Annotated in this window: 84 protein-coding genes, 1 tRNA gene and 6 pseudogenes (2 of these 91 only partly in view); 57 read left to right on the top strand and 34 right to left on the bottom strand. The window is 61.7% G+C overall.

The features are described from left to right. Positions 1–241, bottom strand: the beginning of a protein-coding gene (locus tag E5E96_RS17605; RefSeq protein WP_171282719.1) for a phaC PHA synthase. It extends 332 nt beyond the left edge of the window; only the first 241 of its 573 coding nucleotides appear in the window; its start codon is at positions 239–241; its stop codon lies beyond the left edge, outside the window. A 316-nt stretch (positions 242–557) separates the two neighbouring features. Here E5E96_RS17605 and E5E96_RS17600 point away from each other — a divergent pair, with 316 nt between their 5' ends. From E5E96_RS17600 to E5E96_RS22615, 5 genes and pseudogenes are all read left to right on the top strand, one after another. After that, a complete protein-coding gene (locus E5E96_RS17600; RefSeq protein ID WP_011706254.1) occupies positions 558–908 on the top strand; it encodes a phasin family protein in 351 nt (116 codons plus the stop codon). Positions 909–1,001: 93 nt separating this feature from the next. After that, positions 1,002–2,786, top strand: a complete 1,785-nt coding sequence (locus E5E96_RS17595; RefSeq protein ID WP_171282718.1) for a class I poly(R)-hydroxyalkanoic acid synthase — start codon at positions 1,002–1,004, stop codon at positions 2,784–2,786. Further along, entirely contained in the window at positions 2,783–3,187 is a 405-nt protein-coding gene (locus tag E5E96_RS17590) for a MaoC family dehydratase (protein WP_039215240.1), read from the top strand. Before E5E96_RS17595 ends, E5E96_RS17590 begins: the two co-directional genes overlap by 4 nt. Before the next feature lie 189 nt (positions 3,188–3,376). Continuing rightward, on the top strand, positions 3,377–3,610 hold the full coding sequence (ybcJ, locus tag E5E96_RS17585) for a ribosome-associated protein YbcJ (RefSeq protein WP_010674882.1): 234 nt from the start codon (positions 3,377–3,379) through the stop codon (positions 3,608–3,610). 36 nt (positions 3,611–3,646) lie between these two features. Further along, a pseudogene (locus E5E96_RS22615) lies at positions 3,647–3,721 on the top strand (ribosome-associated protein); the annotation flags it as partial. 39 nt (positions 3,722–3,760) lie between these two features. Here E5E96_RS22615 and E5E96_RS17580 read toward each other — a convergent pair. The 4 genes and pseudogenes from E5E96_RS17580 to E5E96_RS17565 all read right to left on the bottom strand — a co-directional run bounded on the left by E5E96_RS17580 (position 3,761) and on the right by E5E96_RS17565 (position 10,939). Further along, the gene (locus E5E96_RS17580; protein ID WP_005300417.1) at positions 3,761–4,234 is read right to left on the bottom strand and encodes a DUF4442 domain-containing protein; all 474 of its coding nucleotides are present in this window, start codon (positions 4,232–4,234) and stop codon (positions 3,761–3,763) included. 165 nt (positions 4,235–4,399) lie between these two features. Further along, entirely contained in the window at positions 4,400–6,151 is a 1,752-nt protein-coding gene (locus E5E96_RS17575) for an ABC transporter transmembrane domain-containing protein (protein ID WP_171282717.1), read from the bottom strand. A gap of 109 nt (positions 6,152–6,260) precedes the next feature. After that, positions 6,261–7,996 (bottom strand): annotated as a pseudogene (locus E5E96_RS17570) (ABC transporter transmembrane domain-containing protein). 141 nt (positions 7,997–8,137) lie between these two features. Then, the gene (locus tag E5E96_RS17565) at positions 8,138–10,939 is read right to left on the bottom strand and encodes a response regulator (protein WP_171282716.1); all 2,802 of its coding nucleotides are present in this window, start codon (positions 10,937–10,939) and stop codon (positions 8,138–8,140) included. Positions 10,940–11,093: 154 nt separating this feature from the next. Here E5E96_RS17565 and trxC point away from each other — a divergent pair, with 154 nt between their 5' ends. Beyond that, entirely contained in the window at positions 11,094–11,522 is a 429-nt protein-coding gene (gene trxC, locus E5E96_RS17560; RefSeq protein ID WP_171282715.1) for a thioredoxin TrxC, read from the top strand. 165 nt (positions 11,523–11,687) lie between these two features. Further along, positions 11,688–13,076: a DASS family sodium-coupled anion symporter gene (locus E5E96_RS17555; protein WP_106552683.1), complete on the top strand. Its 1,389-nt coding sequence runs from the start codon at positions 11,688–11,690 to the stop codon at positions 13,074–13,076. A 246-nt stretch (positions 13,077–13,322) separates the two neighbouring features. On the opposite strand, the gene E5E96_RS17550 is transcribed toward E5E96_RS17555, so the two are convergent. Together E5E96_RS17550 and E5E96_RS17545 are read right to left on the bottom strand one after the other, a co-directional pair. After that, entirely contained in the window at positions 13,323–15,797 is a 2,475-nt protein-coding gene (locus E5E96_RS17550) for a glycogen/starch/alpha-glucan phosphorylase (protein WP_011706264.1), read from the bottom strand. A gap of 385 nt (positions 15,798–16,182) precedes the next feature. Further along, complete coding sequence (locus E5E96_RS17545; protein WP_171282714.1) at positions 16,183–16,380, bottom strand: DUF4250 domain-containing protein; 198 nt, start codon at positions 16,378–16,380, stop codon at positions 16,183–16,185. 233 nt (positions 16,381–16,613) lie between these two features. Here E5E96_RS17545 and E5E96_RS17540 point away from each other — a divergent pair, with 233 nt between their 5' ends. Further along, entirely contained in the window at positions 16,614–17,102 is a 489-nt protein-coding gene (locus tag E5E96_RS17540) for a cell division inhibitor (RefSeq protein WP_016350573.1), read from the top strand. A 440-nt stretch (positions 17,103–17,542) separates the two neighbouring features. Here E5E96_RS17540 and E5E96_RS17535 read toward each other — a convergent pair whose 3' ends face one another. Then, positions 17,543–19,066, bottom strand: a complete 1,524-nt coding sequence (locus tag E5E96_RS17535) for a fumarate hydratase (protein ID WP_171282713.1) — start codon at positions 19,064–19,066, stop codon at positions 17,543–17,545. A gap of 296 nt (positions 19,067–19,362) precedes the next feature. Here E5E96_RS17535 and pabB point away from each other — a divergent pair, with 296 nt between their 5' ends. The 3 genes from pabB (at position 19,363) to E5E96_RS17520 (ending at position 22,777) form a co-directional block, all read left to right on the top strand. Next, positions 19,363–20,649: an aminodeoxychorismate synthase component I gene (gene pabB, locus E5E96_RS17530; RefSeq protein ID WP_253264716.1), complete on the top strand. Its 1,287-nt coding sequence runs from the start codon at positions 19,363–19,365 to the stop codon at positions 20,647–20,649. Between the two features lie 47 nt (positions 20,650–20,696). Next, positions 20,697–21,263, top strand: coding sequence for a CoA pyrophosphatase (locus E5E96_RS17525; protein ID WP_016350570.1), 567 nt, complete (start codon positions 20,697–20,699; stop codon positions 21,261–21,263). A 215-nt stretch (positions 21,264–21,478) separates the two neighbouring features. Continuing rightward, positions 21,479–22,777, top strand: coding sequence for an HAAAP family serine/threonine permease (locus tag E5E96_RS17520; protein WP_171282711.1), 1,299 nt, complete (start codon positions 21,479–21,481; stop codon positions 22,775–22,777). A gap of 417 nt (positions 22,778–23,194) precedes the next feature. Here the strand turns inward: E5E96_RS17520 and sstT are convergent, their stop codons facing one another. Then, positions 23,195–24,445 (bottom strand): serine/threonine transporter SstT, encoded by a 1,251-nt coding sequence (gene sstT, locus E5E96_RS17515; protein WP_016350568.1) that lies wholly within the window; start codon positions 24,443–24,445, stop codon positions 23,195–23,197. A gap of 337 nt (positions 24,446–24,782) precedes the next feature. Here sstT and E5E96_RS17510 point away from each other — a divergent pair, with 337 nt between their 5' ends. The 4 genes from E5E96_RS17510 (at position 24,783) to E5E96_RS17495 (ending at position 32,021) form a co-directional block, all read left to right on the top strand. After that, complete coding sequence (locus E5E96_RS17510) at positions 24,783–26,711, top strand: ATP-dependent DNA helicase RecQ (RefSeq protein ID WP_171282710.1); 1,929 nt, start codon at positions 24,783–24,785, stop codon at positions 26,709–26,711. Positions 26,712–27,275: 564 nt separating this feature from the next. After that, complete coding sequence (locus E5E96_RS17505) at positions 27,276–29,198, top strand: PrkA family serine protein kinase (protein ID WP_011706273.1); 1,923 nt, start codon at positions 27,276–27,278, stop codon at positions 29,196–29,198. A 23-nt stretch (positions 29,199–29,221) separates the two neighbouring features. Further along, positions 29,222–30,493 carry a YeaH/YhbH family protein gene (locus E5E96_RS17500; RefSeq protein ID WP_016350566.1) on the top strand — a complete coding sequence of 424 codons (1,272 nt, stop codon included), beginning with the start codon at positions 29,222–29,224 and terminating at the stop codon, positions 30,491–30,493. Between the two features lie 10 nt (positions 30,494–30,503). Further along, positions 30,504–32,021, top strand: a complete 1,518-nt coding sequence (locus tag E5E96_RS17495) for a SpoVR family protein (protein ID WP_011706275.1) — start codon at positions 30,504–30,506, stop codon at positions 32,019–32,021. A gap of 64 nt (positions 32,022–32,085) precedes the next feature. Here the strand turns inward: E5E96_RS17495 and fadR are convergent, their stop codons facing one another. Beyond that, entirely contained in the window at positions 32,086–32,799 is a 714-nt protein-coding gene (fadR, locus tag E5E96_RS17490) for a fatty acid metabolism transcriptional regulator FadR (RefSeq protein WP_139749801.1), read from the bottom strand. Positions 32,800–33,132: 333 nt separating this feature from the next. Here fadR and nhaB point away from each other — a divergent pair, with 333 nt between their 5' ends. Together nhaB and dsbB are read left to right on the top strand one after the other, a co-directional pair. Continuing rightward, positions 33,133–34,713: a Na(+)/H(+) antiporter NhaB gene (nhaB, locus tag E5E96_RS17485; RefSeq protein ID WP_171282709.1), complete on the top strand. Its 1,581-nt coding sequence runs from the start codon at positions 33,133–33,135 to the stop codon at positions 34,711–34,713. 85 nt (positions 34,714–34,798) lie between these two features. Then, positions 34,799–35,320, top strand: coding sequence for a disulfide bond formation protein DsbB (dsbB, locus tag E5E96_RS17480; RefSeq protein WP_016350563.1), 522 nt, complete (start codon positions 34,799–34,801; stop codon positions 35,318–35,320). 87 nt (positions 35,321–35,407) lie between these two features. On the opposite strand, the gene E5E96_RS17475 is transcribed toward dsbB, so the two are convergent. From E5E96_RS17475 to uvrB, 3 genes are all read right to left on the bottom strand, one after another. Next, positions 35,408–36,061, bottom strand: coding sequence for a DedA family protein (locus E5E96_RS17475; protein ID WP_171282708.1), 654 nt, complete (start codon positions 36,059–36,061; stop codon positions 35,408–35,410). A 156-nt stretch (positions 36,062–36,217) separates the two neighbouring features. Then, on the bottom strand, positions 36,218–36,487 hold the full coding sequence (locus tag E5E96_RS17470) for a YkvA family protein (protein WP_011706280.1): 270 nt from the start codon (positions 36,485–36,487) through the stop codon (positions 36,218–36,220). Beyond that, positions 36,484–38,496 (bottom strand): excinuclease ABC subunit UvrB, encoded by a 2,013-nt coding sequence (gene uvrB, locus E5E96_RS17465; RefSeq protein WP_029303152.1) that lies wholly within the window; start codon positions 38,494–38,496, stop codon positions 36,484–36,486. Before uvrB ends, E5E96_RS17470 begins: the two co-directional genes overlap by 4 nt. A gap of 135 nt (positions 38,497–38,631) precedes the next feature. Here uvrB and E5E96_RS17460 point away from each other — a divergent pair. The 6 genes and pseudogenes from E5E96_RS17460 to E5E96_RS17435 all read left to right on the top strand — a co-directional run bounded on the left by E5E96_RS17460 (position 38,632) and on the right by E5E96_RS17435 (position 46,158). After that, positions 38,632–38,707 (top strand) — tRNA-Asn (locus E5E96_RS17460). A gap of 775 nt (positions 38,708–39,482) precedes the next feature. Beyond that, positions 39,483–41,168, top strand: coding sequence for an aspartate:alanine antiporter (locus tag E5E96_RS17455; protein ID WP_011706282.1), 1,686 nt, complete (start codon positions 39,483–39,485; stop codon positions 41,166–41,168). A gap of 217 nt (positions 41,169–41,385) precedes the next feature. Then, positions 41,386–42,917: pseudogene (locus tag E5E96_RS17450) on the top strand (transporter substrate-binding domain-containing protein). 229 nt (positions 42,918–43,146) lie between these two features. Continuing rightward, complete coding sequence (locus E5E96_RS17445) at positions 43,147–44,112, top strand: tripartite tricarboxylate transporter substrate binding protein (protein ID WP_029301042.1); 966 nt, start codon at positions 43,147–43,149, stop codon at positions 44,110–44,112. 42 nt (positions 44,113–44,154) lie between these two features. After that, positions 44,155–44,616 (top strand): tripartite tricarboxylate transporter TctB family protein, encoded by a 462-nt coding sequence (locus E5E96_RS17440; protein ID WP_101616047.1) that lies wholly within the window; start codon positions 44,155–44,157, stop codon positions 44,614–44,616. 9 nt (positions 44,617–44,625) lie between these two features. After that, on the top strand, positions 44,626–46,158 hold the full coding sequence (locus tag E5E96_RS17435) for a tripartite tricarboxylate transporter permease (protein WP_171282707.1): 1,533 nt from the start codon (positions 44,626–44,628) through the stop codon (positions 46,156–46,158). Positions 46,159–46,236: 78 nt separating this feature from the next. On the opposite strand, the gene E5E96_RS17430 is transcribed toward E5E96_RS17435, so the two are convergent. From E5E96_RS17430 to E5E96_RS17415, 4 genes and pseudogenes are all read right to left on the bottom strand, one after another. Continuing rightward, positions 46,237–46,902: a response regulator gene (locus tag E5E96_RS17430; RefSeq protein ID WP_171282706.1), complete on the bottom strand. Its 666-nt coding sequence runs from the start codon at positions 46,900–46,902 to the stop codon at positions 46,237–46,239. After that, positions 46,903–48,485: pseudogene (locus E5E96_RS17425) on the bottom strand (ATP-binding protein). It lies immediately after the preceding gene. Continuing rightward, on the bottom strand, positions 48,482–49,693 hold the full coding sequence (locus tag E5E96_RS17420) for an ROK family transcriptional regulator (protein ID WP_024944477.1): 1,212 nt from the start codon (positions 49,691–49,693) through the stop codon (positions 48,482–48,484). The pseudogene E5E96_RS17425 and the gene E5E96_RS17420 overlap by 4 nt, the downstream one beginning before the upstream one ends. A 129-nt stretch (positions 49,694–49,822) precedes the next feature. Beyond that, on the bottom strand, positions 49,823–51,490 hold the full coding sequence (locus tag E5E96_RS17415; RefSeq protein WP_171282705.1) for a methyl-accepting chemotaxis protein: 1,668 nt from the start codon (positions 51,488–51,490) through the stop codon (positions 49,823–49,825). 119 nt (positions 51,491–51,609) lie between these two features. Here E5E96_RS17415 and E5E96_RS17410 point away from each other — a divergent pair, with 119 nt between their 5' ends. From E5E96_RS17410 to pbpG, 13 genes are all read left to right on the top strand, one after another. After that, positions 51,610–52,077, top strand: a complete 468-nt coding sequence (locus tag E5E96_RS17410) for a YchJ family protein (RefSeq protein WP_367396504.1) — start codon at positions 51,610–51,612, stop codon at positions 52,075–52,077. A gap of 193 nt (positions 52,078–52,270) precedes the next feature. Then, complete coding sequence (gene glpA / locus E5E96_RS17405) at positions 52,271–53,950, top strand: anaerobic glycerol-3-phosphate dehydrogenase subunit A (RefSeq protein ID WP_024944479.1); 1,680 nt, start codon at positions 52,271–52,273, stop codon at positions 53,948–53,950. After that, positions 53,940–55,220, top strand: a complete 1,281-nt coding sequence (glpB, locus tag E5E96_RS17400) for a glycerol-3-phosphate dehydrogenase subunit GlpB (RefSeq protein WP_016350550.1) — start codon at positions 53,940–53,942, stop codon at positions 55,218–55,220. The genes glpA and glpB overlap by 11 nt, the downstream gene beginning before the upstream one ends. Positions 55,221–55,271: 51 nt before the next feature. Then, positions 55,272–56,474, top strand: coding sequence for an anaerobic glycerol-3-phosphate dehydrogenase subunit GlpC (glpC, locus tag E5E96_RS17395; RefSeq protein WP_016350549.1), 1,203 nt, complete (start codon positions 55,272–55,274; stop codon positions 56,472–56,474). 602 nt (positions 56,475–57,076) lie between these two features. Then, positions 57,077–58,522, top strand: coding sequence for an ammonia-forming nitrite reductase cytochrome c552 subunit (nrfA, locus tag E5E96_RS17390; protein ID WP_049048700.1), 1,446 nt, complete (start codon positions 57,077–57,079; stop codon positions 58,520–58,522). A 51-nt stretch (positions 58,523–58,573) separates the two neighbouring features. Beyond that, the gene (gene nrfB, locus E5E96_RS17385; RefSeq protein WP_171282704.1) at positions 58,574–59,173 is read left to right on the top strand and encodes a cytochrome c nitrite reductase pentaheme subunit; all 600 of its coding nucleotides are present in this window, start codon (positions 58,574–58,576) and stop codon (positions 59,171–59,173) included. Further along, entirely contained in the window at positions 59,170–59,862 is a 693-nt protein-coding gene (nrfC, locus tag E5E96_RS17380) for a cytochrome c nitrite reductase Fe-S protein (RefSeq protein WP_016350544.1), read from the top strand. Before nrfB ends, nrfC begins: the two co-directional genes overlap by 4 nt. Positions 59,863–59,949: 87 nt before the next feature. Further along, positions 59,950–60,903, top strand: coding sequence for a cytochrome c nitrite reductase subunit NrfD (nrfD, locus tag E5E96_RS17375; RefSeq protein ID WP_017409582.1), 954 nt, complete (start codon positions 59,950–59,952; stop codon positions 60,901–60,903). 162 nt (positions 60,904–61,065) lie between these two features. Then, entirely contained in the window at positions 61,066–63,027 is a 1,962-nt protein-coding gene (gene nrfE, locus E5E96_RS17370) for a heme lyase NrfEFG subunit NrfE (RefSeq protein WP_171282703.1), read from the top strand. Then, complete coding sequence (locus E5E96_RS17365) at positions 63,024–63,611, top strand: DsbE family thiol:disulfide interchange protein (RefSeq protein ID WP_171282702.1); 588 nt, start codon at positions 63,024–63,026, stop codon at positions 63,609–63,611. Before nrfE ends, E5E96_RS17365 begins: the two co-directional genes overlap by 4 nt. Continuing rightward, positions 63,608–64,798, top strand: a complete 1,191-nt coding sequence (gene nrfF, locus E5E96_RS17360) for a heme lyase NrfEFG subunit NrfF (protein WP_171282701.1) — start codon at positions 63,608–63,610, stop codon at positions 64,796–64,798. The genes E5E96_RS17365 and nrfF overlap by 4 nt, the downstream gene beginning before the upstream one ends. 137 nt (positions 64,799–64,935) lie before the next feature. Next, positions 64,936–65,391: an NUDIX pyrophosphatase gene (locus E5E96_RS17355; protein ID WP_171282700.1), complete on the top strand. Its 456-nt coding sequence runs from the start codon at positions 64,936–64,938 to the stop codon at positions 65,389–65,391. Between the two features lie 402 nt (positions 65,392–65,793). Continuing rightward, on the top strand, positions 65,794–66,714 hold the full coding sequence (pbpG, locus tag E5E96_RS17350) for a D-alanyl-D-alanine endopeptidase (RefSeq protein WP_011706303.1): 921 nt from the start codon (positions 65,794–65,796) through the stop codon (positions 66,712–66,714). A 106-nt stretch (positions 66,715–66,820) separates the two neighbouring features. Here the strand turns inward: pbpG and E5E96_RS17345 are convergent, their stop codons facing one another. Then, positions 66,821–68,206, bottom strand: coding sequence for a tryptophanase (locus E5E96_RS17345; protein WP_171282699.1), 1,386 nt, complete (start codon positions 68,204–68,206; stop codon positions 66,821–66,823). A gap of 470 nt (positions 68,207–68,676) precedes the next feature. Here E5E96_RS17345 and E5E96_RS17340 point away from each other — a divergent pair, with 470 nt between their 5' ends. The 3 genes and pseudogenes from E5E96_RS17340 (at position 68,677) to E5E96_RS17330 (ending at position 71,761) form a co-directional block, all read left to right on the top strand. Next, on the top strand, positions 68,677–68,841 hold the full coding sequence (locus E5E96_RS17340) for a DUF2256 domain-containing protein (protein WP_080756240.1): 165 nt from the start codon (positions 68,677–68,679) through the stop codon (positions 68,839–68,841). Further along, positions 68,841–70,356 (top strand): annotated as a pseudogene (locus E5E96_RS17335) (cryptochrome/photolyase family protein). The gene E5E96_RS17340 and the pseudogene E5E96_RS17335 overlap by 1 nt, the downstream one beginning before the upstream one ends. Positions 70,357–70,507: 151 nt before the next feature. Further along, positions 70,508–71,761: a D-amino acid dehydrogenase gene (locus tag E5E96_RS17330; protein WP_011705831.1), complete on the top strand. Its 1,254-nt coding sequence runs from the start codon at positions 70,508–70,510 to the stop codon at positions 71,759–71,761. A gap of 79 nt (positions 71,762–71,840) precedes the next feature. On the opposite strand, the gene E5E96_RS17325 is transcribed toward E5E96_RS17330, so the two are convergent. Beyond that, positions 71,841–72,527 carry a TetR/AcrR family transcriptional regulator gene (locus E5E96_RS17325; protein WP_171282698.1) on the bottom strand — a complete coding sequence of 229 codons (687 nt, stop codon included), beginning with the start codon at positions 72,525–72,527 and terminating at the stop codon, positions 71,841–71,843. Between the two features lie 166 nt (positions 72,528–72,693). On the opposite strand from E5E96_RS17325, the gene E5E96_RS17320 reads away from it, so the two are divergent. Beyond that, on the top strand, positions 72,694–74,628 hold the full coding sequence (locus tag E5E96_RS17320; protein ID WP_171282697.1) for an amidohydrolase: 1,935 nt from the start codon (positions 72,694–72,696) through the stop codon (positions 74,626–74,628). 385 nt (positions 74,629–75,013) lie between these two features. Here E5E96_RS17320 and E5E96_RS17315 read toward each other — a convergent pair. The 4 genes and pseudogenes from E5E96_RS17315 to E5E96_RS17300 form a co-directional block, all read right to left on the bottom strand. Next, a pseudogene (locus E5E96_RS17315) lies at positions 75,014–75,320 on the bottom strand (transposase); the annotation flags it as partial. A 123-nt stretch (positions 75,321–75,443) separates the two neighbouring features. Further along, entirely contained in the window at positions 75,444–76,391 is a 948-nt protein-coding gene (locus tag E5E96_RS17310) for a hypothetical protein (protein WP_168754855.1), read from the bottom strand. 228 nt (positions 76,392–76,619) lie between these two features. After that, positions 76,620–76,844 (bottom strand): hypothetical protein, encoded by a 225-nt coding sequence (locus E5E96_RS17305; protein WP_168754854.1) that lies wholly within the window; start codon positions 76,842–76,844, stop codon positions 76,620–76,622. Positions 76,845–76,979: 135 nt separating this feature from the next. Then, a complete protein-coding gene (locus E5E96_RS17300; RefSeq protein WP_171282696.1) occupies positions 76,980–78,107 on the bottom strand; it encodes an HPP family protein in 1,128 nt (375 codons plus the stop codon). 285 nt (positions 78,108–78,392) lie between these two features. Between E5E96_RS17300 and E5E96_RS17295 the strand changes: the two genes are divergently transcribed. Further along, positions 78,393–79,514 (top strand): glycosyltransferase family 9 protein, encoded by a 1,122-nt coding sequence (locus tag E5E96_RS17295; protein WP_166464509.1) that lies wholly within the window; start codon positions 78,393–78,395, stop codon positions 79,512–79,514. 87 nt (positions 79,515–79,601) lie between these two features. Here the strand turns inward: E5E96_RS17295 and metE are convergent, their stop codons facing one another. Beyond that, positions 79,602–81,866 (bottom strand): 5-methyltetrahydropteroyltriglutamate--homocysteine S-methyltransferase, encoded by a 2,265-nt coding sequence (gene metE / locus E5E96_RS17290; RefSeq protein ID WP_171282695.1) that lies wholly within the window; start codon positions 81,864–81,866, stop codon positions 79,602–79,604. 182 nt (positions 81,867–82,048) lie between these two features. Here metE and E5E96_RS17285 point away from each other — a divergent pair, with 182 nt between their 5' ends. Continuing rightward, positions 82,049–82,969, top strand: coding sequence for a LysR substrate-binding domain-containing protein (locus tag E5E96_RS17285; protein ID WP_076360592.1), 921 nt, complete (start codon positions 82,049–82,051; stop codon positions 82,967–82,969). Positions 82,970–83,142: 173 nt separating this feature from the next. Here E5E96_RS17285 and E5E96_RS17280 read toward each other — a convergent pair whose 3' ends face one another. From E5E96_RS17280 to E5E96_RS17270, 3 genes are all read right to left on the bottom strand, one after another. Then, positions 83,143–83,949 carry a siderophore ferric iron reductase gene (locus E5E96_RS17280; RefSeq protein ID WP_171282694.1) on the bottom strand — a complete coding sequence of 269 codons (807 nt, stop codon included), beginning with the start codon at positions 83,947–83,949 and terminating at the stop codon, positions 83,143–83,145. 38 nt (positions 83,950–83,987) lie between these two features. After that, entirely contained in the window at positions 83,988–86,132 is a 2,145-nt protein-coding gene (locus E5E96_RS17275) for a TonB-dependent siderophore receptor (RefSeq protein WP_171282693.1), read from the bottom strand. Between the two features lie 255 nt (positions 86,133–86,387). Continuing rightward, positions 86,388–87,287, bottom strand: coding sequence for an AraC family transcriptional regulator (locus E5E96_RS17270; protein ID WP_171282692.1), 900 nt, complete (start codon positions 87,285–87,287; stop codon positions 86,388–86,390). Positions 87,288–87,560: 273 nt separating this feature from the next. Here E5E96_RS17270 and E5E96_RS17265 point away from each other — a divergent pair, with 273 nt between their 5' ends. Then, positions 87,561–88,301: an SDR family oxidoreductase gene (locus E5E96_RS17265; protein ID WP_011705821.1), complete on the top strand. Its 741-nt coding sequence runs from the start codon at positions 87,561–87,563 to the stop codon at positions 88,299–88,301. Between the two features lie 126 nt (positions 88,302–88,427). On the opposite strand, the gene E5E96_RS17260 is transcribed toward E5E96_RS17265, so the two are convergent. Further along, positions 88,428–89,333, bottom strand: a complete 906-nt coding sequence (locus tag E5E96_RS17260; protein ID WP_171282691.1) for a LysR family transcriptional regulator — start codon at positions 89,331–89,333, stop codon at positions 88,428–88,430. 101 nt (positions 89,334–89,434) lie between these two features. On the opposite strand from E5E96_RS17260, the gene E5E96_RS17255 reads away from it, so the two are divergent. The 3 genes from E5E96_RS17255 (at position 89,435) to E5E96_RS17245 (ending at position 92,858) form a co-directional block, all read left to right on the top strand. Continuing rightward, positions 89,435–90,073 carry an NAD(P)-dependent oxidoreductase gene (locus E5E96_RS17255; protein ID WP_171282690.1) on the top strand — a complete coding sequence of 213 codons (639 nt, stop codon included), beginning with the start codon at positions 89,435–89,437 and terminating at the stop codon, positions 90,071–90,073. A 459-nt stretch (positions 90,074–90,532) separates the two neighbouring features. Continuing rightward, positions 90,533–91,603, top strand: coding sequence for an isopenicillin N synthase family oxygenase (locus E5E96_RS17250; protein ID WP_171282689.1), 1,071 nt, complete (start codon positions 90,533–90,535; stop codon positions 91,601–91,603). Between the two features lie 91 nt (positions 91,604–91,694). Further along, positions 91,695–92,858, top strand: coding sequence for a PLP-dependent aspartate aminotransferase family protein (locus E5E96_RS17245; protein ID WP_029303189.1), 1,164 nt, complete (start codon positions 91,695–91,697; stop codon positions 92,856–92,858). Positions 92,859–92,951: 93 nt separating this feature from the next. Here the strand turns inward: E5E96_RS17245 and E5E96_RS17240 are convergent, their stop codons facing one another. Continuing rightward, on the bottom strand, positions 92,952–95,729 hold the full coding sequence (locus E5E96_RS17240; RefSeq protein WP_171282688.1) for a pitrilysin family protein: 2,778 nt from the start codon (positions 95,727–95,729) through the stop codon (positions 92,952–92,954). Between the two features lie 598 nt (positions 95,730–96,327). Then, positions 96,328–97,443 carry an aspartate-semialdehyde dehydrogenase gene (gene asd / locus E5E96_RS17235; RefSeq protein WP_171282687.1) on the bottom strand — a complete coding sequence of 372 codons (1,116 nt, stop codon included), beginning with the start codon at positions 97,441–97,443 and terminating at the stop codon, positions 96,328–96,330. Positions 97,444–97,782: 339 nt separating this feature from the next. On the opposite strand from asd, the gene sugE reads away from it, so the two are divergent. The 4 genes from sugE (at position 97,783) to pflB (ending at position 103,542) form a co-directional block, all read left to right on the top strand. Then, on the top strand, positions 97,783–98,097 hold the full coding sequence (sugE, locus tag E5E96_RS17230; RefSeq protein WP_011705814.1) for a quaternary ammonium compound efflux SMR transporter SugE: 315 nt from the start codon (positions 97,783–97,785) through the stop codon (positions 98,095–98,097). Positions 98,098–98,224: 127 nt separating this feature from the next. Beyond that, positions 98,225–99,985, top strand: a complete 1,761-nt coding sequence (gene ycaO / locus E5E96_RS17225) for a 30S ribosomal protein S12 methylthiotransferase accessory factor YcaO (RefSeq protein ID WP_171282686.1) — start codon at positions 98,225–98,227, stop codon at positions 99,983–99,985. A 380-nt stretch (positions 99,986–100,365) separates the two neighbouring features. Then, entirely contained in the window at positions 100,366–101,214 is an 849-nt protein-coding gene (focA, locus tag E5E96_RS17220) for a formate transporter FocA (RefSeq protein ID WP_011705812.1), read from the top strand. Positions 101,215–101,259: 45 nt separating this feature from the next. Continuing rightward, positions 101,260–103,542: a formate C-acetyltransferase gene (gene pflB / locus E5E96_RS17215; protein ID WP_171282685.1), complete on the top strand. Its 2,283-nt coding sequence runs from the start codon at positions 101,260–101,262 to the stop codon at positions 103,540–103,542. 122 nt (positions 103,543–103,664) lie between these two features. Here the strand turns inward: pflB and phnX are convergent, their stop codons facing one another. From phnX to phnW, 3 genes are read right to left on the bottom strand one after another with little or no spacing between them, the layout of a single operon-like run. Further along, entirely contained in the window at positions 103,665–104,504 is an 840-nt protein-coding gene (gene phnX / locus E5E96_RS17210) for a phosphonoacetaldehyde hydrolase (RefSeq protein ID WP_171282684.1), read from the bottom strand. Further along, a complete protein-coding gene (locus E5E96_RS17205; RefSeq protein WP_171282683.1) occupies positions 104,497–105,921 on the bottom strand; it encodes an aspartate aminotransferase family protein in 1,425 nt (474 codons plus the stop codon). Before E5E96_RS17205 ends, phnX begins: the two co-directional genes overlap by 8 nt. Then, on the bottom strand, positions 105,918–107,060 hold the full coding sequence (phnW, locus tag E5E96_RS17200; RefSeq protein WP_171282682.1) for a 2-aminoethylphosphonate--pyruvate transaminase: 1,143 nt from the start codon (positions 107,058–107,060) through the stop codon (positions 105,918–105,920). The genes E5E96_RS17205 and phnW overlap by 4 nt, the downstream gene beginning before the upstream one ends. A 253-nt stretch (positions 107,061–107,313) precedes the next feature. Between phnW and phnR the strand changes: the two genes are divergently transcribed. From phnR to E5E96_RS17175, 5 genes are all read left to right on the top strand, one after another. After that, on the top strand, positions 107,314–108,021 hold the full coding sequence (gene phnR / locus E5E96_RS17195) for a phosphonate utilization transcriptional regulator PhnR (protein ID WP_171282681.1): 708 nt from the start codon (positions 107,314–107,316) through the stop codon (positions 108,019–108,021). Between the two features lie 120 nt (positions 108,022–108,141). Continuing rightward, complete coding sequence (locus E5E96_RS17190) at positions 108,142–109,161, top strand: putative 2-aminoethylphosphonate ABC transporter substrate-binding protein (protein ID WP_171282680.1); 1,020 nt, start codon at positions 108,142–108,144, stop codon at positions 109,159–109,161. Positions 109,162–109,432: 271 nt separating this feature from the next. Next, entirely contained in the window at positions 109,433–110,527 is a 1,095-nt protein-coding gene (locus tag E5E96_RS17185; RefSeq protein WP_171282679.1) for a putative 2-aminoethylphosphonate ABC transporter ATP-binding protein, read from the top strand. Then, positions 110,524–112,260 (top strand): putative 2-aminoethylphosphonate ABC transporter permease subunit, encoded by a 1,737-nt coding sequence (locus E5E96_RS17180; RefSeq protein ID WP_171282678.1) that lies wholly within the window; start codon positions 110,524–110,526, stop codon positions 112,258–112,260. The genes E5E96_RS17185 and E5E96_RS17180 overlap by 4 nt, the downstream gene beginning before the upstream one ends. 18 nt (positions 112,261–112,278) lie before the next feature. Beyond that, positions 112,279–113,685: an FAD-dependent oxidoreductase gene (locus E5E96_RS17175; protein ID WP_171282677.1), complete on the top strand. Its 1,407-nt coding sequence runs from the start codon at positions 112,279–112,281 to the stop codon at positions 113,683–113,685. A 112-nt stretch (positions 113,686–113,797) separates the two neighbouring features. On the opposite strand, the gene E5E96_RS17170 is transcribed toward E5E96_RS17175, so the two are convergent. After that, positions 113,798–114,253, bottom strand: coding sequence for a YcgN family cysteine cluster protein (locus E5E96_RS17170; RefSeq protein WP_171282676.1), 456 nt, complete (start codon positions 114,251–114,253; stop codon positions 113,798–113,800). Positions 114,254–114,550: 297 nt separating this feature from the next. On the opposite strand from E5E96_RS17170, the gene E5E96_RS22435 reads away from it, so the two are divergent. Then, positions 114,551–114,850, top strand: a complete 300-nt coding sequence (locus E5E96_RS22435; protein ID WP_216368093.1) for a DUF3644 domain-containing protein — start codon at positions 114,551–114,553, stop codon at positions 114,848–114,850. Then, positions 114,754–115,343 carry the 5' portion of a DUF3644 domain-containing protein gene (locus tag E5E96_RS17165; RefSeq protein ID WP_367396510.1) on the top strand. It continues 178 nt past the right edge of the window, so only the first 590 of its 768 coding nucleotides appear in the window; its start codon is at positions 114,754–114,756; its stop codon lies off the right edge, out of view. Before E5E96_RS22435 ends, E5E96_RS17165 begins: the two co-directional genes overlap by 97 nt.

Genomic DNA, 115,343 nt, shown 5'->3' with positions numbered 1-115,343 from the left:
TGCCAAGCTGCAGACCGGTGAATTGATCCACGTCGGAAAGGGCGAAGACAGGCAGATCGATCCCCTTCACCTGACCGGTGCGACCATAGAGAACAGAGGCTCTGGCCCCCTCGACCTGATGGGACGCGGGCAGATTGACGCCGGGCAAGGAGAGCTGAACAGGGGTACTGGCGTGGGCAACGCCGCCACCAAAGGTCGCAGCCCCCAGGGCAAGCACAAGCAGCAGGCGAGCAGGTTTCATCGATGCATTCCTCAAGACTCAGGGAGTGGCGTCAGCCTACCAGCCCCGCGGCCTGGGAACGAGACCCGACGGACGTGGCTGCGTCACCCCTCGTCTGAGTCGGGCCAATCAAACTGGACAGACCAGAATCAATGCTTAGCCCAAAATTAACATTTATATTATTTACATCAAGCCTCATTTGATAACACAATGCTTAAACGTACGTTTGAACAGAGCAAATGATACGTAACGACTTAAGGATGTAGTCGCACAATTGTAACCCAACCCGGGCCATCGGCCCTTTTGCAATACCTTCTGCCAACCACGGAGACGCGCGATGAATATGGACGTAATCAAGACCTTTACCGAGCAGATGCAAGGCTTTGCCGCCCCCCTCACCCGTTACAACCAGCTGCTGGCCAGCAACATCGAGCAGCTGACCCGGTTGCAACTGGCGTCCGCCAACGCCTATGCCGAGCTGGGGCTGAACCAGCTGCAGGCCGCCGGCAAGGTGCAGGATGCCCAGAGCCTGGCGGCCCTCGGCACCGTCCAGCTGGAGACCGCCAGCCAGCTCTCCCGCCAGATGCTGGACGACATCCAGAAGCTCAATACCCTCGGCCAGCAGTTCAAGGACGACCTCGACGCCCTGGCTGCCGACGGCATCAAAAAGAGCACGGGCAAGGCCTGATATCCCCCTGGCTGCCCGCTGCGGGCAGCCACATCTCCCCATGCTCCGTCACGACAGGCTCGCCCTGCGCCGGGGATGGGTGAAGGAGAGAACATGAGCCAATCATCTTACGGCCCGCTGTTCGAGGCCCTGGCCCACTACAACGACAAGCTGCTGGACATGGCCAAGGCGCAGACCGAGCGCACGGCCCAAGCCCTGCTGCAGACCAATCTCGACGATCTCGGCCAGGTGCTGGAGCAGGGTAGCCAGCAGCCCTGGCAACTGATCAATGCCCAGATGAACTGGTGGCAGGATCAGCTCAAGCTGATGCAGCACACCCTGCTCAAAAGCGCAGGCCTGCAGAGCGAACCGCTCATCGCTCCCGAGCGCAGCGATCGCCGCTTCAAGGCCGACGCCTGGAGCGAGCAGCCCATCTATGACTACCTCAAACAATCCTATCTGCTGACCGCCAAGCACCTGCTGGCTTCGGTGGATGCCCTCGAGGGAGTGCCCCAGAAGAGCCGGGAGCGGCTGCGTTTCTTTACCCGTCAGTACATCAACGCCATGGCCCCCAGCAACTTTCTGGCCACCAACCCGGAGCTGCTCAAGCTGACCCTGGAGTCTGACGGTCAGAATCTGGTGCGCGGGCTGGCGCTGCTGGCCGAAGATCTCGAGCGCAGCGCCGATCAGCTCAACATCCGGCTGACCGACGAGTCCACCTTCGAGCTCGGCCGGGATCTGGCGCTGACGCCGGGCCGGGTGGTGCAGCGCACCGAGCTGTATGAGCTCATTCAGTACAGCCCGACCACGGAAACGGTGGCCAGGACGCCGGTGCTGATCGTGCCGCCCTTCATCAACAAGTACTACATCCTGGACATGCGGCCCCAGAACTCTCTGATGGCCTGGCTGGTCGCCCAGGGCCAGACGGTGTTCATGATCTCCTGGCGCAACCCGGGTCCGGCCCAGGCCGACATCGATCTCGACGACTACGTGGTGGACGGGGTCATCGCCGCGCTGGATGGCGTGGAGGCGGCCACCGGCGAGCGGGAAGTGCACGGCATCGGCTACTGCATCGGCGGTACCGCCCTCTCCCTGGCCATGGGCTGGCTGGCTGCCAGACGCCAGAAGCAACGGGTTCGATCCGCCACCCTGTTCACCACCCTGCTCGACTTCTCCCAGCCGGGAGAGCTTGGCATCTTCATCCACGAGCCCATCATTGCGGCGCTGGAAGCCCAGAACGAGGCCAAGGGCATCATGGACGGGCGCCAGCTGGCGGTCTCCTTCAGCCTGCTGCGGGAGAACAGCCTCTACTGGAATTACTACATCGACAGCTACCTCAAGGGGCAGAGCCCGGTGGCGTTCGATCTGCTGCACTGGAACAGCGACAGCACCAACGTGGCGGGCAAGACCCACAGCAGCCTGCTGCGCCGGCTCTATCTGGAGAACCAGCTGGTGAAGGGGGAGCTCAAGATCCGCCACACCCGCATCGATCTCGGCAAGGTGAAGACCCCGGTGCTGCTGGTCTCGGCCATGGACGATCACATCGCCCTCTGGCAAGGGACCTGGCAGGGCATGAAGCTGTTCGGTGGCGAGCAGCGCTTCATCCTGGCTGAATCTGGCCACATCGCCGGCATCGTCAATCCGCCGGACGCCAACAAGTACGGCTTCTGGCAGAACGACGCCGAGACCGCCAGCCCCGAGGCGTGGCTTGCCGGCGCAAGCCACACCCCAGGCTCCTGGTGGCCGCAGATGGCAGCCTTCATCCAGAGCCGGGAAGAGGATCCCGTCCCCCTCCCTGCCCGCATCCCGAGCGAAGGGCTGGAGGCAGCCCCCGGCAGCTACGTCAAGGTACGGCTCAACCCGGTCTTTGCCCAGACCCCCGAGGAGGAGCCAGCATGAGCACGCTTCCCTTCGAAGTGGGCCAAAAGGCCAGCCTGATCAAGCGGTTCGGTGCGGCAGAGGTCGAGGCGTTTGCCGGACTGTCGGAGGATTTCAATCCGCTGCACCTGGATCCCGCCTTCGCCGCCACCACGCCGTTCGAGCGCCCCATCGTGCACGGCATGCTGCTGGCCAGCCTCTTCTCGGGGCTGCTGGGCCAGCAACTGCCGGGCAAAGGCACCGTCTACCTCGGTCAGAGCCTCGCCTTCAAGCAACCGGTGTTTGTGGGAGATGAGGTGACGGCAGAGGTGGAGATCATCGCCCTGCGCAGCGACAAGCCCATCATCACCCTGGCCACCCGCATCTTGACGGCAACCGGCGCCATCGCCGTCAGCGGTGAAGCCGTGGTGAAGTTCGGCTGAAAAGGGTTTGCCCCATGATCTCAGTCAGCCCGGCCACTGCCGGGCTGACTGCTATGGTGTGCGCCCCAAAAATGGTCTTGCAAGCCACAATTGCCCGCAGACAGATACCCTTGCCCTTTCTTTGGCGGCCCGAACTGCCTAGAATAACCGCCCTGCTGTTTCAGCCATTCATCCACTAGAGGATTTCCCATGGAGACGTTTCTGCTCGAAGGCCACCCCTTCGTTGCCTTGTGCGACCTTATCAAACATCAGGGTTGGGCCGATTGTGGCGGTGCGGCCAAGGCGCTGGTCGCCGAAGGGCTGGTAGAGGTGGACGGTCAGGTCGAGACCCGCAAACGCTGCAAGATCGTGGCCGAGCAGGTGGTCAACTTCAACGGCATGAAGGTCGTGGTGAAAGAAGGTGTCAGCCCCGAGATCCTCTGAGCCCGACGCTCTGCCACGCAAGCGCTACCCAGCACAGTGGCCAAGCTGATAGTCAACTTCAACGGCATGAAGGTGGTCGTGAAAGAAGGCGTCAGCCCCGAGATCCTCTGAGCCTTGATTGAATAAGGGCGCCGACGCGCCCTTTGGTATTCAGCTGGCCTTGATCGACAGGGTCAGCACGAAGCGCGCCATCGCCTCATCTCCGTTCAGCGACGGACAGGTGGCCACCACCTGGATGGGGCGGTTGATCCGCTGACCGCTGGCCAGCGACTCGTCGATCATGGCGTCGATCTCCTCCCCGGCCGCGCAGTCAAACTGCACATCCCCCTCGGGCCGTTTCAGAAACTCTCCCTGCACATCCTTGAAGGCGAAATGCACCTTCTTGCGCCGCTGCCGCCCCTTCTCCATCACCAGCAGACCGCCAACCAGGTCGGCGCCGGTCGCCAGTGCGCCAAAATACATGCTGCCCAGGTGGTTGCGGGTGCGCCAACCGAGCGGAATGCGGATGCGCAGCGCCTTGGCGCTCATCTCTTCGATGACGGGGGCACAAAATCCGATGACGGGGATGTAGCGCCAGGCAAAGAGCCGCAGCGCCAGGTTGGCCTTCAAACGTTGCAAATCCATATGCGAACTGATCCGATGAGTTGATGTAAACAACATGTTGCCAGCATGGCTGGCGTTCGACAAGGACGCGGATCACGCTTGCCACCTTTTCACCACCCAAAAAAAGAGGGAACCGCACGGGTTCCCTCTTTATTCCATGTTACTGATTCACAGCAGATGCGCTGATCAGGCCCGCTTCTCTTCAAGCCAGGCCCCCTGGCTCTGCATCTCGAACAGCTGGGCATAATGGCCACCCAGCGCCATCAGCTCGCCATGGCTACCCCGCTCGTTCACCTGACCGCGCGAGAGCAGCAGGATCTCGTCCGCATCCACGATGGTCGAGAGGCGGTGGGCGATGGCGATGGTGGTACGGCCGCGCCGTGCCGCCGCCAGCGCCGAAGAGAGCGCCAGCTCGGTCTGGGAGTCCACGCTGGCGGTCGCCTCGTCCAGAATGAGGATGCGCGGATCGCCCACCAGGGCGCGGGCAAAGGAGAGCAGCTGGCGCTGGCCGGCGGAGAGGTTCTTGCCCCCCTCCTCCATCAGGGTGTTCAAACCCTCCGGCAGGCTCAGCACGAACTCGGCCAGCTGTACCTCGGTCAGCGCCTGCCATAGGCGCGCCTCGTCGATGCCGTCGCGACCAAGGCGCAGGTTTTCCGCCAACGTCCCAACGAAGATGAAGGGATCCTGCTGTACCAGCCCGATGCTGCGGCGCACCGCCGAGAGCGACAGGCTCGCCATCGGATGATCATCGAAGCGGATAAGGCCCTGATCCAGCGGGTAGAAGCCCATCAGCAGGCTGATGATGGTGGACTTGCCGCTGCCGGTATGACCCACCAGCGCCAGCATCTGGCCCGGTTTGGCGGTAAAGCTCACGTCGCGCAGCACCTGCTGCTCGCCATCGTAGGAGAAGCTCACCCGCTCGAAGCTCACCTGCCCCTTGAGCGGGTGCATCTCGCCCTCGGTGCTCTCGCGCGCTTCATCGAGCAGGGCAAAAACCCGCTCCCCGGCCACCATGGCCTGCTGCAACTGGTTGAGCTGGTTGGTCATCTCGATGAGCGGCTCGATCATCCGCCCCAGATAGCTGATGAAGGCGTAGAGCACCCCCACCTGGATGGCGCCATCCACACTTAGCCCCTCGCGGGCAAACAGCGCCAACAGGCCGATCAGCACCATCATGTAGAAGAGATCGATGAGCGGGCGCAGCAGGATGCCGTTGATCTTGAGGCTCTTGAGGCGCGCCGCCCAGTGCTGCTGGTTCACCTCGGCAAAGGCATTGGCGAAATGGCGCTCCTGCACCATGGCCTGAATGACCGGCATCCCCTGCAGCGACTCGTTGAGGCGGCTGTTGATGTCGGAGAGCAGGCTGCGGGTCGCCCGCACCACGGGCACGCTCAGTTTCTGATAGAGCCACATCACGCCACCCACCGCCGGCAGCAGACAGGCACACACCAGCATCAGCCGCAGATCCAGCAGCGCCATGGAGATGAGGATGCCGCACAGCAGCACCACCTTCTGCACCAGCAGCCCGATCACCTGCACATAGAGGTTCATGATCGCCTCGGTGTCGTTGGTGATGCGGGAGATGAGCGAGCCAGAGCGATGCTGGTCAAAGTAGCGGGCCGGCAGCCGGATGGCGGTGGCAAACACCTGCTCGCGCAGCCGCTGCACCACCGCCTGGGCGATGCGGTTAAAGCGCAGGGACTGCAGGTAAAAACCGGCCGCAGACAATACCTGCAGGCCGAGATAGCCGGCGGCGATGGCCGCGATGGCGGGCCACACCAGCTGGCGCGGCGCCAGGTAGTCGTCGATGAACAGCTTGATGAGCAAGGGACCGGCCACTTCGGCGCCGGTGGCCAGCAGCAGGCAGATCCCCGCCTGAATGAGCCAACGCGGATAACGGGCGCAGTACCCGAGCAGTCGTTTGATGGTCGGGTTCACAGGCGCACCTCCACGTCTTGTTTCAGCCGCTGATGATGAGGCACCAGGCCGGCATACCAGCACTCAGGCTCAGCGCCACACCGAGTGAAGGCACTCTTGATGAGTGGACTCACAGGCTCTCCTCCACGTCTTGCTCGAGACGCTGGTAACGCACCATGTCCGCGTACCAGCCGTTATGGGCCATCAGGGCGCCATGGCGACCCCGCTCACTGACATGGCCCTCTTCCAGCACCAGGATCTCGTCGGCCTGCTCCACCGCCGTCATCCGGTGGCTGACCAGGAGCAGGGTGCGCTTGTGGGCCTTGAGGGCGTGCAGGATCTGCTGCTCGGTGTGGGCATCCACCGCCGAGAGGGCATCGTCGAGCACCAGGATGGGCGCCTCCAGCAGCAGGGCTCGGGCAATGGCGAGCCGCTGTTTCTGACCGCCGGAGAGGGTGACCCCCTTCTCTCCCACTTCGGTCTCATAGCCTTTGGGGAAACGGCTGATGTCGTCGTGCACGCAGGCGATGCGCGCCACCCGCTCAATCTCCTCCCGGCTTGCATCGGGGCGGCCGAGGGCGATGTTGGCGGCAATGGTGGTGGAGAAGAGAAACGGCTCCTGCGGCACATAGGCAAACTGACCGCGCAGCTCACCCAGTGCCAGTTGCGAGATGGGCACCTCCCCCATGCGGATCTCCCCTGCGGTGGGGTTGGCCAGTCGCATCAACAGCTTGAGCAGGGAACTCTTGCCCGCGCCGGTACGCCCGACGACTCCGAGCATGCCGCCGGCTTGCAGGGTGAAATCCACATTGCGCAGCAGAGTGCGCTGCTCGAGCTGGTAGCTGAGCGCCACGGCGCGCAGTGGAAAGGCCGAGGCCAGCGCCACCGGCTGGGCCGGCTCTTCGATGTCGCTGCGCTCGCCGAGCAAGCTTTCGATCCGCGAATAGGCGGCGCTGCCGCGCTCGATGATGTTGAACAACCAGGCGATGGCAAACATGGGCCAGATCAGCTGGCCGAGGTACATGGTGAAGCTGGTGAGCTCCCCCAGGGTCAGCTCATCACGCAGCACCAGGGCGCTGCCGCCGGCCACCGCCAGAAAGTAGGAGCAGCCGATGCAGAGGTAGATCACGGGATCGAACTTGGCATCGATGCGGGCCACCGCCATGTTGCAGGCGCCCGCCTCTCGGGTCAGCTCGGCAAAGCCGCGATCTTCAAGCGATTCCACCGCATAGGACTTGAGCACCCGCACGCCGGAGAGCGCCTCCTGGGTCTTGTTGTTGAGCCGGGAGAAGGCACCCTGCGCCGCCTTGAACTCCTTGTAGATCTGGGTGCCGAAGCGGTTCATGAAGAACGCCATCACCGGCAACGGCAACAGGGAGAGCAGGGTCAGTTGCCAGGAGTACTGGCTGCACATGATGGAGAGCACCAGCACCCCGACGATGATAGAATCCACCAGGGTCAGCACCCCTTCCCCGGCGGTCATCTCCACCGCCTGGATGTCATTGGTGGCATGGGCCATCAGATCGCCGGTACGGTGGCGCTGATAAAAGTCCGGGCTCATGCGGGTGAAGTGGCTGAACAGCCGGTTGCGCAGCACATAGGCGAGCCGGTAGGAGGCGCCAAACAGCATGACTCGCCACACGTAGCGCAGCAGATAGATGAGCAGACCAAGGCCAAACAGCCCGGCCAGATAGCCCGTCAGGGTTGCACTATCAAGGGACCCTTTGGCGATGCCATCCACCACCCAGCCCACCACCTTGGGGGGATCACGGTCAACAGGGCCACCATCATCAACAGGGAAATGGCGATCAGGTAACGCCGCCACTGCTCCTTGAAGAACCAGCCCAGCCTTGCAAATACGCTCACGTAGATATCCTTTGTCGCGACCGGCCCAGGGCCGGCGCCCATCACGGGGAAGCTCAATGCAATCGCCCCCGGCTGGGGGCGATACGAAGGGGTCATGATAGCCTGAAGCTAGCGGCTTGAGAATTATTGCTATTTCACCTGTTACAACAAGCGATCATCACGCTGTCCGAAGCCTGCGTACGGTGTTTCATGCTGCTCCCCGGTAAGCAGGAAGTGGGACACCTCCTCCCGGGTCAGACTGAACACCTGTTGCAACTGCTCCAGATCCTGCTCGGTCAGCTCCTCCTGCTGGCGCAACCGCCACTCCAGCTCACCGGCCATGATCTGCAGACGGGAGGCAGAAATATTGGCGGAAACCCCCTTGAGGGTATGCAGCAACCGGCAGGCGATATCGGGCTGCTGACGACGCAGGGCGGAGCGGATCTCCCACAGGTCGTCCTTGTGCTCCGACATGAACAGCTTGAACAGGATCTGCAGCGCCTCCTTGTCCTGCTCCAGCCGCCTGAGAGCATCCTCCAGATCCAGCACTCCCATCAGGTCGGGCGGTTTCACCTCGAGCGGCACCCGCCGCTCGCCGCTGGCGCTCTTCACCCACTGCAGCAGGTTGTTGTAGAGATCGAGCTTGCTGACCGGCTTGGTGACATAGCCGTTCATGCCGACCCCGAGGCAACGCTCCCTGTCTCCCGGCATGGCGCTGGCGGTCAGGGCGATGATGGGGACATCGTGCTTGTCGACCATCTTGCGGATCTGGCGGGTGGCATCCAGCCCGTCCAGCACCGGCATCTGCAAGTCCATCAGGATCACGTCGAAGGGCTGCTCGGCCACCCGCTCGACCGCCTCCCGGCCGTTACCCACCACGGTCACCAGGGCATCGACCCGGCGCAGGTATTCGATGATGAGCTGCTGATTGACCCGGTTGTCCTCGGCCAGCAGTACCCGGATGCCTTGTAGCAGCTCGCGAAAATGCTGCTGATCCCCCTGCGCCTCGGCCTGGCGGAACTGCTGATCGTGGGAGCTGCCGTTGAGCAGCTCGTCCACCTTGGCCAGCAGGGCATTTTCGGTCATCGGCTTGGGCAGGAAGTGGGTCAATCCCATGCTCTCCATCCGCCCATGCAGCCCCTCCTTGGCCCAGGCACTGGTCATCAGGATCGGCAGACGGCGCCACTGGCTGTGCTGATACATCTCGAGCGCCAGATCCAGCCCGTCTTCCTGCCCCATACGCCAGTCCAGAATGGCCAGCCGGATATTCTGTCCCTCTTCCCGCAGCACCTGGCGGGCCCGGGAGAGGCTGTTGACCGCCATCACCCTGGCACCGGCCCGACCCAGGATATCCTTGGCCAGATCCAGCACCAGCTCGTTGTCATCCATCACCAGCACCAGCGGCTGATGCTCGAAGAAGACCCGCCGCCCGGAGACGCCGTACACCGCCTTGGTCATGGGGATCTCGAACTGGAAGACAGAGCCCGTCCCCGGCTTGCTCTGTACCGTGATCCGGCCCCCCATCAGTTCGACCAGACGCTGGGAGATGTTCAGCCCCAGTCCGGAGCCGCCGTATTTGCGAGTATTGCCTGCCTCCAGCTGGGTGAAGGGCTGGAACAACTGGGCCTGTTTCTCCTCGGCGATGCCGATGCCGGTGTCACGCACGCTGAAACGCACCAGCATGGGGTGCTGGTTGACCAGGGTGATGGCTACCTCCACCTCGCCCCGCTCGGTAAACTTGATGGCGTTGTTGACCAGATTGACCAGCACCTGGCCGAGGCGCAGCGGATCGCCGCGCAGAAAATCCGGCACGGCCGGCGACTTGTTGATGATGACCTCGACCTGCTTGCGCTCGGCCAGGTCGGCAAACATGCCGGCCAGCGAGTCGATCTGCTCGCTCAGATCGAAGTCGATCTCCTCCAGGGTCAGCTTGCCGGACTCCACCTTGGTCAGATCCAGAATGTCGTTGATGAGCAGCAGCAGGGTGTCCGACGAAGATTTGATCTTGCTGAGATAATCCCGCTGCTGCTGATCCAGCTCGGTCTGAAGTGCCAGCGAGCTGAACCCGATGATGGCGTTCATGGGGGTGCGGATCTCGTGGCTCATGTTGGCCAGAAAGTCGCTCTTGGCCTGGGCCAGCAAGCCGGTCTGGCGCGACAACTCGCTCAGCTTCTGGTTGCGCCGCCACAGGGTCACCGCCACCAGCCCGAAACAGAGCATGGCTCCCCCCAATACCATCAGATAGAAGCGACTCTTGAGGGAGGAGGCCTGCTCCATCTTGCTCTGCTTCCAGAGTGACAGCCCCTCCAGTTCGTGCATGTCGATCACCTGGTTGCGCAGCACATGGTACTCCACCACCTGATGGCTGACATCCTCGCTCAGCTGGGCCAGCCCCGCCACTTCGGGATTGGCGGGATAGGCCGTCTTGAGGCGGCGTTGCAGGGCCTGCAGCCGCAACTGCTCGCCCTTGTCCCAGCTGCGTTTGAGGTAGTGACTGAGCTGGGCCAGCTCGGTCAGGTCGATGGCAAGCGGAGAGTCTGCCGGCAAGGTGGACAGCAAGCCGTTGAGCTGCTTTTGAAAAGGCTGCTCTATGTACTCGATCGCCATCTCCATGGAATAAAGCTTGGCCAAGTCGAGCAAATAGCTGTCGATGTCATGCAACAGGGATTGGGAGTGGGGATTGTCGGCAGAGTCGGGATCGTTGCGCACCTGGCGTACGAAGCTGTCGAGGTTGCTCGACAACTGGTTGAGACGTTGCTGTACGTTGCCGTCGTTGGCCTTCTCGCGGCCAAGCAGATAGACGGTGTCGGTATTGACCCGGTTGAGGATCAACTCTGCGGCAACGCTGAGCTCGGAGGCCTTCTGCTGCTGGCTGAGCAGCTGCCAGCAATAGCCGGAAAACGCCAGCAGCGATACGATGATCAGGCTAAGCACAACACGATTGACCCGTGTCACATTATTCATCCCGTCTCGATTCTCATGTCATGGCCACGCATCCACCGACATAATGTCGACACAGGATAACTGGCTGTGAAAGATAACTGACTACTATGTTACCGTTACTCTGCCCTGTCAGTGCAATAAGATGTTGCAGGGCTTATGCATACAGGAATCAATTATGTCATTTATCACTACCTATTGTAGCCATTGCTTCACCAGGAACCGCCTGCCTGAAGAAAAAGTGGATTCAAACGCGAAATGCGGCCGCTGCAAGAACGGGCTGTTCGCCACCACCCCGGTCAACGGCCTGGAGCAGCAGTTCGATACCCTGATCCAGTCTGACATCCCGGTCGTGGTCGACTTCTGGGCCAGCTGGTGCGGGCCATGCCTTCAATTTTCACCTGTTTTTCAACAAGTTGCCAGTGAACTTGAACCAAGACTCCGCTTCGTCAAGGTCGATACCGAGCAACAAGCCGCCATTGCGGCCCGTTACGCCATTCGCAGCATTCCCACCCTGATGGTCTTCAAGCAGGGCAAGATGGTGGCACAGCGCAGTGGATCCCTTCCTCCCAGTCTGTTCAAGGAGTGGTTGCACAGCTTCATCTAGGCCACAAATGATACCAATATGTTTAGTTTGTGTTTATTTAATGTTTTCATTTGCCTTGACTCTGTGAGTCCCGGCATGCTTTGACCAGTTCCCCCTGTTTCAAACGGGGGGATGAATGTAATCTCGGCAACACAACAACAACCATAAATTAACCGAGAGAACAATATGCACACATCTGCAGTACCCTCCACTACCCCATCACGCTGGCTGGACATCAAATCCGGGATCGTCATCCTGGATGTCTTGCTGCTCTGTGCCATGCTGGCCTGGCTCCCCTTTGACCCCAACGTCAACAAGGGGCTGGGGATCCTGGTCTTCATCGCCATCCTGTGGCTGACTGAAGCAGTCAACATCACCATCACGGCTCTCTCCATCCCGGTACTTGCCACCCTGCTCGGGGTCTTTGACATGAGCAAGTCACTGACGGATTTTGCCAACCCGGTGCTGTTTCTGTTCTTCGGCGGCTTTGCACTGGCCGCTGCACTCTCCAAACAGGGGCTGGATACCCAGATTGCCGCCAAGGTGATGCAGCTTGCCAGAGGCCACCTCGGCTGGGCCGCCATCGTGCTCTTCACCATCACGGCCGCGCTTTCCATGTGGATCAGCAACACCGCCACCGCCGCCATGATGATGCCGCTGGCCCTCGGCATGCTGAAAGGTCTTGATGCCCACAAGGAGCGCCGTACCCTGGTCTTCGTCCTGCTGGGGGTCGCCTACAGCGCCAGCATCGGTGGCATCGGCACCCTGGTCGGCAGCCCGCCCAACGCCATCGCCGCCGCCCAGATGGGGCTGGGTTTCACCGACTGGATGAAGTTCGGCATCCCGGTGGTACTCATCTTCATGCCGGTGGGTATCGGCCTGCTTTATATGGTGACCCGTCCCAACCTCTCCCATCAGGTCAGCACCGAGCAGGTCACCATCCAGTGGACCGGTCAACGCAAGATCACCTTGCTCATCTTCCTGACCACAGTACTGCTGTGGATCGGCTCCCAGCCCATCGCAAAGGCAATGGGAGGCATTCCCCAGTTCGATACCCTGATCGCCATGGGCGCCATCGTGGCCATTGCCATCAGCCGGGTGGCCAGCTGGGATGACATCAACCAGAACACCGACTGGGGTGTGCTGATGCTGTTTGGTGGTGGCCTCACCTTAAGCGCCATCCTCAAACAGACCGGGGCCAACGCCTTCCTGGCGGAGCACCTCTCCAACGGTCTGGCCACCATGCCGATCTTCATCATCCTGCTCTGTCTGGCCGCGTTCGTGGTGTTCCTGACCGAGCTGGTCTCCAACACCGCCACCGCCGCCCTGCTGGTGCCGCTGTTTGCCGGGGTAGCCCAGGCGCTGGGCGTTTCCCCCATCGTCGTCTCCGTGCTGATCGCCGTTGGTGCCTCCTGCGCCTTCATGCTGCCGGTGGCCACCCCGCCCAACGCCATCGTGTTCGCCAGCGGTCATATCAAGCAGCGTGAGATGATGCGGGCCGGCCTGGTGCTGAACCTGGTCTTCACCGTCATTCTGACCCTGCTCGCCTACTTCATGGGTGACATACTGCACTGATATGCCGAGAACCAAGGCCCCTGACGGGGCCTTTTTATTGCCTCTTCTGCATGCAGTCTCGGCCAAACACTCACCCGTTCACCACCTGTGAACAGCCACTGTTCTCAGCCAAAAGAGCCGTATGGTGAAGGTTCTGGTTTGACGCTTCCCTCTTGTACTCTCTTTTTCTCAATCCCCCATCACCAACACCGCCCACTCAAAATAAAAAACCCCCGCATGGCGGGGGTTTACTGGTTTACCGTCTGATCAGCCGATGCTGCAGGGTTTCAGTTGCCAGATGCGATCCACATAGTCCTGGATGGAGCGATCGGAGTTGAACTTGCCCATGGTGGCCGAGTTGATGATGGCCTTCTTCGCCCACAGAGCCGGATCCCGATACCAGGTATCGATCAGCTTGTGGGCTTCCGAGTAGGAGGCGAAATCGGCCAGGGTCAGGTAGGGATCCCCTCCTTCCAGCAAGGAGCGCTTGATGGAGGAGAGCTCGCCCGGACGACCCGGCGTGAAGTAGTCGGTATCGAACCAGTCCAGCACCGCTTTGAGCTCGGAGTTGGCATAGTAGAAATCGTACGGGTTGTAGCCGCGGCCCTTCAATGCCTTCACTTCGTCCACGTTCAGACCGAAGATGGCGCAGTTCTCGGCTCCCGCCTCTTCGGCGATCTCGATGTTGGCGCCGTCCAGCGTGCCAATGGTGATGGCACCGTTGAGCGCCATCTTCATGTTGCCGGTACCGGAGGCCTCATAGCCGGCTGTGGAGATCTGCTCGGAGACATCAGCCGCCGGGATCAGCTTCTCGGCCAGGCTCACGCGGTAGTTCGGCATGAACACCACTTTCAGCTTGCCCTGAATGCGCGCATCGTTGTTGACCCGCTCCGCCAGCTTGTTGATGGCGTAGATGATGTCTTTGGCCAGCTTGTAACCAGGCGCCGCCTTGGAGCCGAAGATGAACACCCGCGGGTGCATGTCATAGTCCGGGTTGGCCAGCAGGCGACGGTAGAGCGCCATGATATGGATGAGGTTCAGCTGTTGACGCTTGTACTCGTGCAGACGCTTGATCTGCACGTCGAAGATCGCCTCCGAGCTCACCTCGATGCCGGTTTCGGCCTTGATCACCTTGACCAGCTTCTCCTTGTTGTGGCGCTTGATGGTCATGAACTGCTGCTGGAATGCCTTGTCGTCGGCAAACTTGACCACGCTGCGCAGCTTATCGAGCTGCAGCGGCCACTCTTTGCCCACCACCTCGTTGTAAAGCTCGGCCAGTTCCGGGTTGCAAGCCAGCAGCCAGCGACGCGGGGTCACCCCGTTGGTGACGTTGCACATCTTCTGGGGCCACAGCTCGGCATACTCGGGGAAGAGATCTTCCTTCACCAGCTTGGAGTGGATCTCGGCCACACCGTTCACCTTGGAAGAGCCGATGACACACAGGTTGCCCATGCGCACCTTGCGCACATCACCCTCTTCGATGATGGAGAGCTTGGCCTTGATGGCATCGTTACCCGGCCACTTGGGTTCAACCAGCTCGCTCAGGAAGCGGGCGTTGATCTCGTAAATCACCTCAAGATGACGGGGCAGCACCTTCTCGAACAGACTGACCGACCACTTCTCCAGCGCTTCCGGCAGCAGGGTGTGGTTGGTGTAGGAGAAGACCTGATAGCTGATGGCCCAGGCTGCGTCCCAGGTCAGCCCCTCTTCATCCACCAGCACCCGCATCAGTTCCGGGATGGCCACGGTGGGGTGGGTATCGTTGAGCTGGATGGCAATCTGGGCGGCAAAGTTGCTGAAGTCGGCGCCATGCACCCGCTTGTAGCGACGCATGATGTCCTTGATGGAGCAGGCACAGAAGAAGTACTGCTGGATCAGGCGCAGCTCTTTGCCCGCATCGGTCTCATCGTTCGGATAGAGCACCTTGGAGATGGTCTCGGCCTGGGCTTTCTCCGCCTGGGAATCGATATAGCCACCGGCGTTGAACACGTCCCAGTCAAAGAACTCGGAGGCACGGGATTCCCACAGGCGCAGGATGTTGACGGTATGACCGCCAAAACCGACCACCGGGATATCCCAAGGCACCCCTTTGATCTTGCGGCCGGCGTGCCACACCTTCTTGAGGCCACCGTTGTCGCCAAAGACGGTCTCGACATAGCCATAGAGCGGGATCTCCTGCACGGATTCCGGGCGGCAGATCTCCCAGGGGTTGCCATATTCACGCCAGGAGTCGGGGCGCTCAATCTGGCGGCCATCCTGAATTTCTTGACGGAACAGGCCGTGCTCGTAGTGGATACCATACCCGACCGCCGGGTAGTTCAGGGTCGCCAGGGAATCGATGAAGCAGGCGGCCAGACGGCCCAGACCGCCGTTGCCGAGCGCCATGTCGGGCTCTTGTTCACACAGATCGGTCAGTTCCAGACCGAGTTCACCCAGCGCCTCTTCGCAAACTTTGTACAGGGAGAGGTTGTGCAGGTTGTTGGAGGTCAGACGCCCCATCAGGAATTCAGCAGAGAGATAGTGAATCGCACGAGTATCTTTCTTGAAGTGAGTCTGCTGAGTGCGGGTCAGGCGCTCGTACACCTGTTCGTTGACGGCGGCTGCGGTCGCTTTCCACCACGCTTCTGGCGAGGCTTTCTGTTCGCTTGTACCCAAGGTAGAACGCAGGTGACGCACGATACTCGCCTTGAGCTGATCTTTATCCAGTTGGAGATCCTGGTCTGTCTTCTTCTTGGTAGCCATAAACCATTTCCTTCGTTACAGAATAATAAATTGTTATCCCATCAGGGACCGGCGCTGTTGTTATCTCAGAATATGTTCCGGCGTGGGCATACTAGCTAAAGCCGCTGGTTTAAAAGTTAACGTAAGTCACACTTTAACGCATAAAAATGACAGTTCAAGCTTGAAAACCCTTTCCTGAAACCTGCCATTATGAATCTTTAATTTCATTAAAAATCATACAGTTAATCTCTTCATGAAAATATAAATACGTGAATAGGTTTTCAATGATTGCCAAGTGCTGAAAATCCTTGAAAATAACTGAAAATTCAGCGCACATTGAAAACGATTTCAATGTGCGCTGTTCATGAAAAGCAAAGACCAAGGCTGTTCGGTTGATTTCTGCGGGTCAACCATGGGCTTTGAACTGGTTGCTCATGGAGTCATAGTGATAGCCTATCTGCAATAAGCGGGTAGCTAGCTGATCTTCAGTCATGTCGTAGTAGGCCAACAACTCTTCCAGCCCGTCACACTCCAGCCGCAGCTTTTCATTGATGATCCCGAGCAGGATATTGGCATCCAGTCGTTGCAAGGTGCTGACGTCCATCTCATCTCTCCTCTGTGCAAGACATACTGTATAACCATGGGCGTCCCCTCCTGCTTTGTCCATAGGCTAAAAAACACCCACCGCCAACATCAAATAAATAATCTTTACAATCAACACCATAGAATCAACCACTGCCAATTCGATCACATTTTAGAGCACAAATGGCTTGTCACTGGCACCAACAGCGACTACTGTATACAAATACAGCATGGTTATTCATACAGGACAAACATATGAGCCAGCCCATGAGTCAGCACCCCATCACCACCTCAGCCGGTATGAGCAATCCCTGGCCCACCCGGCATCAAGGCAACATGGACGATGAGCGTTATAGCGCAACGATTGCCCATGAAGCCCCGCTGCTTGATGAGCTGGTGAGACTGAGTCATGGCGATACAGGCTGGATCCTGTTGATTGCCCCCCCCGGTCTGCCGGTAGCCAAGCAGCTGCAGGCACAGGGGATAAATCCCGCCAGAGTATTGGTGGTGCATAGCCCCAAGATCAAAAACTGGCAGCGTACGCTGGAACAGAGTCTGGGCAACGGCCGCTGCGCCGCCGTGCTCACCTGGCTGCCGGAGCAGGTCATGCTGGATCGCGCCAAGTTGAGCAAGTTGGGACAACGCTGCGGGGTTCTGACCCGCTTCTTCGAGCCGGCCGCATCCTCTCCTGTCCACAGTGGTTCACTGGTCTATGGCGGGCAGGATGTCTATCTCAACCACTGACAGGTGCCAAGAGTGCGAGGAGACGCCTTGCAGGATTGGCTGCTGAGTTGAACGGGTTTTTCGGTGAGCGCTGAACAGCCCAGCAATCACTGAGTGACAAGAGCCCTGCAGCCATCAGACAACAGCGGCAAGTGCCTGCCGACAGACGGAAGTGGAAGCCGGCATTGAAAACAAGGCGCAGAGCCCCTCGCACCGAGCACCGAGCACAGTTGGCAGTTGGCAGTTGGCAGTTGGCAGTTGGCAGTTGGCAGTTGGCACTCATGCGACTGCACGCAGGCCAAAAGAGAAGGCGACCCTGAGGTCGCCTTCGTTCTGTCTGCTATGGCTGGCTGCAGCGGTATAACGGTGGTATTGATAACAGTCACGCGCCATGTCCGCTCACGTTGAGCCTCGAGACAAGTCTCCAGACCGTGAGTGAGCAGCCATCAAACAGCTTTCGCTCACGCCAGTTTGCCATCGAGCTCGGCAATCTTGGCAGACCAGTAAGCCGGGCCTGTCTCATGGATATTGTTGCCCTGGGAATCAACCGCCACGGTCACCGGCATGTCTTCCACCTCGAACTCATAGATGGCTTCCATACCCAGGTCGGCAAAGGCCACTACCCGCGCCTTCTTGATGGCCTTGGCCACCAGATAGGCGGCGCCGCCGACGGCCATCAGATAGACAGCCTGGTGCTGCTTGATGCTCTCGACCGTCTTGGGGCCTCGCTCGGATTTGCCGATCATGCCGATGAGGCCGGTTTCTCCCAGCATCATGTCGGTGAACTTGTCCATCCGGGTGGAGGTGGTCGGGCCGGCCGGGCCGACCACTTCATCACGCACGGCATCGACCGGGCCAACGTAATAGATGAAGCGGTTGGTGAAGTCGACCCCTTCCGGCAGCCCCTCGCCTTTTTTCAGCATGTCGGCAATGCGTTTGTGAGCGGCATCGCGACCAGTCAGGATCTTGCCGGAGAGCAGCACGGTATCCCCGCTCTTCCAGCTGGCAAGCTCTGCCTTGGTGATGCCGTCGACATTGACACGGCGTACGTTGCCGCCAGCCGAGCGGGTGATCTCCGGCCAATCTTCCAGCTTCGGCGGAGTCAGCTCGGCCGGGCCGGAGCCATCCAGTTCGAAGTGCACGTGACGGGTCGCCGCGCAGTTGGGGATCATCACCACCGGCTTGGAGGCGGCGTGGGTCGGCGCAGATTTCACCTTCACATCCAGCACGGTAGTGAGACCGCCGAGCCCCTGGGCACCGATCCCCAGCTTGTTGACCTTGTCGTAGAGCTCGACCCGCAGCTTCTCTTCGGTGGTCTCCGGACCACGGGCGATCAGCTCCTGGATGTCGATGTGCTCCATCAAGGCCTCTTTGGCCAGTACGGCCGCCTTCTCGGCGGTACCACCGATACCGATCCCCAGCATGCCAGGTGGACACCAGCCGGCCCCCATGGTCGGCACGGTTTTGAGCACCCACTCCACCACGTCGTCGGAGGGGTTGAGCATCACCATCTTGGACTTGTTCTCGGAGCCGCCGCCCTTGGCCGCGATGCTCACCCCTACCTTGTCACCCGGGATCATGTCGATGTGCACCACGGCCGGGGCATTGTCCTTGGTGTTCTTGCGGCTGCCGGCAGGGTCGGCCAGCACGGAGGCGCGCAACGGGTTGTCCGGATTGGTGTAGGCACGGCGGGTGCCCTCGTCCACCATCTCCTGCACCGTCATGTCGCTGTCCCACTGCACCTGCATGCCGATCTTGACGAAGCAGGTGACGATGCCGGTATCCTGGCACAGGGGGCGATGCCCTTCGGCGGACATGCGAGAGTTGATCAGGATCTGGGCCAGTGCGTCCTTGGCGGCCGGGTTGATCTCGCGGTCATAGGCAGCCTTGGCGGCCTGCACGAAATCGAGGGGGTGGTAGTAGGAGATGTACTGCAGGGCGTCGGCAATGGAATCGATAAAATCCTGTTTTTTAATGATGCTCATATCATCCTCACTGGTCCTTGTCTCCGTCTCGATGCAGAGCAAGGGCTTCCATATGAGCCGTGCTTCGGTGGGGTGGTGCCAGGCGGCTTGCCTGTCGGCCCGATAAGACAACGGCGTGTTTTTTCTAAAAATTCCGGCGGCTATGATACGCTTGCCACCCCCGTACCGGCTAGGGAGCAGGCTGTAAACTGTTGCCTGTGTAACAAAAAATGAAACCAACGCTGCATATCCACCATTTTGATCACCAGACGGCGCTCCATGCCCTGTTCGCACGCCTTCATCATCTGCCCTGGGCCATGTTGCTGGAATCCGCCGGCCCGCTGGGAGCAGACAACCGCTTTGACATCATCACCGCCGATCCGCTGGCCACTTTGCAGACCGAGGGGACGCTGACCCGCATCGCGCAGGGAGATCAGCACGAATCCCGTGAAGATGATCCGTTGACGCTGCTGGCCCAACGCCAACACGCCCTGCTGGGAGAGGTCATCAGTCAAGCGACTCCCCTGCCTTTCATCGGCGGTGCACTCGGCCTGTTTGGCTATGATCTGGGCCGCCGTTTCGAGCGTCTGCCGAGCCTGGCCGCCCGTGACGTGACCATCCCGGACATGGCGGTCGGCATCTATGACTGGGCCCTGCTGCGGGACGTGGCAACGGGCCAGTGGCAGCTGGTGCACTGGGGCGATGAGGCCGGCCTTGCCCGCCGCCTGCAGTGGCTCAAGACGCAGCAGGCAACCGCCACTGAGCCCTTTGCCTTGCAGGGACGATGGCAGAGCAACATGAGCCGCGCGCAATACGGTGACAAGTTTGCCAAGGTCCAGGCCTATCTGGCCGCCGGGGACTGCTATCAGATCAACCTGACCCAGCGCTTCAGCGCGCCCTATCGGGGCGACGAGTGGCAGGCCTATCAGGCGCTGTCACAGGCCAACCGTGCCCCCTTCTCGGCCTTCCTGCATTTGCCGCAGGGCGCCATATTGAGCCTCTCCCCCGAGCGTTTCCTGTTGCTCGACCAGCGCCATATCGAGACCAAGCCCATCAAGGGCACCCGCCCGCGACTGGCCGACCCGGAGCAAGATCAAGCCAGCGCCCTGGAGCTGGCTGGCGCCGACAAGGACAGATCGGAGAATCTGATGATCGTGGATCTGCTGCGCAACGACATCGGCCGGGTGAGTCGACCCGGCTCGGTCAGCGTACCCAGCCTGTTTGCGGTAGAGTCCTTTCCGGCGGTGCATCACCTGGTGTCCACCATCCACGGCGAACTGGATGCGCAGTGGCAGGCAGTGGATCTCCTGCGCGCCTGTTTCCCCGGCGGATCCATCACCGGCGCCCCCAAGATCCGGGCCATGGAGATCATCGAGGAGTTGGAGCCCCAACGGCGCAATGCCTACTGCGGCAGCATCGGCTATCTGAGCCAGCATGGCCGGATGGATACCAGCATCTGCATCCGCACCCTGATCGCCGCACAGGGCCAGCTCCACTGCTGGGCCGGTGGCGGCGTCATTGCCGACTCCGAGGTGGACGACGAATATCAGGAAACCTATGACAAGGTGGCCCGCATTCTGCCGCTGCTGGGCACACTGCGTTGAAAACCTGACAAAATGGATCACAGCAACTGGAGCGAAGAAGAATCGAGATGGACCGTGCCGAACTGCTGACCCGCTTTTTATTGCAACGCCCTGCCCCCGCCCACCGGTTGACGGTGGCCGGGCTCAAGCCCGCGGCCGTGCTGCTGCCGCTGGTCGAGCGGGCCGACGGTCTGCAACTGCTGCTGACCCGGCGCAGCCCGCACCTGCGCCACCACGCAGGGCAGATAAGCTTCCCCGGTGGCAGGCAGGATCCGGACGACCGGGACTTGATCCACACGGCGCTGCGGGAAACCCAGGAAGAGCTCGGCATCGTCCCTGCCCAGATAGAGGTGCTGGGCACCCTCACGCCCCTCAACACCGTCTCCCAATACGACGTGCTGCCGGTGCTGGGGCTGGTCACGGCCGACTATCAGCTCACCCTGAGCCGGGACGAGGTCGACCAGGCTTTTGAGGTGCCGCTCAACCACCTGCTGGATCCACGCCACCACATCGCGCTCACCATCCCCAGAGCCGATCACCTGCACACCATCTACTGGATCCCCTGGCAGCACCACTTCATCTGGGGCGCCACCGCCAGCATGATCCGCCAACTCTCTCGGCAACTTGCCATATAACATTTTGCCTACAAAAGATTGTGCAACATTCGCGCATTAACATTAAACTAACGTGGGTTTTTATAAAAAATAATTGATTAATTCTTCTTTCGATCACATTTCCACAAAAGAATGCGGGTTTGAGCCCTATAAAGGTGAATTTGATCAACATTTTTGATTAAAAAAACCGTATCCTTGCGCCGATTCAATAAAAACCACAATTCGGGGTGAGACACATGTCTAATACTGTCACCGGCGCACAGGACGTTGCGACCTCACAGGAGCAAGGAACCCGCTCCATCCAATCGCGTGGTTGGACCAAGCAAGACACCAGCTGGGTGATCAGCCTGTTCGGCACCGCCGTCGGCGCCGGCATTCTGTTTTTGCCCATCAACGCCGGCATGGGTGGCTTCTGGCCACTGGTGGTGATGGCGCTGCTGGTTGGCCCCATGACCTACCTGGCCCACCGCGGCCTCGCCCGCTTCGTACTCTCCTCCAGCAGACCCGATGCCGACATCACGGAAGTGGTGGAAGAGCACTTCGGCGTGGGTGCCGGAAAATTAATCACCCTGCTCTACTTCTTCGCCATCTACCCCATCGTGCTGATCTACGGGGTGGGCATCACCAACACGGTTGAGAGCTTCATGGTCAACCAGTTGCAGATGACGCCCCCCCCGCGCTGGATCCTCTCCATCGTGCTGATCATGGGCATGATGTCGGTGATGCTGGCCGGTGAAAAACTGATGCTGAAGGTGACCGAGTTCCTGGTCTACCCGCTCATCGCCATCCTGGTGGGGATCTCCTTCTACCTGATCCCGGACTGGACCGGCGCGGCCCTCTCCCAGATGCCGTCCGGCAAGGACTTTGCCATCACCCTGTGGCTGACCATTCCGGTGCTGGTGTTTTCCTTCAACCACAGCCCGGCCATCTCCAGCTTCTCGCTGGCCCAGCGCCGCGATCACGGCGAGCATGCGGTCGAGAAGTCTGACGCCATCCTCAAGCGTACCGCCACCATCCTGCTCGGTTTCGTGATGTTCTTCGTCTTCTCCTGCGTGATGAGCCTGACCCCGGCGCAACTGGCAGAAGCCAAGTCCCAGAACATCGCCGTGCTCTCCTACCTGGCCAACCAGCACGCGAGCCCCATCATCTCCTACTTCGGCCCGCTGGTGGCGTTCGTGGCCATCGTCTCCTCCTTCTTCGGCCACTACCTGGGTGCCCGCGAAGGCCTGAAAGGGATGATCGTCCAGAACCTGCGCAAGTCCGGCAAGGAGCCGAACCACAAGAAGGTCGAGATGTTCATCATCGCCTTCTTCATCCTGACCCTGTGGGGCACCGCGGTGATCAACCCCTCCATCCTCGGCATGATCGAGTCGATGGGCGGCCCCATCATCGCCACCATCCTGTTCATCATGCCGATGTACGCCATCAAGCGCGTACCGGCCATGGCGAAGTATCAGGGCCATATCAGCAACGTCTTCGTGGCTGTGATGGGGATGACGGCCATCTCCGCCATCCTCTACCAACTGCTCGGCTGACACTCGGCCATACCAGCAACAATGCCAGCCGGGTAACCGGCTGGCATTTTTTATGGTGCCAACAGCAGCGGATGATGGCTCTCCAGCAGGCGAGCATGCACAGGCATGTTGGCCGACGCGCCACTCGCAAACACCGGCCCAGCTCCCCATCCCGACTATTCCCCCCTTTTCTCTCGTCATCCCCCCTCGAACGGCAACCGACAATGGCTGGCCTAAAGTGCGGGTAGCCTTATACAAACCGATGCCAGACAGCCTGCCTGACCATGCGTTCATCCGGGCTCTTGATGTGCCTGCGGTATCCACTTCAGCCTGCTCCCCTCAGCCTCTGTAGATGCGGGCTGGACCAGCCCCCAGACTGCCAGACAATAAAAAACGCCCTCGAATGAGGGCGTTTTCAGTGCGGTGAAGGCGCTGCTATCAGGCTTCGCTGTTGGGCACCGGCGAGGCATCCAACAGGGTTTCATCTTCGGCCATGCAGGCCGCGGCGGTGAACAGCACGTCGGTGGAGCTGTTGAGGGCCGTCTCTGCGGAGTCTTGCAGTACCCCGATGATGAAGCCCACGGCCACCACCTGCATGGCGATGTCGTTGCTGATGCCAAACAGGCTGCACGCCAGCGGGATCAGCAGCAGGGAGCCGCCGGCCACGCCGGACGCGCCACAGGCACTGATGGTCGCGACCACGGAGAGCAGAATGGCGGTGGCCAGATCCACTTCCATCCCCAGGGTGTGTACCGCCGCCATGGAGAGCACGGTGATGGTGATGGCGGCACCGGCCATGTTGATGGTGGCCCCCAGCGGGATGGAGACCGCATAGGTGTCTTCCGGCAGGCGCAGCTTCTCGGCCAGCGCCATGTTGACCGGGATGTTGGCGGCGGAGCTGCGGGTAAAGAAGGCGGTCACGCCGCTCTCTTTCAGGCAGGTCAGCACCAGCGGATAGGGGTTGCGCTTGATCTTCCAGAATACGATCAGCGGGTTGACCACGAAGGCGATGAACAGCATGCAGCCGATCAGCACCACCAGCAGCTGGGCATAGCCAAACAGGGCGTCAAAACCGGTCTCGGCCAGGGTGGAGGCAACCAGGCCCAGAATACCGAGCGGCGCGCAGCGGATCACCGCTTTCACGATGGTGGAGACCCCGTGGGACAGGTCGGTGATCACCGCCTTGGTCCCCTCGCTGGCGTGGCGCATGGCGATGCCAAGGCCGATGGCCCAGGCCAGAATGCCGATGTAGTTGGCATCCAGCAGCGCCTTGACCGGGTTGGTCACCACGTTGAACAGCAGGGTCTGCAGTACCTCGGTGATGCCGCCCGGTGGGGTGATCTCGGCACTGTTGGCCACCAGATGCAGGTTGGAGGGAAACAGGAAGCTGGCCACGACGGCGACCGCAGCAGCCAGGAAGGTACCCAGCAGATAGAGCAGCAGGATCGGTTTCATGTTGGTCTTCTGGCCCTGCTTGTGGCCGATGATCGCCGCCATGACCAGTACAAAGACCAGCAGCGGGGCGACCGCCTTCAGGGCGCCGACGAACAGGCTGCCGAGCAGACCTGCCGTTTTGGCCCATTCCGGCATGAACATGGCGAGGAGGATACCGAAGACCAGACCGACCAGGATCTGGCTAACCAGGCTGGTACTGTTGACCAGTCTTACGAGGGGGTGTTGTTGTGTCATCAAATAGTCCCTGAGCACCGAAGTGCGTGAATCATTAGTCCTGTTGGCAACCGCTACGCCAGGCGACACCCATGTCACGGCTGGCGTCATCTGCCCCGGCAAGCTTTCTGTTGAGCCTGTCCGGTAACACACGGGATTGCGGACAAGGAATATCCCATCTGCAACCGCTTTTTTCCATATAATCACTGAAAAATATCCGGTTTACCTCACAAAAAAACCACAACAATGCGATAACACAATATCAACAGCATTCAAATGGATGCCGTTTTCCCTCGCTTGGCCATCCAGACACTCCCTGGCAGTGGTATCATGACGGTTTTTGCGCTGGAGTCCTGCCATGATCTCATCCCTGTTGACCCGTCACTTCGGCTTCGATCGGTTAAGACCGGGACAGGAGGCGGTGATCAGCCGATTACTGGCCGGCCAAAGTGCCGCCGCCATCTTTCCCACCGGCTCCGGCAAGTCCCTCTGTTATCAGTTGCCGGCGCTAGCCCTGCCCCATCTGACCCTGGTGATCTCGCCGCTGATCGCGCTGATGCACGATCAGCTCGCTTTTTTGCGCAGCAAGGGGATCGCCGCCGCCACCCTCGACTCGAGCCTGACCCCGGAGGAGAGCCGCCGGGTGATGCAGCAGGCCAGCGATGGCCAGCTCAAGATCCTGATGATTTCGGTTGAGCGGCTCAAAAACGAACGCTTTCGCCGTTTCATCCAGCAGGTACCGCTGTCGATGCTGGTGGTGGACGAGGCGCACTGCATCTCGGAGTGGGGTCACAACTTTCGACCCGACTACCTCAAGCTGCCGGATTACCGCCGTGAATTGCAGATCCCGCAGGTGTTGCTGCTGACGGCCACCGCCACCCCGGCAGTCATGGCCGACATGCAGGCCAAATTCGAGATCGAGGATGAGGGACTCATCGTCACCGGCTTTTATCGCGCCAACCTGGACTTGGCCGTGGTGCCGCTGCCTGACGAGGCTCGCGATGGTTGGCTGCATGCCGAGCTGGCTCGTGACCCCGCCGCACCGACCATCATCTATGTCACCCTGCAGCACACCGCAGAGCAGTGCGCCGCCCGCTTGCAACAAGCCGGCATCAGAGCGCGCGCCTATCACGCCGGGCTCGATGCCACCCTGCGCAGCCAGATCCAGTACGACTTCATGGCCGGCAAGCTGGACTGCATCGTGGCGACCATCGCCTTCGGCATGGGGATCGACAAGGCCGACATTCGCCGGGTGATCCATTACGATCTGCCCAAATCCATCGAAAACTATAGTCAGGAGATAGGCCGCGCCGGCCGGGATGGTCTGCCTTCCCGCTGCATGGTACTGGCCAATCGCAGCCAGTTGCCGGTGCTGGAAAACTTCGTCTATGGCGACACCCCGGACAGAACGGCCATCGTCACCTTGCTCGAGATCCTGCAACAAAGCGGCAGCGAGTGGGAATTTGGCTTGCTGCGCCTCTCCAACGACACCAATATCCGCCAGCTGCCGCTGAAAACCCTGCTGGTCTACCTGGAGATGGCAGGCATCATAGCGCCGGCCTACAGCTATTTTGCCGAGTACCGCTTCAAGTTCGTGCTGGACAAGGCCGACATCCTGGCCCGTTTCAATCCGGCGCGACGCCAGTTTCTGGAGCAAGTGTTCGCCAGTGCCCCGCAGGCGCGCAGCTGGTGCACCATGGACTTCGAGGCGCTCTGGCAGGGTTATCAGGGGGAGCGGTCGCGGGCCGCTGCCGCGCTGGATTATCTGCAGCAGCAAGGCTGGATCGAGCTGGAGAGCAAGCAGATGACCGAGGTCTATCGGGTGCTGCAACAAGATCTGGACATAGCACCGCTGGCCGATCAGCTGCACGCACTGTTTGAAAAGAAAGAACAAAGCGAGCTGGCGCGTCTGCAGGCATTGCTGGGTTTCTTTACCTCCAGCAGTTGTCTGAGCCATGAGCTGGCCCGCTACTTTGCCGATCAGGCCGCGCCCACCCATTGCGGGCACTGCTCGGTCTGTCGGGGAGAGGTGGCGCAGCTTACCTCCTTACCCAGCCGGACACTCCCCAATGAACAGGGGCTCAGAGCCTGGTGCGATCCGCTGGTAGCCCTGTGTCACAGTCGGGATCCCCGCATCCTGACGCGTTTCCTGTGTGGCATCACCACCCCGCTCACCACCCGGCTCAAGGCCAGAAGCCTGGCTGGATTCGGCCAGCTGGCGTCCCACCCCTTTGCCGATGTGCTGGCGGCCGTATCCAACATTTATACCGCTCGCCAACAGGGATAAACGGCTTAAACATCGGGTAGAGCCCAAAAAATAAGACCCTCGCATCTGCGAGGGTCAAGCCAACGGAAACGTGCTTAAACAGAGCTTTGCATCAGCAACCAGCCACTCTCTTGCTAAAGCGCTGACTGCCTGACACAGGGCCAATCTAGAGCAGTCGCAATGTAGCGTCAATGTAAAAATTAGAGCTAAAACACCAAACAAAACACTTTCCGTGCACGTAAACGTAACACCATTTCGTCTCGTCTACGCCCTGCCCCTTGCCCCGTCTGTGCTGCAGCCAGTCTCCCAAATAAACGCGATGTCATTTCCATTTTCTGACAAACATTTATTTTTTATGTCTTTGACATTTACCTCACTATCGTGGCAAAAATAATTTAACAGTCAGTAACATAGGTGTGTCACTGATTGCGCCTTCCCGCATTGGGTCGGGAAGTACCCTTGCAAATTTAAACCAATAGTTGGTGATGGATTACTGGGGGCTGTTGACTAGGCTTAATGAGGTAAACAGAACAAAAGTAGTGATCCACTCTTTTCAGGGTAAGCGACTATAACGAGGGCAAAGTTATGGGCATCTTCGAGCATTATCAACAGCGATATGAGAAAGCCAGGGAAGAGGAATACACCATCCAGGAATTTCTGGATATGTGTAAGCAGGACAAATCCTGCTACGCCTCCGCCGCCGAGCGTTTGCTGGTCGCCATCGGCGAACCGGAAATGATCGACACCTCGGTCAACCCCAGACTCAGTCGCCTTTTCTCCAACCGCGTCGTGGCACGCTATCCCGCCTTCAAAGATTTCTACGGCATGGAAGAGGCCATCGAACAGATTGTCTCCTATCTCAAGCACTCGGCTCAGGGCCTGGAAGAGAAGAAGCAGATCCTCTATCTGCTGGGGCCGGTTGGCGGTGGTAAATCCTCGCTGGCAGAGAAACTCAAATCCCTGATGCAAAAAGTGCCTGTCTATCGCATCAAGGGGTCACCGGTCAACGACCACCCCTTCTGCCTGTTCGACATCGAAGAAGATGGCGAAATTCTGGAGAAGGAGTACGGCATCCCGCGCCGTTATCTGCGCCCCATCATGTCCCCCTGGGTCGCCAAACGACTGCACGAGTTTGGTGGCGACATCACCAAGTTCAAGGTGGAGAAGGTCAATCCCTCCATCCTCGACCAGATCGCCATCGCCAAGACCGAACCGGGTGATGACAACAACCAGGACATCTCCTCGCTGGTCGGCAAGGTGGATATCCGCATGCTGGAGCACTTTGCCCAGGATGATGCCGACGCTTACTCCTACTCGGGCGCGCTGTGCAAGGCGAACCAGGGGATCATGGAGTTCGTCGAGATGTTCAAGGCGCCCATCAAGGTGCTGCACCCGCTGCTGACCGCCACTCAGGAAGGCAACTACAACGGGACCGAGGGGCTCTCCGCCCTGCCCTTCGACGGCATCCTGCTGGCCCACTCCAACGAATCCGAATGGCAGCAGTTCCGCAACAACAAGAACAACGAGGCTTTCCTCGACCGGGTCTATATCGTCAAGGTGCCTTACTGCCTGCGCGTGTCGGAAGAGGTGAAGATCTACGAGAAGCTGCTGGTCAACAGCGAGCTGACCGATGCCAAGTGCGCCCCCGGCACCCTCGAACTGCTGGGCCAGTTCTCCGTGCTGTCACGCCTCAAGGAGCCGGAAAACTCGAGCCTCTACTCCAAGATGCGGGTCTATGATGGCGAGAGCCTCAAAGACACGGATCCCAAGGCGAAAAGCTATCAGGAGTATCGCGACTACGCCGGGGTGGACGAAGGGATGAATGGCCTGTCGACCCGCTTCGCGTTCAAGATCCTCTCCCGCGTCTTCAACTTCGACCACGCGGAAGTGGCAGCCAACCCAGTGCACCTCTTCTATGTGCTGGAGCAGCAGATCGAGCGCGAGCAGTTCCCGCAAGAGCTGCATGATCGCTACCTTGAGTTCATCAAGGGCTATCTGACCCCGCGCTATGTGGAGTTCATCGGCAAAGAGATCCAGACCGCCTACCTCGAGTCCTACTCCGAGTACGGTCAGAACATCTTCGACCGCTACGTCACCTACGCCGATTTCTGGATCCAGGATCAGGAGTACCGTGACCCCGAGACCGGCCAGCTGTTTGACCGCGCATCGCTCAACAGCGAGCTGGAGAAGATTGAGAAACCCGCCGGGATCAGCAACCCGAAAGATTTCCGCAACGAAATCGTCAACTTCGTGCTGCGTGCCCGGGCCAACAATGCAGGCCGTAACCCCAACTGGACCAGTTACGAGAAGCTGCGCACCGTGATCGAGAAGAAGATGTTCTCCAACACGGAAGAGCTGCTGCCGGTTATCTCCTTCAACAGCAAAACCTCAGCCGAGGAGCAGAAGAAGCACGATAACTTTGTCGAACGGATGATGGAGAAAGGCTACACCCGCAAACAGGTGCGACTGCTCTCCGAATGGTATCTCAGGGTACGCAAGTCATCCTGACCCTGACTGTTCAAGGGGGAGTTATGGCGCATTTTATCGACCGCAGGCTCAACGGCAAAAACAAAAGCGCTGTCAATCGGCAGCGCTTCATCCGCCGCTACAAGAAGCAGATCAAACAAGCGGTCTCTGATGCTGTCTCCAAGCGCAGCATTCAGGACGTAGACACGGGTGAGAGCATCAGCATCCCGACCAAGGATATCGGCGAGCCCCATTTCCATCAGGGGCAAGGCGGCAAACGGGAGATGGTGCATCCCGGCAATGACCAGTTCGTCTCCGGTGACAAGATTGACCGCCCCAAGGGAGGAGGTGGCGGTCAGGGCTCTGGCGAAGGGCAGGCCTCCAACCAGGGAGAAGGAGCGGACGACTTCGTCTTCCAGATCTCCAAGGATGAGTATCTCGATCTGCTGTTTGAAGATCTCGAGCTGCCACGGCTGCAGAAAACCCAGCTCAACCAGCTGATGGAAGTCAAAACCTACCGGGCGGGCTACACCTCCAACGGGGTGCCTGCCAACATCAACGTGGTGCGTTCACTGCAAAATTCGCTGGCCCGTCGGATGGCGCTGCAGGCCGGCAAGAAGCGCCAGCTGCATGAGCTGGAAGATAGGCTGGCCCTGCTGGCGGCAGATCCCAACGAACATTTTGCCGAAATAGCCCAACTCGAAAAGGAGATCAGGGAGCTGAAAAGACGGATCGACGCGGTCCCTTTCATCGACACCTTCGATCTCAAGTTCAACAACTTCGTCAAGCGACCCGTCCCCTCCAGCCAGGCGGTGATGTTCTGCCTGATGGACGTGTCGGGCTCCATGGATCAGGCCACCAAGGAGATGGCCAAGCGCTTCTACATCCTGCTCTATCTGTTCCTGAGCCGGACCTACAAAAACGTCGAAGTGGTCTATATCCGCCACCATACCCAGGCCAAGGAGGTGGACGAACATGAGTTCTTTTACTCCCAGGAAACCGGCGGCACCATCGTCTCCAGCGCCCTCAAGATGATGAACGACATCATCAACGAGCGTTATCCTGCCCATCAGTGGAATATCTATGCAGCGCAAGCCTCGGATGGCGACAACTGGGCCGACGACTCGCCACAATGCCGGGAGATCCTAGCGCGGGACATCATGCCGCGAGTACGGTACTACTCCTATATCGAGATCACTACCCGTGCCCACCAGACGTTGTGGCACGAATATGAATCGGTCGCCAGCGAGTTCCCCCACTTCGCGATGGAGCACATTCGCAAGGTAGAGGATATCTATCCGGTATTCCGGGAGCTGTTCAAGAAGCAAGCGGCGTGAGGGAGGTCATATGGTAGAAACCGCAAGAAAAGTCGCACCGCTGGACGATGGCCCGGACTGGAACTTCGACCTGCTGGACATTTACCATCAGGAGATAGCCCGGGTTGCCAAATTCTATCGACTGGATACCTACCCCAACCAGATCGAGGTGATCACGGCAGAGCAGATGATGGATGCCTACTCCAGCGTCGGCATGCCCATCGGTTATCAGCACTGGTCATTCGGCAAGCGCTTCATTCACACCGAGCGCAACTACAAACGTGGCCAGATGGGGCTGGCCTACGAGATCGTCATCAACTCGGATCCCTGCATCGCCTATCTGATGGAGGAGAACACCATGCCGATGCAGGCACTGGTGATGGCCCACGCCTGCTACGGCCACAACTCCTTCTTCAAGAACAACTATCTGTTCAAGACCTGGACCGATGCCTCCTCCATCATCGACTATCTGCTGTTCGCCAAGAACTACATCACCGAGTGTGAAGAGAAACACGGCATCGATGCGGTGGAGAAGCTGCTCGACTCCTGCCATGCCTTGATGAACTTCGGGGTGGATCGCTACAAGCGGCCGCAGAAGATCTCGCTGGCCGAAGAGAAGCGCCGCCAGAAGGCACGGGAAGATTATCTGCAGACTCAGGTCAACGAGCTGTGGCGAACCCTGCCCAAACAGCACAAGGCCTCCGGGGTGGAAGACAGACGCTACCCGGCTGAACCACAGGAGAACATTCTCTATTTCATCGAAAAGAATGCTCCTCTGCTGGAACCCTGGCAGCGCGAAATAGTGCGTATCGTGCGCAAGATCAGCCAGTACTTCTATCCGCAAAAGCAGACCCAGGTGATGAACGAAGGGTGGGCCACCTTCTGGCACTACACCATCCTCAATCACCTTTATGACGAGGGCAAGATCAGCGATCGCTTCATGATTGAGGTGCTGCACAGCCACACCAACGTGGTCTACCAGCCCCCCTACAACAGCCGCTACTACTCGGGGATCAACCCCTACGCCCTCGGCTTTGCCATGTTTACCGACCTGCGCCGTATCTGCGAGAACCCGACCGAGGAGGACAGATACTGGTTCCCCGATTACGCCGGCAGCAACTGGGTCGATACCCTGCATTTCGCCATGCAGAACTTCAAGGATGAGAGCTTCATCAGCCAGTTCCTCAGCCCCAAGGTGATGCGCGACATGAAGCTGTTTGCCATCGATGACGACGATCTGAAGAACTACCTCAAGGTCTCCGCCATCCACAATGACGAGGGCTACCGCCAGGTGCGCAATACCCTGTCGGCCCAATACAACCTGAGCAACCTGGAGCCCAACATCCAGGTATTCAATGTGGCAGTGAAGGGCGATCGCTCGTTGACGCTGCGCTACGTGCCGCACAACCGGATCCCGCTGGGAGACTCCCGTCACGAGGTGCTCAAGCATCTGCATCAGTTGTGGGGGTTCGATGTGGTGCTGGAGCAGGACAATGGTGAACTGCCTGCCGATATCATCGGGCGTTGCCCGGAGAAAAAACCGGCTTGAGCAAGCAGCCATCCACCATAAAAAAACGCGCCATTTGGCGCGTTTTTCTTGCATCAGAATACCATCAGTTGTCGCACAGATTGCTCGGCATGTCCTGACGCAGACGGGTCCACAACTTGCCTGACTCGATGCCGTACTGACGTACCGTCATGAACACGGCCTCGTGATTCTTGGTCTCGGCCAGATTCAGCAAGGTCTTGTAATAGGCATCGGCTGCTTCACGGGCCTGCTTGTCGGAGAAGTAGTAACGGCCAACCCGGCTGTACAGCCCCTTGAAGCCGTTGAGGATCAGGGCATAAATCGGGTTGCCTGAGGCAAAGGAGAGCTGGTGGTGCAGGCGATAATCAAACTCGGCATAGGCTTCCGGGGAGTTCTCTACCGTGTCGGCACCGCGCAGGATCTCGGCGGCTTGCTCCGGATTGTTGCGGATCGCGCCACGAATGAAGATGGTGCAGATGTTGGTGCGCGCCGACAGCAGCTGGGCCACCAGATCCGGCACCTTGTCCTGATCCAGCCTGGCCAGGGTCTCCAGAATGTTGAGTCCAGAGGTTTCCCAGAAATTGTTCACCTTGGTCGGTTTGCCATGCTGAATGGTGAGCCAGCCATCACGGGCCAGACGCTGCAGCACTTCACGCAAGGTGGTTCGAGTCACGCCAATCAGCTCGGACAGCTCACGCTCGGCCGGCAAGATGGATCCTGGAGGAAAGCGATTGTTCCAGATGGACTCGATGATATATTCCTCGGCAAACCCTGCAGGGCTCTGCGCTTTTATGACCATGTAGTGACTCTGTTGTAGTACGTAAAAAGGCTCACGAATAATAGCAAAGCAGGGAGGGCTGGCAAGCAGAAGGTCGGTCCTCTGCTCACATAAGCAGGCCATTTTGTTAAAAATATGTATTGATTCCCGCAATGGGTGTCAGCCAACCCCATCGATTGGCGATAAAACGGCCAATCTCGTGGGCAATGCAGACTATGTTATTTATAGTTAATGCTCTTTTTGATTAAAATCATGAGGAATCAATCTGATAAGGGACAACATCCGGATGTTCTGGTCGAGCCTGTCTTGACTGCATAGACGCAGATACCAACCACAACACAGAGACCCACTATTATGCCAATCAGCTTAGGGCAAGCCTTTGCCAGGAACTTTCTGGGCAATGCGCCCCAGTGGTACAAGGCCGCTATTCTTCTATTCCTGCTGATCAACCCGATCGCCTTTTACCTCGATCCCTTCATCGCCGGCTGGCTGCTGGTCGTCGAGTTCATCTTCACTCTGGCCATGGCCCTCAAGTGCTATCCGTTGCAACCCGGCGGTCTGCTGGCCATTGAGGCGGTGCTGATCGGCATGACCTCGGCAGAGCAGGTCAAACATGAGCTGGTGGCCAATATCGAGGTACTGCTGCTGCTGGTCTTCATGGTGGCCGGCATCTATTTCATGAAGCAGCTGCTGCTCTATGTGTTTACCAAGCTGCTGATCCGGATCCACTCCAAGACTCTGCTTTCATTGGCATTTTGTCTAGTCTCCGCCTTCCTGTCAGCCTTCCTCGACGCCCTCACCGTGATCGCCGTGGTGATCAGCGTCGCCACCGGTTTCTACGCCATCTATCACAAGGTCTCTTCCGGCAAGGAGTTCGGCAACCCGCACGATCATACCGATGATGACGCTGTCAATGAACTCAATCGCCAACATCTGGACGACTTTCGCGCCTTCCTGCGCAGCCTGATGATGCATGCCGCCATCGGTACCGCCCTCGGCGGTGTCTGCACCCTGGTAGGAGAACCGCAGAACCTGATCATCGGCGAGCAGGCGGGCTGGAACTTCGGCGAGTTTGCCATTCGCATGTCTCCGGTCACGGTGCCGGTGTTCATCTGCGGCCTGCTCACCTGTGTTCTGGTCGAAAAGTGCCGCTGGTTCGGCTACGGCGCCAAGTTGCCGGACGCGGTACGCCGCATCATGGAAGATTACAACCGCTATGAAGAGGCCGGACGTACCACCCAGGACAAGGCCAAGCTCATAGTGCAAGCAGCGATCGCCCTCTGGCTGATCCTGGGGCTGGCCATGCACCTGGCGGCGGTGGGCCTCATCGGCCTATCGGTCATCGTGCTGGCCACCTCGCTCACCGGCATCACCGAGGAGCACTCTCTCGGCAAGGCATTCCAGGAGGCGCTGCCCTTTACCGCCCTGCTGGCCGTCTTCTTCAGCGTGGTCGCCGTCATCATCGATCAGCAGCTGTTCAAGCCGGTGATCCAGTGGGTGCTGGCCGCCGAGCCGGACGCCCAGCTCGCGCTCTTCTATCTGGCCAACGGCCTGCTCTCCATGGTCAGTGACAATGTCTTCGTCGGCACCGTCTACATCAACGAGGTGAAGACGGCGCTGCTCAACAATGCCATCAGCCGCGAACAGTTCGAACTGCTGGCCGTGGCCATCAACACCGGGACCAACCTGCCGTCGGTGGCCACCCCCAACGGCCAGGCCGCCTTCCTGTTCATGCTGACCTCGGCGCTGGCACCGCTGCTGCGCCTCTCCTACGGGCGCATGGTGTGGATGGCGCTGCCCTATACCCTGGTGCTGGGACTGGTGGGTTTCTTCTCGGTGGAGATGCTGCTCGGGCCGCTTACCGACTGGTTCTATCAGGCCGGCTGGCTGGTGCTCGACAACGTCACGCCGGCGGCGCTGCCCGCCCTGCATTGATACCATAAGGGCCCATGCGGGCCCTTTCCTTTTGGCCCCTGCTCTGCTCTAATTCAGCCACTGTTTTTTCTGTGAGATCAACCAGATGATAGAGTTTCTGCGCCGTATTGCCGCCCATCGCCTGGCCTGGAGTCTGCTTGCAGCCTCTGCCCTGTTCCTCGAGTTGAGCGCCCTCTTCTTCCAGCATGTGCTGGGCCTGCATCCCTGCGTCATGTGCGTCTATGAGCGGATCGCCACGCTGGGAGTCCTCACCGCAGGGCTGCTCGGCATGGTGGCACCGCAGAAATGGTACGTGCGCTGGAGCGCTCTGCTGCTATGGGGCTCCAGTGCCTTCTGGGGCCTGAAACTGGCGCTCAAGCATGTGGATTATCAGGTCAATCCCTCCCCCTTCAACGTCTGCGAAGGCTTTGTCGACTTCCCGAGCTGGGCGCCGCTGGATCAGTGGATCCCCTGGATGTTCTACCCGGATGGCGATTGCAGCGAGGTCACCTGGCAGTTCCTTAGCTTCTCCATGCCTCAGTGGCTGGTGGCCATCTTCGCCGCCTACCTGCTGGTGTTCGTCGTGGTGGCCATCGGTAATCTGGTCAAGGGTCGCTGCTGCAGCTAAGCCCGATTGCAGTGCAAATAAAGAAGGGAGCCAGCGGCTCCCTTCTTTTTTATGTCATTTCGCTTCATCAGCCAGGCAGCAGGGTGCTCAGGACGCCGCCTTGCTGGCGTTCATTCTGGCCTTCACCATGCCGATCACCATGGGCAGCAGCGAAATGCCGATGATGCCGAAGATGAGCAGGGTAAAGTTCTGACGCACCACCGGCAGATTGCCGAAGAAGTGGCCGGCATAGACGAATGAAAGGACCCACAACAGACCGCCCACCAGATTGAACGCCAGGAAGCGCGGGTAGGTCATGGCACCCATACCCGCCACGAAGGGCGCGAAGGTGCGCACGATGGGCAGGAAGCGGGTGATGATGATGGTCTTGCCGCCATGCTTGGCGTAGAAGGCATGGGTTTTATCCAGGTAATCCCGACGGAAGATCTTGGAGTCAGGATTGCGAAACAGCTGCTCGCCGAAGAAGTGACCTATGGTGTAGTTCACCACGTTGCCGAGTACCGCGGCGATGATCAGCACGACGGCCAGGGTATGCACATCCAGCACGCTGCCCACGGTGAGCGCACCGGCGGCAAACAGCAGGGAATCGCCCGGCAGGAAGGGGGTTACCACCAGTCCGGTCTCGCAGAAGATGATCAGAAACAGGATGGCGTAAACCCAGATCCCATAGTTTTCAAACAGCTCTTTCAAGTGCACGTCGACGTGCAGGATAAAATCAATCGCAAACAGGATCAGATCCATTTTTTCATACCCATAAAGTGAACGGCGTGGAGTCTACGCCAATGCATTGAGCGCCACAATCTCCCCCACCATGCTCTTTCTTATCACGCCCAAACACAACCGGCATGACACTTTTCATCAAATCGATGGCGATACAGCGGGCACGGCCAAGGCGGCCTACTCCCGCTCGGCGAGCGCCGCCCTCACGGCACCGGGCAGGCATAACTCCCAACCCCACAATAAGAGCAGCAGCAGGGTCGCATCGTCGAGCCAGCCAACAAATGGCACCACATCGGGGATGAGATCCAGCGGGCTGATGCCGTAGAGCAGGACCAGGATCACCAGCCCCCTGGCCCACCAGGGGGTATCGGGGTGACGAAAACCCCGATAGAGGCGGCGCAAACGCCGCCAGATCAGCCAGCGTCGGGCGCCCGGCAAGGCACTCAACTCTCGATCAACTCGTTGCGCAGCCGCTGGATCTGGTCCCGCAGCGCTGCCGCCTGCTCGAACTCCAGATCCCGTGCATGCTGGAACATCTGCTCTTCCATCCGCTTGATCTCCTTGCTGATCTCGCTGGCGGAGCGGGCATGGTACTCCCCTTGTGGCTCGGCGGCCTTGCGACTGCCCCGCCCGCTCTTGCCTGCACTGCGACTGCCTCCCATGTCCATCACATCGCCCACCGACTTGTTGAGCCCCGTCGGGGTGATGCCGTGTTCCTGGTTGTGGGCATGCTGCAGGGCGCGGCGCCGCTCGGTCTCTTCGATCGCCACCTGCATGGAGTTGGTGATGGTATCCCCGTAGAGAATGACCTTGCCGTTGAGGTTACGCGCCGCCCGGCCGATGGTCTGGATGAGGGAGCGGGTGGAGCGCAGGAAACCCTCTTTATCTGCATCCAGGATCGCCACCAGCGAGACCTCCGGCATATCGAGCCCCTCCCGCAGCAGGTTGATCCCCACCAGCACGTCGAACTTGCCGAGGCGCAGATCGCGAATGATCTCCACCCGTTCGACGGTGTCGATGTCCGAGTGCAGATAACGCACCCGCACCTCGTGATCCGCCAGGTATTCGGTCAGATCCTCCGCCATCCGCTTGGTGAGGGTGGTGACCAGCACCCGCTCCTCCACCGCCACCCGTTTGCGGATCTCGGAGAGCAGGTCGTCCACCTGGGTGGTGACCGGACGCACCTCGATCTCGGGGTCGAGCAGGCCGGTGGGGCGCACCACCTGCTGCACCACATCGCCACCGGACTTCTCCAGCTCGTAGGGGCCAGGGGTGGCCGAGACAAACACCGTCTGCGGCATCAGCGCCTCGAACTCGTCGAACTTGAGCGGCCGGTTGTCGAGCGCCGAGGGGAGCCGGAAGCCGTACTCCACCAGGGTCTCCTTGCGGGATCTGTCCCCTTTGAACATAGCGCCGATCTGCGGCACCGTGACGTGGGATTCGTCGATGATGAGCAGGCCATCCCCCGGCAGATAGTCAAACAGGGTGGGCGGCGGCTCGCCGGGCGCGCGACCGGAGAGGTAACGGCTGTAGTTCTCGATGCCAGAGCAGTAGCCCAGCTCCTGCATCATCTCGATGTCGAACTGGGTACGCTGGCTGATGCGTTGCTCCTCCACCAGCTTGCCCAGCGACAACAGCTGCTCCCGGCGGCTCTTGAGCTCCTCCTTGATGTGCTCGATGGCCCCCAGGATGGTCTCGCGCGGGGTGGCATAGTGGGTCTTGGGATAGATGGTGTAGCGCACCACCGTCTGCTCGATGGCACCGGTCAGCGGATCGAACAGGGAGAGGCGCTCCACCTCTTCATCAAACAGCTCCACCCGCAGGGCCAGCTTGTCCGATTCGGCGGGGTAGATGTCGATCACCTCCCCTCGCACCCGGAAGGTGCCGCGCTGAAAGGCCATGTCGTTGCGGGTGTACTGCAGCTCGGCGAGACGGCGCAGGATATCCCGCTGATTGATCAGGTCCCCCACTTTCAGGTGCAGCATCATGCTGAGGTAGGCTTGCGGATCCCCCAGACCGTAGATGGCCGACACCGAGGCGACGATCACCACGTCGCGACGCTCCAGCAGTGCCTTGGTGGCCGACAGCCGCATCTGCTCGATGTGATCGTTGATGGAGGCATCCTTCTCGATGAAGGTGTCGGTGGTCGGCACATAGGCTTCTGGCTGATAGTAGTCGTAGTAGGAGACGAAATACTCCACCGAGTTGTCGGGGAAAAACTCCTTCATCTCGCCATAGAGCTGGGCCGCCAGGGTCTTGTTGGGAGCCAGGATCATGGTAGGGCGATTGAGGGTGGCGATGACGTTGGCCATGGTGAAGGTCTTGCCCGAGCCGGTCACCCCGAGCAGGGTCTGATGGGCAAGGCCGGATTCGATGCCATCGAGCAGCTGGGCGATGGCCCTTGGCTGATCCCCGGCGGGTTGAAACTGGCTGGCCAGCTGGAATAACTTGCTCATGACGACTCCCGGCAAAAAAACGCAAGAGCAGAAGTGTACTCCGAGATGGGGTGGGCTGGGTATCCACTCTGCCGGAAGAAGCGACTATTGACCTCGAAATACGACCTCTGTATGATGCTCCTCCTTGCCTGATGTTCCCCCGTAGTTCAGTCGGTAGAACGGCGGACTGTTAATCCGTATGTCACTGGTTCAAGTCCAGTCGGGGGAGCCAATCTCCTCACCATCTCGGTGCAAGTTATCCACTTTAGTGCTTTCCTCTGCCAATTTTAATGCACAAGCCGCCTCCCGCGGTGACGCCTCCCTTTTGATTCCTCATCCGCCCCGGCAGCGTTTTGTTCTGCTGCGTCTAACTATTTGATTTTTATAGAAACAATTTATCTCAGGTATTTTTTGAACAGTCCTTGCAGCCCAGTATTGGCGCGGGATACAGCCTGATCACCAAGTTTCATAAACAGGGTTATCCACAGATTCTGTGGGTAAGTAGAGCAAAGCCAATGACGGCCTAGGCTGGCAGGCCATTGCCAGCAACGGGCGATGTTTTTCCCTGCCGACCTGATTTTCTGCTGTTTTTGGTCACCCCCCTGAATGGGTTGCCATCGCCGCCGACAGATGCCTTTTGCAGATATCTTTTCGCCATCCCGCACAACATGGGTCACTCCCTCTCGACACCCACCGATCGGCTCCCGGACTCATGCCATCCCCTTCAGTCAGATGTGCTGAAAAACCAGGAAACCGCCCAGCCAAACAGCAGAGAATAAATTTTCAAGCAGAGCGGAAAGACGAGGATCACAGATAGCAGGAATCACTAATTGACAGCGGGGCTGGCAGAGGGAAATAGAGGTCATCACCGCACCCGCCCCGCAGTTTCCCTCACACAGGCGAGTCGCGTGGCGGGTTAGTGCCGATTAATCCTCCTTTGACGCTTCTTTATTGGTGAGGGATCCGGCACAATATCGGCCCCACTTTTTTCCTCGGTTTTTCCGGGCATGACCATAGATTTTGTGACACTGCTACATCAAAGCGACTCCCTGCTGCTGTTCGTGGTATTGGCCTTCGGCCTGCTGCTCGGTAAAGTCAGGTTCGGCAACTTCCAGATCGGCAACACCATCGGCGTGCTCTTTACCGCCCTGCTGTTCGGCCAGATGGGCTTCGAATTCACCGCCACCACGGAGAACGTCGGCTTCATGCTGTTCATCTTCTGCGTGGGGATCGAAGCGGGACCGCACTTCTTCAGCGTCTTCCTGCGTGACGGCATCCACTACATCACCCTCACCCTGGTGATCCTGCTGACCGCCCTCTTCCTCACCGTGGGGCTGGCCAAGTTCTTCAACCTGGGGCCGGGCATGGCGGCCGGCATCCTGGCCGGCTCGCTCACCTCGACCCCGGCGCTGGTGGGCGCGCAGGATGCCCTGCGCAGCGGCCTGCTCAACCTGCCCCATCAGACCGACATGCAGTCGGTGCTCGACAACATGGGCATCGGCTATGCGTTGACCTATCTGGTGGGGCTGGTCGGCCTGATGCTGGTGGTGCGCTACCTGCCTTCGCTGGCACGGCTCGACCTCAACACCGAGGCGCAGAAGATCGCCCGTGAGCGCGGCCTCTCCGACAACGAGAGCCGCAAGACCTACCTGCCCATCATCCGTGCCTACCGGGTCGGCCCGGAGCTGGCGGCCTGGATTGGCGGCCGCACCCTGCGTGAGACCGGCATCTACCCCCACACCGGCTGCTACGTGGAGCGGATCCGCCGCAACGGCATCCTGGCGAGCCCGGATGGCGATGCCGTCATCCAGGAAGGGGACGAGATCGCCCTGGTGGGTTACCCAGAGAGTCACGAGAAGCTCGACGTCAACTACCGCAACGGCAAGGAGGTGTTCGATCGTAACCTGCTTGACCTGCAGATCGTCACCGAAGAGATAGTGGTGAAAAACGATGCGGTGGTGGGTCGCCATCTGGTGGAGCTCAACCTCACCGAGAAGGGCTGCTTCCTCAATCGGGTGGTGCGCTCCCAGATCGAGATGCCCTTTGATCGCAACATCATGCTGCAAAAGGGCGACGTGCTGCAGATCAGCGGCGAGAAGCAGCGGGTCAAGCTGCTGGCCAACAAAATCGGCTTCATCAGCATCCACAGCCAGACCACGGATCTGGTGGCCTTCACCACCTTCTTCGTGCTGGGGCTGCTGATAGGCTCCGTCTCCCTGGTGTTCGGCCAGCTCGAATTTGGGCTGGGCAACGCCGTTGGCCTGCTGCTGGCGGGGATCCTGATGGGCTACCTGCGCGCCAACCACCCCACTGTCGGCTATGTGCCACCGGGCGCCCTGCGTCTGGCCAAGGATCTCGGCCTGGCGGTGTTCATGGTGAGCACCGGCCTCAAAGCCGGCGGCGGCATTCTGGATCACCTGAGCCAGGTCGGTGCCGTGGTGCTCTTCTCCGGCATGCTGGTGACCACCCTGCCGGTGCTGGTGGGCTACCTGTTCGGGGTCTGGGTGCTGAAGATGAACCCGGCCCTGCTGCTCGGCGCCATCACGGGGGCCCGCACCTGCGCCCCGGCCATGGACGTGGTGAACGAGGCGGCCAACAGCTCCATCCCGGCGCTCGGCTATGCCGGCACCTATGCGGTGGCCAACGTCATGCTGACCCTGGCGGGCTCCTTCATCATCGGCTTCTGGTTCTAGCGCCAACGGCCTGCACAGCACCAAGTACACCAACTCAAGGGGAGCAGCTATGGCTCCCCTTTTCGTTTATGCCGCTCTCCTTTTTGCCTAAGCCCCATCGCCTCGCTCCCGCAGGATAGGGCCTATCGTGCTATGCGCCCCTCACCGACCAAACCCAATGAGCTAAAGCGCCCGCCCCATGCCGCTTACACTCAATGAAACACACGAGGGCATCGTCATGATACGGTTATGGATCCTTCTGGGCTGGCTGCTGTGCGGCCCGCTGCAGGCCGCCACCGCAGCGCAAACCTCCCCCGCAGAGGAAACCGAGCCCGAGCCGGCCGCCCTGGCCTTCAGCAGCGACCAGCTGGCCCAGCCCCTGCTTGGCGATCTCGATGCCATGCTGGCACGGCGCACCATCCGGGTGCTCACCACCTACAACAAGACCGGCTATTTCATCTACAAGGGGGTGCAGCGGGGCGTCACCTACGACGCCTTCATCGAGGTGGAGAAGCGGCTCAACGAGCAGTTGCGCAAGCAAAAGAGCCTCAAGCGCCATCTCAAGCTGCATCTGGTCTTCATCCCGGTAGCGCGCGAAGCCCTGCTGGAAGCCCTCATCGCGGGCAAGGGCGACATCGCCGCCGCCAATCTCACCATCACCGAGCGGCGCAAACTGCAGGGGGTGCTCTTTACCGATCCTCTGCTGGAGAACGTGCGGGAGCTGCTCATCTCGGGGCCGGCCTCCCCCAAGGTGGAGAGCGCCGCCGATCTGGCCGGCCAACGGATCTACGTGCGCCCCTCCTCCAGCTACTTCGAGAGCCTCACGGCCTACAACCAGGCCCGCAAGGCCGCGGGAGAGCCGCTTGTCGATATCCAGCCCGCCCCGGAGGCGCTGGAAGATGAAGATCTGGTGGAGATGGTCAATGCCGGCCTGCTGCCCTTCATCGTCATGGACGAACACAAGGCCCGGTTCTGGCAGAAGATCTTCCCCGCCATCCGCATCCATGAGCAGCCGGTGTTCCGCCAAGGGGGGTCATCGCCTGGGCGGTGCGCAAGGAGAGCCCGCAACTGCGGGCCATGCTCAACGAGCAGATAGCCGCCCTGCGCGGCAAACACAGTGGCGACGCCATCCTGGCCCGCTATCTCAAGCAGAACAAGTTCGTCAAGAGCGCCGCCGCCGACGCCGAGCGCCAGAAGTTTCTGCAGGTGGTGGATCTGTTTCGCGAATATGGCGAGAAATACGAGGTGGACTGGCTGCTGATGGCGGCCCAGGGCTATCAGGAGTCGGCCCTCAATCACAAGGCGCGCAGCCACGTCGGCGCCATCGGCATCATGCAGATCATGCCCGCCACCGGCAAGGGGCTCAAAGTGGGCGACATCCGCCAGCTCGAGCCCAACATCCACGGCGGCGTCAAATACATGCGCTGGATGATCGACCACTACTATGCAGACGAACCCATGACGGCCCTCGACAAGGCGCTCTTCTCGTTCGCCTCCTACAACGCCGGCCCTGCCCGGGTGACACGGCTGCGTACCGAGGCCAAGAAACGGGGGCTGGATCCCAACGTCTGGTTTCACAACGTCGAGTACGTGGCGGCGGAGAAGATAGGGCCGGAGACGGTCACCTACGTCGGCAACATCTACAAGTACTACATCGCCTACAAGCTGGTGATGGAGCAGTTGCAGCGCAGGCAGCAGGCGACCGAGGCCATCAAGCAGCAGGGCACCGGCGGCGACCAGGTCTCCGCCGCCCCCGCATCACAGGGATAAGCCAGCCCGTCATCCGCGAGGCGCCCCCTCTGACGGGGAGCCTCGCGCCTTTTCAGGCGTTGCCGCAGTACCATCCTGACCTCCTTCAGCCCCGTCATGGCCCACCTCACCCCATCGTGACCAGAATGAACACAATGACCACAACAGCCTTAATAGCCATTACGGTCAGATTGTTTGCCGACCAATCACGATTAATTAACCTTCCCGCAACAATCACAAGGAGTACACCATGTTGCAAGGAACCCTCAAACGCACGTTGCTCTGCTGCCTGCTGGGCGCCAGCCTCGGCGCTCAGGCCAAGATCGACGAAATCCACTTCCTCATTCCGGGCGGCGCCGGCGGCGGCTGGGACAACACCGCCCGCGGCACCGGCGAGGCGCTGACCAAATCCGGCCTCATCACCACCGCCTCCTACCAGAACATCTCGGCCGGTGGCGGTGCCAAGGCCATCGCCCACCTCATCGAGACCTCGGCCCAGTCCGACAAGACCCTGATGGTCAACTCCACCCCCATCATCGTCAAATCCCTCTCCAAGGAGCTGCCGCAATCGTTCCGGGATCTCACCCCGGTAGCCGCCATCATCGCCGACTACCAGGCGCTGGCCGTGCCGCTGGACTCCCCCTATCAGAGCTGGCCCCAGCTGCTGGCCGCCTATCAGGAGAATCCCGCCAAGGTGAAGATTGCCGGCGGCTCCGCCCGTGGCAGCCTGGATCATCTGGTGGCGGCCATGACCTTCAAGAATGCCGGGGCCGATGCCGGCAAGCTGCGCTACGTGGCCTATGACGCCGGCGGCAGCGCCATGGCGGCGGTGCTGGCGGGGGAAACCCAGGTGCTCTCCACCGGCTTTGGCGAGGCGATGGAGGCGGTCAAGTCGGGCCAGATGCGGATCCTCGGCATGACGGCCCCGACGCGGATGCCGGATGCGAGCGAGGTGCCCACCTTCAGCGAGCAGGGCAACCCCACTGTCTTTGCCAACTGGCGCGGCTATTTCGCCTCCCCTGCCGTCAGCGCCGACAAGTCGGCCGAATTCGCCGCCCTGCTCAAGCAGATGTATGACAAGCCGGAGTGGGAGACGGTCCGCGCCCGCAACAACTGGACCAATCTCTACCAGGCCGGCCCCGAGTTCACCGCCTTTCTGATCCAGCAGGAGCAGCAGATCGGCGGCCTGATGCGCGAACTCGGCTTCATCAAGTAATCCCACTGTCGGCGGGCCTGGCCCGCCCATCGGAGTCATCCCATGCACCTGACCAAGGAGCGACTCGGGGGGCTGCTGTTTTTGCTGCTCTCCCTCGCCTACGGCTATCACGCCACCCAGATCCCCGGCTACCCCGGGGACGAATATGAACCCTTCACCGCCAGCACCCTGCCCTATGCCCTGGCCGGCGCCGGCGCCCTGCTCTCCCTGCTGCTGATCTGCTTTCCGGGCGGCGAGCGGCTGCAGCGGGAGAGCGGCAACTGGCGACTGGTGTTTGCCCTGCTACTGCTGATGCTGGTCTACGGCCTGGCCCTTGGCTGGCTCGGTTTTCTGGTCGCCACCACCCTGTTTCTCATCGGCGGGATCCGACTGATGGGCGAGCAGAGCCTCGCCTTCGCCTGCAAGGTGAGCCTGCCGTTCACCCTCATCTTCTGGGCCCTGCTCACCAAGGGGCTCAACGTCTACCTCGAGCCGGGCCGGCTGTTCACCCAGTTGCTGGGATAAGGAGAACCCATGTTAGACGGCATTTTGCAAGGACTGGGCACCGCCATGATGCCCATCAACATCTTCATGGTGATCGTCGGCTGTTTCGTCGGCACCTTCATCGGCATGCTGCCGGGCCTTGGGCCCGTCACCGCCATCGCCCTGATGATCCCCATCACCTACGGGCTGGATCCTGCCTCCGGCATCATTTTGATGGCCGGGGTCTATTACGGCTCCATGTTTGGCGGCTCCACCTCCTCCATCCTGATCAACACTCCGGGCTGCTCCGCCAGCATGATCACCGCCATCGACGGCTATCCGCTGGCCTGCAAGGGGCAGGCGGGCAAGGCGCTGGCCATCGCCGCCTACGCCTCCTTCACCGGCGGCACCCTGTCGGCCATCTTCCTGATGGTGGCGGCGCCGCTGCTGGCCAAGGTCTCCCTCTCGTTCCAGTCGGCGGACTACTTCGCCCTCATGGTGCTGGGGCTCTCGGCGGTGGCGGCCTTTGCCGGCAAGGGCCAGGTGCTCAAGGCGCTGATCATGGCGCTGTTCGGCATCATGCTCTCCACCGTCGGCATCGACCGCAGCGTCGGGGTGGACAGGTTCACCTTCGGCCTGCCGGACTTGCGCGACGGCTTCTCCTTCCTGCTGCTGGCCATGGCCACCTTCGCCCTGGCGGAGATCCTGATGGCGGTGCTGCGCCCGGGCAAGGACACCAGCAAGGAGGAGGCGCGCAAGATCCAGCAGCTCGGCTCCCTCAAGCTGAGCAGGGACGAGGTCAAGGAGATAGCGCCCCCCATCGCCCGCTCCTCGGTGATGGGTTTCCTCATCGGCGTGCTGCCGGGGGCAGGTGCCACCATCGCCTCCTTCATGGCCTATGGCGCCGAGCGCAACTTCGCCAGCAAGCGCAGGCAGGAGGAGTTCGGCAAGGGCAGCCTGACCGGCATCGCCGCACCGGAGGCGGCCAACAACGCCGCCTCCAGCGGGGCCTTCGTGCCGCTGCTGACCCTGGGGATCCCGGGCTCCGGTACCACGGCGCTGATGCTGGGGGCCCTCATCGCCTACGGCATCCAGCCGGGCCCGCGCCTGTTCATGGAGCACCCGGACGTGTTCTGGTCGGTGATCATCTCCATGTACCTGGGCAACGTGGTGCTGCTGATCCTCAACCTGCCGCTCATCCCTTATCTGGCCAAGATCCTGCAGGTGCCGCGCCCCGTGCTCATCCCCATGGTGCTGCTGTTTTCGCTGATCGGGGTCTATCTGGTCTCCTTCAACACCATGGACATCTATGTGATGGCGCTGGTGGCGCTGATCGCCATCGGCCTGCGCCTGCTGGACTTCCCCATGGCGCCCATGCTGCTCGGCTTCATTCTGGGGGGAATGCTGGAGGACAACCTGCGCCGGGCCCTGGTGATCAACGACGGCTCCCTGAGCTTCCTGTGGGAGCGCCCCATCACCCTCGCCTTCACCCTGGTCACCCTGGTAATGCTGCTGTTGCCGGTGTGGCAGTGGTGGCAGGCACGCCGCGCACCGGCCGCCACACTGCAATCCGAGCCGAGCTGAGTTGGCGCATCCCACGCAGCAAAAGAGCGCCGACAGGCGCTCTTTTTATTGGCAAGACGAGATAGGGGTTTATTCCATTCAGGGCTGGCGATAACGCCGCTCCGGCCGGCCCACGGTGCCGTACTCCAGTTCCGGGCTCGCCAGCTGCTGGCCCACCAGAAACTCCAGATAGCGGCGCGCCGTGGTGCGGCTCACCCCGACCCGACCGCCGATCTCCTCGGCGCTGGCTCCCTGCGACCCCAGCGCCGCCAGCACCCGCTGCAGGGTGAGTCCGTCGATCCCCTTGGGCAGGCCGCCCGCCGCCACCTGCTGCAACGGTGTCCCCAGCAGGGCATCCACCGCCTGCTGATCGATGTCGGCCAGCGCCGCCAGGACGGCGCGGTTCTGGCAATATTTGTCGAGGGTATCGCGCAACCGCTCGAACACCACAGGCTTGAGGATGAAATCCACCACCCCGAGCCGCATTGCCTCCTGCAGGGCGCCGGCCTCCCGCGCCGCGGTGAGCAGTATCACGTCGAGGGAAGCCCCCGCCTGGCGCAGCTCCCGCAGCAGGACAAATCCCTCGCCATCGGGCAGCCAGACGTCCAGCAGCACCAGATCGGGCTTGAGGATCTCTATCTGCTCTCTGGCATCGAACAGGGTGAGCGCCACCCCCAGCACTTCGAAACCCGCCAGCCGCTGCACGAAGCGGCGGTGGATCTCGGCAATGGCCGGGTCATCCTCGACGATCAGGATCTTGATCACTCACACCTCCTTGGGAATGTAACAGACGACGCAACTCCCCTGCGCCGTGGCTTCGATGATGATGGTCCCCTGCAGGGCATCCAGGGTCTTGCACACCAGCGCGAGGCCGATGCCGTGATCCGGCTCCGCCTTGCTGCTGACACCCCGCTCGAACAACCTGTCCGCCAGCGCGGGATCGATCCCCCCGCCCCGTCTTCCACCTCCAGGATCAGATCCTGGCCAAGATCGCTCAGCGCCACCCGTACCGGCTGGTAGGGGGCGCCGTGGCGACGGGTCGCCTCGAAGGCATTGTCGATGAGATTGCCCAGTACCGTCACCAGCTGGGAGCCGCTGACGCGAAGGGGAATGTCGTGCAGGCGGGAGTCCGGGTCCACCTCCAGCACCAGCCCCAGCTCGTGAGCCCTGTGGTATTTGCCGAGCAGCAGGCCGGCCACCTTGGGCTTGGCGATGGCGCTCAGCAGGAAGCTGAGCAGGCTCTGCTCGGTGGCCGCCTCCCGCCCGATGAAGGCAAGCGCCTCGCGGGTGGCCCCGAGCTCGATGAGCCCGGCGATGGTGCCGAGCTGGTTGTGGTGTTCGTGGGTCTGCACCCGCAGCAGATCGCTGTAGGCCTGCACCTGGGAGAGCTGGGCGCTCAGTTCGGCCAGCTCGTCCTTGCGCCGAAAGCTCGATACCGCGCCGATCAGCTTGCCATCGCGCACCAGCGGCAGCCGGTTGACGATGAGGGACTGGCCGTTGAGCACTATCTCCTCGTCAAACTGCGGGCGCGGATCCTGAATGAGGGAGAGCATGCGACTCTCCGGCAGCAGCCGGGTGACGGGCTGGCCGATGGCGGCCCGGGCCGTCTGCTCGTCAAGGCGCAGCAGGCGGATACCATTTGGGTTGAGGGAGGTGAGCCGACCCTGCTCGTCGATGGTGAGGATCCCCTCGCGCACGGTGCGCAGGGTGCAGTCGAGTTCGGCATAGAGGCGGCCGATCTGCTCGGGCTCGAAGCCAAGGATGGCACGTTTGTAACGGCGGGCCAGCCAGGCGGCGGCCAGGCTGTTGAGCAGCACGATGAGCAGGGTCATGGCGAGGCCGAAACGCAGGAAACCCTGCAGGTCCGCCTCGATATCCCGCACCAGATAACCGACCGACACCACCCCGATGATCTGGCCGAGCTCATCGCGGATGGGGCTCTTGCCGCGCACCGAGACCCCGAGGGACCCTTGCGCGCGGGAGATATAGGCCTCCCCCTGCAGCGCCCGCCTCGGATCATCCCCCATCATGGGCTGGCCGATTCGGTCCGCATTGGGGTGCACCAGCCGGCGCGCATCTTTATCGCCGATGACGATGTAGCTGGCGCCGACCTCGGCGCGGATCCGCTCCACCAGCACATTGAGGCGGGCGGTGTCGGCCTGCTTCACTCCGGCCAGCACGCCCGGTTCGCGGGCCACCAGCCGCGCCACGTCGAGGGCCTGATCCCCCACCTCGCGGTAGCGCTGCTCGGACACATAGTAGTAACTGGCCCCGCTCAGCAGCACCAGCTGCAGCAGACTGACCAGACAGAGCATGAGGAGGATGCGTCCTTGCAACCCCAGCTTCATGCCTCCTTGTCGCCTCGCAACAAGTCGAGCAGTAGGCTGCCGTCGCGCAGGGCCTTGTGCACCTGCACCGAGGTGGGCTTGGTGGGATCTTCGTAGAAGTGGGTGGACTCAATCTGCAGCCGCACCAGGTATTCGGCCGGCAATTGGCTTGCCAGCGACTGGTGCAGCATGGGGAACAGCAGCCGATCGGCGCGGGTGATTTCCCCTCCCAGCAGCAGCTTGCCCGGATTGAGCAGGCAGATGAGGTTGGAGAGCACCCGGGAGAGCCGCCCCGCCGCCTGATGGAGGATGTCCTGACAGAGGCTGTTGCCCGCCAGCGCCAGCTCGCACAGTTCGCGGATGGTGACGCTCTCGGGCAGATCGTACTCCTGCATCCGCTCGCGCAGATCCCGGTACTGGGCTTCGAGCGCCTGATTGGTCACCAGGGTGCAGGCACAGCCAAAGCCGCCGCAATAACAGCGCTGACCGTAGGGCTCGAGCTGCAGGTGGCTGAGATCGCCGAGCAGGGCCGACTCGCTCTCGATGAGCTGGCCGTTGACCACCATGCCGACCCCGATGTCGTTGTGCACGAACACCAGCACCGCATCGGCGCAGTTCTTGGCGGCGCCCCACTCACGCTCGGCCTGGATCCAGGTGCGCACGTCGCCACTCACCAGCACGGGGACCGCGAAGGCCTCCTGCAGGGTGGGACCGAGCGGCCAGTTGCGCAGATCGTAGAAGGGGAAGTGCTTGACCATGCCGGAGTGGCGCTCCACCTGGCCCGGCAGACAGAGGGCGATGCAGGCGAGGCGCAGCGCCTTCTTGGGCAAGAAGCCCTCGATGGCCCGCACCAGGCTGGCCAGCAGGTCGGCGCGCTCCCCTTCGCTGAAGACATGGCGATGACGGGCGAGCGAGCGGCCGGCCAGATCGAACAGCGCCATGTCCACATAACCGCGACCAAGGCGCATGGAGAGAAACTGGAAGCGGCGCTCGTTGATGCGCAGCAGGGTCTGGCGGCGACCGCGTCCCACCGAGCTCTCGCCACAGGTGACCACCAGGCCGCCGTCGAGCAGCTCGCGGGTGATCTTGGTGATGCTGGCAGGCGAAAGGCCGGTCAAGCGGGAGAGATCGGTACGGGACAGCTCCTTGTGCTCCTCCAGGCTGGCGTAGACCAGGCCATAGTTGAGCTGACGGATCAAATCGATACTGCCTTTCACGATCTCATTCATAGGGTACGGGGCAAGGGCTGACACAGAGGGGGCAATTTTCACATATTATTGGTCAATCCCCAAATTAAGTGCGGCCTGAACCGGGGTTCAGGCCGCATCTTGTGAGGGACATCCCCTCTTGTCACCCCATCAGTAGCGGAACTGGGAGACCAGCTTGCGCAGTTTGTCGCCGGTGCTGGCGAGATCGCGGGTGGTGCTGTTGGACTCGACCGCCGCGTCGGTCAGCTCGCTGACGATCTGCTGAATGGCCACCAGGTTCTTGTTGATCTCCTCGGAGACCGCGTGCTGCTCCTCGGCGGCAGTGGCTATCTGGATGTTCATGTCGTTGATGGTGCTGACCGCCATCACCATGCTGTCGAGGGAGGTGGCGATGTGGCTCGCCTCCTGCACCGTCTCCTGGCTGCGCTCTTCGCTCGCCTGCATCACGTCCACCGCCTGTTTCACCCCGCCCTGCAGGCGCTGCAGCATCTCGTTGATCTCCTTGGTGCTCTGCTGGGTGCGACCGGCGAGCGAGCGGACTTCGTCCGCCACCACCGCAAAGCCGCGCCCCTGCTCGCCGGCCCGGGCCGCCTCGATGGCGGCGTTGAGCGCCAGCAGGTTGGTCTGCTCGGCAATGCCGCGAATGACCTCCACCACGGATCCTATCTTGGCGGTCTCCTGCGCCAGCTGCTCGATGACGCCGGAGGCGGTGTGCACCTCGCCCACCAGCCGGTTGATGCTGTTGATGGCGGTGCCCACCACCCCGCGTGCGGCATCGGATTCGCGCGCCGCGTCGCTGGTGGCGGTGGCTGCGTTGGAGGCGCTGGCCGCCACTTCCTGGGCGGTGGAGCTCATCTCGGTCACCGCGGTGACCACCTGATCGGTCTCCCGGCTGTGGCCGTGCATCTGGTGGTCATAGTGCTCGCTCAGGTGGTGCAGCTTCTCCACCGCGCTGAACAGGTGATTGCTGGTCTCCCCCACCTGGCTCACCACCGACTGGATCCGCGTCACGAAGCGATTGAAGGCGGTAGCCAGCTGACCAATCTCGTCATGGCTCTGCACCTTGAGGCGCTGGGTCAGATCCCCCTCCCCGTCGGCGATGTCGTTGAGGGCCGAGACCGCGTCCGCCAGCGGCCGGGTGACCCGGTTGCCGATCACCACGGTGGCGGCTAGGGTCACCCCCAGGATCACCAGGATCAGCAGCACGCTGCTCTGCAGCGAGTCGCGCATGTTGCTCTCGCGCTCGGTGCGCAGCACCGCCAGCTCGTTGTCGATGTCGTCGATATAAAAACCGGTGCCGATGACCCACTGGTACTTGTCGAGCACCAGGTTGAAGGAGAGCTTGGGGGCATCCCGGCCGATGGAGGGCTTGGCGGTCCAGTACTCGGAGAAGCCATCCCCCTGGCGCGCCGCCTTGACGATCTCCTGGATCAGCAGCTTGCCCTTGGCATCCTTGTCCTGCCAGCGGTTCTTGCCTTCCATCTCGGGGCGGGTGGGCAGCAGTATGGTGTTGCCCTGGAAGTCGTAGACGAAGAAGTAGCCGTCACTGCTGTAGCGCAATGGCCGCAGGATCTCGGTGACCTGCTTGCGCGCTTCCGGGCTGTCTGGCTGGTTGTAGGCCGTGTCGACGGCCGTCTTGGCGAGCATCAGGTAGCTGCTGAGCAACGCCTTGCGATCCTTGATGGCATTTTCTCGCGCCACCACCAGATCGGCTTCCAGGTCACTCTTTGAAATCATGTAATTGCTGAGATTGACCACCAGGGCCATCAGGAGCACGGGGACGGCTCCCAACAACAGAATTTTCTGCTTTAGCGTCATCTTTCACATCCTTGCAGCTATTTTTATGGGCGTTCCGTTCCTACCAGACCAGTATAGGATGCTGGTCGACGGGGACCCGCTTTCGCTACAATCCCCGCCCTCTATATCTATCGACTCTGATGGCCAGACACATGAACAAATGTCCTTGCGGTTCAACTCTTTCTCTCGAATTGTGCTGTGGATCACTGCATCGGGGAGCCGCCGCCCAGACCCCGGAGCAGCTGATGCGCTCACGCTACAGCGCCTTCGTGCTGGGATTGGGGGAGTACCTGGTGCACAGCTGGCACCCTGACTATCTAGGGGATCTGACTGCGGAGCAGCTCTCCCAGACCGACACCCAATGGGACGGGCTCGAGATCATCGCCAGCCAGGGCGGCCCCGATGACACCCTCGGCATGGTGGAGTTCAAGGCCTGGTTCATGGAAGGTGAAGAGCGCCACTGCCTGCATGAGCGCTCCCGCTTCGTGCGCCATCAGGGGCGCTGGGTCTACACCGACGGCGAGCAGGATCCGGCGCCGCTGCGGGTGGGGCGCAATGACCCCTGCCCCTGCGGCAGCGGCAAGAAGTTCAAGAAGTGCTGCGGCTGAACGCCGTGACTCGTGTCGACAGAGGGGGCCCGGCGGCCCCCTCTGCTGTTGCTGGAGTGTGACAACAATCACGATTTGCTCATTAACCCCCCTCATATTGAGCGTTTGCGAACATTAACTTGGCCCATATCAAACATTTTCGCCCAGAGACAGGCCACACTGGCACCATCTGGAAGAGATGAGACGGGCAAGAATGAAAAGAATAACCACACAAGTCGTCATCATAGGGGGTGGCGCCACCGGAGCCGGCATCATGCGCGATTGCGCACTGCGCGGCATCGACTGCATCCTGCTTGAGCGGGACGACATCGCCGCCGGCACCACGGGCCGCAACCACGGCCTGCTCCACTCCGGCGCCCGCTACGCGGTGACGGATCAGGAGTCCGCCCGCGAGTGCATTCAGGAGAACCGCATCCTCAAGCGGATCGCCAGCCACTGCGTCGAGGACACCGGCGGCCTCTTCATCACCCTGCCGGAAGATGACATCAATTTTCAAAATACCTTCATGGACGCCTGTGCCCTGGCCGGCATCGACGCCCGCCAGCTGGATCCCGCCGATGCGCTGCGCCTCGAACCCAACGTCAACCCGGCGCTGATCGGCGCCATCCAGGTGCCGGACGGCACGGTCGATCCGTTCCGCCTGGCCGCCGCCAACGTGCTGGATGCCAAGGAGCACGGCGCCCGCATCTTCACCCACAGCAAGGTGCTCGGGCTTTTGCGCACCCAGGATCGGGTTCACGGGGTCAAGGCGATCAACACCCGCACCGGTGAAGCGTTCGAGGTGGAGTGCCAGGAGGTGATCAACGCCGCCGGCATCTGGGGCCAGCAGATCTGCGAATACGCCGATCTCGGCATCCGCATGTTCCCGGCCAAGGGATCCCTGCTCATCATGGATTACCGCATCAACCAGCTGGTGCTCAACCGCGCCCGCAAACCGGCGGACGCGGACATCCTGGTGCCGGGCGATACCATCTCCCTCATCGGCACCACCTCGAGTCGCATCGATTACCACAAGATTGACCAGCTCACCGTCGAGCCTGAAGAGGTGGAGGTGCTGCTGCGCGAGGGGATCAAGCTCGCCCCCATCATGGCCCGTACCCGTCTGCTGCGCGCCTACGCTGGCGTTCGCCCGCTGGTGGCGGTGGATGGTGACGAGTCCGGCCGCAACATCAGCCGTGGCATAGTGCTGCTGGATCACGCCGAACGTGACGGTCTCAAAGGGTTCAACACCATCACCGGCGGCAAGCTGATGACCTACCGGCTGATGGCCGAATGGGCCACCGATCTGCTGGCCAAGAAGCTTGGCAACAGCAAGCCCTGCCGCACCGCTGAACTGAGCCTGCCCGGCTCGCGGGATCCGGAGAAGGTCTCCGCCCCCGGCCTCTCGGTGCCAGCCGAAGGCTCGGCCCAGTACCGCCACGGCGAGCGGGTCATCGCCTTCTTCCGCGACAATCCCAAGGCCAACGCCCTCATCTGCGAGTGCGAGATGGTCACTGCCGGCGAGATTGAATACGCCCTGCGCGAGCTGGATGTGGACAACCTGGTGGATCTGCGCCGCCGCACCCGTCTGGGCATGGGCCCCTGTCAGGGGGAGCTGTGCGCCTATCGCGCCGCCGGTCTGATGCAGGAGTATGGCAAGGCCGACGGCCGTCAGGCCTGCGTCATGCTGCGCCAGTTCCTGGAAGAGCGCTACAAGGGCACCCGGCCGGTGCTGTGGGGCGATGCCCTGCGCGAAGCCGAATTTACCTACTGGATCTACGAGGGGCTGTTCGGCCTTGGCGAGTGGACGGCCCCCCACCTGGTGGCCGAGCCGCCCTTCCCGCTCGATGCCAGCACCGCAAACCCCACCAAGGAGCGCAGCCATGAAATTTGACAGCATCGTGATCGGCGGCGGCATGGCAGGCCTCTCGGCGGCCCTGCGCCTGGCCGAGGCCGGCCAGAAGACCCTGCTGATGGCCTCCGGCCAGAGCGCCCTGCACTTCTCCTCCGGCTCGGTCGATCTGCTGGAGAGCGAAGGGGATCCCCGCGCCGCTCTGCCCGCCTTTATGGCCGCCAACCCCGAGCATCCCTACAACAAGGTGGGGCTGACCCATATCGCGGCGAGCCTCGATGATCTGCAGCGCCACTGCGCCGCGCAGGGATTGCCGCTGTTTCGCCAGGAGCGCAACCACCAGCGGCTGACCCCCATCGGCACCCTCAAAGCCACCTGGCTCTCCCCCGACACCTGCGCCTGTGTGACCGATGCGCCGGCCCCCGACGCCATCCTGCTGGCGACCCTGGAGGGATTTCGCGACTTTCACCCCGAGCTCGCGGCCGCCAACCTGGCGACCCACACCCGCTTCGCCCACTGCCGCATCCTGACCGGGGAGCTCCGCCTGCCCCAGCTGGCCGAGTTCAGCCGTAATCCCCACGAGTTTCGCTCCGCCGACATCGCCCGCCTGTTCGACAAGCAGGGCAATGGCCAGCGTGACCTGCTGACGGATCTGGCCCGCGAGATCAGCCGCCTGGTACAGGAGAGTGGTGAGCCGCGCTGCCATCACCTGGTGCTGCCCGCCTGCCTGTCACTGGGGCTGGTCGGCCCGCGCCTGGCGGAGCTGGAGCAGCGCACCGGTTGCATCATCAAGGAGGTGGCTACCATGCCGCCGTCACTCATCGGCATGCGGATGCAGGAGGCGCTCAAGCGCCGCTTCATGGCCCTTGGTGGCACCTTCCTCACCAGCGAGCGGGTGCTGGGCGCCCGCTATGACGGTGACCGGGTGATTGGCGTGCACAGCCAGAATGGTGACGATCAGCTGTTCGAGGCGGACCACTTCGTGCTCGCCTCCGGCAGCTTCTTCAGCCGCGGGCTGGAGTCCCGCCTGCGCGGCATTCGCGAGCCGATCTTCAACGCCGATGTGCTGAGCCTGCCCGAGCGCGACGCCTGGGCCGGCCGCCGCCTGTTCGACCACCACCCCTTCATGGGCTTCGGGGTCAAGACCGACGACAAGCTCAGGGTGCTGCGTGGCGGCAAGCCGCTCACCAACCTCTACGGCGCCGGCAGCGTGCTGGCGCACTACGATCCCATCAAGGAAGGTTCCGGCTCCGGCGTGGCAGTTGCCACCGGCTGGCAGGCTGCCGGTCACATTTTGAGTTCAGCCCAATGATGATTTTGTCCCATATCCCGTGCCTTCACACCCAACGGGAGGAGAACTGACATGCTACTGGATCATGCCAACCAAACTTTCGATCAGTGCATCAAATGCACCGTCTGTACCGCCTACTGCCCGGTGGCCAAGGCCAACCCGGCCTACCCCGGCCCCAAGCAGGCGGGCCCGGATGGCGAGCGGCTGCGCATCAAGAGCCCGGAGCTCTTTGACAGCGCCCTCAAGTACTGCACCAACTGCAAGCGCTGCGAAGTGGCCTGCCCGAGCGGGGTGCGCATCGGCGACATCATCGCCAAGGCCAAGCACCAGTACAGCGGCTTCAAGCCGGGGATCCGCGAGTTCGTGCTCTCCCATACCGATCTGATGGGCAGCATGTCCACCCTGATGGCCCCGGTGGTCAACTTCACCACCGGCCTCAAGCCGATGAAGCTGGTGCTGGACAAGGCGCTGGGGGTCTCCTCCCACCGCGACCTGCCCAAGTACTCCCAGGGCACCTTCCGCGGCTGGTACAAGAAGCAGAAAGCGAGTCAGGCCCGCTTCGAGCGCCAAATCGCCTACTTCCACGGCTGCTACGTCAACTACAACCACCCGCAGCTCGGCAAGGAGCTGGTGCAGGTGCTCAACGCCATGAACATCGGCGTCCAGCTGCTGGAGCGGGAGAAGTGCTGCGGCGTGCCGCTGATTGCCAACGGCTTCATGGACAAGGCCAAGCAGCAGGCTGCCTTCAACATCAAGCAGCTGGAGAACACCCTGCTCGGCAACGAGATGCCGCTGCTGGCCACCTCCTCCACCTGCGGCTTCACCCTGCGCGACGAATATCCCCACCTGCTGGAGCAGGACAACCACAAGGTGCGCGATCGCATCTCGCTGGTGACCCGCTTCCTGTGGAACGAGTTCTACAAGGGCAACAAGCCGGCGATGAAGCCGCTCAATCTGCACATCGCCTACCACACCCCCTGCCACATGGAGAAGATGGGCGGCGTCATCTATACCCTCGAGCTGCTGCGCGCCATCCCAGGGGTCAAGGTGACTGTGCTCGACTCCCAGTGCTGCGGCATCGCCGGCACCTACGGCTTCAAGTCGGAGAACTATCAGACCAGCCAGGCCATCGGCGAAGGACTGTTTGATCAGATAAACCGGCTCAAGCCTGATCTGGTCATCACCGACTGCGAAACCTGCAAATGGCAGATCGAGATGAGCACACCGTTCCCTTGTGAACACCCCATCCACCTGCTGGCCAAAGCCTTGGCGTGAGATGAGCACCTTCGTATCCGCTTGCGAGCTCCCATCCACCTGAGGGCCCGCTCGGCAAATACCAGATAGAAAAAGAGCCGGCAATTGCCGGCTCTTTTTACTGGATCATCGTTCGAATAGACCATGGTATCCATGGACAGTCCTCTGATTGAATCCGGCAATCAGGGGATCATCATGGCTCCCTTCCCTGAATTTAATAATGCATATCTATTCACAGAAATTTTCTATCCCTAAATGAATACGGCTCGCGCCATTTGACGCACATTCCCTTGCAGGACGCGGGCTGGCGGGCCATGGCCGCCACGGTGCGTGGTGCACCGCATTAACAATGATGCAATAAGTTGAGTTTCCTCATAATTTAACCGGGATCTCATTTCCGCTTGTTGCCTGCTCCGACAATTGATCTAGCGCAATCCCGCTCCCGATAAATCATCATTCGTTTTACCCATTTGGTAATATCCAGCTCGAGCAATCGCATAAACACATGGGTTTTATTCACTAATAACAATTAATCGGCCTGCCTGCTCCTGCCTAGTGCGGGGGCTGATGCCCACATCCAGGATGGAACGGTCAGGCTTGGCAATGAGATCGATTTGGGAGTGATGATCGTGAGTTCACACAACAGACAGACCAGGCTGGGCCTCGCCGCCCTGCTGCTTACCACCTGCCTTGGCACCAGCGGCTGGGCACAGGCGGCCGATGAGGCACAACCCAAGGGCAAGATCGAGGCGCGCAGCGAGCTATTCGCCAAGGATCACGCCGATCAGTTCACCAGCTGGAAAGGCACCAGCGAGAGCAAGGAGCGCACCGACGCCCTGGCGGAAGATCCGCAGATGGTGGTGCTCTGGGCCGGCTACCCCTTCTCCAAGGATTACAACAAGCCGCGCGGCCACTTCTATGCGCTGACCGACGTGCGGGAAACCCTGCGCACCGGCGCCCCCAAAACCGCCGAAGACGGTCCGCTGCCCATGGCCTGCTGGAGCTGCAAAGGCCCGGACGTGGCCCGCGTCATCGACGAGAAGGGTGAGGATGGTTACTTCAAGGGGATGTGGGCAAAAGGCGGCCCCGAGATCGTCAACACCATCGGCTGCGCCGACTGCCACGACACCGCCTCGAAAGAGTTCAAGGAGGGCAAACCCGCCCTGCACCTCTCCCGTCCCTATGCCGACCGGGCCATGACCGCCATCGGCAAGCCGTTCAAGGAGCAGGGGCGCTTCGATCAGCAGTCCCAGGTGTGCGGCCAGTGCCACGTGGAGTACTACTTCAGCGGCCCGACCAAGGCGGTGAAATTCCCCTGGGACAAGGGCACCACAGTTGAGCAGATGGAGCAGTATTACGATGAAATCGGCTTTGCCGACTGGACCCATGCCCTCTCCAAGACCCCCATGCTCAAAGCCCAGCACCCCGAGTACGAGACCTGGCGCGCCGGCATTCACGGCCAGAACAACGTCGCCTGCGTCGATTGCCACATGCCCAAGGTGCAGAACGAGCAGGGCAAGGTCTACACCGATCACAAGGTGGGCAACCCCTTCGATCGCTTCGACCAGACCTGCCGCAACTGCCACACCCAGAGCAAGGAGATGCTGCAAGGGGTGGTCAAGCAGCGCAAGGATGCCGTCACCGAGATCAAGCTCAAAGTCGAGAAGCAGCTGGTGCACGCCCACTTTGAAGCCAAGGCCGCCTGGGATGCCGGCGCCACCGAGGCCGAGATGAAGGACATCCTGCAGGACATCCGTCACGCCCAATGGCGCTGGGACTTCTCCATCGCCTCCCACGGGGTGCAGATGCACGCCCCGGAAGTGGCGCTGCGCATGCTGGGAACCGCTCTGGACAAGGCCGCCGATGCCCGCACCAAGCTGGCACGCCTGCTGGCCGCCAAGGGGATCAGCCACGAGATCGCCATTCCTGACATCTCCAGCAAGGAGAAGGCCCAGGCAGCTCTTGGCATGGACATGAAGCAGATGAACAGCGACAAGGCCCAGTTCCTCAAGACCACAGTCCCCGCCTGGGATGCCGAGGCCAAAGCGGCCGGACGGCTCGCACAATGATGAGGCATGCGGGCCCGCAGTGTCGGGCCCGCAGCCGGATGGAGGCTTCCTATGGGTGATTTAACGATGGATTTCTTACGACTGATGCTGATGGCAGCCATGCTGCTGACCAGCCTGCAGGGTCAGGCCGCCGATGCGGCGAACGCCCCTGCGGCCCTCTCTGCCACACATGAGGTGGAGTTTTTGCGCAATCCCGATGCCGCCTGTACCGACTGCCACAAGGAGCAGGCATACGGCATGCACGGCAAGCACGGCCAGGCGACCAACCCCAACAACCTGGCGCCGGTCACCTGCACCAACTGCCATGGTCAGCCCTCCCCCAAACACCGGGAAGGGGTCAAGGATGTGATGCGCTTTAGCGACAGCTTCAAGGACAAACAGAGTACCGAGAGCTACCCCATCGCCGAGCAGAACGGGGTCTGCATGAGCTGTCACGAGCCCAAACCGCTGCGCGAGGCGCTCTGGGCCCACGACGTGCACGCCACCAAGCTCACCTGCACCAGCTGCCACCAGCTGCACCCGGCCAAGGAGCCCATGGTGGCGATTCCGGAGAAGTCCCGCATCAAGCTCTGCGTCGACTGCCACAGCAAGCAGCATGAGGCCGTCAAGGCGGCCAAGGCGAACACCACCTCGGGCAAGGAGGCACAATGAGCTGCTCTCGCCGTCACTTCATGGCGGGGATGAGCGCGGGGGCCCTCATCATGATGACGGGGGCTGCTCGTGCCAACACCCGCTCCCTTGCCACCACCCTCGCCCACAGCCAGACCATCGACGGGGTCCGCTACGGCATGATCCACGACGAGACGGCCTGCATCGGCTGCACCGCCTGCATGGATGCCTGCCGGGAGGTGAATCAGGTGCCAGAGGGGGTCTCGCGCCTCGAGATCATCCGCTCTGGCCCCATCGGCACCTTCCCCGATGCCGAGTACCACTTCTTTCGCAAGTCCTGCCAGCACTGCGACAACGCTCCCTGCGTGCACGTCTGCCCGACCGGTGCCTCCCATATCCGCAAGGAAGATGGCATCGTCGACGTCAACCCGGATCTCTGCGTTGGCTGCATGTACTGTCTGGCCGCCTGCCCCTATCAGGTGCGCTTTATCAACCCTGTCACCAAGGTGGCCGACAAGTGCGACTTTTGCCGCAAGACCAACCTGGCGGCGGGCAAGGAGCCGGCCTGCGTGGAATCCTGTCCCACCAAGGCGCTGGTGTTCGGCAATCTGGATGACCCGGACAGCCCCATCGCCAAACGGCTGGTGAAGGAGACCACCTATCGCTACAAGCAGGCTCTCGGCACCTCGCCCAAGATGTACCGCGTGCCCAAAGGGGAGATAAAGTCATGACCATGCAAGAGGCATTTCACTTCCCTTCACTCGTGTGGGGATTTGTCCGATCGCCATCTACCGCAGTAACAGAAGGAGGAATGGATCATGTTGCATGACGCATTTCACTTCTCCTCGCTGGTGTGGGACTGGCCCATAGCCATCTATCTCTTTCTGCTCGGCATCTCCGCCGGGGCCACCACCCTCTCGGTGCTGCTGCGCCGCAAGGGGGCCGGCAGCGAGAGCGGCATCATCAAGGCGACCGCCATTCTGGCGCCGGTGAGCGTGGTGCTGGGGTTACTGATCCTCATCTTCCATCTGGCCCGCCCCTGGACCTTCTGGAAGCTGATGTTCCACTACCAGTTCGACTCCGTGATGTCCATGGGGGTCATGCTGTTTCAGGTCTACATGGCGGTGCTGTTTGCCTGGCTGGCGGTGGTGTTTCGCTCCGAGATCGAGACCTTGCGTCGTCACCTGCTGCAAGAGAAGTTCGCCTTTGTGGATGATCTCATCGCTTGGCTCGCCCGCATCGAGCGGCTGCTGGCGCCACTCTTGCTGCTGCTCGCCGTGCTCTTGGGGGCCTACACCGGCTTTCTGCTCTCCGCGCTCAAGACCTATCCGCTGTTGAACAACCCTGTGCTGCCGGTGCTGTTCCTTATCTCCGGCGTCAGCTCCGGCATCGCTTCCACCATCTTGCTGGCGGTCACCCTGTTCAAGGAGAACCATCACAGCCAGGGAGTGAGTTTCGTGCACCGCTTCGAGCGGCCGGTGCTGGCAGTGGAGGTGTTGCTGCTGGTCTGCTTCTTTACCGGCCTCTACTTCGGTGGCGGCCAGAAGGAGGCCGCCATGTGGGCCGCCATCGGCAGCGGCTTCTGGGCTCAGGTGTTCTGGCTCGGGGTGGTGGGCATCGGCATGCTGCTGCCCCAGTTGCTGGCCCTGCTGGCCCCCGCACCGCTGCGGGCCAAAAACGGCTATCTGGTGCTGGTCTGCAGCCTGACCCTGGTGGGGATCCTGCTGCTGCGTTACTTCGTGCTCTACGCCGGCCAGATGACGGTAGTTTAAAGGTATGATCACCAGCGCCAGCCACCCTCGGGTGACTGGCGCTTATTTGTGGCGATGAGTTGTTGCGATTGGTTGTTGCCAGGAATGTGGATGTTATCCCCCAGCGCCGGTACGGTGCAGACGCTGCGGCATAACATAGACGAATGATTGACTGGAGGTTGTGTGCTGGCGGAGCTCGGCTATCTCTCACTGTTGCTGGCGACCGGGCTCGCCCTGCTGCAAGGGCTGCTGCCCTGGCTGGGATTGCGGCTCGCCTCACGTCCGCTGCTGGGCTGCGCAACACCGCTGGCCCTCCTGGTCGCGCTCCTGCTGTTGGCCGCCCTGCTGCTGCTCGCCAGCTGTTTTGGCCAGGATGACTTCACCCTAGTCTATGTGGCCCAGCACGCCAACAGCGCCCTGCCGCTGGGCTTCAAGCTGGCGGCCGTGTGGGGCGGCCACGAGGGCTCCATGCTGTTCTTCGTCTTTGCGCTGGGGCTGTGGGGCGCGCTGGTGGCCCTTTGCTCCAAGCGGGTCGATCCGCTGATCCGCACCCGGGTCTTGGCCATCATGGGGCTGATCGTCGGGCTGTTCGGGCTCTATACCCTGATCTTCTCCAGCCCGTTTGACCGCCAGTTCCCGGGGCCACTGGAGGGGCGCGATCTCAACCCCATGCTGCAGGACATCGGCCTCATCATCCACCCGCCCCTGCTCTATCTCGGTTACGTCGGCTTTGCGGTCAACTTCGCCTTCGCCATGGCGGCGCTGCACTCGGGTCGGCTCGATGGCGCCGTGGCCCACTGGAGCCGTCCCTGGGCGCTCGGCTCCTGGGTGTTTCTCACCGCCGGTATCGTGCTGGGCTCCTGGTGGGCCTATTACGAGCTCGGTTGGGGTGGCTGGTGGTTCTGGGATCCGGTGGAAAATGCCTCCCTCTTACCCTGGCTGCTTGGCACCGCTCTGCTGCATGCCCTGGTGGTGTGCGAGAAACGCGGCGCTTACGGCCACGCCGTGCTGCTGATCTCCATCTTTACTTTCTCGCTGAGCCTGCTCGGCACCTTCGTGGTGCGCTCCGGGGTGCTCACCTCGGTGCACGCCTTTGCGGTGGACCCCAGCCGCGGCCTCACCCTGTTGTTGCTGCTCGGCTTGCTATTGACCTGCGCCCTCACCCTGTTTGCCCTGCGGGCGGACATTCGCGCCCCCTATGCCCGCTTTGGCTTGCTGTCAAAAGAGGGGCTGCTCGGCGCCGCCATCCTGCTGCTCAGCGTGGCCTGTGCCAGCGTGCTGCTCGGCACCTTCTACCCCATGGTGTTCCAGTCGCTCCATCTGGGGTCACTCTCGGTGGGCGCCCCCTATTTCAATACCATCTTCATGCCGCTGGCCCTCTGCCTGATGGCGCTGATGACCCAGCTGCCGCGCCTGCGCTGGCAACATCTGGCAGCCCAGCGCCGTATCAAGGTGCTGCTCCCATGCCTGTTCGGCCTGCTGGGGGGCGCCTTGCTGAGCCTCGCCTATCCCGAGCCGCTGCGGGGCGGTTGGCTCGGGCTTGCGGCCAACGTGCTGAGCCTCTGGCTGATGGCCAGCCTGCTGCTCCCGCTCTTGCAACCGACGTCGCTGCGCGAGCTCACCCTCAATCGGTTCGGCAGCCTGTTAGCCCACCTCGGGGTGGCGGTGTGCGCCCTCGGCATTGCGCAGGTGAGTCACCACAGCCAGGAGGGGGGCGCCGTGCTCGCCGCAGGTCAGCCCTATCGGCTCGGCGCCTTCGAGTTTCGCTATGAGGGGAGCGAGCCGCTCATCGGCCCCAACTACACCGCCGAGCGCATCACGCTTAGCGTGCACAAGGACGGTAAAGAGGTGGCGCGGCTGACGCCGGAGCGGCGCCACTACAGCGTGCGCACCATGAACATGAACGAACCCGGGATCAAATGGGGAATGCTCGGCGATCTCTACGTGGTGCTTGGTGAAAAGATGGGGCCCGGCGCCTATGCCATGCGGCTGCACTACAAGCCGCTGGTGCGCTGGATCTGGCTAGGCGGCCTGTTGATGATGGCGGGCGGTGCCCTGCGCCTGCTTGCCCGCCGGCCGCTGCTGGCTAGCCATCCTGCGCCAGCGACCGCCCCCTACCCTCGGCTTGAACAGGAGATCTTATGAACGCCCGTCTGCGCCTGTTCGTGCCGCTCGTGCTCACTCTGGGACTTGGCACCCTGCTCTGGCTCGGCCTTGGCAACAACCCCTACAGCCAGGATGAAGCCGTCGCCGGGCGTACCCTGCCCGCGTGGCAGAGTGACGATCTGTTTGGTGGTGCCCCCATCCACACCGCGGCGCTCAAGGGGGAGCCCTTCGTGCTCAACGTCTGGGCCAGCTGGTGCCCCAACTGCCGCGCCGAGCATCCGCTGCTGGGTGAGCTGGCCAGCGCCGTGCCCCTCTACGGCCTCAACTACCGGGACAAGGGGGACGCCGCCCGCGCCTGGCTCACCGAGGCTGGCAACCCCTATCGCACCGTGCTGGCCGACCCCGACGGCCGACTCGCGCTGGAGCTCGGCGTCTACGGCACGCCGGAAACCTATCTCTTCGCCGGCGACGGCACCCTGCTGACCCGTCATACCGGCCTGCTCACCCGGGAGATCTGGCAACGCCAGTTTGCCCCCCTGCTTGCAAAGGCCCGCAGCAACACCGCTAGCCAGCCCGAAGTGGAAAGAGAAGTAGAGAGACAAGTGCAGGAGAGCAAGCCATGAGCCGCCTCGGCCACACCCTGATTGCGCCGCTCTTGCTGGCCTTGAGCCTCGGGGCTCTTGCCAGCGGGGTCGACACCTATGAGTTTCGCCACCCCGAGCGGCAGACCCGCGCTCAGGAGCTGGCCCGCGCCCTGCGCTGCCCCCAGTGCCAGAACCAGAACCTGGTGGAGTCCAACTCTCCCATCGCCCGGGATCTGCGGCTCGAGGTCTACCGCTGGGTGGACGAGGGGCAGTCTGATGAGCAGGTGATCGCCCGCATGACGGAGCGCTTCGGCGATTTCGTGCGCTACGATCCCCCCTTCAAGCGCAGCACGGCGCTGCTGTGGGGCGGCCCCGCCCTCTTGCTGTTGTTGGCGCTCAATCGCCTGCGCAGGAGCCTGCATCGCCGGCAACCGGCGCGGGTGCCGCTTATCGGCGACAGAGCCGAGAGGATGCTCGCCCACGACCCCAGGGCCGAGCTGAACCAACTGATCATGGCCGAGCAGCAGGCGGGGCTTGCCCCCCACAGCCGCCTCTACCGGGAGCTGGAGCTGGCCCGTCTCGCCAACGCCACCCCACCTGCCGAGCAGGCCCTGCGCGAGCGGCTGACCAAGGACCGTACCGCCCGTCCGCAGCTCTGGCTGCGCTCATGGATACTGCTTGGGGCCCTGTTGCTGGCGCTGATGGCCGGTATTTATGCCGGCACCGGCCGCTATCAGGCGTGGCAGGCTTATCAGTCGCGCCCCGACCCGCTGGCGGGATTGAGCCCGCGGGATCTGCAGGACAAGGAGCTGGGCGCCCTGCACCAGCGCCTGCAAGCCAACCCCGCCGATCTCGACGGCTGGGCGGCGCTCGGTCAGCTCTATCTGTATCGGGACGAGTACGACAACGCCTTGCTCGCCTACCAGCGCCTCGCCCTGCAAGAAGGGGGCGCCAGCGCCGCGACCCAGGCCGCCCAGGCCACCGTGCTCTACTACCAGGCGGGCCAGCAGCTCACCCCGGAGGCACAGCGCCTGCTGGGTAGTGCGCTCAAGCAGGACAAGGGCGAGGTTAGCGCCCTGATGCTGCTCGCCTCCGATCACTTCCTGCACGGCCGCTACTCTCAGGCCATCGCCCTCTGGCAGCAGTTGCTGGACGAAGAGCGCCCCCGCATCAACCGGGCCGCGCTGATCGAGGCGATCCAGACCGCCCGCATGATGGGAGGCTGACCGCACGTATGATGGGGGCTGAATGCCCCTGTCACGTTTGGCCCGCACAAGCACCGCCGGCAGGAAAATCACTTGCCAACCTCCCGTCGGCGGCCAAACAATAGGCGTCTATTGAACCTGTTTGTAGAGCCGCTCCCATGATCCCCATTCGCTGTCACACCGTCTCCGGCGTCGCGCTCTCCACCGTCCAGGGCGAGACCCGGTTGCTGATGATGAAACGGGTCAAGGGCGGCTTCTGGTGTCATGTGGCAGGCACGGTCGAGGCGGGGGAAACCGGTTGGCAAACCATAGTGCGCGAATTTCGCGAGGAGACCGGCATCGTCGTGCACGAACTCTACAACGGCCAGTATCTGGAGCAGTTTTACGAGGACGCCACGAACACCGTCTGTCTGGTGCCGGTGTTCGTGGTCTACTGCCCGCCAACGCAGGCGGTGACCCTCAACCACGAGCACACCGAGTACCGCTGGTGCAGCCTGGCCGAGGCCAAGGCACTGGCGGGCTTCCCCGGCCAGCAGGCACTCTATGATCACCTCTGGCACTACTTTGTCGAAAACAGCCCCTCGGCGCTGATGCGGGTGGCCATGACACCATAGCGGATGCATGCCAAGAGCCCTGCCGTTATCCCCTTGATCCTGTGATGATCCACACCCGGCCATGGCGACCATCAGCGCATGTTGCCGGCCCTGATCAGGCCATTTTCAGCAGAGATGATCACCCAGAATGAGCGAGAGGAAGGAAACAAGCAGCAGAGAGAGGTAAAAGGGTGACTATCTGGCGGCCAGGGGGCGCCGCCAGCCGCACGCCGCGACCAGGTTCCCCACTCCTGCCCACCCCATGATTACTCGTATGAAGCCACCCATAGCCGCCATTACCGTTATTTCAAGGTGCGCCATCCCATAAAATTGAAATATCGGGCCATTAGACGTTGTGAAGCGTCAATTACCGTCATATAACTTAGCCAAATATCCCTGTCAGCCGTACGGTAGCGTCAAATCATGATTACTCGCCCTTTTCTTACCCTGTTGCTCGGTGCCTTCCTTGTTCCCGTCAGCATGGAGAGCGCCCAGGCCAATCCGTTTTCAGCCCAGTCCCACTCCCCCAACAGCTTTCTGGAGCAGCGCAACGATCTGGCGCTGAGCTCCGCCGCCTTCGTGGTGGCCAACCCGCGCACCGGTGAAGTGCTGTCGGAGCGCAACGCCAACCGGGTGATGCCGATAGCCTCCATCACCAAGCTGATGACGGCGCTGGTGGTGCTCGATGCCAACCAGCGGCTCTCCGAGATGCTGACCGTCACCATGGCCGACGTGGACAGACTCAAGGGCACCGGGTCGCGGCTGGCGGTGGGCTCGCGCCTCAGCCGGGCCGACATGCTGCACATCGCCCTGATGTCGTCGGAAAACCGCGCCGCCTCGGCGCTGGCCAGAAACTACCCGGGTGGCCAGCGCGCCTTCATCGAGGCGATGAACGCCAAGGCCCGCATGCTCGGCATGTGGAGCACCCAGTTCTCCGACAGTACCGGCCTCACCCCCCGCAACGTCTCCAGCGCCCACGATCTCGCCAAGCTGGTGGCGGCGGCATCCACCTATCCGCTCATTCGCCAATACTCCTCCACCGAGGAGCGCATGGTGCGCAACGGCAAGCGCCAGCTGCACTACCTCAACTCCAACCGGCTGGTGCGCGAAGGGAGCTGGCCCATCTCCCTCTCCAAGACCGGCTACATCCGCGAGGCGGGTCGCTGCCTGGTGATGGCCACCCAGATCAACCGCGAGCCGGTGATCATGGTGCTGCTCAATGCCGACACTCCCAACGCCCGGGTGGCCGATGCCAAGCGGATCAAATCCTGGCTGGAGACTTCCGGTCGCATGAGCCTGACCGCCCAGTCCACTCCCCAGACCAAGCTGTTCAGCAGCCAGTAAGGCTCCCGGCGATCATCGTCAAAAAAGCCCCCGCATCCAGGTGCGGGGGCTTTTGTTGTTGAGCCTTTAACCAAGCCTGCTGGCTACGGCGCCGACGTGCTGGCGCTCAGACCGGCTGGAGCCGCGCGGTGAAGTGGCGCAGCAGCGGCGGCTCGTAGTCAAAGGTGAGCCCGCGAATCTCGCTGGCCCGCGCTTTCACCGCGATCAGGCAGTCGGCCACATAGTCCATGTGATCCCGGGTGTAGACCCGGCGCGGAATGGTGAGCCGCAACAGCTCGAAATCCGCCGCCTCCTGCTTGCCGGTGGCGGGATCGCGCCCCAGCAGCAGGGAGCCAATCTCCACCCCGCGCACGCCCCCTTCCAGATAGAGCTCGCAGGCGAGCGCATGGGCCGGGAACTGTTCGGCCGGAATATGGGGCAGCAGTTTCTTGGCATCGACAAACACCGCATGGCCGCCAGTGGGGGTCTGGATGGGGATGCCTGCCTCGGCCAGCCGCTCGCCGAGATAAGCCACCTGACTGATGCGATAGGTGAGATACTCCTCATCCATCCCCTCGCGCAGGCCGATGGCGAGCGCCGCCATATCCCGCCCGGCGAGGCCGCCATAGGTGACAAACCCCTCCATCGCCACGCAGCGCACCTGCACCGCGCGAAACAGGTCGAGATCCTCTTTAAAGCAACAGAGCCCGCCGATATTGACCAGCCCGTCCTTCTTGGCCGACATGGTGAAGATGTCCCCCAGCGCAAACATCTGGCGCACTATCTCCTTGATGCTGCGCTTGGCATAAGCCGGATCCCGCTCCTTGATAAACCAGGCGTTTTCGGCGAAGCGGGCGGCATCGATCACCACCGGAATATGGTGACGACGAGCCAGCTCGGCGACCGCCTCCATATTGGCCATGGAGACCGGCTGACCACCGGCGCTGTTGCAGGTCACCGTGATGATGACCCCAGCCACGTTGTCGGCCCCCAGGGTCTCGATGGTGTCACTCAGGCGAGGGAGATCAAAATCCCCCTTCCAGGCGTAAGGCGCCGTGGTGTCGAGGGCTTTCGGGGTGAGCAGGTTGATGGCCCGCGCGCCGGCCAACTCCACGTGAGCCTTGGTGGTGTCGAAGTGGTAGTTGGAGATAAACACCGGCGCCTTGCCCTGGCAGCGCTTGACCAGCTCGGGGAAGAGGATCTGCTCCGCCCCGCGCCCCTGGTGGGTGGGCATCACATGCTGGTAGCCAAAGATCTCGCGCACCGCGCGCTCCAGCTCGACGAAGTTGCGGCTGCCCGCATAGGCTTCGTCCCCCATCATGATGCCGGCCCACTGACGGTCGGACATGGCACCGGTGCCGCTATCGGTCAGCAGATCGATATAGACGTCCTCGGCCAGCAGCAGGAAGGGGTTCCAGCCAGCGGCCTCGAGGGCGGCGCGGCGCTCGGCGCCAGTAGTCTGTTTGATGGGCTCGACCATCTTGATACGAAACGGCTCGGGTATACGACGCATAAAAGACTCCTCACCGGCGCAAGGCCAGTGTGTTTGAAATTGGAATTGGCAAAGAGGCCGGGGCGATCAGGGTCGTCCGGCTGACAAATTCAAACGGCGGGTGCCGCCAATCAGCGGTGAGGAAAGTCGAGGGTCAGAATGGGATCCCGGGTGTACCAGTGGGCGAGCAGGCAGGCTGCCCGGGGCGTAGCTGTCACGATTGGCATCACTCCCCTCCATGTCGGTTGTAAACAGTCGGTGGCCAATAAGATCCATTGATGGGTGCTGCCACCAGGCAGCCTCGCCACGTTAACGGCAGGTTAATTGGCAGACAAGAGGCGCACCGCCGGGCTGTGCGCCTGCTCACAAAGCACCCATTCACTTGGCCCGATGCGGGTAACTGTGATCCCCCCAGCGCCCCGCTTCGTTAAGCTGTTATCCCGTTGACTTGACACCATTCACGCACCTCGTTGCCCACAGCCGGAAGTCCCATGCATCGCAAAGCCCATCTGCCCGAGAAGATCTGCCCCGTCTGCCAGCGTCCCTTCAGCTGGCGGCGCAAGTGGGCGAAAAGCTGGGAGGCGGTTCGCTACTGCAGCGAGCGCTGTCGCCACGCTCGTCATAGCAGCCGTCAACATAACGGGGAGCCAGTCTGATGAAGCTGCGCCTTGTGCTCGGCGATCAGCTGAACGCCGGTCACAGCTGGTTTCGCACCCCGGATCCTGCGGTCTGCTATCTGATGGCGGAGCTGCGCCAGGAGACCGACTACTGCCGCCACCACCGCCAGAAGGTGCTGGCCTTCTTTGCCGCCATGCGTGCCTTCGCAGCGGCCCTTGGCAAGGCGGGCCACCGCGTCTGTTATCTGACCCTTGATGAGAGCGCCCGCTGGCCCGACTTGCCCAGCTTGCTGGCAGCCCAGCTCGAAGCACATCAGGCCGACAGCGTTGCCTGACAGAGCCCGGACGAGTGGCGCCTCGCCAGCCAGCTGAAAAGCTGGGCGGCGGGCCTCGCCATCCCTGCCACCGAGGTGGATAGCGAGCATTTTCTCACCCCCCGCGATGGCTGGCAGCGCTACCCCCACAGCCGGATGGAGTTCTTCTACCGCGCCCTGCGAAAGCAATACAGGGTACTGCTCGATGAGCACGGCCAGCCCCTTGGCGGGCGCTGGAATTTTGATGATGAGAATCGCGCCAAACTGCCGGCTAATCAGCCCATCCCGGCGCCCCTTACCTTTGCCAACGAGGTGAGCGACATCGATGCCATGCTGACCCGCCACGGGGTCAGCACCATCGGCGAGGCAGATGACAGCAGCCTGCCCTGGCCCATCAGCCGGCGCCAGAGCCGCGAGCTACTGGCCCATTTTCTGGCCCACTGCCTGCCCCACTTTGGCCGCTATCAGGATGCCCTGAGCGAGCGCGGCTGGAGCCTGTTTCATAGCCGTTTGTCGTTTTCCCTCAACAGCAAGATGCTCCACCCGCTCGAGGTGATCCGCGCCGCCGAAGCCCACTGGCAGGCCAATCAGGCCACCATCACCCTGGCGCAAGTGGAGGGCTTTATCCGCCAGATCCTCGGCTGGCGCGAATTCGTGCGCACCCTCTACTGGGAAAAGATGCCCGCCTACCAGCAGGCCAATTTTCTGGGGGCCAACCGGCCGCTGCCCGGTTTTTTCTGGAGCGGCGAAACCAAGATGGCCTGCGTGCGTCACGCCATTGGCCAGTCTCTGGAGCACGCTTACGCCCACCATATCCAGCGGCTGATGGTGACCGGCAACTTTGCCCTGCTGGCGGGAATCGATCCTGACGAGGTGGATGCCTGGTATCTCGGCATCTATGTGGATGCCATCGAGTGGGTGGAGCTGCCCAACACCCGCGGCATGAGCCAGTTTGCCGATGGCGGCCTGATGGGCAGCAAGCCCTACGCCAGCAGCGGCGCCTATCTCGAGCGGATGGGCCACTACTGCAAGGGGTGCCACTATCAGATCAAAGCCCGCCACGGCGACGGGAGTTGCCCGTTCAACAGCCTCTACTGGCACTTTTTGTGGCGCAATCGGGACAAACTTGGCAGCAATCCTCGCCCTTCCCTATGCCAACTGGGATGGCCAAGCCGCCGAACAGCAGCACGCCATCCTAGGGACGGCGGAGCAGTACCTGATCCAGCTGGAGCAGCTCTGACTGCCACATCTAATGCCAGCAAGTCCACACTTTTCAATATTGAAAACCAGTTAAATAAATGTAAATAGATATATATCCCAATTATATCTACACCAGTTGAATATCCTGTGGCGGCTGATTAAGGTGAGGGCCCCAGTCAAGGAGAGACAAGATGGACATAGTGGTACTCGGTGGTGGCGTGGTCGGCGTGACCAGCGCCTGGTATCTGGCCAAGGCAGGTCACAAGGTGACGCTGCTGGAGCGGCGTGACGGGGTGGCCCTTGAAACCAGCCACGCCAATGCCGGGCAGATCTCCCCCGGTTACGCGGCCCCCTGGGCGGCCCCCGGCATCCCCCTCAAGGCCGCCAAGTGGCTGCTGCAAAAGCATGCCCCCTTCACGGTGCGACCGACCTCGGATCCCTTCCAGCTGCGCTGGATGCTGAAGATGTTTGCCAACTGCACCCCGGCGGCCTATGCAGTCAACAAGGGGCGCATGGTGCGGCTGGCCGAATACAGCCGCGACTGCATGAAGCTGCTGCGCGATGAGCTGAGCATCGATTATGAAGGGCGCCAGCTCGGCACTCTGCAGCTGTTTCGCAGTCAGGCCCAGCTCGATGCCAGCAAGCGCGACATCGAGGTGCTGGAGGAGTACGGCGTGCCCTACCAGTCCCTCGATGCCGCTGGCTGTGAAGGGGCAGAGCCGGCGCTGGCCCGGGTACGCGGCAAGATAGTGGGCGGCCTGCGCCTGCCGGGCGATGAGACCGGCGACTGCTTCCGCTTCACCAAGGCCATGGCAGCAGAAGCGCAGCGACTGGGGGTCAAATTCGTGTTCAACTGCGCCATCGACGAGATCGAGCTGGCGCAGGGACGCGCCGTGGCGGTGCGGGCCGGCGAGCAGCGCTTCAAGGCCGACGCCATCGTCTGTGCCCTCGGCAGCTATGCCACCGGGTTCCTGCGCCCACTCGGGCTCGATCTGCCCGTCTACCCGGTCAAGGGCTACTCCCTCACCCTGCCGATGATCAACGCCGAGGCCTCGCCGCGCAGTACCGTGCTGGACGAAACCTACAAGGTGGCCATCACCCGCTTCGATGAGCGGATCCGGGTGGGCGGCATGGCGGAGCTGTCGGGCTACAACCTGGCCCTCAACCCGAAACGGCACGACACCCTGGCCATGGTGGTCGGCGATCTCTTCCCCGAGGGGGGCGACATCAGCCGCGCCGACTTCTGGACCGGGCTGCGCCCCATGACGCCGGACGGCACCCCGCTGGTGGGCCCAAGCCCCATCCCCGGGCTCTGGCTCAACACCGGCCACGGCACCCTGGGCTGGACCATGGCGGCGGGCTCGGGTCAGCTGCTGTGCGATCTCATCAGCGGCAGCGACACCGCTATCAGCGACGAAGGGCTCACCCTGGCCCGCTACGGCTGAGCCTTCTCCTCCGTCTCTTCCCGTTTCATCCCAAAAAGGGAGTGCCTGGCACTCCCTTTTTCTTTGACGGATGTTCGATTCATTCTGCCGCCGCCCCGCCCGGCATCAGGGCGGGCTGAGCCTGCCACACTCTGGCGGGATCCGGCTCGGCGATGGCGCTCGCCACCAGTTGCTGCAGCCAGTGGCGATGCAGCAGCCAGATGGGATCCCCCTGCCGTCCCTGCTCCTTGGCGCACTGCTTGACAACATCCGCCGTCCGGTAGAAGTAGCGGATCAGGGTGGTGAGCTCGGGGTCGGGCCAGCGGCAACCAAAATGGCGCAGCCGCTCGTGCCAGAATGCCAGCTGACCGCGCTCATGCTCCTGCTCGAGCCCGTGCAGGGCCGGGATGAGATCCATCGCCTGCCACAGGGCCCCGTAGCCGACGAAGCGCTCATCCAGCGCATCCAGCGCCTGATCCAGCATGGCCAGGGTCTGCGGCCAGTCGTCGGCCTGCTGACGGATCGCCGCCTGCGCCTCGCACACCGCCGCCAGCCAGTCCATCGCCAGCCGGCAGATAATCGCCTCCTTGTTGGGATAGAGGTGATAGAGCGACTTGATGCCCACCCCGGCGCGGGCGGCGATGGCATTGGTGTTGAGCGCCGCAAACCCCTGCTCCTGCAGCAGCGCCAGGGTGGCCTGCTCGATGCGGGTCGCTACCTCCTGACTGCGCTGCTGCCGCGGCTGACGCCGCATGCAGAGCCCCTCTGGCAATGCGTGTTCCGCCATTGCGTCTCTCCCTCCATGGTCACCGAGTCTCATCACTACATGATGAGACAGACTCAACACAAGTCAAAAAAAATGCAGCAATCACTGGCATTTTCCGGCGCAGCTGCAATAAACAACTGTGCTCATATTTGCAGTAATCACTGCAATCATACAAGGAGAGCACGCAATGGATGGCAAACAACACAACCACCGCCGGGGGCTTGTCGCCCTGCTGATGACAGTCCTGCTCGGCGGCTGCCAGCAGGACAACCGCTCGCAGGAACCGACCAGCACCTTCTACTTCAACGGCAAGATTTACACCCAGGATGGCCAGCGCAGCCTGGCCGAGGCCATGGTGGTCGAGGATGGCAAGTTCCGCTACGTCGGCTCGCGCCAGGGGGCCGAATCCTTTATCACCAGCGCGACCCGCCAGGTGGATCTGCAGGGGCGCATGGTGCTGCCGGGGCTGCACGACAACCACATCCACCTGCTCGGCACCGTGGCCCTGCCCATGTGCGATCTGGATGGCCAGGCCGTCGATCTCGATCAGCTGGCTGCCAAGGTCAAGGCGTGCCTGCCCCGCTACGCCGGGCAGCCGGGCGAGTGGCTGGTGGTCAATCAGTGGTCCCCTTATGATGGCAATACCCCGACCGCGAGCCATGCCACCCTGCTGGCCGCTCTGGATGCCGTTGCGCCGGACAATCCGGTGGTGCTGCTCGGGGCGGACGGTCACGCCAGTGCCTACAACTCGCAGGCACTGGCCAGCGCCGAAGATCAGGATGGCAATCAGGTGGGCTTCAACCCCGGTAAATTGGCACCAGGCGGGGTGTTCGAGCGGTTCATCCCCTATGTGGACTTGACCAGCGGCGTCATCCGGGAGGGGGCCCGCAGCGCCATTCCGGTGCCGGACAGCGGGGTGCTGAGCGCCAGCGACGAACGGGCCGCCGCCCAGTACGAGCAGATCTTGCCAGCCATTGCCACCCTGATGGCCTCGCGCGGCATCACCGGCGTGCAGGACGCCTGCGCCACCGACTTCATCCGCCAGCGCCTGCTCAGCATGCAGGCACGGGGGCTGCTGCAGATGCGCATCACCGCCGCCACCTGCTTTCACGAAGATGACTACAGCGGCAAACTGGACATCGAGGGCCACCTGGTCAAGGCCACTCAGGTCAGAAGCGCCTTTGCCGGCAACCCGCTGATCAAGGCCGATGCGGTCAAGATCTTCCTCGACGGGGTGCTGGAAGGGGATCCCTTCACCGCGCCGCCTTTCCTGCCCAACGCCGGCATGCTGGAGAACTACCAGAACCCCCATCTGGCGCTGGATCCGGACAGCGGCCGGGTCACCATCACCGCCGACAGCGAAGACGCCGGCAGCAACGGCATCGTCAACTACCGGGAGGCGGATCTGAAGCGCTACGTCACCGCGCTGGACGGGGCGGGTTTTGGCATCCACATGCACAGCATCGGTGATCGCAGCACCCGGGTCGGGCTCGATGCGCTGGCTGCCGCCCGCGCCAGCAACGGCGATCGGGGCATCCCCCACACCCTGGCCCACCTGCAGGTGGTGCACCCGGACGATCAGCGCCGCCTCGGCGAGCTCGGCCTCTACCTCACCTTCACCTACGCCTGGACCACGCCCCAGCTCGCCTATGACATGCTGGTCACCCCCTTCATCCAGCCAACCAGGGCCGGCCAGTCCCTGAGCGAGGCGCTCTACGATCCGCTGGGTTATCTGCAGCAGGCCCTCTATCCGGTCGAGAGCAGCCGCAAGGCGGGTGCCATCTTGGTGGCGGGCAGCGACGCGCCAGTCGACAGCCGGGATCCCCGTCCGTTTGAGAACATGGCCGCCGGCATCGTACGGGCGGCCGGCAGCGACGACGCATTTCGCGCCAGCCAGCGCATCTCGCTCTCCGAGATGCTGGCCGCCTACACCATCAACGGTGCCAAGGCGGTGCGCCAGGGGGAGATCACCGGCTCCATCGAGGCAGGCAAATCCGCCGACTTCATCGTGCTCGACCGGGATCTGTTCGCCTTGGTCGAAGCCGGCACGCCGGAGCAGATTGCCGACACCCGGGTCGAGCAGACCGTGTTTCAGGGCAACACCATCTACCCGGCCCCCTGAGCCAAGCCGCTGACAACAAAAAGGCCCCTCGCGGGGCTTTTTCTATAAAGTGAGCAAGCAGAACATCAGCGTAAGCTGGCCGATTTCTCCGAAATGCTGAGACATGCAGGTGTGGATCCCTATGACCTGATGGGCAACGCCGTACCTGCCGCCTCTGCCAATGTCAGCAACAAGACGAAGCGAGATAGTCTTTTCCTAATCGATAGTCCCGTTTAATTGACCCCTGCCGAATAGGCATACCCAGCCCTATCATCCTGACCCAGTCAGTGCCTCACCCACTTGCGCGTTGTAATTTCTCAGGTTCAGCTTCGAGCTCAATGACATTGAGCGAGGCGGCATTAATCACCAGATGGGCTACTGGCCCTTGACTTGGCAGACAGTACTAGATGTGGGCTGTTTAGCCCGCCTGCTGATACAGCTGTAGTCAGGCGACTGCAATGGCACATTCATCAGCGTAAACAACGAGCTGACGAAGCCCTCCAGTGCATACTGGGGCAACTTGAACAAAACTTTAGTATCAGGGGGGTCTATGGCGTTATCGCTGTAGTGGAAGTCGCGTCCCCAGCAACCGAGGTGGGTCTGGCAATGCCAGCGTTTGATTGTTGGTCCATTCAGACAATCAACGAGCCACGTTGCACCAAGGCGTGGTTGTACTGCTTCCAGTTGCATATATTGTGTTTGAACTTACCCATATGGCGTACTCAGTGATTGATCTGGGAGATCGGATCACCGTCTGTCTGGATAGCTCTAGAATTTTTGCACAAGGCCATGTCGACATATAAATTATGTAATATACAATCCTGTAAGGTAACTTTCTACTTGTCATATTCTTTTGGGAATGGACATTCGTAGTTTATATCAATGAAATCAAGATTGTCGATTTTAAAATTAGCATATTCAACACCTATTTTTGATTTGTTTATCTTGGGGTTTGAATATACAAATACATATGCAGAAGGGCGATCTAATACACTTATTTTTTCCAGTCTGGTAGAAACCAGTCTTTTTATTTTATAACCATCAATTAACCTATCTGATATTAATATTGTGGCCATTAATTCCTTCTCACCGTACATGAGATTTTTCTTGAACTTTATTCGATAACCATCGTCTGACTTCAATCTGTCGACATAAGCCCACCCATAGTAAACAACAGGGTGTTGAGGTAGAGAACCTAAATCTTGTTCCCATACACACTTAAACAACTCTTGATACAGAACATCTTTTCCTTTAATGTTGATTCTTCTAAATCTCAGAGTCTTATCTTTTTTATATTTTATATATCGACTAACCATAGTTCGAACAGAATATATTGAGCCAATATGTCCACGCTCTCCAACAAATGAAGGTTTCCCTTTTCCTTTGTTTACTTTTTTTATCTTACTTTTTGTAGCTGCTCCTCCTGTCTTTTCACCATCATAATATGAATCAGGTCGCTCTAGAATAAACTTTTCAGAAACAGAAATTCCCAGAGTGGATTCTTCCGTTGCAATAGAACCATCCTCATAAAATAATTTCAAAGGTTTGTTTTTATCTACTTCGCATTCGGCCGAATGAGTTCCGAATTTTCGATAATGAGGTGTGACCTTCATATTTTGGCGTTCGACATCTAAGTTGGCACAAGTTACCTTTGCGTAACAATTAGAGCCAGGGCATATGAAGTTGTGTTTATCAAGAATTATACCTGACCAGAAAAGATCATAGGCTCTATCTGGATCAATATAATCATCGATATCTAGACTATAAGCGACATCTAGAGACATAGGCTCCCCTCTTTTTGGGCTCATATTAAGAATGTACATGGTGCCAACGGGCATCAGAGAGGTCAACACCATACATGTATATATGTTTATTTTGAAGTTAAGATCACATAACATTATTAGTGGGTCACTTTTTCACCCCCAGAGTTATTAGGCATTGAAGTTAACTTCCATTAACGAAAAACTGTTGGATATTTCCTTTTGTATGATCGCAACATGTTGCTCGTACAGTTATTGCCAGCGCTCCAAGGAGCGCAGCCCTTCGCTATGCTCGCCAAACCCTACTTCGTTCAACACCTCCTCGGTGCTCTCTGCTGGTGTGTCGGCCACCTTGCGGCGTAGCACCCAGCCATCAAGACGGGTTCGCTTAATGGCACTGCCCACAGCCACATCTACGAGCCGTATATCTTTACCGTACTTATTCTTGGCAAGGTCAATCAGGCGATGCAGCTGCATCGGCCACGTATCCCGTGGGCAGACAGGGTTGTCCGGGTCATGGCTCGGGGCGGAGCGCTGCATGGTGGTGGCCAAGTGCTTGAGACCCTGCGCAGTATTGCACTGGGTAGAAAAAGGCCCCGCGAGGGGCCTTTGTTATGGACTGACCGGCGCGCCGGTTTCGCTCTGCGCCGGGTGCAGCGCCAGGTTGAACAGCGCAGCCACCATGTCCGACTGGGTCAGGATCCCCACCAGCTGCTCGCCATCCACCACCGGCATATGGTGCAGGCCGCCATCGGAGAAGGCGCCCACCAGATCGTAGAGCGGCTGATAGCGGCGGGCGGTCGACACGTTGCGGGTCATCAGATCCGCAACCCGCAGCTCGGCCAGGTCCGCGGCGCCTCGCGGCTGTTGCAGCGCCCGGTCGATCATCAGGTCGTGCAGGGTGATGATGCCGGTCAGCCGGCCGGCCTCGTCCACCACCGGCAGCGCCTTGACCTGATGGTGGGAGAGCAGTTGCCAGGCCGCCATGGCCGGCTGCTGCGCCGCTATCAGGATCAGATCCCGCGACATCACCTCCTGCACCCGCACCGTGCCCACCCTGGCCCGCAGGGCGTGCAGCTGGGCCTCCTGCAGTAGCGCCTGCAGATCCTGGCGGCTGATGTCGAGCAGCTCGCCGTGCTTTTCCAGCGCAAAGTCGATGTCCGCCGCCTGGGTCGCCACCCGCTCGCTCGGCTGGGGATCGGCGGTCTGGTGGCGGTTGGGCTGGGCCTGACCGCTGTTGGGGTAACGGCGCCCCAGCAGCCGGTTGTAGCAGAGCGCCAGTAGCAGCAACAAGAGCGAATTGAGCAGCACCGGCAGCAGCACATAGCCGACCCCGAGCTGGCGGATCCCCTCGCCACCGATGACCGCGGTCAAGGCCACGGCGCCGCCGGGCGGATGCAGGCTGCGGGTGAGAAACATGGCGGCGATGGCCAGCATCACGGCAAGGGCCGCAGCCAGCGCCGGATCCGCCGCCAGGCTGGCACTCAGTACCCCCATCAGCGCCGAGACCCCGTTGCCCACCACGATGGACCAGGGCTGGGCCAGCGGGCTGGCAGGCGCGGCAAACAGCAGCACGGCGGAGGCCCCCATGGGGGCGATCAGCCAATGGACCTCAAGCCCCAGCCCCCACCGACACAAGAGGGCGGTACCCAGTAGCCCGACGAAGGCACCCAGGGCGCCGTAACAACTCTCTTTGATACTGGTATTGGTGGATACCGGAAAAAAATCCCTGAACTGCATGGGGCTCCTGCGCGGATAACATTTATTTCAAATGCGCAATTTTAACGGTATCCCCTCGCCCAATACCACCGCCAGATGCTGCCAGGCCCCTCTTATTTGGTGACGCGCGGCCTCATGGGAGTCACACAGCCATCCCTCTGCTCCCCGCGCTCGTCACCAAACTGTGATACAGCAACAAATTCTTACAAAAAAGCTGCTGACGGCCCCCTTTCCCTCTTCTCTTAACACGCCCTTAAGAATCGCAGTGTCATCTTGAGCTCATCTTCATGCACGGAGCCACTACTTATGAGCACCATCAGAGATGCCCTTCGCCGCTTCGACGGCCAGCGCCGCTGCTGGACCGCCGGGCTGGAGCGGGCCGCCCTCGCCTGGCTCGCGCGTCAAGGCCGACTGCCGGCAAGCAGCCAGCCTCCCCGGCGGATCCTGGTCATTCGCAGTACCTGCCGTATCGGCAACAACCTGTTTTTGCTGCCCTTTTTGCAGAAGGTGCGCAGCGCCCACCCCCACGCCGAGATAGAGCTGGTGTGCAGCGGCGGCCAGCTGCTCCCCTTTCTGGCCGATCTGCAGCTGCAGCGCATTCATCCGGTCAAGCTGCAGGGCAAGCGGCTGCTGGCCTCCCTGTCGGTGCTGTGGCGGTTGCGCCGTCAGCACTACGATCGGGTCTACGTGCCCTTTGCCTCCAGCACCGATCACCTGATCGCCGGCTGGGTGAAGGCGCGCGAGAAGCTGGGCTTTGATGATGCCAAGGGCGACGCCCTGTTCCCCCAGCCCCTCACCCCCAACCAGCACTGCCATTACGCCCACCAGCCGCTGCAACTGCTCGGCATGCACGGCCATCTCGCCGATCAGATTGAGCTCGGCAGCTTGCTGCACAGCGCCAGCCCACGGCTGGTGGCACTCAGGCATGACTACCCGGCGCGGCCACTCATCGGCTTTTTCACCGGGGCCCGCAAGGGCAAGGGGCTCTCTCTGCCCCAGTGGCAACGACTGCTCGCGGATCTGCGCCGCCACTACCCCAGCGCCCTGCTGATCCAGCTCGAGGATCCTGCCGATCCCCAGCCCCGGCTCGGGGACGTGCAGGTCTCCCTCGCCAGCCTGAGCGAGCTGGCCCGCTTTGCCGGCGGCCTCTCCCTCTTCGTCAGCGGCGACACCGGCCCGCTGCACCTGGCTGCCGCCAGCGGCGTGCCCTGCCTCGGCCTCTTTACCCAGACCGATCCCGCCCGTTACGGCTGCCTCGGCGCCCAGCACCTCAATCTGGTGATCGGTGATCGCAATGCCATCCCCCTCGATCACCATTGGCTGGCCGAGGCACTGGCAAGGGAACCCATGCCGCAGCAGCTGCCGAGCGCCCCCTCGCCCGTCCCAAGCCCAGGGCTTGCCAGCAGCGCCTTTGTCGTCACCCTCTGAGGGGCGTCAACCAACAAAAAAAGAGGGAAGGCTTGCGCCTTCCCTCGTTCGTTATGCCCGTACTCTCTTGTTGTTTGCTGATGCTCTTCAGGCCAGTTCGGCGCGCAGCGCCTTGGTGGCATCGACCATCACCTTGAGGGCGGCCTCGGTCTCTTCCCAGCCGCGGGTCTTGAGGCCGCAATCCGGGTTGACCCACAGCCGCTCGGCCGGGATCTGCTTGGCCGCCTTGCGCAGCAGGCCTTCAATCCAGCTCTGGCTCGGCACGTTCGGCGAGTGGATGTCGTAGACGCCCGGGCCGATTTCGTTGGGGTAGTTGAAGCGCTCGAACGCTTCGAGCAGCTGCATCTGGCTGCGGCTGGTCTCGATGGTGATCACGTCCGCATCCAGCGCCGCCACCGCCTCGATGATGAGGTTGAAGTCGCTGTAACACATATGGGTGTGGATCTGGGTGCTGTCCGCCACCGGGCTTGCGCTCAGACGGAAGGCGCGCACCGCCCAGTCCAGATAAGCCTGGTGATCCTGCTTGCGTAGCGGCAGACCTTCACGGATCGCCGGCTCGTCGATCTGGATGATCTTGATGCCGGCGGCTTCGAGATCTGCCACCTCGTCGCGAATGGCCAGGCCAATCTGCAGGGCGGACTGTTCGCGGCTCACGTCTTCGCGCGGGAAGGACCAGCAGAGGATGGTCACCGGGCCGGTCAGCATGCCCTTGACCGGCTTGTCGGTCAGGCTCTGGGCAAACTGGGTCCACGCCAGGGTCATGGGTGTGGGTCGGTCGATATCCCGGGTGATCACCGGCGGCTTGACGCAGCGCGAGCCATAGCTCTGTACCCAGCCGAAGCGGGTGATGGCAAAGCCGTCCAGCAGCTCACCGAAATACTCCACCATGTCGTTGCGCTCGGCTTCGCCGTGCACCAGCACGTCCAGCCCGATGGCCTCCTGGCGCAGGATGGCATCCTTGATCTGGGCCTGAATGCCCGCCTCGTAGGCCTGGTCGTCGATGCGACCGGCGCGCCAATCCTGGCGCAGCACCCGAATTTCCGAGGTCTGCGGGAAGGAGCCGATGGTGGTGGTCGGCAACAGCGGCAGCTTGAGATCCGAGCGCTGCGCGTCAGCCCGCACCGGGTAGGCGCTGTGGCGATCGAAATCGCTGTTGGTGAGGCTGGCGAGCCGTGACTGCACCGCCTTCTTGTGCACCCGGCTGTCGGACTCCCGATCCACGATGGGCTGGCTGTAGGCAGTGATCTTGTCCAGCTCCCCGCCATTGAGATGGTCAGCCAGCAGCCCCAGCTCGTAGCATTTTTGCAGGGCGAAGGCGAACCAGCTGCGGGTCTGGGCATCCAGTTCCAATTCGAGGGTCAAGTCCACCGGGCTGTGCAGCAAGGAGCAGGAGGAACCAACCCAGAGCCGCTCGCCAAGCTTATCCTTCAGCGATTTTAGAGTCGGTACCAGCTTGGCCAGGTTGGCACGCCAGACGTTGCGACCGTTGATGACCCCGGCCGAGATGACCCACTGGGCCGGCAGGTGCGGGACCAGCGTCTCCAGCTGCTCAGGGGCCGCCACCAGATCCAGGTGCAGGCCATCCACCTTCAGGCTGGTAATGATGTCGCGCTGATGGGCAACAGAGCCAAAATAGGTAGTCAGCAGCAGCTTGCAGGGGCCGGCCAGACGCTCGTAAGCGGTGAGATAGGCGAGGCGCCACTCGTCCGGCAGGTCCAGCGTCAGCGCCGGCTCGTCGATCTGCACCCACTCCACCCCCTGGGCGGCCAGTTTCGCCAGGATCTCCTGATAGACGATAAGCAGGCGATCGAGCAGTTCGAGTCGGGAGAAGCCGCTCTCTTTCTCCTTGCCAAGCCACAGGTAGGAGACAGGGCCCAGCAGCACCGCCTTGACCGGCAGCCCCAACGCCTTGGCCTCTTCCACTTCGTCAAACAGCTGGCTCCAGCCCAGTTTGAAGCGCTGGTCGCGGCTGAACTCGGGCACCAGGTAGTGGTAGTTGGTGTTGAACCACTTGGTCATCTCGGCGGCGGCGGCGGCCGGGCCGGTCGGCGCACGGCCACGGGCGACCCGGAACAGGGTATCGAGATCGGTGTCGCCATGACGGTGGCGGGCGGGGATGGCATCCACCAGCAGGCTGGTGCCGAGCACCTGATCGTACCAGGCGAAGTCTCCCACCGGCAGCAGGGTCACACCGGCCTGTTGCTGGGCCTGCCAGTGACGCTCACGCAGGCTCTTGCCGATGGCGATGAGTTCGGCCTGGCTGGTCTCGCCGCGCCAGTAGGATTCGAGGGCAAATTTCAGCTCGCGCTTGGCGCCGATACGGGGAAAGCCCAGGGTGTGTGCGCAGGTCATAGGTTCCATTCCTTATGCTCGTTCATCTGATGGTGAACTGGATGATTTAGCCATCCAGATGTTTACACATCCAAAATGACAAGATAAGGTGGCATTGGCTATTGAATCCTTTTCAACTGGCTCTCAAGAAATTCTCAAGGCGGGCAACAAGCCGTCGCCCAGGCACAACAAGGAGGGATACCATGGCGGTGTCAAGCAACCCGGGGATCGACATCAAGCACCTGAAAACGGTGAGCGCGCTGGCCGAGCAGGGCTCGCTGGCCGGTGCGGCGCTGACCCTCAACCTCACCCAGTCCGCCCTCTCCCACCAGCTCAAGGAGCTGGAGACTCGCCTCAATCTGGAGCTCTATCTGCGCAAGAGCCGCCCCCTGGTGCTGACCGCGGCCGGCAACCAGCTGCTGGGGCTGGCCCGCCAGGTGCTGCCGGCGCTGGCACAGACCGAGAAACAGCTGCAGGCCCTGCACAGCGGCGACGCCGGTCGCCTTCACCTGGCACTCGATTGTCACAGCTGCATCCAGTGGCTGCTGCCGCTGTTGCCCGATTTTCGCCGCCAGTGGCCGGGGGTGGATCTGGAGGTGGAATCGGTGCCGGGCTTTGATGCCATCAGCGCCCTGCTCGGCGGCCAGCTCGACTTGCTGCTCACCTCGGACGTGCAGGCGCGCGGCGATCTCCACTTCGAGCCGCTGTTCGCCTTCGAGCTGGTGCTGGTGATGGCGCCGGATCACCCCCTCTGTGGGCAGCAGACCATCAAGCCTGAGGATCTGCGTCCCGAGGTGCTGCTGGTCTACCCGGTGGAGCGGGCGCGGATGGATGTGTTCAGCCGCTTCCTGCAGCCAGCCGGCATCGAGCCCGCCCGTTGCAAGCCGGTGGACAACACCTCAGTGATGCTGCAGATGGCCGCCGCTGGCCTTGGCGTCGCCGCCCTGCCGCGCTGGGCTTGCGAGGAGTTTGTCCGTCAGGGGCTGCTCGAGGCGCGCCCGCTCGCCGAGGGGGTGCGCCGCCACATGTATGGCGCCGTGCGTGCCGCCGACCGGGATCAAGCCTGTCTGCAGAGCCTGTTCGAGCGCATTCGCAGCAAGATGGGCGACGTAAAAGCACAGTGACTTGCAAGAGAAGACCGCTGCGCCGACCAGGATCAGCTGTAGCTGCAGACAGCAGAGCCTGTTTGAGCGGATTCGTATCAAGAATGGGCGACGTAAGAGCGCAGTAATCCATACGGCAAGGCGCAGTAAAAAGCCGCCTTGGGGCGGCTTGTCATCACGCAGGGCTTCGCTATTCAAGCACCCTCTTCACAGCTCGTCGCCCCCTGCCGCCGCGGGCAGTTGGCGCAGAGCTCACCATCGCGGCGCTTGTAGTGCAGGCAGCAGCGCTGGCGCACATAACCGACCAAGCCGGCCGCTGGCGGCCAGGGCGCCGGCTGCCAGCCCGCCAGATGCTCGGCCGGCAGACCGCAGGCGGCAAGCCAGTGCGGCGCATGGGCCGCCACCTCGGCGGGGCTTATCTCGTCAAAGAACGCGGGCACCCGCACCAGTGCTGCCAGCAGATCGTCCGCCAAGAGCGGGCGCACGAAGCCGGGCCGCAGCCGCTGCGCCTGCCCCAGCGCTGCGAACAGTGCCTGCCAATGGGCCTGCAGCCGCTCGCCCGCCGCCTTGATCAACACCTCCAGCTCTCCCTTGATCATGGGCTCAGCCGGCAGGGTAAAGCCCGATACCAGCCCATCCTGATAGCCCTGGCCCAACCTCTCCAGCGCCGGCACGGCCCGCAGCCGATAGACGGCCACCATGGCAAGATAGATGGATTGCCAGCAGAGCATGCCCCAGCTGCGGGTGAGCCAGTAGGCGGGGCCCGCCTCCGGATGGGCCAGCCGCCAATACTCATGCAGCGCTGCCGCCACCTCGGCCGGCGTGGCCTGTTTGGTCACCGTCAACAGCGCCGCGGCCTCGCCGGCGGCCACCAGCCGCCCCTTGAGGGACGGGATAAGCCCGGCGGCGGCCGCGAACAGGGCGCCGTGATCCGCCAGCGCCTGCAGATCCGGCTCGCGCCGCGCGCCCGGACTGCGGGCACGACGGCCGGCGCCGCTCATGGGGTGAGAGAGTCCCGGGCGCGGCCCGGGACGCAGGGTCAGAATACGTATTTGAGTCGCGCCTCCACGCTGCGCTCTGCCCCGAACCAGCAGTTGTTCTGGTCGTAGCAGGAGTAGTAGGTCTTGTTGAACAGGTTGCTGGCACTCAAAGAGGCCTCCACCCCTTGCAGACGCTGGCTGAGCTGGGCCAGATCGTAGGAGGCAGCCATGTCCATCAGCAGGTAATCCGGCACGGTGTCGGTGTTGGCGGCATCAAGCTGGGCCTCCCCCACGTAGCGCAGGCCAGCCCCCAGGCGCGCCCCTGCCAGCGGGCCGGCCGGCAGGTAGTTGCTCCACAGCGATGCCATTTGCTTGGGCACCCAGACCGGGGTCTTGCCCTGCAGGCTGGTGGTGTCGCGAGTGATCTCCATCTCCTGACGGGTATAGCTCAGCGCCAGATCCCAGCGGCTAGTGAGATCGAGTCGCCCCTCCAGCTCGACCCCCTTGGAGACCATCTCGCCGGTCTGCAGCTTGGGCCCGTAGACGTTGTCCGGATCCGTCACCAGGGCATTTTGCTTGGTGATGTGGAACGCCGACAGAGTGGCGGTCTTGCTCATGTCCTCGGAGAGGAACTTGAGCCCCCCCTCCCACTGCCGGCCGGTAGCCGGTTTGAACGCCTGGCCTTGCTTGTCCGCTCCCGCCACCGGCTCGAAACTCTCGGCATAGCTCACATAGGGCGAGAGACCGTGATCCAGCTCGTAGAGGGCGCCAAGGCGCAGCGAGAGGTTGTCCTGATCAATCTGGGCCAGGGTGTTGCTCGCCGCCCCCTGATAGAGGGTCCGGCTGTCGGTGTCCATCCGGTAGCGGTCGTAGCGGGCGCCGCCGATGGCCACCAACCGATCGAGGCGCACCTGATCCTGCAGGTAGAGGCCGCTCTGGTACTGACGGATGGTTCGGTTGTCCTGATAGTTGAAGGCCAGATCTGCCGGCACTATCTGCTGGTGGTTCGGGTTGAAGATGTCGATGGTCGGGGCGGCATAGTCGAGGGTATCCCGGTAGAGAATACGCGCATCCAGATACTGGTAATCGACCCCGAGCAGCAGGTTGTGCTGGGCCTTGCCGGTCTGCACCTTGCCCGCCAGCTGGTTGTCGATGACAAAGCCGCGAGACTCTTCATCGGTCAGGTAGGCGTTGCGGGCCAGGGTGCGGTTATCGGCCGCCAGCGCCGCGTTGTAGGTGTTCTGCTGGTTGGCCGAGGCATCCATGTAGCGGGCGTTTTGCAGCAGCTGCCAGTTGGCGTTGAAGTCGTGGCTCAGCTTGTAGCCGAGCAGGGTCACCTCCCGGCTGTAGTGGTTCCAGTTTTCATCGCCAAGGAAGGTATCGCTGCCCAGCTGGCCCAGCGGGTTGGATTTGACCGAGCCGCTGGCCGGCACCGTGGTGTAGATGCCGGCTTGCGGGTCTTTCTGGTAATAGAGGTTGAGGTTTAGCAGGGTGCGGTCACTCAACTGCCAGTCGAGAGAGGGCGCCAGTACGTAGCGCTCCTCCTCTGAGGTCACCGCCTGGCCCTCTTTCTGTCGGGCCAGCCCCACCAACCGATAGGCAAACTGATCGTTGAGGGCGCCGGTGCTGTCGAGGGTCAGTTCTTTGAGGGTGCCCGTCCCGCTCGCCACGCTGACGCTGTGCCTGGCTTCCCGCTGGGGGCGCTTGGCGATAAGGTTGACCATGCCGCCGGGGGGCATGCTGCCGTAGAGCACGGAGGTGGGCCCCTTGAACACCTCCAGCTGCTCGATGGCCACCGGATCGATCTGGGGCTGCAGGTTCCAGTCGTTGTACTGCAACAGCAGGCCGTCGTAGAAGTTCTGGTAGTTGTCAAAGCCGCGGATGTTGAACAGATCCAGCCGGTTGACCGCCCCGCCCCGCAGCTCGGTGTTGACGCCGGGCACGTAGCGCAGCGCCTCGCTCACCGAGCTGACGCCGCGCTGTTCCAGGGCGTCACCCTCCACCACCGAAATGGCCTGGGGCGTCTCCAGGGGGTCGAGCCGGGTCTTGGTCGCGGTGTTGCGATAGGTCTCACCGAGCACGGTCAGGGTCTCGTCTGCCCGGGTCTGTGTCGGGCGCTCGGCAGCAGCTGCCTGCACAGGGCCAGCCAACAGGGCGGAGATAGTCGCGGCGACCAGGGTCAAAGGGGGGTGAGTGGCGTACATCTGATCCTCGAATGCAATGAGTGAATAGTAACAAATCTCATTTGCATTTTATTGGGTCATTTTGCCCTTGAATTAACAATTTGGGGCATGTTGGCGCGAAAGAGAGAGAAAATGCGGCCAGTTTGGCCCCATCCGGCAACCTCAACTGACGGCAGCAACGCAGGCGATGTCGAATGGATAGCAAAGCCTGGCGCAGCAAATAAGGGAAAGAGAGATAGCAGTGCCCGGCATCCTCCGGGCAAGGGAATAGCCCTCTCAGAGAGGGGCGACGGGCAGCCAGTACTCCATGCGGGCATCCGGCTGGTTGCCGTCAAAATCGGGGGCGTAACGCTCCAGCTCGAAACCGTCCAGCCCGCGATAGCCGGAGCTCGGCAGCCAGTGCAGGATAAACCAGTTGAGGGTCTGCCCCAGCTGGCTGACCGGGCCCACGTGGCTTAGCACCGCGTAGGTCTGGGCCGGCACCGGGAGGCGCGCCAGACCGGCAGGCAAGCTGGTCCCCTCCTCCATCACGCTGCCCGCCCAGTAGGGGAGCGACTCGCCGGCGCCAGCAACATCCACCACCCCCACCCGCTCCTGCCCGGGTGGCAAACCGCCCGCCGTGCGCAGGGCGCGCCAGATGGCGGGCACCGTCTGTTGAAAGTCGGGAGCGGCGGCAAACAGCCCGCGGATCTGCCCCTTCACCCCTTGCAGGATAAAACCCGGCTGGCTCTCGATCCGCACCTGTACCAGCCTGGCAGGCATGGGTTGCGGCAGGGTAGCCCGCACCAGGGGGGTACGCAGCCCCAGCCGCAGACCGCGTTTGCGATAGGCCAGCGGCGAGCAGCCGAACTGCTGCTTGAAGGCGCGGCTGAAGCTCACCTCGGAGCCAAAACCGTAACAGAGCGCCAGATCCAGCACCCGCTGGCGGCCAGAGAGCAGCGCCTCTGCCGCCTGGCTCAGCTTGAGCTCGCGCACATAGTGGGCCACCGTCAGCCCCGTCTCATGAAGGAACACCCGCTGCAGCTGCCAGCGCGACCAGCAGCTCTGCTCCGCCAGCTCGGCCAGCCCCAGCGGCAGATCCAGATTGGCGTGGATGTAATCGAGCACCCGCTCGATGCGGGTCAGCTGGCTGTACGGCTGGGGCATGGCGCCCGGAATGGGGGACAAGATGGTCATGACGAGATCGGATCTGGCTGTCGGCAAGGCGCTGCGCGCAAGGGCCCCATTAAACATGGCCGCGACCTTGGCGGCAAGCGCTGGCCGCAGCGCTCATCCTGGCCCCCTTGCCCAAGGCGTTGTCCGCCCCTTAAGCCAGCGCGTCAAGCCAGCTTGGCAGACTGTCACAAAAGTGACGCGTTTGCCTGTCAGATTGTTTGAAAACAAATATATCAATTACCTCAAAAAGCCCATAAAGTCCTCGTTCGAATCTTTTATGCAGGGAGAGCCAAGATGAAGAAAGTTGCCTTGATCACCGGAGCCCGTGGCGGCATCGGATCCGCCATCACCACCGCCTTGCTGGCCCAGGGGTATCGCATCATCGCCACCCACTCCAGCCCCAACGGGGCGGCGGCGCACGACTGGTACGGGGAGCAGGGTTTTCGGCCGGATCAGGTGCGGCTGCTGGCGCTGGACGTGGCCGACACCGCCATGTGCCGCGACACCCTGGGCCGATTGCTGCAGGATGAAGGGCGGGTGGACGTGCTGGTCAACAATGCCGGCATCACCCGGGACGGGGCCTTCAAGCGGATGACCCCGGAGCAGTGGTTCGAGGTGATCCACACCAACCTGTGCAGCCTCTACAACGTGACCCAGCCGCTGTTCGACGCCATGTGCGAGCAGCGCGATGCCCGCATCATCAACATCTCCTCGGTCAATGGCCAGAAGGGGCAGTTCGGCCAGGTCAACTACTCGGCCGCCAAGGCGGGCATGCTGGGCTTCACCAAGGCGCTGGCGGCGGAAGGCGCCCGCTTCGGAGTGACGGTCAACGCCATCGCCCCCGGCTACACCGCCACCCCCATGGTGGAGGCGATCCGCACCGACATCCTCGACAGCATCAAGGCCGACATCCCCATGCGCCGGCTGGCCAAGCCGGAAGAGATCGCCGCCGCCGTGGTGTTTCTTGCCAGCGAAGCGGGTGCCTATATCACCGGCGAGACCCTGGCCATCAACGGCGGCCTCTACATGAAGTGAGGCCGGGCCTTGTCTCACCGACTTGCGCATCGACAGAGGGCAGCCCGCGGGCTGCCCTCTTTGTTTGATCCTTGTTTGCTCTTTGTTTGCTCCGGCCAACCGGAACGGCCTTCTTCCTTACCCGGACTACGGGCGTGTCGCCGCGGCCACCACCGGCTCGGCGAAGTGACTGCGCAGGGCGGCGATCACCCGGCGCACCTTCTCTGGGATCTCCCGCTGCGGGGTGATGGCGTGGATCTCCATGGGCGGCACCCGAAAGCCCGGCAGCAGTTCCAGCAGGCGGCCCGAGGCGAGATCTTCTGCGATCTCCCCCTCCGGCTGCAGCGACACCCCCTGCCCCGCCAGGGTGAACTGGCGCAGCGGCAACACGTTGTTGCACACCACCCGCGGCTTGGGTTTGACCCTGTGCCCCTGCCTCTTCTCGTCGAAGAAGGTCAGGCCGCCGCTCAGCATATCGGCGGCCAGCCAGTCGTGATCCAGCAGCGCCTCCGGGCTGCGCGGGGTGCCCTTGCGCGCCAGATAGGCGGGCGAGGCGCACAGCAACATCCGGGTCTGGCCCAGCTTGCGCGCCACCAGAGTGGAGTCCGAGAGCGTGCCGACCCGCAGCGCCACGTCGATGCGCTCGGCAATGAGATCCCGCTTCTCGTCATCGGCGATGATCTGGATGCACAGGCCGGGGTGGGCCTGCAGCAGCGGCGAGAGCGCCCGCGCCAGCGGCTGGCCGGCCATCCCCACCGGGGCGGTGATCCGCACCTCCCCCAGCAGGCTGTCACGCACCTCCGAGAGGCGCAACTCGGTCTGGTTGAGGGTCTGCTGCAAAGACTGGCACCCCTGCCACACCACCTCCCCCGCCTCGGTCAGGTTGAGGCGGCGGGTGGAGCGGTGCAGCAGGGTGAGCCCGAGCAGGCTCTCCAGCTGGCTGATATGCTGACTGACGGCGGAGGGTGTCATGCCGAGGGCCTTGGCGGCGCCGGTCATGCTGCCCGCCTCGACCACGGCGGCGAAGATGGCGTAACGCTTGAGCTGTTCCATTATTAAATCCAGCTTATAAGTGAATGCAATTTACAACGGATTATTAAATCACATTCGGGGGCGTAGGATAGCCCCATTCCAACAGTGAAGGAGAATCTCCCATGAAAATTGCCCTGATCGGTGCCAGCGGTTTTGTCGGTACAGCCATCCTCAACGAAGCCGTCAGCCGCGGCCATCACGTCACCGCCATCGTGCGTGACGTGAGCAAGGTTGCCGCCCACCCGCAGGTCACCGCCGTGGCGGTGGATGCCCAGGACAGCCAGGCGCTGGCCAAGGTGCTCAAGGGGCACGATCGGGTGATCAGCGCCTACAACCCGGGCTGGACCGCCCCGGACATCTACGACCAGTACCTCAAGGGGGCCAGCGCCATCGTGGCCGCCGCCATCGCGGCCAACAGCTGGCTGCTGGTGGTCGGCGGTGCCGGCAGTCTGGAAATTGCCCCCGGCGTGCAACTGGTGGATACCCCGGAATTCCCGGCCGAGTGGAAACAGGGGGCCCTGGCCGCCCGCGACGGCCTCACCGCCCTGCGCCGTGAAACCACCCTCGACTGGCGTTTCGTCTCCCCGCCCGTGTTCCTGGAACCCGGCGAGAAGCGCGGTGGCTACCGGCTCGGTGCCGATCAGGTGCTGTTCAGCGGTGAACAACCGGCCGGGATCACGGTCGGCGATCTGGCCGACGGCGTGCTCAACGAAGCGGAAAACCCGGCCCACCTGCGCCAGCGCTTCACCCTGGGTTACTGAGCCTGACCTCGGTACCACACTGGGCCGCAGCGCCCGTCACACAAAGGGAGGCATCAGCCTCCCTTTTTGCATCTCTGTATTTGGGCATCTCTGCATTTTGCACATCTCTGTGCTGCCAGCGGTGCTTGCCTCTTTTTGGCTCACCTCGCGCTCACCTTGCGCTCAAGCCGGCACATGGCGGGTCAGGCCAACATGGGTGCCAAGTGCGCCGGTATATTGCCATTATCGCCGCTCAATCGGCAGCCACCCGGATGGGTGGCGAATTCTATTTCGATTTTTGTATATAACTAAGAATAATTTGTTGTTTCCGTCTTATAACTCCGAACAGTAGCATCTCCCTCAATCCAAATGACGCCATCCCTGGCAACAGGGCGGTGGCCGGTTCATCGGTCAGGGCGTCGTCGTTTTCATGTCAGGTGTGCGGGTAGCATCCCGCCCCTGGCCAGTGAGGAGGTGCACATGGAACATTCACCACTGCCTATCATCGATCTCGCCGCGCTCGACGGCGCCCCCGAGACCCGTCGCCAGATGCTGGCCACCCTTGGCCGGGCGGCCCGCGAGGTGGGCTTTTTCTATCTGATCGGCCATGGCCTGAGCGAGCAAGAACAGCAAGAAACCCTGGCGCTGGCGGCCCGCTTCTTCGCCCTGCCACAGCAGGAGAAGCTGGCGGTGCAGATGGTGCACTCCCCCCACTTTCGCGGCTACAACCAGGTGGGGGCCGAGCTCACCCGGGCGCGGCCGGATCTGCGCGAGCAGTTCGACATCATGAACGAAGAGGCCGCCCTCGATGCCGCCAGCCTGCAGCATCCCTGGCAGCGGCTCATCGGCCCCAACCAGTGGCCGACTGCCCTGCACGAGATGAAATCTCACCTGCTGGCGTGGCAGGAGCGGCTGAGCGCCATCACCCTCACCCTGCTCGCCGCCTTCGCCGAGGTGCTGGCGCAGCCGGCCGGGGTGTTTGACGACAGCATTCGCGGGGCGCCCCATCAGCACATGAAGCTGATCCACTACCCGGGGCAAGCCGCAGGGGGCAGCGGTCAGGGGGTGGGCGCCCACAAGGATCCCGGCTACCTGACCCTGGTGATGCAGGACCATCACTCCGGGCTCGAGGTGGAGACGGCCGACGGCTGGATCTCGGCGCCGCCCCTGCCGGGCGCCCTGGTGGTCAACATCGGCGAGCTGCTGGAGCTGGCCTCCAACGGCTACCTCAAGGCCACCCTGCACCGGGTGCAGAGCCCGCCGCCCGGGGTATCGCGCCTCTCCTGCGCCTTCTTCATGGCGGCGCGGCTGGATGCGACCGTGCCGCTGCTCAGCCTCTCCCCCGCGCTGGCGGCGCAGGCACAGGGGCCCGAGAGCGACCCGACCAACCCGCTCTTTTATCAGGTGGGGGAAAACGTGCTCAAAGGGAGGCTGCGCTCCCACCCGGATGTGGCGGCCCGTCACTATGGCGTCGCCCCGGCGTCGGCCAATGCGCAGACCAGCAGCGAACAGACGGCAAAACGCGATCGGCGCGAGCCACAACTCGCCTGACGCTGCCATACCTAATAGACGGGGGGCGCCACGGCGCCCTTCAGATGACACAAGCAGTTGGGCCACAGCCTGGCAATGACGGAGCAATACAATGAAATTCAAAACCATGAGCGTGCACAGCGGCCAGCGGATCGATCCCCAGACCGGTGCCCTCACCACCCCGCTCTACCAGAGCAGCACCTTCAGCTACTTCAACGCCCAGGCGGGCAAGGAGCGCTTCGCCGGTCAGGCCCCCGGTTTCATCTACAGCCGCTTTGGCAACCCCACCACCGCCGAGCTGGAGCAGAAGCTGGCGGCGCTGGAAGGGGCCGACGAAGCGCTGGTGGTGGCAAGCGGCATGGCGGCGGTGAGCGCCATCATGTATGCCCTGGCCGACAGCGGCGATGAAGTGGCCTATATCGGCCCGCTCTACGGCGGCACCGATGCGTTTCTCAAGCAGACCTTCAGCCGCGCCGGCATCAAGGTCACCGCCTACGAGAGCGATCAGGATCTGCTGGCCAACATCCGCCCCGCCACCAAGGTGGTACTGTTCGAAACCCTGACCAACCCCACCCTCAAGGTGGTGGATCCGCGGGTGGTAGTGGAAGCGGCCCGCAAGGTGGGCGCCATTACGGTGTGCGACAACACCTTCCTCACTCCCTATCTGCTGCGTCCGCTCGAGCTTGGCATCGACATCGTCATGCACAGCGGCACCAAGTACCTGGGCGGCCACGGCGACATCATCGCCGGGGTGGTGGCGGGCTCTCACGCGCTGATGAAGTCGATTCGCACCGTGGCCCTCAAGCACATCGGCTCCCCCATCGGCCCGCAGGAGGCCTACCTGTTGCAGCGCGGGGTCAAGACCCTGCCCCTGCGCATGGATGCCCACCTGCACAACGCCCAGAAGGTGGCCGACTTCCTGGCCGCCCACCCGGCGGTGAAGAAGGTGATCTACCCGGGGCTGGCCAACCATCCGGGCCACGATGCCCTCGGCGCCTTCGCCAGCGGCTTTGGCGGCATGGTGAGCATCGAGCTGGAAGGCGGCTTTGCCCGTTGCGCCACCCTGCTCGACAACCTGCAGCTGTTCGTGCAGGCGGTGAGCCTCGGCGATCTCGAGAGTCTCGCCTGCCATCCGGCCAGCACCACCCACGCCGCCATGGACGAGGCGAGCCGCCTCGCCGCCGGGGTCAATGACGATCTCATCCGCTTCAGCATCGGGGTGGAAGACGCCGACGATCTGATTGCCGATCTGGCCGCCGCCCTGGCCCTGATCTGACCGTCCGCCACTTTTGAGCGCAAAAAAACAGCCCGCCCCCTGCCAGGGGGCGGGCTGTTTTGCTTGCGGCCGTCGCCCGATAGGGGCAACCCGCTAGGGGGTGGCAGAGAGGCGCTGCACCGGCCAGCCCAACGCGGCCAGCTCGGGGGCCAGCGTCTTGGCATCCCCCACCACCAGGATCACCATGTCGTCGGGATCGAGCCAGCGGCGGGCCAGCTCACGCAGGGTAAAGGGAGAGAGCCGGCTCACCTGCTGCACTCGCTGCTCCACATAATCCTCCGGCCACCCCTTGAGCAGGATGGGCAGCATGTACTCCATTTCCTGCGGCAACGTCTCGTAATCGAGCGCCTGACCATTGAGCACCCGATCCCGCAGGGTGCGCACCTCCAGCCGGGTCGGCCCCAGCCGCTGGTACTTGTCGAGCTCCTGCAGGATCTGCCGCAGGGCCGCCCCGGTCACGCTGCTGCGCACGCTGCTTTGCAGCAGGAAGTGGCCCGCATCGGCGTTGCCGTCGAAGGCGGCGTCGATAAAGTAGGTGTAACCCAGCTCCTCGCGCAGCCGGATGTGCAGCCGCTCGGCGAGGGACACATTCATCAGCCGGGTCAGGTAGTGCTCGCCGAAGGCATCCTCCGCCATGGCCCGCCGTCCCACCCGGATCTGGCTGAGCGCCGCCCCGGGATTGTCCAGCAGATAGATGGCCCGCTTCGCCTGCTGGCCGCGCCAGCCGAGGGAGTGCAGGGCCGGCGGCTGACCGGCAGGCTCGACCAGAAAACCGAGGGCCTTCATCACCCGCTCCTGGGCCAGATCCCCGCTCACCACCACCTGGGCTTCCCCGCTGCGATAGACCGACTGATAAAAGTTGCGCACATCCTCGAGCGTCAGCGCGCGCACGCTGGCCAGCAGATCCGGCCGCTTGCGCCCCTCGAGCAGGGCGCCGAACTGCCAGTCCGCCTGCCACTGGGGATCTTGCATCAGCTGTTGCAGCCACTGGACATGATCAAAGCGGCTGCGCTCAAAATCGGCTACGCGCATGGCGGGCTGCTGCACCAGCTCCCGCACCAGTGCCAGCGTCTCGTCAAAATGGGAGGTGAGCCCCTCGATCTCGACGTAGCTGCGCCCCTCCCCATGATTGAAGCGAATACTGGCCCCCAGCTGACGGGCTCGCTCCTCGATGCTGGCCGCCTGCAGCTGCTCGCTGCCAAGGGAGAGCATGGCGTCGGCCAGGGTGGCGATTCCGTCCTTGCCCTCGGGTTCGGCCCGCTCACCGCCCGGCCAGCTGATGCTCATGGCAAAGGCCGGCACCTCGTCGCTGTAGTGACCGAGCAGGGAGATCCGCTCACCCAGCTTGGCCTGCCACAGGGTCGGCATGGGCACCGGCAAGGCGCCACCGCTGGCCGGCTCCTGGCGCCGGTCCAGGGTCTCCTTGATGACATGAGGCAGCAAAGAGGGGGTCGGCCGGGCCAGCGGCAAGGGGGGCGGCTCGACAAAGTTGGGGCTACCCGCCTGCCATTCAGGGTGATCGGCCGGCACCACGCTCAGCACCACCCTGGGCTTGTTCAACACATAGCGCGTCAACACCCGTTGCAGATCGGCCGGCGTCACCCGGGCGATACGCTGGAGGTTGCGGTACTGGAAGTTGGGGTCAGCAAACAAGGTGTGGCCGGTGGCCAGCTGCTCCACCTTGCCGGCCACGCTGTCCAGCGGCCAGATCCGCAGGGCCCGCTGGGCATTGACCGAGTGGGCCAGTTGCTCGCGGGAGACACCCTCGCTGGCGAGCTGGCCGACGATCCGGTCGATCTCCGCCTTGATGGGGCCCAGCTCGCCCCCTTTGGCCAGATTGGGCACCGCCTCAATCACCAGCATGCAGGCCAGCACGCCGCACTCCTGTCTGGCCGTCACCGAGACCAGCCGGCCGCTTTGCTGCAGTTGTCGCTGCAGCAGGCCGCTGGCCGAGCCCCCCAGCTGATCCGCCAGCAGATCGAGGGCCTCGAAGTCGGGCTCGCGGGCGGAAACGGTCGGATAGGCCAGCACCAGCATGGGCTCGCTGACCCGATCGACCAGGGTGCGATAGCGGCTCTTCTTCAGCGTCACCGGACGCACCACCGGGCTTGTCTGGGTTGGTGACGGAGGCAGCGCGGCAAAATAACGCTCGACCCAGGCCAGGGTCTGGGCCGGCTGAATGTCGCCACCGATCACCAGGGTGGCATTGTTGGGCCCGTACCAGCGCAGGAAGAACTGGCGCACGTCCTCCAGGGTGAGGCGATCCAGGTCCGCCACCCGGCCAAACGGCGTGTTGAAATAGGGGTGATTGGGGGGATAGAGAGTGCGGTTGAGCACCTCCAGCACCCGGCCGTACGGAGCAGCATCCACCAGAGTAGCGCGCTCGTTCTTGGCGATGTCGCGCTTGGCCTCCAATTTCTGCTGGTAGAGGGTATCGAGCAGAAACCCCATGCGATCCGCCTCCAGCCAGAGCACCTTCTCCAGCTGATTGGCTGGCAGCGTCTGGTAATAGCGGGTCTGATCCCGGGAGGTCAAGCCGTTGATGTTGCGCCCGCCCACCTGTTGCAGCAGCCGGATATAGCCCTCCTCCCCCACGTGGGCCGAGCCCTGAAACATCATGTGTTCGAACAGATGGGCCAGCCCGGACTGGCCGGGGGCCTCTTCCGGCAGCCCAACCCGGTAGTGGACCGCCACGTGCACCAGGGGATCGGAGTGATCCTGGGTCAGGATCACCGTCAGGCCATTGTCGAGCCGATATTGCTGATAGGGGACGATCAGCGGATCGGCCACTTTTTTCTGCTCCTTGACCAGCACAGGGCCGGCCAAGGCCAAGACACTGAAGAAATAGAGCAAACTCCACACGACTCTCATGTTATTTCCCAATTTGCAAACCTGAACATTATTATTGGCGGTCGCTGCGCGTCGTTCATATCCAGCGCAACAACGAAAAAATGGCGACAGCACCCTGCAGGTGCCTCGCATTATTGATGACATGAATAATATTTTTGCCGGCAGCAATGTCTGCTCCGAGCCTGCCAATGCGGCAGCCAAAGGCTGGCAGCCTGCACCCCGGCCGTGGTCGTCAGTGTAATCAATCAAGCCCCGAAGGGATATCATCAACAGACGTGCTTTTGTAACAAGGTATATATCTGGTCCATCCGTCAGCGCCCTTGAATAGCCTGAACGGCGCTATTTAGCCGTGTTAACCGTGCCGATTAACAGTGCCGGAAAATATCGTCGGCATGGCGTTTCGCCCGCAGATGGGAAATAAGTCTGCCGTTATTGAGTCACGCAAAAATAAGCCAAGAGCGTAGTCAATATTGATGCTATTAATAACAGGCGGATGGCAGGTGCCTTACTGGCACCACTCGCCAGCCACCCTTTTTGTACTCTCTGCCAGCCGGCAGGGTTGGCAAAGGCGCAAAAAAACAGGGGCCGCGGCCCCCTGTTCATGCTGGGTGCAATCGGATCAACCGCGATCCAGCAGGATGTTGAGCATGCGGCGCAGCGGCTCGGCGGCGCCCCACAGCAGCTGGTCACCCACGGTAAAGGCGGCCAGATACTCCGGCCCCATGTTGAGCTTGCGCAGACGACCGACCGGGATGCTGAGGGTGCCGGTGACGGCAGCCGGGGTCAGCTCACGGGCGGTGATGTCGCGATCGTTGGGGATCACCTTGACCCAGTCGTTGTGGGCGGCCAGCAGGGCTTCGATTTCCGCCAGCGGCACATCTTTTTTCAGCTTGATGGTGAAGGCCTGGCTGTGGCAGCGCAGGGCGCCGATGCGCACGCACAGACCATCCACCGGAATGGCGGCATTTTCGATGCCCAGGATCTTGTTGGTCTCGGCCTGGCCCTTCCACTCTTCGCGGCTCTGGCCGTTGTCGAGCTTGGTGTCGATCCAGGGGATCAGGCCACCGGCCAGCGGTACGCCGAAGTTGTCTACCGGCAGGGTGCCGGAGCGGGTCTTCTCGGTGATCTTGCGCTCGATGTCGAGGATGGCAGAGGCGGGATCCGCCAGCTCCACCGCCACTTCATCGCGCAGCATGCCCATCTGGGTGACCAGCTCGCGCATGTGGCGCGCACCGCCACCGGAGGCGGCCTGATAGGTGGCCACGCTCACCCACTCCACCAGATCGGCCTTGAACAGGCCACCCAGGGCCAGCAGCATCAGGCTGACGGTGCAGTTGCCGCCGACGAAGGTCTTGATGCCGTTGTTCAGGGCATGCTCGATGACGTCGCCGTTGACCGGATCCAGGATGATGACCGCGTCCTCCTCCATGCGCAGGGAGGAGGCGGCATCAATCCAGTAGCCCTGCCAGCCGGCGGCTTTCAGGCGCGGATAGACATCCTTGGTGTAGTCGCCGCCCTGGGCGGTGATGATGACGTCCTGTGCGGCCAGCGCCTCGATGTCGAAGGCATCCTGCAGGGTGCCGGCATCGACGCCGAAATTGGGGGCGGCCTCACCGGCCTGGGAGGTGGTGAAGAAGGTGGGCTGAATGCGGGAAAAATCCTTCTCTTCCTGCATCCGGCTCATCAACACCGAACCCACCATGCCACGCCAACCGACCAAACCTACTTTTTTCATAATGTCCTACCCTGGATAGCTGCTTATAGAAACCGAGTGTGATACCCGTGATCCCTTGTCCGGCGCGGGCCGTTTACAAGCGGTTCACAAAATATGGGTTGCGAAAAATGCGTCTGTCCACATTACGGATTGTGACGGCGGGCGCAAGTCGAATTGCGCAATATTCTGTGCCGTTCGCTGCAATATCCGTCAGCCTGGCCGACCTGCGGGCAGCCGGTTGGCATCCCGCCGCCACTTGGGGCATCATTGAGACCGACCGGCAGCCCCGCTGCCCCTCGGGGACGACCCCGAGGCCTCCTGATACGCAGGGACGACCCTGCTTCCTGCGGAATCTGCCTTATGTCCTGGTTGCTCCTGCTGTTGGCCGGCCTGTTCGAGGTCGCCTGGGCCATCGGCCTCAAATACACCGACGGTTTCAGCCGCCCCCTGCCCACCCTGCTGACCCTGATCGCCATGGGGGTGAGCGTGCTGCTGCTCGCCATGGCGGTCAAACAGTTGCCCCTTGGTACCGCCTACGCGGTATGGACCGGCATTGGCGCGGTCGGCACCGTGCTGATGGGGATCTGGCTGTTCAACGAACCGGCCACCCTCGCCCGGGTGCTCTGCCTGCTGCTGATCATCGGCGGGATCCTGGGTCTGAAATTCATCGGCTGAGCCGTGACCGAGCTCGGTTGAATGGAGAGCAAAACGGGGCATGGGCCCCGTTTTTTGCCTGCCAAACGCGCCGACCCCTGCTATTATCTGCGGCCAAACATGAGCCAATAAAAATCAGGATATCGTGATGACCGACCACACTTTTATTCCCGGCAAGGACGCGGCGCTGGAAGACTCCATCGAACGCTTCCAGACCAAGCTGCAAGCCCTGGGGTTTGATATCGAAGAGGCCTCCTGGCTCAACCCCGTGCCCAACGTCTGGTCCGTGCACATCCGGGACAAGGAGTGCTCCCTCTGTTTCACCAACGGCAAGGGTGCCAGCAAGAAGGCGGCGCTCGCCTCCGCCCTTGGCGAATATTTCGAGCGTCTCTCCACCAACTACTTCTTCGCCGACTTCTATCTGGGCGAGCAGGTCGCCAATGGCGACTTCGTGCACTACCCGAACGAGAAGTGGTTCCCCATCGAGGGAGATCAGCTGCCCGCCGGTCTGCTCGACAGCTTCACCCGCAAGTTCTACAACCCGGATGGTGAAGTGACCGCCGACATGCTGGTGGATCTGCAATCCGGCAACGAAGAGCGCGGCATCGTCGCCCTGCCCTTCGAGCGCCAGTCTGATCACCAGACCGTCTACATCCCAATGAACATCATCGGCAACCTGTATGTCTCCAACGGCATGAGCGCCGGCAACACCCGCACCGAGGCCCGCACCCAGGGGCTGTCGGAGGTGTTCGAGCGCCACGTGAAGAACAAGATCATCGCAGAGGCCCTCAGCCTGCCGCTGATCCCGAATGAGGTGATCGCCCGTTACCCCGGCATCAAGGCCTCCATCGATGCGCTGGAAGCCGAAGGTTTCCCCATCTACAGCTTCGACGCGTCGCTCGGCGGTCGCTACCCGGTCATCTGCGTGGTGCTGCTCAACCCGAGCAACGGCACCTGCTTTGCCTCCTTCGGCGCCCACCCGCGCTTCGAAGTGGCGTTCGAGCGCACCGTCACCGAGCTGCTGCAGGGCCGTAGCCTCAAGGATCTGGATGTGTTCGTGCCGCCCTCGTTCGACAACGAGCAGGTGGCGGATCACCACAACCTGGAGACCCACTTCATCGACTCTTCCGGCCTCATCAGCTGGGATCTGTTCAAGCAGGATGCGGACTTCGAGTTTGCCGACTGGGACTTCCGCGGCACCTCGCAAGAGGAGTTCGACCACCTGATCGGCATCTTCCACGAGCTGGAGCAGCCGGTCTACATCGCCGACTACGAGCACCTGGGCGTCTACGCCTGCCGCATCCTGGTGCCCGGCATGTCCGACATCTATCCGGCCGAAGACCTGCTGCTGGCCAACAACACCATGGGTGCCCACCTGCGAGAGACCATCCTGGCGCTGCCGGCGCTGGAGTGGGACGCGGAGCAGTACATGGCGCTGTTCGACCAGCTGGATGAAGAGGGTCACGACGAGCGTACCCGGGTGCGCGAGCTGCTCGGCATCGCCGCCGCCAAGGGCTCCGCCCTGCACACCCTGCGGGTGGGCGAGCTCAAAGCCATGCTGGCACTGGCCGCCGGCGAACTCGACACGGCGCTCGATCTCATCGACTGGACCATGGAGTTCAACCAGTCGGTGTTCCCGGCCGATCGTGCCAACTACTACCGTGCCCTGCGCGCCTGCGTCGAGCTGTTCCTGGATGAGGATCGCGACCCCGAGCAGTACCGCGCCGTGTTCACCCGCATGTATGGTGAAGAGACGCTGGCACAGGCCTGGGCCCACGCCAGCGGTGAAGCTCGCTTCCACGGGTTGGCAGCTGCCGACCTGTCCCTCAGCCAGTTCCCGCTGCATCAGAAGCTGCTGGCAGCCTATGAGAAGCTGCAGAAGGCCAAACGAGCCCATTCATGGGGTTGATGTGGTAGTATGTGAAGGGGCCCTGATGGCCCCTTTTGCTTTATGGTCGCCAGAGAGGCGATTTGTTATTCAAAGATGAAATAAAAAACAAAAAATACCTCTTAGGGGGTTGCCAAGCCGGGGCAGAGAATGCTGGGGAGATGCAAAGATGCCTTGCCAGTACCATTTTTAGGCGATGAAAAATAAATTGTTTAAAATCATTGCATTAAAAAATCAGCATTTATGTTTCAGCTGAAACCTGGTGTAAAGCAACGCTGCCGGAGGACTCAAATTTTTGTAGTAAAATTACATTCACAATCTGCAATTCTTGATCGGAGTCAATTTTGACGATCTGGCCCTTTGTTATGATTTCCACAGGCAAAACATCAGGTACATGAGAATTGAAAGCAGAATCTCCCTTTGATTGTCTCAAGCCAGAAGCCATCGCTGCACTGGCAGAAGATATCACCTATGCCAAGGCCACCAAGCCTGCATACAAGGTCATCCCCCTGGCCATCACCGCAGGCGCTTTCATCGCCATTGCTTTCGTCTTCTTCATCACGGTGACTACCGGTGCCGGCAATGTGGCCTGGGGCCTCAGCAAGCTGGTCGGCGGTCTCTGTTTCGCACTGGGTCTGATCCTCTGCGTACTGCTCGGTGCCGAGCTGTTCACCTCCACCACCCTGACCCTGGTGGCCAAGGCGGCCAACCGCATCACCTGGGCCCAGCTGTTCAAGAACTGGGGACTGGTCTACTTCGGCAACCTCATCGGCGGTCTCATCATAGTCGGCCTCATCATCATGTCGGCCGAATACATGGCGGCAGATGGTCAGTGGGGTCTGAACGCCCTCAAGGTAGCCCAGCACAAGATCCACCACACCTTCTTCGAGGCCCTTGCCCTCGGTATCCTCTGCAACCTCATGGTGTGTCTCGCCGTGTGGATGGCGTTCGGCGCCCGCAGTGCGACCGACAAGGTGATGGTCATGCTGCTCCCCGTCGCCATGTTCGTGGCCTCCGGTTTTGAGCACAGCATCGCAAACATGTTTATGATCCCGGTCGGTATCGCTATCCATGCGGTAGCAGGCCCGGAATTTTGGCAGGCCATCGGCCAGGACCCGGCGACCTTTGCCGACCTGACCGTATCCAACTTCGTCCTACACAACCTCATTCCCGTCACCATAGGTAATATCATTGGTGGTGGCGTCATGGTTGGTCTGACTTACTGGTTTATCTTCCGTCGTCATCATTAAGGATGATTGCGGGATACTACATCAATACCGTGTGAGGTAATGAAAATGGCAGAACTTAACGAACAGTTCCAAAAAGCATGGGAAGGCTTCGCGGCCGGTGAATGGCAGACCTCTGTCAACACCCGTGACTTCATCCAGAAGAACTACACCCCGTATGAAGGTGACGAGTCCTTCCTGACTGGCGCGACCGAAGCTACCACCAAGCTGTGGGACAAGGTCATGGAAGGCATCAAGATCGAGAACCGCACCCACGCGCCGGTCGATTTTGATACCGACCTGCCCTCCACCATTACCGCTCACGATGCCGGCTATATCGATCAGAGCCTGGAGCAAATCGTTGGTCTGCAGACCGACAAGCCGCTCAAGCGCGCCATCATCGCCAACGGCGGTATCAAGATGGTCAAGACCTCTTGCGAAGTGTACGGTCGTCAGCTGGACCCGATGGTCGAGAAGATCTTCACCGAGTACCGCAAGACTCACAACCAGGGCGTGTTTGACGTTTACACCAAAGACATCCTGAACTGCCGCAAGTCCGGCGTCATCACCGGTCTGCCGGATGCCTACGGCCGTGGCCGTATCATCGGTGACTACCGTCGTGTTGCCCTGTACGGTATCGACTTCCTGATGGCCGACAAACTGGCCCAGTTCAAGTCCCTGCAGGCTGACCTGGAAAACGGTGTCAACCTGGAAGCCACCATCCGTCTGCGCGAAGAGATCTCCGAGCAGCACCGTGCCCTGGCACAGATGAAGGTAATGGCTGCCAAGTACGGTTGCGATATCTCCGTACCGGCCAAGAACGCCAAAGAAGCCGTCCAGTGGACCTACTTCGCCTACCTGGCGGCAGTCAAGTCCCAGAACGGTGCCGCCATGTCCTTCGGTCGTACCTCCAGCTTCCTGGACGTGTATATCGAGCGTGACCTGAAGAAAGGCCTGATCACCGAGCAAGAAGCCCAGGAGCTGATGGACCACATGGTCATGAAGCTGCGTATGGTTCGCTTCCTGCGTACCCCGGAATACGATTCACTGTTCTCCGGCGACCCGATGTGGGCCACCGAGACCCTGGCTGGTATGGGCGTTGACGGCCGTACCCTGGTCACCAAGAACAGCTTCCGTATGCTGAACACCCTGTACACCATGGGCCCGTCCCCTGAGCCGAACCTGACCATCCTGTGGTCCGAGAAGCTGCCGGTCGGTTTCAAGAAGTACTGCGCCAAGGTATCCATCGAGACCTCTTCCGTTCAGTACGAGAACGACGACCTGATGCGTCCGGACTTCAACAACGATGACTACGCCATCGCTTGCTGTGTGTCCCCGATGATCGTCGGCAAACAGATGCAGTTCTTCGGTGCTCGTGCCAACCTGGCCAAGACCATGCTGTATGCAATCAACGGCGGTATGGACGAGAAGCTCAAGATCCAGGTCGGTCCGAAGACCGAAATGGTCAAGTCCGAGTACCTCGACTACAACGACGTGATGGATCGTCTGGATCACTTCATGGACTGGCTGGCCAAGCAATACGTTGCCGCGCTGAACATCATCCACTACATGCACGACAAGTACAGCTACGAAGCCTCTCTGATGGCGCTGCACGACCGTGACGTCTATCGCACCATGGCGTGTGGTATCGCAGGTCTGTCCGTAGCCGCTGACTCCCTGTCTGCCATCAAGTTTGCCAAGGTCAAGCCGGTTCGTGACGAAGATGGCGTTGCCATCGACTTCGAAATCGAAGGCGAGTACCCGCAGTTCGGTAACAACGACGCTCGCGTCGATGACATCGCCTGCGACCTGGTTGAGCGCTTCATGAAGAAAATTCAGAAGCTGAACACCTACCGTGGTGCCGTGGCTACCCAGTCCGTGCTGACCATCACCTCCAACGTGGTGTACGGCAAGAAGACCGGTAACACCCCGGATGGCCGTCGCGCTGGTGCGCCGTTCGGCCCGGGTGCCAACCCGATGCACGGTCGTGACCAGAAGGGTGCCGTTGCTTCCCTGACTTCCGTTGCCAAGCTGCCGTTCGCTTACGCCAAAGATGGTATCTCCTATACCTTCTCCATCGTGCCGAACGCGCTGGGTAAAGACATGGAAGCCCAGAAAGCCAACCTGGCCGGTCTGATGGATGGTTACTTCCACCATGAGTCCAACCTGGAAGGCGGTCAGCACCTGAACGTCAACGTGATGAACCGTGAAATGCTGCTGGACGCCATGGAAAACCCGGAAAAATATCCGCAGTTGACCATCCGCGTATCCGGTTATGCCGTTCGCTTCAACTCTTTGACCAAAGAGCAACAGCAAGACGTCATCACCCGTACCTTCACCGCTTCTCTGTAATAGAGTCTCGGTGAACAAAAACCGGCGCCAAGGCGCCGGTTTTTTTATGCCTGATAGTCAGGGAGCATAGACCTGAAAACCTGCCGGCAAGGCCGGCACTCCCCTCCTCTCACCCGCCTTGTTCAGGGCCGCTCTCCTGCCGCCAGACGGTGGTTGATGTCGGCAATCACCGGGGCGATGTCGGCCAGGGTGTCGATGACATAGTGCGCCCCCGCCGCCCGCAGTTTGGCCTCCGCCGGTGCGCGCCGAGCGGCGATCTCCGCCTCGCTCATGGCGGTAAACGCTTCCCAGGTGGCACCAAACTCGTTGCCGGAAACCGACAGCCCCACCGTCCACATGCCGGCATTCAACCCTTCACTGATACCCGGCACAGCGTCATCCACCTTGATGCAACGCTGCACCGCGCTCACTCCCAGCTCAATCACATTGGCCAGCGCCATCCAGGGGCCAGGGCGACCACCTGCCTTGAGATCATCGGTAGCGACCCAATGATCCGGGCAGTAGCCGTGATCGGCCGCCGCAGGTACCAGCGCCTCCATCACCGGACGGGGATAACCGGAGCAGGATCCGATTTTCATCCCCTGCCCCCGCAGTGTCTCCAGCACCGGCAGTACACCCGGGATCGGGGCAGCAAAGCGGGTCACCGCAGCAATCTGCAGCGGCATAAAGGTGTGATAGAGGTGATCCACCTCGGCGTGGCTCATGGGGTGGCCAAAGCTGGCCTGCCAGCGCGCATCCACCGAGGGCAGACGGCCCAGCGCAGCAATATGATCCCATTTGCCCAGCCCCATGGGCTGGCGCGCCTCATCCAGGGTCACAGCAAAGTCATAGGCGCGGGCGAAGGCCTCGACGAAGATGGAGGTGGGGGCGAAGGAGCCAAAATCGACGACGGTACCGGCCCAGTCGAGGATCAGTGCCTCTACATCGGTGGCCGGATGAATAGCGATCTGCAAGTCAGTCATGGTGATCTTCCTGTTTCGGTGAAAGTGCGATCTCGCCAAGGGCGCGATCGAGAATGGTGATGGCACGCACCAGATCGGCGCGAGCGATATTGAGCGGCGGCGAAAGCTGGATGACATTGCCCTGGGAAACCTTGAAGCTGAGCCCAAGCTCCAGACAGCGGTAGAGCAGCCGCTCGGCGGCCTGGCTATTGCGGGCGCGACTCTGGTGATCGACCACCAGATCGAGCGCCCAGAGCAAACCGATACCGCGCACCTGCCCGATCAGCGGGTGACGCTCGGCAAGCGCCGCGAGCTCGCGCGCCATAAAGCGACCATCCTCCTGCGCTTTTGCAAGCAACCCCGCTTCGCGGATTGTCTCTATCGTGGCGAGAGCCGCCGCGCAGCCGATGGGGCTCTTCTCGTGGGTGTAGTGGCCGAGCGAAATAGCCGCCGCCTGATTGAAGCGGTCGCGGGTGATGAGCGCTGCAAACGGCACCCCCCCGCCTCCCAGCCCCTTGCCAAGGCAGATGATGTCGGGCTCGATGCCGAACTCTTCAAAGCTGAACCAGTGGCCGGTGCGGCCCAAGGCATTGGGGATCTCGTCGACGATCAGCAACACCTTGTGGCGATCGCAGATCTCCCGCACCCGCTGCCAGTAGGCTTTTGAGGGCACCTGCACATCGGTATTGCGGATGGGCTCGGCGATAAAGGCGCCGATCCCTCCCTCCTTCTCGATGACGTACTCCAGATAATCGGCGTAGTGCAAGTCATCCCCTTCCCCGCGATACCAGACACCGCGATAACGGGTGGGCGGCGGGATGCGCTCCACTCCGGCCATCAGCGGGCCCATGCCGGCACGAAAGCAGGCCTCACCGCCGACCGAGATGGCATCGAGGGAGGCGCCGTGAAACGCATCCCACAGCGACACCACCTTGCTGTTGCCGGTGATGAAACGGGCGAGCTTCAGGGCAATCCCCACCACCTCGCTGCCGCCGGGGGCGAACAACACCCGGTTGAGATCGCCGGGGGCCAGCTCGGCCAGAGTGCGGGCGCAGTCGATGGCGACCTGATGGGTGTAGCGGCGTGGCGCAAACGGCAGGTCGGCGAGTTGCTGCTGCACCGCGGCCACCACCCTGGGGTGACCGTGCCCCAACTGATGGACGCTGTTGCCGTGAAAATCGAGGTAACGCGCGCCCGATACGCTGGTCAGCCAGCTCCCCTGCGCGTGCTCAAGCAGATCGAGACAGGGGGTGGAGAGGGCCTGATGGAGAAAGTAGCGGCTATCTTCCGCCAATCCGGCCTGTACATCTTCGCTCTGGCCCGCCCACCAGCGCGAGCGCCCCTCGCCAAGGTTGATATCCCCTTCGCTGTCGGCGCGGCCACTGCCGTGCAGCTTATGGTCGTGCTGAACGCAACCGTGAGGCGCTTGGCTCGTCATCGCGCGTCCCCTTGCCAGTAGCAGGCGCTGGCCATGGCGGCGAGCAACCAGCGTACCCGCTCTGGCGTCACGTCACCGATATTGCCGATACGGAAGCAATCGGCCTGGGAGACCTTGCCCGGATAGATGACAAAGCCCTGCGCCTTGAGCCGCTGGTAGAAATCGGCGAAGCGGTAGTCAGGGTGGGCCGGGGAGTAGAAGGCGGTGATGATGGGGGATTGCCACTGTTCTGGCAGCAGCGGCGCAAAGCCGAGGGCGGCCATGCCGTCCACCAGTGTGCGCTGATTGTCGCGGTAACGCCGATGGCGGGCGGCGATACCGCCCTCTTCGTCCAGCTCACGCAGGGCCTGGGCAAAGGCGAGTACGGTATGGGTGGGCGAGGTAAAGCGCCACTTGCCCCCCTGCTGCTCCATGGTCTGCCACTGGGCGTGCAGGTCGAGGGAGACCGAGCGGGCGCGACCGGCGCAGGCCGTGAGCGCGGCGCGGCGGGCGATAACGAAGCCAAAGCCCGGCACCCCCTGGATGCACTTGTTGGCCGAGCTGATGAGTAACTCGATGCCAAGGCGCCCCATGTCGATGGGGATGCCGCCAAAGCTGCTCATGGCATCGACGATCAGGCGAATGCCGCGGCGCTGGCAGAGCGCAGCCACCTCCTCAAGGGGGTTGAGCATGCCGGTGGTGGTCTCGCAGTGCACCATGGCCAGGTGGGTGATCTCGGGGTGGCGTACCAGCATCGCCGCGATGGCGGCGGGTTCGGGGCGGGTTGTCTCGCCGCAATCCAGCTCATGGTGGCGCAGGCCAAGGCAGCGGGCCATCTCCCCCATGCGGGCACCGTAGGCGCCGTTGTTGATGATCAGCAGACACTCGTCGCTGCCTATCGCCGAGCCCAGCACGCTCTCCACCACATAGCTGCCGCTCCCCTGCAGCAGCACGGCGCTGTAGTCGCTTTGATATTCCGGGCCGGTGGCGAGGCGCACCAGCTCGCGACGGATGGGCTCCACCACGCCCTGGTTGTAGTCCGCATCCCAGGTGCAGCTGTCTTGCAGCATGGCGGCGCGCACCGTCGCGGTGGTCGAGAGAGGGCCCGGGGTCAGCAGCAGGTAATCGACGGCGGCGGGGGTCGCAGGAATATGGGTCATGACTTCGCTCCTATTGGTATATACCAGAATGAGCTCATTGTGGGTAACTGCCCCGCCAAGGTCAAAGGGGTGGCGCTACGTGCAACAAAAAATTCATTTTCAGCGCCGGGATCGCGATAATCTAGGAAGCCTGAACAGCAGGGGCGATTCTGGTATCTACCAACGTATGTTGATGTCGCCGTTTAACGACCGAACAGATGACCAGTCCTGCGCCCAGCCCATTGCCCAACTCATTGCACAACCAGGGATTTTCATGAACAAACCGCAATACCTGCAGATCAAGGATGCCCTCGCCAACCAGATCCTGGCGGGGGGGCTGGCCCCCAACGACAAGCTCCCCTCCGAGCGGCTGCTGGGGGAACTCTATGGCACCACAAGGGTCACCATTCGCGAGGCGCTGGTGCAGCTGGAGGCCAATGGCCTTATCTATCGGGAGGATCGCCGCGGATGGTTCGTCACCCCGCCGCGTTTCAGCCTCAACCCCAGACGCACCTCCAACTTTCACCAGATAGTGCGGGAGCAAGGGGGCGAGCCGCGCACCGAACTGCTGGAAAAAAGCCGCCAGGCGGTGCCGCCCGCGCTGATGGCGCAGTTGCAGCTCAAGCCGTTTGACAGCCTGTTTCTGCTCAAGCGGCTGCGCTATGCCAACGGGCGCGCCATCTGCTATTGCGAGAACCACTGCCTGCCAGAGCGTGTGCCTGGCCTGCTGGAGCTGGATCTCAATGGCAGTCTGACCGAGATCTATCAGGCCCATTACGATCTCCACTACGCCCGCATGCAGGTGCGCTTCTTCCCCACCGCCCTGCCGGACGAGGTGGCCAAGGCGCTGGGGGCCACCGCCGGTCTGCCCGCCCTGCGCCTCGAGCGACTCAACTTCGATCAGCATGGCCGGGTGCTCGACTTCGATCTGGAGTACTGGCGCCACGACAGTCTGGAGATCGAGGTGGATACCCAGGATTAGTCGCGGACAAATCAGGAACGGCAAAACGTCACGGAGCCGTCACGGCCACGTCATAAAGATCCCCTAGCCTCTCTTTCGACCAATCTGGTTTATACCAAGCCAACTTATATGGAGAAGAGGATGAAACAGGGAACCCATCTGCTGGCCGCCGCCGTGCTGGCTGCCATGACAGCCCCGGCACTGGCCGCCACCGATCTCACCGTCTACACCGCCTTCGAACCGGAGCAGCTCGGCGAGCTGAAGAGCGCTTTCGAGCGCCAGCATCCGGATATCAACATCAAGTGGGTGCGTGACTCCACCGGTGTGGTCACCGCCCGCTTGCTGGCAGAAAAAGCCCAGCCCAAAGCGGACGTGGTATGGGGACTGGCGGCTACCAGCTTGATGCAGCTCGATCAGCAGCAGATGCTCAATGCCTATGCACCGAAAGGGCTGGATAAGCTCGACAGCCGCTTTCGCGACAGCAAGGCCGAGCCGCACTGGATCGGTCTGGACGCCTTCTTCAGCGCCATCTGCTTCAACAAGGTAGAGGCCCAGAAACAGGGGATCCCGGCGCCGACCAGCTGGGCCGACCTCACCAAGCCCATCTACAAGGGCAAGGTGATCATGCCCAACCCCAGCTCCTCCGGCACCGGTTACCTGAGCGTCGCTGGCTGGCTGCAGACCATGGGCGAGCAGCAGGGCTGGCAATTTATGAACGGCCTGCACCAGAACATTGACCGTTACACCCACTCGGGCTCCGCCCCCTGCAAGCTGGCCGCCAGCGGCGAGACGGTGATCGGTATCTCCTTCGACTTCCCGGCCACCAGCCTCAAGGCCAAGGGGGCCCCTATCGAGGTGGTGTTCCCGAAAGAGGGTTCGGGCTGGGACATGGAAGCTGCCGCCATCATCAAGGGCACCCCCAAGCTGGAGGCCGCCAAACAGCTGCTCGACTTTGCCGCCACCGAACAGGCCAACGCCCTCTACAACAAGTCGTTCGCAGTGGTCGCCATCCCGGAGGTGGCCAAACCGAGAGCCGGTTATCCCGCCAACATCAAGGGCCAGATGATCGACAACGACTTTGGCTGGGCTGCCCGCGAGCGCAACGCCATCCTGGCCCAGTGGAGCGCCAGCTTCGACGGCAAAACCGAAGCCAAACAGTAATCCCGCTGAGGGCTGGTTTGTGCGATGGCGGCACTTCGCCATCGACCCATTCATTGCCGAAGGCCAACTCAAGTTGGCCTTCGCTTTTTGGCATCTCCTCCCCTGTTTGTGTCGTCCTCAATGGGTGGCGCCTAGCCCACCCACAAGCAGCCAAACCACTTGCTGATGACCCGTCGTCATCTGACTGTCATCAAGCTGTCATCCCCCGATCACCTGACCGTCACACTTTGCTCGCAAACTGGTATATACCAAATCAGTAGCGAGTCGAACCATGACCCAGCCCTATCTGGACATTCAACATCTCAACAAGCAGTTCGGTGCTTTTCAGGCCCTCAAGGGGATCTCTCTGACCATTGAGCCGGGGGAGTTTATCTGCTTTCTCGGCCCCTCCGGCTGCGGCAAAACCACCTTGCTCAGAGCCATCGCCGGGCTGGATCTGCCGGACAGCGGCGAGATCTGGCAAGGGGGGCGCAATATCTCCCAGCTGCCGCCCCAGCAGCGCGATTTTGGCATCGTGTTTCAGTCCTATGCCCTCTTCCCCAACCTGACGGTGGCCCAGAACATCGCCTTTGGCCTTGAGAATCAGGGACTGGCGCGGGATCTCATCAAGGAGCGGGTCGATCACTGGCTGGGGCTGGTGGATCTCACTGCCCAGTCCCACAAATACCCGAGCCAGATCTCCGGCGGCCAACAGCAGCGGGTGGCGCTGGCCCGGGCGCTGGCCCTCTCCCCCGGCCTGCTGCTGCTGGACGAACCGCTCAGCGCACTGGATGCGCTGGTGCGCACCCACCTTCGCAGCGAGATCCGCGCCCTGCAGCAGCGTCTTGGCATCACCACCATCATGGTGACCCACGATCAGGAAGAGGCGCTGACCATGGCCGATCGCATCGTGGTGATGGAGGGTGGCCGTATCGTGCAGGTGGGCACTCCGCAGGAGATCTATCACCAGCCTGCCAGCCGCTTCGTGGCAAGCTTTGTCGGCACCATGAACTTCCTCGACACCCTGGTGCTGAGCCCCAGCCAAGTGCGCCTAAACGAACAACCACTGCAACTCGCCAACCGGGCCGCGGCTGGCAGCAAATTGCAGGTGGCGATCCGCCCCGAGGCGATCACCCTGAGTGTGCCGAGCGAGCCCTATCTTGGGCAACATGGCATTGAAGCAACCATCGATCAGGTGGAGTTTCTCGGTGCCGCCCAGCGCCTTATCTGCACCGCCGACACCTATCTGGGCCCGCAGCAAATTCTGGTGGAGCGCCCGACCCATGAGCTGCCCCGCCACGAGCAGGGTGGCTGGCGCAGCGGCATGCGCTGCTCGCTGCACTGGCCCGCCGCGGCGATGCAGCTGTTTGAAGGAGAGCGTCCATGACTGCCCCCCTCGTGACCTCCTCCCTGTTGCCGCCAGCGCCAGCCCGGCAAGACGCCCGCTGGCAGCGGTTTTGTCGCGGTTGGAGCCGGGATCAGCTGCTGCAACTGATCCTGCTTGCGCTCGGCATCGCCCTGCTCACCGGCGGTCTGCTACTGCCACTGCTCACCATGCTGCAAAAGAGCCTGCAGGATGAGAACGGCCTCTGGGTGGGCCTTGCCAACTTCAACGCCTACTTCGACTCCCCTCATCTGGGACGCACCATCGGCAACACCCTCTGGCTCGGGGTGCTGATCACCGCGCTGGTGGTGACCATCGCCTTTGGCTACGCCTATGCCCTCACCCGCACCTGCATGCCGGGCAAGAGCCTGTTTCGTCTCATCGGTTTGATCCCGCTCTTGATGCCCTCCCTGCTGCCCGCCATCAGTCTGGTCTACTGGTTTGGCAATCAGGGGATCGCCAAGGGGCTGCTCGGCGGCGAGAGCATCTACGGCCCCATCGGTATCGTCATTGGTCTGGGCTTCTGGTGCTTTCCCCATGCCCTGATGATCCTGATCACGGCGCTCGGTCAGAGCGATGCCCGCCTCTATGAAGCCTCCCGGGTGCTCGGCAGCAGCGGCTGGCGCACCTTTGTCACCGTCACCCTGCCTACCGCCCGCTATGGCCTGCTCAGCGCCGCCATCGCCGTCTTCACCCTCACCATCTGCGACTTCGGGGTGGCCAAGGTGATTGGCGGCCAGTACAGCGTGCTGGCTACCGATATCTACCGACAGGTGATCGGGATGCAGAACTTCTCGCTGGGCGCCGTTGCCAGCGTCACCCTGCTGCTGCCGGCGCTCTTGAGCTTTGCGCTGGAACACAGAGTGCGCAGCAAGATGCAGGAGCAGAGCAGCACCAAGGCGGTGCCCTATCGCCCCACGCCCCATCGGCTGCGGGATCTGCTGGCGCTCGGCTGGTGCACGCTCTGGGCCCTGCTGTTTTTGGCACTGGTGGGCATGGCCGTTTACGGCTCCCTAGTGCAGTTCTGGCCCTACAACCTCGCTCTGACGCTGGATCACTACGCCTTTGACAGCAACAGCGTCTATGGCTGGCAGCCCTTTACCAACACCTTGCAGCTGGGCCTCTATACCGCGCTTATCGGCACCGTGCTGGTGATGGTGCTGGCCTGGGCACAGGAGAAGGGGCGCCACTTTGCATGGCTTCGCCAGCTGCTGCATCTGCTTGCCATGCTGTCGCTGGCGGTACCCGGCATGGTGCTGGGGCTGGGTTACATCTTCTTTTTCAACGGTAATCCGCTCTTTGGCAGCCTATATGGCACCCTGCCGCTGATGGTGCTCTCCTGCGTCATCCACTACTACACAGTGGGCCATATGACGGCGCTGACCTGCCTCAAGCAGTTGCCCAAGGAGCTGGAGCTGGTGGCCATCTCATTGCGCATTCCGCTCTGGAAGGCGTTCTGGCGAGTGACGCTGCCCGCCTCCCTGCCGGCACTGCTGGAGATCTTCATCTATCTGTTCGTCAACGCCATGACCACCACCTCGGCGGTGATCTTCCTCTATTCGAGCGACAGCGTGCTCGCCTCCATCGCCGTGCTCAATATGGAGGATTCCGGCGATACCGCCGCGGCCGCCGCCATGGCCACCCTGATCCTGCTGGCCGCCGCCACCGTCAAGCTGCTCCAGCTCTTTTTGAGCCGCGCCCTGCTGGATCGCACCCAGCGCTGGCGCCACCCATAACCTTGTCGAGGAGTCATCATGTCCACTCTCCCCTTCTGGCTGGCCGAGGCGCTTGCCGCCGAACAGCCCGCGCCGCCCACGCCCCTTCACGGCCACCACGAGGTCGATGTCTGCATCGTCGGTGGCGGCTTTACCGGGCTGTGGAGCGCCATCGCCCTTAAACAGGCCGAGCCAGCCTTACGCATCATGGTGCTGGAGAAAGATCGCTGTGGCAGCGGCGCCTCCGGGCGCAACGGCGGCTGCCTGCTCACCTGGTCGGCCAAATACCTGACCTTAAAGCGCCTCTTTGGCGAGCAGCAGGCCGCCTGGCTGGTGCAAGGCTCCGAGCAGGCGGTGCACGAGATAGCCCGCTTCTGCGAAACGCACAACATAGAGGCACAGCTGAGGGTCGAGGGCACTTGCTACACCGCCACCAACGAGGCGCAGCGCGGCCTGATGGAACCGGTATTGCGGGAACTCAAGCGAGCCGGCCTTAACCAGTGGCAGGCGATTGCAGAGGATAAACTGGCAAGCCAGAGCGGCTCCCACGTTCATCTGGAGGGGTTCTACAGCCCGCACGCGGGTTCGGTGCAACCGGCACTGTTGGTGCGTGGCCTGCTGCGGGTGGCGCGGGAGCTGGGGGTCGAGGTTTATGAGCACTCCCCCATGCAGCGCCTCGAAGGGGGCCAGCCTGCACGGGTACAAACACCGCAGGGTGAGGTGCGTGCCCGCAAGGTGGTGCTGGCCCTCAACAGCGCCATGGTGGCGCACTTTCGCGAGTTTCGCCGCAGCATCGTGCTGGTCTCCTCCGATATGGTGATAACCGACCCCGCGCCGGATGCGCTGGCGGCCCAGCAGCTTGAGCACGGCCGCTCCGTGGTAGATGGCCGCACCTTTGTCCATTACTACCGCACCACCGCGCAAGGGCGGCTGATGCTGGGCAAGGGGGGCAACACCTTCGCCTTTGCCAACCGCCATCTGGCCGAGTTTGATGCCCCCAGCCGTTATCTTGCCCCCCTCACCCGCACCCTGCGCCGCTTCTTTCCGGCGCTCAAAGAGGTGCCCATCGCCGCCAGCTGGTGCGGCGCCTCCGACCGCTCGGTAGATGGCCTCCCCTTCTTCGGCCACTGGCGAGGGCAGCCCAATATCGTCTATGGCCTCGGCTACTCCGGCAACGGGGTGGCCCAGAGCTGGATGGGCGGCCAGATCCTGGCGGCCTTGGTGCGCGATGAAGTGCGGGAGGAGGACAAGCCGTGGCGCGACTGCGCGCTGGTCAGCGGCCCGCGCGGCTATTTTCCGCCCGAACCGTTTCGCTGGCTGGGGGCCATGGCGGTGCGCAATGCCATCCGGCGCAAAGAGCGGGCGGAAGATGAAAACCGCCCGGTGGCCTGGTACGACAAACAGCTGGCCCGGTTGGCGGATGCGGCGGGCAAGGCGGACAAATAGGCTCCTTCACGGCGCTTAGGAAGAAGCCAGAAAGCCGAAGGGGCAGGAGAGTGATGACTCCCCTGCCCCTTCGCAGTTTGGCTCGACGACTGGCCCGATAGACAGGCCGGCGTTAGCTGGCCCAGGTAATGATGTGATCGATCCAGTCGCCGGCATCCACTTCGTGCACCACCTTTCCGCGCACCGACTGACCGGCCTGGTGCATGGCGCTGCGGCTGCCGGTGATAAGCGGATGCCACTCTGGCAGACTCTGCCCCTCCGCCAGCAGGCGATAGGCACAGCTAGAAGGCAGCCAGTCATATTCGGCAATCTTGTCGTGGGTGATCTGCAGGCAGTCCGGTTCTTTTTTAAAGCGGTTGCCGTAATCGGAGCACTGGCAGGTCTTGGTATTGAGCAGGTTGCAGGCCACGTTGGTGAACACCAGCTCCTCGGTGTCCTCGTCGATCAGCTTGTTCAGGCAGCACTTGCCGCAGCCGTCGCACAGGGACTCCCACTCCGTCATGGTCATCTGTTGCAGGCTTTTTACCTGCCAAAAGGGGGCGTTCTGCACGGGTTCACTCTGCTGCATAAAAGTTGGCTCACTCAATACACTGACAAGCGCGTGGTTATACGCCCTATGGCCCGATTTTTCAAGGTTGGTGGCTGTCTGTGGTAAACAATCGGCTTCGCAAGCTCAACATACAAGATGGTGTAATAAATTGTGCTGAATTCTATATCGTCCAACATCTAAGATGGACAAACCTGTGTAAGTGAATGAACATATTAGCAATCCATAAAATCGAGTCTCACTGAGCTGATAGAGAAGAATGTAAACTACAAAATCATTAACTTCCCAAGGGGCTATATGAAGTCAAGATCTCGATTAATGCTCGAAAAATCCGTTGCCGCCATGCTATCAGCAATTGAGATATATAATAAGCCAGACTTCAGATATCGCGAGGAAACCTTCTCTGTATTATGTATAAACTCTTGGGAGCTACTTTTAAAAGCAAAGGTTCTCAATCTGGCCAGTAACAAGGTAGCCTCCCTATATGCCATGGAATATAGGACCCTCAAAACTGGAATGAAATCCACGGTAAAAAGGCCAAAAAAAATCGTTCCGGAAACCCTCTATCCATTAACATTTTTGAGGCATACCGAATTGTCACCGAAGAATATGGAGTGAAAATAGACAAGGCAGTAAACGATAATTTAATTGCACTTACAGAAATCAGAGATAACTCAATACATTTTGTAAATGATGACTTGCTACTATCTTTAAAAATTCAAGAGTTAGGTAGTGCATCTCTTCAAAACTACCTTCATCTAGTATCTTTGTGGTTTGGTGACGTTCTATCAGGATACAATTTTTATCTCATGCCATTATCTTTTTTTAGGGATTTCAGTGAGGCCCCTGGAGTTTCACTCAATGCCAACGAGAGAAAAGTTTTGGAGTATATCAGGAAATCAGAGGAAAGTTATGATGGCGTAGAAGATGTTGGTGATTATAACCTGACACTTAGAATTGATGTGAAGTTCCAAAAAGTGAAGAGTACATCAGGCCTCCCAGTTCAAATAACTGACGATCCAAATGCTACAGCTGTTTATCTGTCAGAAGAAGATTTTACTGATAAGTACCCTTGGGATTACGATATTCTCAGTACGCGGTTATCGAAGCG

Origin of the sequence: Aeromonas sp. 1805 (assembly GCF_013085525.1) — a bacterium.
Classification (GTDB): Bacteria; Pseudomonadota; Gammaproteobacteria; order Enterobacterales; family Aeromonadaceae; genus Aeromonas; species Aeromonas hydrophila.
The sequence above is the reverse complement of the archived record's forward strand: the minus strand, read 5'-3'. Positions and strand labels throughout refer to the sequence as shown.

Bases quoted from the DNA above. Each gene is read 5' to 3' on its own strand.
- E5E96_RS17600 (WP_011706254.1), top strand. From the start codon at position 558: ATGAATATGGACGTAATCAAGACCTTTACCGAGCAGATGCAAGGCTTT.
- E5E96_RS17595 (WP_171282718.1), top strand. From the start codon at position 1,002: ATGAGCCAATCATCTTACGGCCCGCTGTTCGAGGCCCTGGCCCACTAC.
- E5E96_RS17590 (WP_039215240.1), top strand. From the start codon at position 2,783: ATGAGCACGCTTCCCTTCGAAGTGGGCCAAAAGGCCAGCCTGATCAAG.
- ybcJ (WP_010674882.1), top strand. From the start codon at position 3,377: ATGGAGACGTTTCTGCTCGAAGGCCACCCCTTCGTTGCCTTGTGCGAC.
- E5E96_RS17580 (WP_005300417.1), bottom strand. From the start codon at position 4,234: ATGGATTTGCAACGTTTGAAGGCCAACCTGGCGCTGCGGCTCTTTGCC.
- E5E96_RS17565 (WP_171282716.1), bottom strand. From the start codon at position 10,939: ATGAATAATGTGACACGGGTCAATCGTGTTGTGCTTAGCCTGATCATC.
- trxC (WP_171282715.1), top strand. From the start codon at position 11,094: ATGTCATTTATCACTACCTATTGTAGCCATTGCTTCACCAGGAACCGC.
- E5E96_RS17555 (WP_106552683.1), top strand. From the start codon at position 11,688: ATGCACACATCTGCAGTACCCTCCACTACCCCATCACGCTGGCTGGAC.
- E5E96_RS17550 (WP_011706264.1), bottom strand. From the start codon at position 15,797: ATGGCTACCAAGAAGAAGACAGACCAGGATCTCCAACTGGATAAAGAT.
- E5E96_RS17545 (WP_171282714.1), bottom strand. From the start codon at position 16,380: ATGGACGTCAGCACCTTGCAACGACTGGATGCCAATATCCTGCTCGGG.
- E5E96_RS17540 (WP_016350573.1), top strand. From the start codon at position 16,614: ATGAGCCAGCCCATGAGTCAGCACCCCATCACCACCTCAGCCGGTATG.
- E5E96_RS17535 (WP_171282713.1), bottom strand. From the start codon at position 19,066: ATGAGCATCATTAAAAAACAGGATTTTATCGATTCCATTGCCGACGCC.
- pabB (WP_253264716.1), top strand. From the start codon at position 19,363: ATGTTGCTGGAATCCGCCGGCCCGCTGGGAGCAGACAACCGCTTTGAC.
- E5E96_RS17525 (WP_016350570.1), top strand. From the start codon at position 20,697: ATGGACCGTGCCGAACTGCTGACCCGCTTTTTATTGCAACGCCCTGCC.
- E5E96_RS17520 (WP_171282711.1), top strand. From the start codon at position 21,479: ATGTCTAATACTGTCACCGGCGCACAGGACGTTGCGACCTCACAGGAG.
- sstT (WP_016350568.1), bottom strand. From the start codon at position 24,445: ATGACACAACAACACCCCCTCGTAAGACTGGTCAACAGTACCAGCCTG.
- E5E96_RS17510 (WP_171282710.1), top strand. From the start codon at position 24,783: ATGATCTCATCCCTGTTGACCCGTCACTTCGGCTTCGATCGGTTAAGA.
- E5E96_RS17505 (WP_011706273.1), top strand. From the start codon at position 27,276: ATGGGCATCTTCGAGCATTATCAACAGCGATATGAGAAAGCCAGGGAA.
- E5E96_RS17500 (WP_016350566.1), top strand. From the start codon at position 29,222: ATGGCGCATTTTATCGACCGCAGGCTCAACGGCAAAAACAAAAGCGCT.
- E5E96_RS17495 (WP_011706275.1), top strand. From the start codon at position 30,504: ATGGTAGAAACCGCAAGAAAAGTCGCACCGCTGGACGATGGCCCGGAC.
- fadR (WP_139749801.1), bottom strand. From the start codon at position 32,799: ATGGTCATAAAAGCGCAGAGCCCTGCAGGGTTTGCCGAGGAATATATC.
- nhaB (WP_171282709.1), top strand. From the start codon at position 33,133: ATGCCAATCAGCTTAGGGCAAGCCTTTGCCAGGAACTTTCTGGGCAAT.
- dsbB (WP_016350563.1), top strand. From the start codon at position 34,799: ATGATAGAGTTTCTGCGCCGTATTGCCGCCCATCGCCTGGCCTGGAGT.
- E5E96_RS17475 (WP_171282708.1), bottom strand. From the start codon at position 36,061: ATGGATCTGATCCTGTTTGCGATTGATTTTATCCTGCACGTCGACGTG.
- uvrB (WP_029303152.1), bottom strand. From the start codon at position 38,496: ATGAGCAAGTTATTCCAGCTGGCCAGCCAGTTTCAACCCGCCGGGGAT.
- E5E96_RS17455 (WP_011706282.1), top strand. From the start codon at position 39,483: ATGACCATAGATTTTGTGACACTGCTACATCAAAGCGACTCCCTGCTG.
- E5E96_RS17445 (WP_029301042.1), top strand. From the start codon at position 43,147: ATGTTGCAAGGAACCCTCAAACGCACGTTGCTCTGCTGCCTGCTGGGC.
- E5E96_RS17440 (WP_101616047.1), top strand. From the start codon at position 44,155: ATGCACCTGACCAAGGAGCGACTCGGGGGGCTGCTGTTTTTGCTGCTC.
- E5E96_RS17435 (WP_171282707.1), top strand. From the start codon at position 44,626: ATGTTAGACGGCATTTTGCAAGGACTGGGCACCGCCATGATGCCCATC.
- E5E96_RS17420 (WP_024944477.1), bottom strand. From the start codon at position 49,693: ATGAATGAGATCGTGAAAGGCAGTATCGATTTGATCCGTCAGCTCAAC.
- E5E96_RS17415 (WP_171282705.1), bottom strand. From the start codon at position 51,490: ATGACGCTAAAGCAGAAAATTCTGTTGTTGGGAGCCGTCCCCGTGCTC.
- E5E96_RS17410 (WP_367396504.1), top strand. From the start codon at position 51,610: ATGGCCAGACACATGAACAAATGTCCTTGCGGTTCAACTCTTTCTCTC.
- glpA (WP_024944479.1), top strand. From the start codon at position 52,271: ATGAAAAGAATAACCACACAAGTCGTCATCATAGGGGGTGGCGCCACC.
- glpB (WP_016350550.1), top strand. From the start codon at position 53,940: ATGAAATTTGACAGCATCGTGATCGGCGGCGGCATGGCAGGCCTCTCG.
- glpC (WP_016350549.1), top strand. From the start codon at position 55,272: ATGCTACTGGATCATGCCAACCAAACTTTCGATCAGTGCATCAAATGC.
- nrfA (WP_049048700.1), top strand. From the start codon at position 57,077: ATGATCGTGAGTTCACACAACAGACAGACCAGGCTGGGCCTCGCCGCC.
- nrfB (WP_171282704.1), top strand. From the start codon at position 58,574: ATGGGTGATTTAACGATGGATTTCTTACGACTGATGCTGATGGCAGCC.
- nrfC (WP_016350544.1), top strand. From the start codon at position 59,170: ATGAGCTGCTCTCGCCGTCACTTCATGGCGGGGATGAGCGCGGGGGCC.
- nrfD (WP_017409582.1), top strand. From the start codon at position 59,950: ATGTTGCATGACGCATTTCACTTCTCCTCGCTGGTGTGGGACTGGCCC.
- E5E96_RS17365 (WP_171282702.1), top strand. From the start codon at position 63,024: ATGAACGCCCGTCTGCGCCTGTTCGTGCCGCTCGTGCTCACTCTGGGA.
- nrfF (WP_171282701.1), top strand. From the start codon at position 63,608: ATGAGCCGCCTCGGCCACACCCTGATTGCGCCGCTCTTGCTGGCCTTG.
- E5E96_RS17355 (WP_171282700.1), top strand. From the start codon at position 64,936: ATGATCCCCATTCGCTGTCACACCGTCTCCGGCGTCGCGCTCTCCACC.
- pbpG (WP_011706303.1), top strand. From the start codon at position 65,794: ATGATTACTCGCCCTTTTCTTACCCTGTTGCTCGGTGCCTTCCTTGTT.
- E5E96_RS17345 (WP_171282699.1), bottom strand. From the start codon at position 68,206: ATGCGTCGTATACCCGAGCCGTTTCGTATCAAGATGGTCGAGCCCATC.
- E5E96_RS17340 (WP_080756240.1), top strand. From the start codon at position 68,677: ATGCATCGCAAAGCCCATCTGCCCGAGAAGATCTGCCCCGTCTGCCAG.
- E5E96_RS17330 (WP_011705831.1), top strand. From the start codon at position 70,508: ATGGACATAGTGGTACTCGGTGGTGGCGTGGTCGGCGTGACCAGCGCC.
- E5E96_RS17325 (WP_171282698.1), bottom strand. From the start codon at position 72,527: ATGGCGGAACACGCATTGCCAGAGGGGCTCTGCATGCGGCGTCAGCCG.
- E5E96_RS17320 (WP_171282697.1), top strand. From the start codon at position 72,694: ATGGATGGCAAACAACACAACCACCGCCGGGGGCTTGTCGCCCTGCTG.
- E5E96_RS17310 (WP_168754855.1), bottom strand. From the start codon at position 76,391: ATGTCTCTAGATGTCGCTTATAGTCTAGATATCGATGATTATATTGAT.
- E5E96_RS17305 (WP_168754854.1), bottom strand. From the start codon at position 76,844: ATGCAGCTGCATCGCCTGATTGACCTTGCCAAGAATAAGTACGGTAAA.
- E5E96_RS17300 (WP_171282696.1), bottom strand. From the start codon at position 78,107: ATGCAGTTCAGGGATTTTTTTCCGGTATCCACCAATACCAGTATCAAA.
- E5E96_RS17295 (WP_166464509.1), top strand. From the start codon at position 78,393: ATGAGCACCATCAGAGATGCCCTTCGCCGCTTCGACGGCCAGCGCCGC.
- metE (WP_171282695.1), bottom strand. From the start codon at position 81,866: ATGACCTGCGCACACACCCTGGGCTTTCCCCGTATCGGCGCCAAGCGC.
- E5E96_RS17285 (WP_076360592.1), top strand. From the start codon at position 82,049: ATGGCGGTGTCAAGCAACCCGGGGATCGACATCAAGCACCTGAAAACG.
- E5E96_RS17280 (WP_171282694.1), bottom strand. From the start codon at position 83,949: ATGAGCGGCGCCGGCCGTCGTGCCCGCAGTCCGGGCGCGCGGCGCGAG.
- E5E96_RS17275 (WP_171282693.1), bottom strand. From the start codon at position 86,132: ATGTACGCCACTCACCCCCCTTTGACCCTGGTCGCCGCGACTATCTCC.
- E5E96_RS17270 (WP_171282692.1), bottom strand. From the start codon at position 87,287: ATGACCATCTTGTCCCCCATTCCGGGCGCCATGCCCCAGCCGTACAGC.
- E5E96_RS17265 (WP_011705821.1), top strand. From the start codon at position 87,561: ATGAAGAAAGTTGCCTTGATCACCGGAGCCCGTGGCGGCATCGGATCC.
- E5E96_RS17260 (WP_171282691.1), bottom strand. From the start codon at position 89,333: ATGGAACAGCTCAAGCGTTACGCCATCTTCGCCGCCGTGGTCGAGGCG.
- E5E96_RS17255 (WP_171282690.1), top strand. From the start codon at position 89,435: ATGAAAATTGCCCTGATCGGTGCCAGCGGTTTTGTCGGTACAGCCATC.
- E5E96_RS17250 (WP_171282689.1), top strand. From the start codon at position 90,533: ATGGAACATTCACCACTGCCTATCATCGATCTCGCCGCGCTCGACGGC.
- E5E96_RS17245 (WP_029303189.1), top strand. From the start codon at position 91,695: ATGAAATTCAAAACCATGAGCGTGCACAGCGGCCAGCGGATCGATCCC.
- E5E96_RS17240 (WP_171282688.1), bottom strand. From the start codon at position 95,729: ATGAGAGTCGTGTGGAGTTTGCTCTATTTCTTCAGTGTCTTGGCCTTG.
- asd (WP_171282687.1), bottom strand. From the start codon at position 97,443: ATGAAAAAAGTAGGTTTGGTCGGTTGGCGTGGCATGGTGGGTTCGGTG.
- sugE (WP_011705814.1), top strand. From the start codon at position 97,783: ATGTCCTGGTTGCTCCTGCTGTTGGCCGGCCTGTTCGAGGTCGCCTGG.
- ycaO (WP_171282686.1), top strand. From the start codon at position 98,225: ATGACCGACCACACTTTTATTCCCGGCAAGGACGCGGCGCTGGAAGAC.
- pflB (WP_171282685.1), top strand. From the start codon at position 101,260: ATGGCAGAACTTAACGAACAGTTCCAAAAAGCATGGGAAGGCTTCGCG.
- phnX (WP_171282684.1), bottom strand. From the start codon at position 104,504: ATGACTGACTTGCAGATCGCTATTCATCCGGCCACCGATGTAGAGGCA.
- E5E96_RS17205 (WP_171282683.1), bottom strand. From the start codon at position 105,921: ATGACGAGCCAAGCGCCTCACGGTTGCGTTCAGCACGACCATAAGCTG.
- phnW (WP_171282682.1), bottom strand. From the start codon at position 107,060: ATGACCCATATTCCTGCGACCCCCGCCGCCGTCGATTACCTGCTGCTG.
- phnR (WP_171282681.1), top strand. From the start codon at position 107,314: ATGAACAAACCGCAATACCTGCAGATCAAGGATGCCCTCGCCAACCAG.
- E5E96_RS17190 (WP_171282680.1), top strand. From the start codon at position 108,142: ATGAAACAGGGAACCCATCTGCTGGCCGCCGCCGTGCTGGCTGCCATG.
- E5E96_RS17185 (WP_171282679.1), top strand. From the start codon at position 109,433: ATGACCCAGCCCTATCTGGACATTCAACATCTCAACAAGCAGTTCGGT.
- E5E96_RS17180 (WP_171282678.1), top strand. From the start codon at position 110,524: ATGACTGCCCCCCTCGTGACCTCCTCCCTGTTGCCGCCAGCGCCAGCC.
- E5E96_RS17175 (WP_171282677.1), top strand. From the start codon at position 112,279: ATGTCCACTCTCCCCTTCTGGCTGGCCGAGGCGCTTGCCGCCGAACAG.
- E5E96_RS17170 (WP_171282676.1), bottom strand. From the start codon at position 114,253: ATGCAGCAGAGTGAACCCGTGCAGAACGCCCCCTTTTGGCAGGTAAAA.
- E5E96_RS22435 (WP_216368093.1), top strand. From the start codon at position 114,551: ATGCTCGAAAAATCCGTTGCCGCCATGCTATCAGCAATTGAGATATAT.